The 114,382-nt window shown below is 71.2% G+C and carries 106 protein-coding genes and 1 tRNA gene (1 of these 107 cut by a window edge); 44 read left to right on the top strand and 63 right to left on the bottom strand.

Annotated features, from left to right (window positions below):
• The 4 genes in view from JI751_RS18310 to glgB are tightly spaced (at most 35 nt apart) and all read left to right on the top strand, a layout consistent with a single transcriptional unit that may run on beyond the window.
• Positions 1-1,250: the 3' portion of an alpha-1,4-glucan--maltose-1-phosphate maltosyltransferase gene (locus tag JI751_RS18310; protein WP_201939904.1), read on the top strand. The gene continues 724 nt to the left of window position 1, outside the view; the window shows 1,250 of its 1,974 coding nt (coding positions 725-1,974); the start codon falls outside the window, past its left edge; its stop codon occupies positions 1,248-1,250.
• Between the two features lie 35 nt (positions 1,251-1,285).
• On the top strand, positions 1,286-3,028 hold the full coding sequence (gene treS, locus JI751_RS18305; protein ID WP_201940112.1) for a maltose alpha-D-glucosyltransferase: 1,743 nt from the start codon (positions 1,286-1,288) through the stop codon (positions 3,026-3,028).
• The gene (locus tag JI751_RS18300) at positions 3,025-4,473 is read left to right on the top strand and encodes a maltokinase N-terminal cap-like domain-containing protein (RefSeq protein WP_201939903.1); all 1,449 of its coding nucleotides are present in this window, start codon (positions 3,025-3,027) and stop codon (positions 4,471-4,473) included. Before treS ends, JI751_RS18300 begins: the two co-directional genes overlap by 4 nt.
• Positions 4,470-6,344, top strand: a complete 1,875-nt coding sequence (gene glgB, locus JI751_RS18295; protein ID WP_201939902.1) for a 1,4-alpha-glucan branching protein GlgB — start codon at positions 4,470-4,472, stop codon at positions 6,342-6,344. The genes JI751_RS18300 and glgB overlap by 4 nt, the downstream gene beginning before the upstream one ends.
• Positions 6,345-6,347: 3 nt before the next feature.
• On the opposite strand, the gene JI751_RS18290 is transcribed toward glgB, so the two are convergent.
• Positions 6,348-7,181, bottom strand: a complete 834-nt coding sequence (locus tag JI751_RS18290; RefSeq protein WP_201939901.1) for a hypothetical protein — start codon at positions 7,179-7,181, stop codon at positions 6,348-6,350.
• Between the two features lie 193 nt (positions 7,182-7,374).
• Between JI751_RS18290 and JI751_RS18285 the strand changes: the two genes are divergently transcribed.
• From JI751_RS18285 to ppdK, 3 genes are read left to right on the top strand one after another with little or no spacing between them, the layout of a single operon-like run.
• Positions 7,375-9,261 carry a multicopper oxidase domain-containing protein gene (locus JI751_RS18285; RefSeq protein ID WP_201939900.1) on the top strand — a complete coding sequence of 629 codons (1,887 nt, stop codon included), beginning with the start codon at positions 7,375-7,377 and terminating at the stop codon, positions 9,259-9,261.
• A gap of 28 nt (positions 9,262-9,289) precedes the next feature.
• Positions 9,290-10,030, top strand: coding sequence for an NUDIX domain-containing protein (locus JI751_RS18280; protein WP_201939898.1), 741 nt, complete (start codon positions 9,290-9,292; stop codon positions 10,028-10,030).
• Between the two features lie 14 nt (positions 10,031-10,044).
• On the top strand, positions 10,045-12,708 hold the full coding sequence (ppdK, locus tag JI751_RS18275) for a pyruvate, phosphate dikinase (protein WP_201939897.1): 2,664 nt from the start codon (positions 10,045-10,047) through the stop codon (positions 12,706-12,708).
• 3 nt (positions 12,709-12,711) lie between these two features.
• Here the strand turns inward: ppdK and JI751_RS18270 are convergent, their stop codons facing one another.
• The gene (locus JI751_RS18270) at positions 12,712-13,650 is read right to left on the bottom strand and encodes a co-chaperone YbbN (RefSeq protein ID WP_201939895.1); all 939 of its coding nucleotides are present in this window, start codon (positions 13,648-13,650) and stop codon (positions 12,712-12,714) included.
• A 59-nt stretch (positions 13,651-13,709) separates the two neighbouring features.
• Here JI751_RS18270 and JI751_RS18265 point away from each other — a divergent pair, with 59 nt between their 5' ends.
• From JI751_RS18265 to JI751_RS18255, 3 genes are all read left to right on the top strand, one after another.
• The gene (locus tag JI751_RS18265) at positions 13,710-14,309 is read left to right on the top strand and encodes a GtrA family protein (protein ID WP_201939893.1); all 600 of its coding nucleotides are present in this window, start codon (positions 13,710-13,712) and stop codon (positions 14,307-14,309) included.
• 95 nt (positions 14,310-14,404) lie between these two features.
• Positions 14,405-15,124: an SDR family oxidoreductase gene (locus JI751_RS18260; RefSeq protein ID WP_201939891.1), complete on the top strand. Its 720-nt coding sequence runs from the start codon at positions 14,405-14,407 to the stop codon at positions 15,122-15,124.
• A gap of 544 nt (positions 15,125-15,668) precedes the next feature.
• Complete coding sequence (locus JI751_RS18255) at positions 15,669-16,094, top strand: hypothetical protein (RefSeq protein ID WP_201939889.1); 426 nt, start codon at positions 15,669-15,671, stop codon at positions 16,092-16,094.
• Here the strand turns inward: JI751_RS18255 and meaB are convergent.
• Entirely contained in the window at positions 16,085-17,035 is a 951-nt protein-coding gene (meaB, locus tag JI751_RS18250; RefSeq protein ID WP_201939887.1) for a methylmalonyl Co-A mutase-associated GTPase MeaB, read from the bottom strand. The two genes, JI751_RS18255 and meaB, sit on opposite strands and share 10 nt — an antisense overlap.
• 7 nt (positions 17,036-17,042) lie before the next feature.
• Positions 17,043-18,227 carry an acetyl-CoA C-acetyltransferase gene (locus JI751_RS18245; RefSeq protein WP_201939886.1) on the bottom strand — a complete coding sequence of 395 codons (1,185 nt, stop codon included), beginning with the start codon at positions 18,225-18,227 and terminating at the stop codon, positions 17,043-17,045.
• A gap of 114 nt (positions 18,228-18,341) precedes the next feature.
• Between JI751_RS18245 and mce the strand changes: the two genes are divergently transcribed.
• The 4 genes from mce to JI751_RS18225 all read left to right on the top strand — a co-directional run bounded on the left by mce (position 18,342) and on the right by JI751_RS18225 (position 23,075).
• Positions 18,342-18,794, top strand: a complete 453-nt coding sequence (gene mce, locus JI751_RS18240; protein ID WP_201939884.1) for a methylmalonyl-CoA epimerase — start codon at positions 18,342-18,344, stop codon at positions 18,792-18,794.
• A 105-nt stretch (positions 18,795-18,899) separates the two neighbouring features.
• Entirely contained in the window at positions 18,900-20,240 is a 1,341-nt protein-coding gene (gene ccrA, locus JI751_RS18235) for a crotonyl-CoA carboxylase/reductase (RefSeq protein ID WP_201939882.1), read from the top strand.
• Between the two features lie 148 nt (positions 20,241-20,388).
• A complete protein-coding gene (locus JI751_RS18230) occupies positions 20,389-21,729 on the top strand; it encodes a coiled-coil domain-containing protein (RefSeq protein WP_201939875.1) in 1,341 nt (446 codons plus the stop codon).
• Positions 21,730-21,752: 23 nt separating this feature from the next.
• Positions 21,753-23,075 carry an AI-2E family transporter gene (locus tag JI751_RS18225; RefSeq protein WP_201939874.1) on the top strand — a complete coding sequence of 441 codons (1,323 nt, stop codon included), beginning with the start codon at positions 21,753-21,755 and terminating at the stop codon, positions 23,073-23,075.
• Here JI751_RS18225 and JI751_RS18220 read toward each other — a convergent pair.
• Complete coding sequence (locus JI751_RS18220; RefSeq protein WP_307814361.1) at positions 23,053-24,042, bottom strand: EamA family transporter; 990 nt, start codon at positions 24,040-24,042, stop codon at positions 23,053-23,055. The genes JI751_RS18225 and JI751_RS18220 overlap by 23 nt on opposite strands.
• 38 nt (positions 24,043-24,080) lie before the next feature.
• Here JI751_RS18220 and JI751_RS18215 point away from each other — a divergent pair, with 38 nt between their 5' ends.
• On the top strand, positions 24,081-24,617 hold the full coding sequence (locus JI751_RS18215; protein ID WP_201939870.1) for a CGNR zinc finger domain-containing protein: 537 nt from the start codon (positions 24,081-24,083) through the stop codon (positions 24,615-24,617).
• Here the strand turns inward: JI751_RS18215 and JI751_RS18210 are convergent.
• From JI751_RS18210 to JI751_RS18195, 4 genes are all read right to left on the bottom strand, one after another.
• The gene (locus tag JI751_RS18210) at positions 24,614-25,423 is read right to left on the bottom strand and encodes an alpha/beta fold hydrolase (RefSeq protein ID WP_201939868.1); all 810 of its coding nucleotides are present in this window, start codon (positions 25,421-25,423) and stop codon (positions 24,614-24,616) included. The genes JI751_RS18215 and JI751_RS18210 overlap by 4 nt on opposite strands.
• A gap of 37 nt (positions 25,424-25,460) precedes the next feature.
• Positions 25,461-25,700: a hypothetical protein gene (locus JI751_RS18205; protein ID WP_201939866.1), complete on the bottom strand. Its 240-nt coding sequence runs from the start codon at positions 25,698-25,700 to the stop codon at positions 25,461-25,463.
• A gap of 30 nt (positions 25,701-25,730) precedes the next feature.
• Entirely contained in the window at positions 25,731-27,188 is a 1,458-nt protein-coding gene (locus JI751_RS18200) for an MFS transporter (RefSeq protein ID WP_201939864.1), read from the bottom strand.
• 75 nt (positions 27,189-27,263) lie between these two features.
• On the bottom strand, positions 27,264-28,025 hold the full coding sequence (locus tag JI751_RS18195; RefSeq protein WP_201939862.1) for a hypothetical protein: 762 nt from the start codon (positions 28,023-28,025) through the stop codon (positions 27,264-27,266).
• Between the two features lie 270 nt (positions 28,026-28,295).
• Here JI751_RS18195 and JI751_RS22015 point away from each other — a divergent pair, with 270 nt between their 5' ends.
• Positions 28,296-30,728, top strand: a complete 2,433-nt coding sequence (locus JI751_RS22015; RefSeq protein ID WP_201939860.1) for a LuxR C-terminal-related transcriptional regulator — start codon at positions 28,296-28,298, stop codon at positions 30,726-30,728.
• A 54-nt stretch (positions 30,729-30,782) separates the two neighbouring features.
• The gene (locus JI751_RS18185) at positions 30,783-31,247 is read left to right on the top strand and encodes a VOC family protein (protein WP_201939858.1); all 465 of its coding nucleotides are present in this window, start codon (positions 30,783-30,785) and stop codon (positions 31,245-31,247) included.
• A 102-nt stretch (positions 31,248-31,349) separates the two neighbouring features.
• Here the strand turns inward: JI751_RS18185 and JI751_RS18180 are convergent, their stop codons facing one another.
• Together JI751_RS18180 and JI751_RS18175 are read right to left on the bottom strand one after the other, a co-directional pair.
• Positions 31,350-33,143, bottom strand: coding sequence for a 3-hydroxyacyl-CoA dehydrogenase family protein (locus JI751_RS18180; protein ID WP_236666524.1), 1,794 nt, complete (start codon positions 33,141-33,143; stop codon positions 31,350-31,352).
• A 47-nt stretch (positions 33,144-33,190) separates the two neighbouring features.
• Entirely contained in the window at positions 33,191-34,294 is a 1,104-nt protein-coding gene (locus tag JI751_RS18175; RefSeq protein ID WP_307814359.1) for a GNAT family N-acetyltransferase, read from the bottom strand.
• On the opposite strand from JI751_RS18175, the gene nucS reads away from it, so the two are divergent.
• Entirely contained in the window at positions 34,283-35,008 is a 726-nt protein-coding gene (nucS, locus tag JI751_RS18170; protein WP_443678525.1) for an endonuclease NucS, read from the top strand. The two genes, JI751_RS18175 and nucS, sit on opposite strands and share 12 nt — an antisense overlap.
• Positions 35,009-35,304: 296 nt before the next feature.
• Here nucS and JI751_RS18165 read toward each other — a convergent pair whose 3' ends face one another.
• The gene (locus JI751_RS18165; protein WP_201939852.1) at positions 35,305-35,907 is read right to left on the bottom strand and encodes a 3'-5' exoribonuclease domain-containing protein; all 603 of its coding nucleotides are present in this window, start codon (positions 35,905-35,907) and stop codon (positions 35,305-35,307) included.
• 17 nt (positions 35,908-35,924) lie between these two features.
• Here JI751_RS18165 and JI751_RS18160 point away from each other — a divergent pair, with 17 nt between their 5' ends.
• On the top strand, positions 35,925-36,374 hold the full coding sequence (locus JI751_RS18160; protein WP_201939850.1) for a DUF952 domain-containing protein: 450 nt from the start codon (positions 35,925-35,927) through the stop codon (positions 36,372-36,374).
• Between the two features lie 2 nt (positions 36,375-36,376).
• Here the strand turns inward: JI751_RS18160 and JI751_RS18155 are convergent, their stop codons facing one another.
• The 4 genes from JI751_RS18155 to JI751_RS18140 form a co-directional block, all read right to left on the bottom strand.
• The gene (locus JI751_RS18155; protein ID WP_201939848.1) at positions 36,377-36,988 is read right to left on the bottom strand and encodes a histidine phosphatase family protein; all 612 of its coding nucleotides are present in this window, start codon (positions 36,986-36,988) and stop codon (positions 36,377-36,379) included.
• Complete coding sequence (locus JI751_RS18150; RefSeq protein ID WP_201939846.1) at positions 36,981-37,886, bottom strand: FAD-dependent oxidoreductase; 906 nt, start codon at positions 37,884-37,886, stop codon at positions 36,981-36,983. The genes JI751_RS18155 and JI751_RS18150 overlap by 8 nt, the downstream gene beginning before the upstream one ends.
• Positions 37,887-37,913: 27 nt before the next feature.
• A complete protein-coding gene (locus JI751_RS18145) occupies positions 37,914-39,929 on the bottom strand; it encodes an ethylmalonyl-CoA mutase (RefSeq protein WP_201939844.1) in 2,016 nt (671 codons plus the stop codon).
• Positions 39,930-40,005: 76 nt separating this feature from the next.
• Positions 40,006-40,314: an STAS domain-containing protein gene (locus JI751_RS18140; RefSeq protein ID WP_201939842.1), complete on the bottom strand. Its 309-nt coding sequence runs from the start codon at positions 40,312-40,314 to the stop codon at positions 40,006-40,008.
• A 163-nt stretch (positions 40,315-40,477) separates the two neighbouring features.
• Between JI751_RS18140 and JI751_RS18135 the strand changes: the two genes are divergently transcribed.
• Positions 40,478-41,053, top strand: a complete 576-nt coding sequence (locus tag JI751_RS18135; RefSeq protein WP_201939841.1) for a cob(I)yrinic acid a,c-diamide adenosyltransferase — start codon at positions 40,478-40,480, stop codon at positions 41,051-41,053.
• On the opposite strand, the gene JI751_RS18130 is transcribed toward JI751_RS18135, so the two are convergent.
• The gene (locus JI751_RS18130) at positions 41,054-41,629 is read right to left on the bottom strand and encodes a hypothetical protein (RefSeq protein ID WP_201939836.1); all 576 of its coding nucleotides are present in this window, start codon (positions 41,627-41,629) and stop codon (positions 41,054-41,056) included.
• A 10-nt stretch (positions 41,630-41,639) separates the two neighbouring features.
• Positions 41,640-42,809 (bottom strand): MFS transporter, encoded by a 1,170-nt coding sequence (locus JI751_RS18125; RefSeq protein WP_201939835.1) that lies wholly within the window; start codon positions 42,807-42,809, stop codon positions 41,640-41,642.
• Positions 42,810-42,885: 76 nt separating this feature from the next.
• Between JI751_RS18125 and JI751_RS18120 the strand changes: the two genes are divergently transcribed.
• On the top strand, positions 42,886-43,872 hold the full coding sequence (locus JI751_RS18120) for a LacI family DNA-binding transcriptional regulator (RefSeq protein ID WP_201939834.1): 987 nt from the start codon (positions 42,886-42,888) through the stop codon (positions 43,870-43,872).
• Here JI751_RS18120 and JI751_RS18115 read toward each other — a convergent pair.
• From JI751_RS18115 to argS, 22 genes are all read right to left on the bottom strand, one after another.
• Entirely contained in the window at positions 43,869-44,312 is a 444-nt protein-coding gene (locus JI751_RS18115) for a DUF2550 domain-containing protein (RefSeq protein ID WP_201939832.1), read from the bottom strand. The two genes, JI751_RS18120 and JI751_RS18115, sit on opposite strands and share 4 nt — an antisense overlap.
• A gap of 86 nt (positions 44,313-44,398) precedes the next feature.
• Complete coding sequence (locus JI751_RS18110; RefSeq protein ID WP_201939831.1) at positions 44,399-44,803, bottom strand: F0F1 ATP synthase subunit epsilon; 405 nt, start codon at positions 44,801-44,803, stop codon at positions 44,399-44,401.
• Positions 44,803-46,260 carry a F0F1 ATP synthase subunit beta gene (gene atpD / locus JI751_RS18105; RefSeq protein WP_201939829.1) on the bottom strand — a complete coding sequence of 486 codons (1,458 nt, stop codon included), beginning with the start codon at positions 46,258-46,260 and terminating at the stop codon, positions 44,803-44,805. The genes JI751_RS18110 and atpD overlap by 1 nt, the downstream gene beginning before the upstream one ends.
• Before the next feature lie 3 nt (positions 46,261-46,263).
• A complete protein-coding gene (locus JI751_RS18100; RefSeq protein WP_201939827.1) occupies positions 46,264-47,166 on the bottom strand; it encodes a F0F1 ATP synthase subunit gamma in 903 nt (300 codons plus the stop codon).
• A gap of 3 nt (positions 47,167-47,169) precedes the next feature.
• Entirely contained in the window at positions 47,170-48,810 is a 1,641-nt protein-coding gene (gene atpA / locus JI751_RS18095; RefSeq protein WP_201939825.1) for a F0F1 ATP synthase subunit alpha, read from the bottom strand.
• Between the two features lie 60 nt (positions 48,811-48,870).
• Positions 48,871-49,665, bottom strand: coding sequence for a F0F1 ATP synthase subunit delta (locus tag JI751_RS18090; protein WP_201939823.1), 795 nt, complete (start codon positions 49,663-49,665; stop codon positions 48,871-48,873).
• Positions 49,665-50,246, bottom strand: coding sequence for a F0F1 ATP synthase subunit B (locus JI751_RS18085; protein WP_201939822.1), 582 nt, complete (start codon positions 50,244-50,246; stop codon positions 49,665-49,667). Before JI751_RS18085 ends, JI751_RS18090 begins: the two co-directional genes overlap by 1 nt.
• A 31-nt stretch (positions 50,247-50,277) precedes the next feature.
• Positions 50,278-50,466: an ATP synthase F0 subunit C gene (gene atpE / locus JI751_RS18080; RefSeq protein ID WP_201940102.1), complete on the bottom strand. Its 189-nt coding sequence runs from the start codon at positions 50,464-50,466 to the stop codon at positions 50,278-50,280.
• 106 nt (positions 50,467-50,572) lie between these two features.
• On the bottom strand, positions 50,573-51,370 hold the full coding sequence (gene atpB, locus JI751_RS18075) for a F0F1 ATP synthase subunit A (RefSeq protein WP_236666523.1): 798 nt from the start codon (positions 51,368-51,370) through the stop codon (positions 50,573-50,575).
• Positions 51,371-51,382: 12 nt separating this feature from the next.
• Positions 51,383-51,607, bottom strand: a complete 225-nt coding sequence (locus JI751_RS18070; protein ID WP_236666522.1) for an AtpZ/AtpI family protein — start codon at positions 51,605-51,607, stop codon at positions 51,383-51,385.
• A gap of 29 nt (positions 51,608-51,636) precedes the next feature.
• Positions 51,637-52,092, bottom strand: a complete 456-nt coding sequence (locus JI751_RS18065; RefSeq protein WP_201939821.1) for a Cg1360 family ATP-synthase-associated protein — start codon at positions 52,090-52,092, stop codon at positions 51,637-51,639.
• An 81-nt stretch (positions 52,093-52,173) separates the two neighbouring features.
• The gene (locus JI751_RS18060; RefSeq protein ID WP_201939820.1) at positions 52,174-53,388 is read right to left on the bottom strand and encodes an MraY family glycosyltransferase; all 1,215 of its coding nucleotides are present in this window, start codon (positions 53,386-53,388) and stop codon (positions 52,174-52,176) included.
• Positions 53,389-53,390: 2 nt separating this feature from the next.
• Positions 53,391-54,056, bottom strand: a complete 666-nt coding sequence (locus tag JI751_RS18055; RefSeq protein WP_201939818.1) for an L-threonylcarbamoyladenylate synthase — start codon at positions 54,054-54,056, stop codon at positions 53,391-53,393.
• A complete protein-coding gene (prmC, locus tag JI751_RS18050; RefSeq protein WP_201939811.1) occupies positions 54,053-54,895 on the bottom strand; it encodes a peptide chain release factor N(5)-glutamine methyltransferase in 843 nt (280 codons plus the stop codon). The genes JI751_RS18055 and prmC overlap by 4 nt, the downstream gene beginning before the upstream one ends.
• Positions 54,896-55,969 carry a peptide chain release factor 1 gene (gene prfA / locus JI751_RS18045; RefSeq protein ID WP_201939809.1) on the bottom strand — a complete coding sequence of 358 codons (1,074 nt, stop codon included), beginning with the start codon at positions 55,967-55,969 and terminating at the stop codon, positions 54,896-54,898.
• Between the two features lie 84 nt (positions 55,970-56,053).
• Positions 56,054-56,278, bottom strand: coding sequence for a 50S ribosomal protein L31 (gene rpmE / locus JI751_RS18040; RefSeq protein ID WP_090969789.1), 225 nt, complete (start codon positions 56,276-56,278; stop codon positions 56,054-56,056).
• Between the two features lie 115 nt (positions 56,279-56,393).
• Positions 56,394-58,214, bottom strand: coding sequence for a transcription termination factor Rho (gene rho / locus JI751_RS18035; RefSeq protein WP_201939801.1), 1,821 nt, complete (start codon positions 58,212-58,214; stop codon positions 56,394-56,396).
• A 129-nt stretch (positions 58,215-58,343) separates the two neighbouring features.
• Positions 58,344-59,243 (bottom strand): homoserine kinase, encoded by a 900-nt coding sequence (gene thrB / locus JI751_RS18030; RefSeq protein WP_201939799.1) that lies wholly within the window; start codon positions 59,241-59,243, stop codon positions 58,344-58,346.
• On the bottom strand, positions 59,243-60,325 hold the full coding sequence (thrC, locus tag JI751_RS18025) for a threonine synthase (RefSeq protein ID WP_201939797.1): 1,083 nt from the start codon (positions 60,323-60,325) through the stop codon (positions 59,243-59,245). Before thrC ends, thrB begins: the two co-directional genes overlap by 1 nt.
• A complete protein-coding gene (locus JI751_RS18020; RefSeq protein WP_201939795.1) occupies positions 60,322-61,632 on the bottom strand; it encodes a homoserine dehydrogenase in 1,311 nt (436 codons plus the stop codon). Before JI751_RS18020 ends, thrC begins: the two co-directional genes overlap by 4 nt.
• A complete protein-coding gene (gene lysA / locus JI751_RS18015) occupies positions 61,629-63,035 on the bottom strand; it encodes a diaminopimelate decarboxylase (protein WP_201939792.1) in 1,407 nt (468 codons plus the stop codon). Before lysA ends, JI751_RS18020 begins: the two co-directional genes overlap by 4 nt.
• Before the next feature lie 6 nt (positions 63,036-63,041).
• Positions 63,042-64,697 carry an arginine--tRNA ligase gene (gene argS / locus JI751_RS18010; RefSeq protein WP_201939790.1) on the bottom strand — a complete coding sequence of 552 codons (1,656 nt, stop codon included), beginning with the start codon at positions 64,695-64,697 and terminating at the stop codon, positions 63,042-63,044.
• 72 nt (positions 64,698-64,769) lie between these two features.
• On the opposite strand from argS, the gene JI751_RS18005 reads away from it, so the two are divergent.
• Together JI751_RS18005 and JI751_RS18000 are read left to right on the top strand one after the other, a co-directional pair.
• A complete protein-coding gene (locus JI751_RS18005) occupies positions 64,770-65,267 on the top strand; it encodes a thioesterase family protein (RefSeq protein WP_201939788.1) in 498 nt (165 codons plus the stop codon).
• A gap of 79 nt (positions 65,268-65,346) precedes the next feature.
• A tRNA-Arg gene (locus JI751_RS18000) sits at positions 65,347-65,419 on the top strand.
• A 52-nt stretch (positions 65,420-65,471) separates the two neighbouring features.
• Here the strand turns inward: JI751_RS18000 and JI751_RS17995 are convergent.
• Positions 65,472-66,392: an LCP family protein gene (locus JI751_RS17995; protein ID WP_201939786.1), complete on the bottom strand. Its 921-nt coding sequence runs from the start codon at positions 66,390-66,392 to the stop codon at positions 65,472-65,474.
• The gene (locus JI751_RS17990) at positions 66,392-66,979 is read right to left on the bottom strand and encodes a hypothetical protein (RefSeq protein WP_201939784.1); all 588 of its coding nucleotides are present in this window, start codon (positions 66,977-66,979) and stop codon (positions 66,392-66,394) included. Before JI751_RS17990 ends, JI751_RS17995 begins: the two co-directional genes overlap by 1 nt.
• A 248-nt stretch (positions 66,980-67,227) precedes the next feature.
• Between JI751_RS17990 and JI751_RS17985 the strand changes: the two genes are divergently transcribed.
• On the top strand, positions 67,228-70,950 hold the full coding sequence (locus tag JI751_RS17985) for a multifunctional oxoglutarate decarboxylase/oxoglutarate dehydrogenase thiamine pyrophosphate-binding subunit/dihydrolipoyllysine-residue succinyltransferase subunit (RefSeq protein ID WP_236666534.1): 3,723 nt from the start codon (positions 67,228-67,230) through the stop codon (positions 70,948-70,950).
• Between the two features lie 15 nt (positions 70,951-70,965).
• On the top strand, positions 70,966-71,142 hold the full coding sequence (locus JI751_RS17980; RefSeq protein ID WP_191195116.1) for a DUF6104 family protein: 177 nt from the start codon (positions 70,966-70,968) through the stop codon (positions 71,140-71,142).
• A gap of 6 nt (positions 71,143-71,148) precedes the next feature.
• On the opposite strand, the gene JI751_RS17975 is transcribed toward JI751_RS17980, so the two are convergent.
• A complete protein-coding gene (locus tag JI751_RS17975; RefSeq protein WP_201939779.1) occupies positions 71,149-72,258 on the bottom strand; it encodes a fatty acid desaturase family protein in 1,110 nt (369 codons plus the stop codon).
• A 12-nt stretch (positions 72,259-72,270) separates the two neighbouring features.
• A complete protein-coding gene (locus JI751_RS17970; RefSeq protein ID WP_201939777.1) occupies positions 72,271-73,359 on the bottom strand; it encodes a ferredoxin reductase in 1,089 nt (362 codons plus the stop codon).
• A 111-nt stretch (positions 73,360-73,470) separates the two neighbouring features.
• Between JI751_RS17970 and JI751_RS17965 the strand changes: the two genes are divergently transcribed.
• Together JI751_RS17965 and JI751_RS17960 are read left to right on the top strand one after the other, a co-directional pair.
• Positions 73,471-74,106 (top strand): TetR family transcriptional regulator, encoded by a 636-nt coding sequence (locus JI751_RS17965; protein WP_201939775.1) that lies wholly within the window; start codon positions 73,471-73,473, stop codon positions 74,104-74,106.
• A complete protein-coding gene (locus JI751_RS17960; RefSeq protein ID WP_307814355.1) occupies positions 74,103-74,633 on the top strand; it encodes a nitroreductase family deazaflavin-dependent oxidoreductase in 531 nt (176 codons plus the stop codon). The genes JI751_RS17965 and JI751_RS17960 overlap by 4 nt, the downstream gene beginning before the upstream one ends.
• On the opposite strand, the gene JI751_RS17955 is transcribed toward JI751_RS17960, so the two are convergent.
• Genes JI751_RS17955 through JI751_RS17945 form a run of 3 tightly spaced genes read right to left on the bottom strand, consistent with a single transcriptional unit; the run spans position 74,630 to position 76,499 of the window.
• On the bottom strand, positions 74,630-75,316 hold the full coding sequence (locus JI751_RS17955) for an SDR family oxidoreductase (RefSeq protein WP_201939773.1): 687 nt from the start codon (positions 75,314-75,316) through the stop codon (positions 74,630-74,632). The genes JI751_RS17960 and JI751_RS17955 overlap by 4 nt on opposite strands.
• The gene (locus JI751_RS17950) at positions 75,313-76,281 is read right to left on the bottom strand and encodes a zinc-binding dehydrogenase (protein WP_201939771.1); all 969 of its coding nucleotides are present in this window, start codon (positions 76,279-76,281) and stop codon (positions 75,313-75,315) included. The genes JI751_RS17955 and JI751_RS17950 overlap by 4 nt, the downstream gene beginning before the upstream one ends.
• Before the next feature lie 26 nt (positions 76,282-76,307).
• Positions 76,308-76,499, bottom strand: coding sequence for a hypothetical protein (locus tag JI751_RS17945; RefSeq protein ID WP_201939770.1), 192 nt, complete (start codon positions 76,497-76,499; stop codon positions 76,308-76,310).
• Positions 76,500-76,567: 68 nt separating this feature from the next.
• Here JI751_RS17945 and JI751_RS17940 point away from each other — a divergent pair, with 68 nt between their 5' ends.
• The 3 genes from JI751_RS17940 to JI751_RS17930 are packed head-to-tail and all read left to right on the top strand — an operon-like array spanning position 76,568 to position 79,435.
• A complete protein-coding gene (locus JI751_RS17940) occupies positions 76,568-77,809 on the top strand; it encodes a GNAT family N-acetyltransferase (RefSeq protein ID WP_201939768.1) in 1,242 nt (413 codons plus the stop codon).
• 45 nt (positions 77,810-77,854) lie between these two features.
• Entirely contained in the window at positions 77,855-79,066 is a 1,212-nt protein-coding gene (locus JI751_RS17935) for a D-arabinono-1,4-lactone oxidase (protein ID WP_201939766.1), read from the top strand.
• A gap of 15 nt (positions 79,067-79,081) precedes the next feature.
• The gene (locus tag JI751_RS17930) at positions 79,082-79,435 is read left to right on the top strand and encodes a hypothetical protein (protein WP_201939764.1); all 354 of its coding nucleotides are present in this window, start codon (positions 79,082-79,084) and stop codon (positions 79,433-79,435) included.
• On the opposite strand, the gene JI751_RS17925 is transcribed toward JI751_RS17930, so the two are convergent.
• The 3 genes from JI751_RS17925 to JI751_RS17915 are packed head-to-tail and all read right to left on the bottom strand — an operon-like array spanning position 79,408 to position 82,606.
• A complete protein-coding gene (locus JI751_RS17925; RefSeq protein ID WP_201939762.1) occupies positions 79,408-81,018 on the bottom strand; it encodes an alpha-amylase family glycosyl hydrolase in 1,611 nt (536 codons plus the stop codon). The genes JI751_RS17930 and JI751_RS17925 overlap by 28 nt on opposite strands.
• Entirely contained in the window at positions 81,018-82,205 is a 1,188-nt protein-coding gene (locus JI751_RS17920; RefSeq protein ID WP_201939760.1) for an NAD(P)-dependent malic enzyme, read from the bottom strand. The genes JI751_RS17925 and JI751_RS17920 overlap by 1 nt, the downstream gene beginning before the upstream one ends.
• A 20-nt stretch (positions 82,206-82,225) precedes the next feature.
• Positions 82,226-82,606: a S24/S26 family peptidase gene (locus JI751_RS17915; protein ID WP_307814354.1), complete on the bottom strand. Its 381-nt coding sequence runs from the start codon at positions 82,604-82,606 to the stop codon at positions 82,226-82,228.
• Positions 82,607-82,656: 50 nt separating this feature from the next.
• Here JI751_RS17915 and sodN point away from each other — a divergent pair, with 50 nt between their 5' ends.
• From sodN to JI751_RS17895, 4 genes are all read left to right on the top strand, one after another.
• Positions 82,657-83,058, top strand: coding sequence for a superoxide dismutase, Ni (gene sodN / locus JI751_RS17910; RefSeq protein ID WP_201939756.1), 402 nt, complete (start codon positions 82,657-82,659; stop codon positions 83,056-83,058).
• A gap of 80 nt (positions 83,059-83,138) precedes the next feature.
• Positions 83,139-84,095 carry an SDR family NAD(P)-dependent oxidoreductase gene (locus JI751_RS17905; RefSeq protein WP_201939754.1) on the top strand — a complete coding sequence of 319 codons (957 nt, stop codon included), beginning with the start codon at positions 83,139-83,141 and terminating at the stop codon, positions 84,093-84,095.
• 44 nt (positions 84,096-84,139) lie between these two features.
• Complete coding sequence (locus tag JI751_RS17900) at positions 84,140-84,553, top strand: ATP-binding protein (RefSeq protein WP_201939747.1); 414 nt, start codon at positions 84,140-84,142, stop codon at positions 84,551-84,553.
• Between the two features lies 1 nt (position 84,554).
• Positions 84,555-85,388, top strand: coding sequence for an RNA polymerase sigma factor SigF (locus tag JI751_RS17895; protein WP_201939745.1), 834 nt, complete (start codon positions 84,555-84,557; stop codon positions 85,386-85,388).
• Here JI751_RS17895 and JI751_RS17890 read toward each other — a convergent pair.
• Complete coding sequence (locus tag JI751_RS17890; RefSeq protein WP_201939742.1) at positions 85,385-85,759, bottom strand: hypothetical protein; 375 nt, start codon at positions 85,757-85,759, stop codon at positions 85,385-85,387. The genes JI751_RS17895 and JI751_RS17890 overlap by 4 nt on opposite strands.
• A 170-nt stretch (positions 85,760-85,929) precedes the next feature.
• On the opposite strand from JI751_RS17890, the gene JI751_RS17885 reads away from it, so the two are divergent.
• On the top strand, positions 85,930-86,181 hold the full coding sequence (locus JI751_RS17885) for a WhiB family transcriptional regulator (RefSeq protein WP_056601527.1): 252 nt from the start codon (positions 85,930-85,932) through the stop codon (positions 86,179-86,181).
• 8 nt (positions 86,182-86,189) lie between these two features.
• Here JI751_RS17885 and JI751_RS17880 read toward each other — a convergent pair whose 3' ends face one another.
• The 6 genes from JI751_RS17880 to JI751_RS17855 are packed head-to-tail and all read right to left on the bottom strand — an operon-like array spanning position 86,190 to position 94,202.
• Positions 86,190-87,659, bottom strand: a complete 1,470-nt coding sequence (locus JI751_RS17880; protein ID WP_201939740.1) for a sensor histidine kinase — start codon at positions 87,657-87,659, stop codon at positions 86,190-86,192.
• 9 nt (positions 87,660-87,668) lie between these two features.
• Positions 87,669-88,712 carry a LacI family DNA-binding transcriptional regulator gene (locus JI751_RS17875; RefSeq protein ID WP_201939737.1) on the bottom strand — a complete coding sequence of 348 codons (1,044 nt, stop codon included), beginning with the start codon at positions 88,710-88,712 and terminating at the stop codon, positions 87,669-87,671.
• A gap of 35 nt (positions 88,713-88,747) precedes the next feature.
• Positions 88,748-90,580: a dipeptide ABC transporter ATP-binding protein gene (locus tag JI751_RS17870; protein ID WP_201939734.1), complete on the bottom strand. Its 1,833-nt coding sequence runs from the start codon at positions 90,578-90,580 to the stop codon at positions 88,748-88,750.
• 1 nt (position 90,581) lies between these two features.
• Positions 90,582-91,523, bottom strand: coding sequence for an ABC transporter permease (locus JI751_RS17865; RefSeq protein WP_201939732.1), 942 nt, complete (start codon positions 91,521-91,523; stop codon positions 90,582-90,584).
• Positions 91,520-92,509: an ABC transporter permease gene (locus JI751_RS17860; protein ID WP_201939730.1), complete on the bottom strand. Its 990-nt coding sequence runs from the start codon at positions 92,507-92,509 to the stop codon at positions 91,520-91,522. Before JI751_RS17860 ends, JI751_RS17865 begins: the two co-directional genes overlap by 4 nt.
• Positions 92,510-92,519: 10 nt before the next feature.
• Complete coding sequence (locus JI751_RS17855) at positions 92,520-94,202, bottom strand: ABC transporter substrate-binding protein (RefSeq protein WP_201939728.1); 1,683 nt, start codon at positions 94,200-94,202, stop codon at positions 92,520-92,522.
• Between the two features lie 181 nt (positions 94,203-94,383).
• Here JI751_RS17855 and JI751_RS17850 point away from each other — a divergent pair, with 181 nt between their 5' ends.
• Genes JI751_RS17850 through JI751_RS17825 form a run of 6 tightly spaced genes read left to right on the top strand, consistent with a single transcriptional unit; the run spans position 94,384 to position 105,288 of the window.
• Complete coding sequence (locus JI751_RS17850; protein ID WP_201939727.1) at positions 94,384-97,662, top strand: GH36-type glycosyl hydrolase domain-containing protein; 3,279 nt, start codon at positions 94,384-94,386, stop codon at positions 97,660-97,662.
• Positions 97,662-99,848, top strand: coding sequence for a glycoside hydrolase family 3 N-terminal domain-containing protein (locus JI751_RS17845; protein WP_201939725.1), 2,187 nt, complete (start codon positions 97,662-97,664; stop codon positions 99,846-99,848). The genes JI751_RS17850 and JI751_RS17845 overlap by 1 nt, the downstream gene beginning before the upstream one ends.
• Positions 99,845-102,199 carry a beta-galactosidase gene (locus JI751_RS17840; RefSeq protein ID WP_201939722.1) on the top strand — a complete coding sequence of 785 codons (2,355 nt, stop codon included), beginning with the start codon at positions 99,845-99,847 and terminating at the stop codon, positions 102,197-102,199. The genes JI751_RS17845 and JI751_RS17840 overlap by 4 nt, the downstream gene beginning before the upstream one ends.
• Before the next feature lie 24 nt (positions 102,200-102,223).
• Positions 102,224-103,090 carry a DUF2785 domain-containing protein gene (locus tag JI751_RS17835; RefSeq protein WP_307814352.1) on the top strand — a complete coding sequence of 289 codons (867 nt, stop codon included), beginning with the start codon at positions 102,224-102,226 and terminating at the stop codon, positions 103,088-103,090.
• Between the two features lie 21 nt (positions 103,091-103,111).
• The gene (locus JI751_RS17830) at positions 103,112-104,788 is read left to right on the top strand and encodes an acetolactate synthase (protein WP_201939720.1); all 1,677 of its coding nucleotides are present in this window, start codon (positions 103,112-103,114) and stop codon (positions 104,786-104,788) included.
• An 8-nt stretch (positions 104,789-104,796) separates the two neighbouring features.
• The gene (locus JI751_RS17825) at positions 104,797-105,288 is read left to right on the top strand and encodes a GNAT family N-acetyltransferase (protein ID WP_201939718.1); all 492 of its coding nucleotides are present in this window, start codon (positions 104,797-104,799) and stop codon (positions 105,286-105,288) included.
• Here JI751_RS17825 and JI751_RS17820 read toward each other — a convergent pair whose 3' ends face one another.
• From JI751_RS17820 to JI751_RS17800, 5 genes are read right to left on the bottom strand one after another with little or no spacing between them, the layout of a single operon-like run.
• Positions 105,289-106,698 carry an anti-sigma factor gene (locus JI751_RS17820; RefSeq protein WP_201939714.1) on the bottom strand — a complete coding sequence of 470 codons (1,410 nt, stop codon included), beginning with the start codon at positions 106,696-106,698 and terminating at the stop codon, positions 105,289-105,291.
• Positions 106,695-107,216: a SigE family RNA polymerase sigma factor gene (locus JI751_RS17815; RefSeq protein ID WP_236666519.1), complete on the bottom strand. Its 522-nt coding sequence runs from the start codon at positions 107,214-107,216 to the stop codon at positions 106,695-106,697. Before JI751_RS17815 ends, JI751_RS17820 begins: the two co-directional genes overlap by 4 nt.
• 42 nt (positions 107,217-107,258) lie before the next feature.
• Entirely contained in the window at positions 107,259-108,131 is an 873-nt protein-coding gene (locus JI751_RS17810) for a WcbI family polysaccharide biosynthesis putative acetyltransferase (protein WP_201939709.1), read from the bottom strand.
• Positions 108,124-109,362 (bottom strand): glycosyltransferase, encoded by a 1,239-nt coding sequence (locus tag JI751_RS17805; protein WP_201939706.1) that lies wholly within the window; start codon positions 109,360-109,362, stop codon positions 108,124-108,126. The genes JI751_RS17810 and JI751_RS17805 overlap by 8 nt, the downstream gene beginning before the upstream one ends.
• Entirely contained in the window at positions 109,359-110,357 is a 999-nt protein-coding gene (locus tag JI751_RS17800) for a glycosyltransferase family protein (protein ID WP_201939703.1), read from the bottom strand. The genes JI751_RS17805 and JI751_RS17800 overlap by 4 nt, the downstream gene beginning before the upstream one ends.
• Positions 110,358-110,432: 75 nt before the next feature.
• Here JI751_RS17800 and JI751_RS17795 point away from each other — a divergent pair, with 75 nt between their 5' ends.
• Positions 110,433-110,807: a thioesterase family protein gene (locus JI751_RS17795; protein ID WP_201939701.1), complete on the top strand. Its 375-nt coding sequence runs from the start codon at positions 110,433-110,435 to the stop codon at positions 110,805-110,807.
• A gap of 91 nt (positions 110,808-110,898) precedes the next feature.
• Here the strand turns inward: JI751_RS17795 and JI751_RS17790 are convergent, their stop codons facing one another.
• On the bottom strand, positions 110,899-112,734 hold the full coding sequence (locus JI751_RS17790) for an AAA family ATPase (protein ID WP_201939691.1): 1,836 nt from the start codon (positions 112,732-112,734) through the stop codon (positions 110,899-110,901).
• 451 nt (positions 112,735-113,185) lie between these two features.
• Between JI751_RS17790 and JI751_RS21250 the strand changes: the two genes are divergently transcribed.
• A complete protein-coding gene (locus JI751_RS21250; RefSeq protein WP_236666518.1) occupies positions 113,186-113,587 on the top strand; it encodes a hypothetical protein in 402 nt (133 codons plus the stop codon).
• 2 nt (positions 113,588-113,589) lie between these two features.
• Positions 113,590-114,024: a hypothetical protein gene (locus JI751_RS17785; protein ID WP_201939688.1), complete on the top strand. Its 435-nt coding sequence runs from the start codon at positions 113,590-113,592 to the stop codon at positions 114,022-114,024.
• Positions 114,025-114,382: the final 358 nt, after the last annotated feature.

Genomic DNA, 114,382 nt, shown 5'->3' with positions numbered 1-114,382 from the left:
TCTACCTGCCGCCGATCCACCCGATCGGCGAGCTCAACCGGAAGGGCCCCAACAACACGCTCACGCCCGGACCGGACGACACCGGCTCCCCGTGGGCGATCGGCAGCAAGGACGGCGGCCACGACGCGATCCATCCCGACCTCGGGACCTTCGACGACTTCGACGCGTTCGTCGCGCGGGCGAAGGAGCTCGGCCTCGAGGTCGCCCTCGACCTCGCCCTCCAGGCCGCACCCGACCACCCCTGGGTGACCACGCACCCGCAGTTCTTCACCACGCGCGCCGACGGCACCATCGCGTACGCCGAGAACCCGCCGAAGAAGTACCAGGACATCTACCCGATGAACTTCGACAACGACCCCGCGGGCGTGTGCCGCGAGGTGCTGCGGGTCGTGAAGCTCTGGATGTCCCACGGCGTGCGGATCTTCCGCGTCGACAACCCCCACACCAAGCCCCTCGCCTTCTGGGAGTGGCTGCTGGCGGAGGTACGCCGTACGGACCCCGACGTGCTCTTCCTCTCCGAGGCCTTCACCAAGCCCGCGATGATGCACGGGCTCGGCGCGATCGGCTACCACCAGAGCTACACCTACTTCACGTGGCGCACCGGCAAGCGCGAGATCGAGGACTACCTCCGCGAGGTGTCGAGCGAGTCCGACCACCTGATGCGGCCCAACTTCTTCGTCAACACCCCCGACATCCTCCACGCCTACCTGCAGTACGGCGGTCCGGCGGCGTTCAAGGTCCGCGCCGCCCTGGCGGCCACCGGGTCGCCCAGCTGGGGCGTGTACGCCGGCTACGAGCTGTTCGAGCACGTCGCGGTGAAGCCGGGCTCGGAGGAGTACCTCGACTCCGAGAAGTACCAGATCCGGATCCGCGACTGGAAGAAGCACGACGCCGAGGGCACCACGCTGGCGCCCTACATCACGCGACTCAACGAGATCCGCCGCCAGCACCCGGCCCTCCAGCTGCTGCGCAACATCACGATCCACTGGTCCGACGACGAGCAGGTCCTGGTCTTCAGCAAGAAGCACGAGGACGACGTCGTCATCACCATCATCAACCTCGACCCGCACGGTGCGCGCGAGACGATGATCCACCTCGACATGCCCGCGCTCGGCCTGAGCTGGCACGACTCGTTCGTCGCGCACGACGAGATCACCGGCGAGGACTGGAGCTGGCACCAGCACAACTACGTCCGCCTCGACCCCGGCCACGAGCCTGCCCACATCATCAGTGTCAGGAGCCACCGTTGACCGAGACCACCCCCGCCCATCCCACGTCCGCCGACATGCCGGCCGATGCCGGAGCAGCGACCGCGGTGCTCAACGCCGAACCCGACTGGTTCCGCACGGCGGTGTTCTACGAGGTCCTGGTCCGGTCGTTCCGCGACTCCAACGGTGACGGCACCGGCGACTTCAAGGGCCTCATCGAGAAGCTCGACTACCTCGAGTGGCTGGGCGTCGACTGCCTGTGGGTGCCGCCGTTCTTCACCTCGCCGCTGCGCGACGGCGGCTACGACGTCGCCGACTACAACAACATCCTCCCCGAGTGCGGGAGCGTCGAGGACTTCCACGAGTTCATCGACGCCTGCCACCAGCGCGGCATCCGGGTGATCATCGACTTCGTCATGAACCACACGAGTGACGCCCACGAGTGGTTCCAGCAGAGCCGCAGCGACCCCGAGGGGCCCTACGGCGACTTCTACGTCTGGTCCGACACCGACGAGCTCTACCAGGACGCCCGGGTGATCTTCGTCGACACGGAGCCGTCCAACTGGACGTGGGACCCCGTGCGCCAGCAGTACTTCTGGCACCGGTTCTTCCACCACCAGCCGGACCTCAACTTCGACAACCCCAAGGTCCACGACGCGATGCTCGAGTCGATGGCGTTCTGGCTCGACATGGGCCTCGACGGCTTCCGCCTCGACGCCGTGCCGTACCTCTACGAGCGGCCCGGCACCAACGGCGAGAACCTCAAGGAGACGCACGACTTCCTGAAGAAATGCAGGAAGTTCGTCGACGACAACTACCCCGGTCGCGTGCTGCTCTGCGAGGCCAACCAGTGGCCCGCCGACGTGGTCGAGTACTTCGGGCCCGAGGAGACCGAGGACGGTCGCTGGATCGGCACGGAGTGCCACATGGCGTTCCACTTCCCGGTCATGCCACGCATCTTCATGGCCGTGCGTCGCGAGTCGCGCTTCCCGATCTCGGAGATCCTCGAGCAGACTCCGGCCATCCCGGACGGTTGCCAGTGGGGCATCTTCCTGCGCAACCACGACGAGCTCACCCTCGAGATGGTCACCGACGAGGACCGCGACTACATGTGGTCCGAGTACGCGCACGACCCGCGGATGAAGGCCAACATCGGCATCCGCCGGCGTCTCGCACCCCTGCTCGACAACGACGTCAACCGGATGGAGCTCTTCACCGCGCTCCTGCTGTCGCTGCCCGGCTCGCCCGTCCTCTACTACGGCGACGAGATCGGGATGGGCGACAACATCTGGCTCGGCGACCGCGACGGTGTGCGTACGCCGATGCAGTGGACGCCCGACCGCAACGCGGGCTTCTCCGCCGCCACCCCCGGCAAGCTCCACCTGCCGGCGATCCAGGACCCGGTCTACGGCTACCAGTCCGTCAACGTCGAGGCCCAGCTGGAGAACAGCTCCTCGCTGCTGCACTGGACCCGGCGACTCGTCCACGCGCGGCGCCGGCACCCGGCCTTCGGCCTCGGCGACTTCGTCGACCTGGGCGGGTCCAACCCGAGCGTGCTGTCCTACATCCGCGAGCACTCGCCCGAGGGCGAGGAGCGCGACGTGATCCTCTGCGTCAACAACCTCTCGCGCTTCCCGCAGCCGGTCGAGCTGGACCTCCGCCACTGGGAGGGCATGGTCCCCGTCGAGCTGCTCGGCGGCGTGCCGTTCCCGGCGATCGGCGAGCTGCCCTACCTGCTCACGCTCGGGGGCTACGGCTTCCTCTGGCTCCGACTGACGGACCCCCACAACCAGCACAGCAACCAGGGAGTGGACGGATGACCATCCCCCATGACCAGCTCCGCGGGCTGATCGACCATGCACGGTGGTTCGGCGGCAAGGGTCGCGAGTGGACCCTGGCCGGCGTACGGCGCGTGGGCGAGCTCCCCGACGCTCCCGACGGCCTCCACGTGGCCATCGACCTCGCCGAGATCGCGTACGCCGACGGGACGACGGACTACTACCAGCTCCCGCTCGCCCTCTACGCCGAGCCGCAGGACCGCCTCTCGCACGCGCACGTCGGTGAGTGGGACGACGAGGACCACGGCCACTGCCACGTCTACGACGCGCTCCACGACCGGCAGTCGATGGCGCTCTGGCTGGCGGCCTTCGCTTCCCACGGGATCGATGCCACCGGTGTCGACGCGCCGAGGCCGGCCGACAAGCGGGGCGAGCTGATGTTCCACCGGCTCCCCGGCCACGATCTCGACCTCGAGTCGCACTCGACGCTCTTCTCGGGTGAGCAGTCCAACTCGTCGGTCGCCTTCGGCGAGGACGCGCTGATGAAGGTGTTCCGCAAGGTCACGCCTGGCGTCAACCCCGACATCGCGATCCACCAGGTGCTGACCGAGGCCGGCTCGACCCACGTCGCCGCGCTCTACGGCTGGCTCGACCTCGTCGACGACGACGCCGACGGCACCGACTCGACGATCCAGCTGGCGATGCTCCAGCAGTTCCTCCGCACCGCGAGCGACGGCTGGGACCTCGCGCTCGCCAGCGTGCGCAACCTGTTCGCCGAGGCCGACCTGCACGCCGACGAGGTCGGCGGCGACTTCGCCGGCGAGGCCGCCCGGCTCGGTACGGCGCTCGCCGAGGTGCACGCCGACCTCGCTGCGCACTTCCCGGTCGAGGAGCGCGACGCCGACGCGGCCGCCGCCCTGGCGTCCGCGATGGAGGGCCGGCTCGACGCCGCCCTCGACGTCGTACCCGACCTGGCGCCCTACGCGGACTCGTTGCGCGCCACCTTCGGTCGGCTCCGCGACCTCGACAGGATCGCCGTCCAGCAGGTCCACGGCGACCTGCACCTCGGTCAGACACTGCGCACGGTCAGGGGCTGGAAGATCGTCGACTTCGAGGGCGAGCCGGCCAAGCCGCTCGCCGAACGGCTGCTGCCCGACTCGGTGTGGCGCGACGTCGCCGGGATGATCCGCTCCTTCGACTACGCCCCGCGGGTGGTCGCGATGGCGAGCGGCGCCGGCTTCGAGGGTGAGGCCGAGCAGCGCGCCTACCGGGCCGCGGAGTGGGCGGCGCGCAACCGGGCCGCGTTCCTCGAGGCCTACACCGCCCAGCGGGGTACTGCCGGTCCGGAGGGTCAGGACGACGCGGCAGGCACCCTGCTCGACGCCTACCTCGCCGACAAGGTCGTCTACGAGACGGTCTACGAAGCCCGCAACCGCCCCGGCTGGCTGTCCATCCCGCTGGCCGCACTGGAGGAGAGCAGCTCATGACAGAGACGTATGCACCCGGAGAGCTCGACCTGCACCTGATCGGCGAGGGCCGGCACGAGGAGCTCTGGACCGTCCTCGGCGCCCAGGTCACCGACACCGGCACGTCCTTCCGCGTCTGGGCACCCAACGCGCTCGAGGTCCAGGTCGCCGGCGAATGGGCCGGCTGGGACGGGGCGCAGCACCCGATGAGCCGCCTCGACGGCTCGGGCGTCTGGCACGTCCACGTCGAGAGCGCGGGCGTCGGAGCCCAGTACAAGTACCGCCTCCGCGGCGCCGACGGCCAGTGGGGCGACCGCGCCGACCCGATGGCCCAGTACGCCGAGAAGGCGCCGAGCTCCGCCTCGCGGGTCTGGAGGTCCGAGCACCAGTGGGGCGACGCCGCGTGGCTGGAGAAGCGACGTACGAGCCAGCCGGTGGACGAGGCGATGTCGACCTACGAGGTCCACCTGGCCTCGTGGAGGAAGCACTACTCCGGCGAGCTCTACTCGTGGGACGAGATCGCCGACGCGCTCGTGCCCTACGTCTCCGACCTCGGTTTCACGCACGTGGAGCTGATGCCGGTGATGCAGCACCCGTTCGGCGGCTCGTGGGGCTACCACGTCACCTCCTACTTCGCCGCGGACGCGCGCTTCGGCGATCCCGACGGCCTCAAGCGGCTCATCGACCGGCTGCACCAGGCCGGCGTCGGCGTGATCCTCGACTGGGTGCCCGGCCACTTCGCGACCGACGAGTGGGCGCTGGCCAACTTCGACGGCACCCCGCTCTACGAGGACCCCAACCCGCAGCGCGGGTGGCACAAGGAGTGGGGCTCCCACATCTTCAACTTCGGGCGCAACGAGGTGCGCAACTTCCTCTACGCCAACGCGGTCTTCTGGCTCGAGGAGTACCACGCCGACGGCCTGCGGGTCGACGGCGTCGCGTCGATGCTCTACCTCGACTACGCCCGCGAGCACGGCGAGTGGTCGCCCAACAAGGACGGCGGCCGGGAGAACCTCGAGGCCGTGCAGTTCCTCCAGGAGATGAACGCCACCGTCTACAAGCGCGTCCCCGGGATCGTCACGATCGCCGAGGAGTCGACCGCGTGGCCGGGCGTCACCGGTCCGACCAGCGAGGGCGGCCTGGGCTTCGGCTTCAAGTGGAACATGGGCTGGATGCACGACTCGCTCAACTACGTTGCGAAGGACCCGCTCTACCGCAGCCACCACCACGGCCAGATGACGTTCTCCCTCGTCTACGCCTTCGCGGAGAACTACGTCCTGCCGATCAGCCACGACGAGGTCGTGCACGGCAAGGGTTCGCTGCTGCGCAAGATGCCGGGCGACCGGTGGCAGCAGCTGGCCAACCTGCGCGCCTACCTCGCCTTCATGTGGGCCCACCCGGGCAAGCAGCTGCTCTTCATGGGCTGCGAGTTCGGCCAGGAGTCCGAGTGGGCCGAGAGCCGCGAGCTCGACTGGTGGCTGCTCGAGCACCCCGAGCACTCCGGCGTGCACGCGATGGTCCGCGACATGAACGCCGCCTACCGGGGTTCCGGAGCCCTGTGGGGCCGCGACAACGACCCGGCGGGGTTCCAGTGGATCGACGCCAACGACGCGGGTCGCAACACCTTCTCGTTCGTACGCCGTGCGCCGGGGCAGCCCGACGTGGTGTGCGTCGCCAACTTCGCCGGCACTCCTCACGAGGGCTACCGGCTCGGCCTGCCGTCCGAGGGGACCTGGACCGAGGTGCTCAACACCGACGCCCAGACCTACTCCGGCTCGGGCGTCGGCAACCTCGGGGCGATCACGGCCACCAGGGGCGACCACCACGGGCAGCCGGCGTACGCCGACATCGTGGTGCCGCCCCTGGCGACGGTGTGGTTCCGCAAGGAGTGACCGCTAGGTCAGGTGGATCATCTCCAGCATCCCCATCAGGGCGTGCGGCATGCCGCCCATCTCGGGATCGGGGAAGAAGCACATGACGACGTACTGCCCCGCGGGCAGGTCGTAGTTCACGGTCATGCTCTTGCCGGGGCTGATCGAGCCCGTCTCCATGCCCCCCGGCAGGCCCCACGGGGGCGCACCCTCGTCCCCGCTCTGGAGGAACTCGAGGACCTGGTCGGTGGTTGTGCCCTCGACGACCTGCGACAGGACGATGAAGTGCGGGATGCCCGTGCTGGCCTTGTTCTTGAAGAGCAGGCGGCCCTTCGCCGGGAGGGTCGATGACCCGCCCCACGACAGGCCCGGCTTCGCGATGATCCGGCCGTCCGTGCTCGGCGTCGAGGACGCACGCTTGGCGCCACGGACCACGATCGGGTCACCGAGGAGGACGCCGCGCTGGCCGAGCGAGAACGGGAGGTACGACCCGGCGCTCGGGAGCACGACCGTCCCCGACCCCCCGCCCTGGAACCCGCCCAGGATCTGGGCGTTGGCGAGAGCGTGCTTGAGCGCCTTGATGTCGTTCTTCGCGCCGAAGGAGTTGAGGTCGGCGACGAACTCCTCCGGGCTGTAGCCCTTTGCGAGCCTGGCGATCTCGGCGCTGCCCTTGCCGGCGACGGTGAGCCGGACCCGGCCGGGCCGCAGCCGGCCGGGAGCGTCGACCTTGATCGACTTGCCGGTGACGGTGAGCGTGAGCTGCGGCGTCGCAGCTCGTGACGACACGGAGGTGGGCCTGGCGCTGGCCGTGCCCGGTGCGAGCAGGAGGGGCGAGCACACGAGTGCTGCCGCACCCACGATTGCGACGCTCCTGCGCAGTCTGTTGACCATCTGCATGGTGGACCGAACCTTTCTGGACTGCTGCCCGAAGCCCCGGGCAACACTTCAGTAAGGCACTACCGGCGGGCGACGTCATCCGTAGTTCTGTCGATGTCCAGACCACCGGGAAAAGGGTGTGGACGTCGCGGCGAGGAGGAGCACACTCGGACGGATGTGGGGACAGTCGGCCCGCGGGGGGCCGGGACGGATCTGGGTCGGAGCCGCCGTCGTGGCGCTCGCGACGGCGACCTTCGTGGCGTACGACGTCGGCGGTGCGCCGCAGTCACCCCGCTCGGTCGCGTTCGCCGAGCCGGCCCGCAACGCCACCGTGGTGATCGAGGAGGGTGGCGCACGCACCGGCTTCTCGACCCCCGAGGTCACGGTGTCCGGCGGCGGCACCGTCACGGTGGTCAACCTCGACTCGATGGACCACACCTTCACCTCGGTGGACAAGGGTCCCGACGGCCTGCCGCTCTTCGACGTACGCGTGACTGCCGGCACCACCGCGACCGTTCCCGGCATCGAGTCGCTCGCTGCCGGCACCTTCGCCTTCTACTGCAAGTTCCACCCCGGCATGCGCGGGGTGCTGACCGTCGCCGGAACGGGCGGCGGCGTCGAGCCCGAGCGGCCGACCTTCGACCAGCCGCTGGTGGTGCCGCCGACCGAGCGCGGCGCGGACATCCGCCTGGTGATGAAGCGGGCACGGGTGCGGTCGCTGCCCGAGGGCCCGCGGACGTCGATGTGGACCTTCGACGGCACCTACCCCGGACCGACCATCCGGCGCCGCGGCGGCCCAGGCACCCACGTCACCATCGTCAACCACCTCCCGAAAGGCGCCGGCGCGACGTCGACGCACCTCCACGGCGACCACCACGCGGCGAAGGACGACGGCCAGCCGACCACGCAGCTGGTCCGTCACGGCGAGAGCCGCACCTACGACTACCCGCTGACGGTCGACGGGAAGGCCACCCCGGGCTCGTTCTTCTGGTACCACGACCACAGGATGGACCGCACCGCGCGCAACAACTGGCGGGGCCTCCAGGGCATGTTCATCGTCACCGACCCGCCGATGGCCGGCCTGCGTCTGCCGACGGGCTCGCGAGACGTACCGCTGATGATCTCGGAGCGGTCGTTCACCGCTGGCAACCAGCTGACCGACCCGTTCGCCGCCGGGCCGGAGATGGTCCACGGGTCGGACGGCCATGGCAGCATGACGTGGACCGGCGACCACGCCCCGCCCAACGACGCCACGGTGGGCGACACGGTCCTGGTCAACGGCCGCGCGGCGCCGTACCTCGGCGTCTCCGCCACCCGCTACCGGCTCCGGCTGCTCAACTCCTCGCCGTTCTCCAGCTACAACCTGACCCTCTCCGACGGTCGACCGATCCTCCAGATCGGCACGGGCAGCGGCCTGCTCCCCCGCGCCGTCGTCCGCTCGTCGGTCCTCCTCGGCCCGGCCCAGCGCGCGGACGTGATCGTCGACTTCAGCGGCTCGACCGGCCGGCGGATCGTGCTCGAGTCGGTGCCGGCGGCGATCGGCACCACCGGCGCGGACGCCCGCCAGACCGCGGTGATGGAGTTCCGCGTCGGGGCCGCCGCGAGCGACCCCTCACGCCTCCCCTCGCGCCTCCCCTCCCCCGCACTCGTCTCCCCCGTCCCGAAGCAGGTGTCGAAGACCTGGACCTTCGGCCTCCACGACGGCACCCACTCGTCGGGTCATGGCGGCAGCGCGTGGACCATCGACGGCAAGTCCTTCGACCCCGACCGTGTCGACCACCGCGCCCGGCTCGGCACCGTCGAGCGCTGGCGCTTCCGCAACACCAGCGACGTCACCCACTACGTCCACATCCACGCCGAGCAGTGGCGCACCGTCCTCAGGGACGGCCGTACGCCCCCACCCTGGGAGCAGGGCCTCGAGGACACCTGGCGCCTCGAGCCCGGCGAGGTCGTCGAGGTGGCCGCCCGCTTCACCGACTACACCGGCCCGTTCATGATCCACTGCCACATGCTCGACCACGAGGACCACGGGATGATGGCGCGCTTCGACGTGGTGCGCTGACTCAACGCCTCCTCGTTAGGGTGGCCGGGTGCCCAGTCCCATCACCCTCACCTCCGACGGCGAGGTGGCGCGACTGGAGTGGTCGGGCGAGGTCAGCACCGACGAGCTGCGACGCGAGGTCGCGGAGGCGCTGGTCGAGCACACCCGGGTCGAGGCCTGGGTCGGGAGCAGCGACGGCACCGGCCAGCGCGCCGCGACGTGGGCGGGCATGCACCGCGAGGGCGTACGCCGGGGGCTGGGCGCCGACGGCGAGCCCGATGACCTGATCGTCTACGCGCGACTCGTGACGGATGCGCCGGTCAACGAGCCGGGCGGCTTCCGCTCGCTGCTCAACTCGTTCCTCCCGCGCAAGCGGGCGATCTCGCAGATGCTGATCCGCGACGCCGACGGCCGGGTGCTGCTGTGCCAGCTGACCTACAAGCGCGACTGGGACCTGCCCGGCGGCGTCGTCGAGGTCGGCGAGTCACCGCGCGTCGCTGTGCAGCGCGAGGTCGAGGAGGAGCTCGGCCTCGAGGTCGAGCCGGCCGGCCTCCTGCTCACGGACTGGCTGCCGCCGTGGGGCGGCTGGGACGACGCGGTGTGCCTCGTCTTCGACGGTGGCACGCTCTCCGCCGACGTGCTCGACGACGTGGTCAAGCAGGAGCGCGAGATCCGCGACGTGCGCTTCTGCACCCTCGAAGAGGTGGACGAGCTCGCGGCCGACTTCACTGCCCGCCGCGTACGAGCCGCAGTGGGCGGCACGCAGCCGTATACGGAGTCCGGCCGCTGAGGCAGGATGCCTCCATGGCGTGGGTCTACGAATTCTCAGAAGGCAACAAGGACCAGAAGGACCTCCTCGGCGGCAAGGGGGCGAACCTCGCCGAGATGACGACACTGGGCCTCCCGGTGCCACCCGGGTTCACCATCTCGACCGAGACGTGTCGGGCCTACCTGGCCGAGGGCGGGGAGCCGGAGGGCCTCGCCGAGGAGGTCACCGAGCACCTCGCGACCCTCGAGGAGGCGATGGACAAGCGGCTCGGCGACGCCGAGGACCCGCTGCTCGTCTCCGTGCGCTCCGGGGCGAAGTTCTCGATGCCCGGCATGATGGAGACCGTCCTCAACGTCGGCCTCAACGACACCTCGGTCGGCGGCCTCGCCGCCCGCAGCGAGGACGAGCGCTTCGCGCTGGACTCCTACCGCCGGCTGCTCCAGATGTTCGGCGGCACCGTGCTGCACGTCGAGTCCGAGCTGTTCGCCGACGCGCTCGACGAGGTGAAGAAGGCCAAGGGCACCGACAACGACCTCGACCTCGACGCCGACGACCTCCGCGGCGTCGTCGAGACCTTCAAGCAGATCATCAAGGACCAGACGGGCCGCGACTTCCCGCAGGACCCGCGCGAGCAGATGGACCTCGCGATCCGCGCCGTGTTCGACTCGTGGAACACCGACCGTGCCCGGCTCTACCGCCGCCAGGAGCGCATCCCGGAGGACCTCGGCACGGCCGTCAACGTGCAGGCGATGGTCTTCGGCAACTTCGGCATGGACTCCGGCTCGGGCGTCGCCTTCACCCGCGACCCCGCCAGCGGGACCCAGGGCGAGTACGGCGACTACCTCCAGAACGCGCAGGGCGAGGACGTGGTCGCCGGCATCCGCAACACCGTGTCGCTGGCCGACATGGCCGAGATCGACCGGAAGTCCCACGACGACCTGATGACGATCATGGCCCGGCTCGAGCGGCACTACCGCGACATGTGCGACATCGAGTTCACCGTCGAGCGCGGCAAGCTCTGGATGCTCCAGACGCGCGTGGGCAAGCGCACCCCCGAGGCGGCGTTCCGGATCGCGGTCCACATGGTCGACGAGGGCCTGATCGAGATGGACGAGGCGGTCCTCCGCGTCACCGGCGACCAGCTCGCCCAGCTGATGTTCCCCCGCTTCGACGAGAAGGCCGAGCGCACGCTGCTCGCCATGGGCATGAACGCCTCACCGGGCGCGGCCGTCGGCAAGGCGGTCTTCGACTCCGACACCGCCGTGGAGTGGGCCGAGCGCGGCGAGGACGTGATCCTGGTCCGCAAGGAGACCAACCCCGACGACCTGCGCGGGATGGTCGCCGCGCGCGGCATCCTCACCAGCCGCGGCGGCAAGACCTCCCACGCGGCAGTCGTCGCCCGCGGCATGGGCCGCACCTGCGTGTGCGGCGCCGAGTCGCTCGACGTCGACACCAAGGCCCGCGAGTTCCGCGTGCGCGACGGCGAGACCGTCACCGAGGGCGACGTGATCTCGATCGACGGCACCACGGGTGAGGTGTTCAAGGGCGCGGTGCCGGTCGCGGACTCCGTCGTCGTACGCCACTTCGAGGGCGAGAAGCTCGACGACGACCTCGCCCACGCGGTGTCGCGAATCATGGCGCACGCCGACGGTGCCCGCCGGCTGCGCGTGCGCACCAACGCCGACACCCCTGAGGACGCCGCCCGCGCCCGCCGGTTCGGCGCGCAGGGCATCGGCCTGTGCCGCACCGAGCACATGTTCCTCGGCGAGCGTCGCGAGCTCGTGGAGAAGCTCATCGTCGCCGAGGACGAGACCGGCGTGGAGGCCGCGCTCGCGGCCCTGCTCCCCCTCCAGCGCCAGGACTTCACCGAGATCCTCGAGGCGATGGACGGCCTGCCGGTCACGATCCGGCTGCTCGACCCGCCGCTCCACGAGTTCCTGCCCGACCTCACCGAGCTCAGCGTCGAGGTCGCCCTCGCCGAGGAGCGCGGCCAGGTCGACGAGCACGACGCGACGCTGCTCACGCACGTACGCCGTCTGCACGAGCAGAACCCCATGCTCGGCCTGCGCGGAGTGCGCCTGGGCATCCAGATCCCGGGCCTGTTCAAGATGCAGGCACGCGCGATCGCGGAGGCGGCCGCGGACCGGATGGAGGCGCACGGGACTCCACGCCCGGAGATCATGGTCCCGCTGGTCGCCAGCGTCCGCGAGCTCGAGATCGTCCGCCACACCCTCGAGGAGCAGATCGCCGAGGTCGAGGACCAGCGCGGGGTCAGCCTCGACATCGCGATCGGCACGATGATCGAGCTGCCCCGGGCGGCGTTCCTCGCCGACCGCATCGCGATGGAGGCCGACTTCTTCTCGTTCGGCACCAACGACCTGACCCAGATGGGATGGGGGTTCTCGCGCGACGACGTCGAGTCCTCGTTCTTCAGCCGCTACTTCGAGCACGGCATCTTCGACGTCTCGCCCTTCGAGTCCCTCGACCAGCTCGGCGTCGGCGGCATGGTCGAGATGGGCACGACGAAGGGGCGCGCCACCAAGCCCGACCTGAAGGTCGGCGTCTGCGGCGAGCACGGCGGCGACCCGCGGTCGGTGCACTTCTTCGACGACATCGGGCTCAACTACGTGTCGTGCTCGCCCTTCCGGGTCCCCGTCGCCCGGCTCGAGGCCGGCCGCTCGGTCCTCGACAAGAGGTAGGGCTCAGAAGAGCGCCGAGGCCAGGTTGCGACGACCCGCCAGCACGCGCGGGTCGTCGTTGCCGACGGCGGCGAACAGGCCGAGCAGGTGGTCGCGCGCCTTCGTGCGGTCGGCGTCCGACGTACGGGCGACGAGGTTGACCAGGCGGGTGAAGGCATCGTCGACGTGGCCGCCGAGCATGTCGAGGTCGGCGACCATCGTCTGCGCGTCGACGTCGTCGGGACGCTCGGCCGCGGCGGCGCGCGCCTCGTTGAGGTCCACGCCCTGCGTGCGCTGCATGACCTTGGCCATCGCGAGCCCGCCGGCGGCCTCGACGTCGGCGGGGTTGGCGTCCAGCAGCTTCTGGTACTCCCGCACGGCGCCGTCGATGTCTCCGGCGACGAGTGCGTCCTGGGCCGGGGCGTAGCGCGGGTCGACCGTCTCCTCCTCGCCCTCCGCGGCGGGCGCGGCGCTCCGCGGCTGGTGACGTCCGGCGATGCCCTGGGCGGTGAGCTGCTGGCCCACCTGGTGGAGCGCGGTGCGCAGCTCGTCGATCGGCAGCACGTCCTGCATGAGCGGCATGGGCCGGCCGTCGACGACGGCGACGACCAGCGGGATCGACGGGATCTGCATCGCCTGGGCGATCTGCGGCGCGGCGTCGATGTCGACCAGGCCGAGCAGGAAGCGACCCTCGTGCTCGTCCACCACCGTCACCAGGTCGTCGGCGAGCTGTCCGCTCTCCGGCATCCGGGTGCGGGAGTAGAACACCAGCAGCACCGGGGCGGTCATCGACTGCTCGAGCAGGCCCTGGAAGCTCTGCTCGTCCACCTGGACGCTGTACGACGACCCGGCGGGCGCCGGCGTGCTGCCGGGGGCGCCGGCCGGGGCACCGGCACGCGGAGCGGGTTGTCCGAGACCGGAGAGGTCGATGGCACCGGGACGGCTGAAGGGCTGCTGCGTCATGGGGACAATCCTAGGGAGAGTGCCCACGCGCGATCGCCTGGGTGGGTAGCCTCGGGCACATGGCATCGCGGGGCAGCGCCCTCTACGTGCGCCACCGGCGGAATCTCGCGCTGCTGGCGCGCTTCGGCGTGGTCGGGGGCTCGGGCGTGCTCGTCAACCTGCTCACGCTGGTCGTGCTGCGCCGGATCGGTCCGCACTTCGACGACGCGGTCATCGGCCTGGGGAGCACCGACTTCAACCTCCGCTGGTACCACGTCTTCTCCACGATCGCCTTCCTCGTGGCCAACCTGTCCAACTTCCAGCTCAACCGCTCCTGGACCTTCCGCAGCAGCCGGGTCTCGGGCTGGTGGCACGAGTACTGGCCGTTCCTGGCGGTCGGGTTCGGCGGCCAGGTCGTGGGCCTGGCGCTGCTCACCCTCCTCATGCACCCGCACTCCCCGATCAGCCTCCCGACGAGCGTCTTCGACGACTCCAGCGGTCTGCGCAACCGCCTCTACTGGTCGCAGCTGATCGTCATCGCGCTCGTGATGCCCGTGTCGTTCGTCTTCAACAAGCTGTGGACCTTCGCCGCCGTCCGGACCGGTCGTCCCGACCTCGCGGACCCCCTCTTCGAGGAGGAAGTGTTGAGTGAAGTGATGCGTGAGGAGGATGTGGTCTGAGGGTCCCGGCGGCGCTCGATCCCGAGTGTGACCCCACCCCTAGGGCGTGGTAGAAAACCAGATCGGGGCGGGCCACGTCGACGGGAGGCGAAGCCATGACATCGGGGTCATACGACTTCGCCGGCTACCAGGTGCTGGTGGTGGGCGGCACTCGCGGTGAGGGACACACCATCGCGACCGCCTTCGCCGAGTTCGGCGCCTCGGTGACGGTCACCGGCACCATGATGCTGCGGGCCCTCTACGACACCGACCTGTCAGCGTTCGACTACGAGTCGGTCAACCTGGCCCGGCAGCAGTCGATCGACCACCTCGTCGGGATGGTCGACCACCTCGACGTGCTCGTGCTCGCCGCCTCGGCCAACCTCCCCTACGGCTTGCCGCCCGACGAGCAGGCCTTCGTCGCGCAGGCCGCCCGCTCCGGCCTGCTCGGACCCACCTTCCTCACCACCCGCCTGCGCCTCAAGCTCAGCCAGAGCCCGATCCTGGGCGGCGGCTGCGTGGTCAACACCGGCGCCGTACGCACGTGGCTGGAGCTGTCGTCCACCGCCGACGAGGCTCAGGCGCAGGTCATCGAGTCCACCGCCCGGGCCGGCGAGAAGTGGGCCGGGCTCGGTGTGCGGGTCAACGCCGTGCTCCAGACGACGCGGCCGGTGCTCCCCCGCCAGTACGCCCCACGCGCCGGTAGCCGGGTCGCCGGGACCACGCTGACGCGCGAGCAGGGCACCCGGGCCGGAGAGGCGGTGGCCGACGCCGCGCTCTTCCTCGCGAGCAGCGCTGCCTCCCGCATCACCGGCCAGACGCTGCGGCTCAGCTGACGCCGGCGAGCACGGCCCGGGTCGAGGTGCGTCCCACGGCAATGTGCGTCGCAATGTGCGTCCAATCTGCGTGAGAAGCGAGCGCGGCTCCCGCACAAGGTCTACAATCTCCACAAGACAGCAACAAAACGGTAACGGCGACGTTCAGTCGGAACCCCACAGCCGACCTCGCCGATCGACGTCCCGCTCCCGAGCCGCCCGCCCCACGCATGCGGCTCGCGAGCGGGACGAGCTGTTTCCGGGGACGCCGGCAGGCGAGTACTAGCCCAGACGGGTGGTTCTGCGGAGAACCCACGAAAGGTGCACGGCGACACCGTCCGACGTGGTTACGCTTCTCCCACAAAAGCAACGTGCTCGACACAACCGGGCGCCTCGGGGCGGTTGCTCGTACTTGTGGGGGAAGGACGTACTCGTGACGACTCATCAGGTCGCAGCGCGGAGCCGGACGTCGGCGACCGCCTGGCGGGGCCGGGCATCCGACCATCGCCGTGAGCAGGTGCGGGCCCTCGGGGCCGTGGCGGTCCACGACGGGCCGACAGGTCCCGTGGAACCGGGTGAACGGGACGCGCGGGGGACGACCGACGCGCTGTCGTCCGTCGAGGCACTGTGGCGCTCCGTCGTCGATGTCCTCGACGCAGTGGAGGGCCCGTCGTCCGCCTTGTTGTGCACGGCCTCGGGGTTCCCGCTCAAGTCCTACGGCTACGAGCACACCGAGCTGGTGCCGGCCGCTCGCGTGGCGCGCAGCTCCTTCGCTCGGCGGCGGAACAGCACGGCGTCCAGCGTGCCCGTCGTGGACGTGGTGACCGTGGAGCTGGTCGCCGGCCCGACGCAGACGGTGATGACGGCGATCCCCTCCGCCCAGGGAGAGCACCTGCTGGCCATCACGGCTGACGACGTCAGCATGCCGGTGCTGCGGGCGTGGACCGCCCACGTCGCGTCCCAGATGAGGCGCGTGCTCGCTCAGGCCTGAGCCAGGACCTCGTCCGCGGCTGCGTAGGGATCGACGTCGCCCCTGGCGACGCGCCCCGCTAGCGCGTCGAGGTCGGCTCCGCCGGCCCGCTCCCAGCGCTCGCGCACCACGGCGAGCGCGATCGCCTCGACCTCGCTCCGCGCCCGGGCCGTACGCCGTCGGGCGAGCTCGCCCGACTCCGCGAGCCACGCGGCGTGACGATCGACCTCGGACAGCAGCCCGTCGATCCCCTCCCCCGTGCTGGCCACCGTCCGCACGACCGGCGGTCGCCACGCGCCCTCGGGCCGCTCGGCCATCGAGAGCATCGTGCGCAGCTCGCGGCGGGTGCGCTCGGCGCCCTCGCGGTCGGCCTTGTTGACGGCGTACACGTCACCGATCTCGAGGATCCCCGCCTTGGCGGCCTGGATCCCGTCGCCCATGCCCGGCGCGAGCAGGACCAGGGTGGTGTCGGCGAGGCCGGCGATCTCGACCTCGCTCTGGCCGACTCCCACGGTCTCGACGACGACGACGTCGCAGCCTGCCGCGTCCAGCACCCGCACCGCCTGCGGCGTCGAGCGGGCGAGCCCGCCGAGGTGGCCACGGGCGCCCATCGAGCGGATGTAGACCTCGGGGTCGAGCGCGTGGTCGCCCATCCGCACCCGGTCGCCGAGCAGCGCTCCGCCGGAGAAGGGTGACGACGGGTCGATCGCCAGCACTCCCACGCGACGACCGTCCGCACGCAGCGCCGCGACGAGGGCGTTGGTCGACGTCGACTTGCCGACGCCCGGGGCGCCGGTGATGCCCAGCACGTGGGCGCGGCCGGTGTGCTCGCGCAGCGCCGCCATCACCTCGCGCAGCACCGGTGAGTCGGTCTCGACGAGGGTGATCAGGCGGGCGACCGCCGCGGCCTCGCCCTCGCGCGCCCGCGCGACCAGGTCAGGGACGGCAGCACCCCGCCTCATGCCTGCCTCAGGAGGCGGGCACGCGGACGATCAGGGCGTCGCCCTGGCCACCGCCGCCGCAGAGCGCGGCCGCACCGACGCCACCGCCGCGGCGCTGGAGCTCGAGGGCCAGGTGGAGCACGATCCGGGCGCCGGACATCCCGACCGGGTGGCCCAGCGCGATCGCGCCGCCGTTGACGTTGACCTTGTCCTGGTCGACGCCCAGCTGGCGCGCCGACTCGATGCCGACGGCGGCGAACGCCTCGTTGAGCTCGAACAGGTCGATGTCGGAGACGGCGATGCCCTCCTTCTCCGCGGCCTTCGCGATCGCGTTGGCCGGCTGGAGCTGGAGGGAGGAGTCGGGCCCGGCGACCTGCCCGGAGGCGCCGATCTCGGCGAGCCAGGTCAGGCCGAGCTCCTCGGCCTTGGCCTTGCTCATCACGACGACGGCGCAGGCGCCGTCGGAGATCTGCGAGGCGGAGCCGGCGGTGATGGTGCCGTCCTTGGCCACGGGGCGCAGTCCCGAGAGCGACTCGACGGTCGTGTCACCACGGATGCCCTCGTCCTCGGCGACGGTGACGTCGCCCTTGCGGGTCGGGATCGTGACCGGGACGACCTCGTCGTCGAAGACGCCGTTCTTCCAGGCGACCGCCGCGCGCTGGTGCGACTGCGCGGCGAAGGCGTCCTGCTCCTCGCGGGTCAGGTGGGCGCCGACCGCGTTGCAGCCGTCGGTGAGGCTGATCATCGCCTGGTGGGTGAACTGGTCGTAGAGCGCGTCGTAGGCCATCGAGTCGACGAGGGCGGTGTCGCCGTACTTGAAGCCCTCACGGCTCTTCGGCAGCAGGTGCGGCGCCTGGGTCATCGACTCCATGCCGCCGGCGACGACGATCTCGTGCTCGCCGGCGCGGATCAGCTGGTCGGCCATCGCGATCGCGTTGAGGCCCGACAGGCACACCTTGTTGATCGTGATCGACGGGACGTTCATGGGGATGCCGCCCTTGACCGCGGCCTGACGGGCGGTGATCTGCCCGGCACCGGCCTGGATGACCTGGCCCATGATCACGTAGTCAACCTGCTCGCCAGTCACGCCGGCCTTCTCGAGCGCGCCCTTGATGGCGACGCCACCGAGGTCGGCAGCCGACTGGTCCTTGAGGCCGCCCAGCAGGCGGCCGATCGGGGTGCGGGCTCCGGCAACGATCACTGATCCAGTCATGCTGCCGACGATACCCATCGGCGTACGCCCGGCGGCAGGTGCTGTGACACGTCCGGCGTGAGGCACACGTCACACCCCCTCGCGCCCGGGCACGCGGTCCGTCAGCATGTCGCCATGAGCCTGCCGTCCGACGTCCAGCACCTCTTCACCGCCATCGACCACGTCGGCATCGCCGTGCCCGACCTCGACGAGGCGATGGCGTTCTACCGCGATGCCTACGGGATGACGGTCCTCCACGAGGAGGTCAACGAGGAGCAGGGCGTGCGCGAGGCGATGGTCGGCGTCGGCGACAGTGACTCGAATCCGGGAGGGTCGTGCATCCAGCTGCTCGCGCCGCTCACGCCCGAGTCCACCATCGCGAAGTTCCTCGACCGCAACGGCCAGGGCATCCAGCAGCTCGCCTTCCGCGTGGACGACGTCGAGCACGTCGCCGACGTGCTGCGCGAGCGCGGCCTCCGGCTGCTGTACGACGCCCCGCGCCGCGGCACGTCGGACAGCCGCGTCAACTTCATCCACCCCAAGGACGCCGGCGGGGTGCTCGTCGAGCTCGTCGAGCCGGCCCGCTAGCGACGTACCTCACACTCTGCACCACCGCAGGTTACCCACGGGTATCTTGACGCCCGATCCACCGATGCCTCACCGCCACTGCCTCACAGCCAGCAGGAGACACCCGTGCAGAAGATCCTCGACGCCATCCAGTCCGACAGCGCGACCCCGGAGGACTTCGCCTCCCTCGAGCTGCCGGAGTCCTACCGCGCCGCCTTCGTGAAGAAGGAGGAGGTGGACATGTTCGAGGGGCTCACCGCCAAGGAGAAGGACCCGCGCAAGTCCCTCCACGTCGAGGACGTGCCCCTCCCCGAGCTCGGCCCCGGCGAGGCCTTCGTGGCCGTGATGGCGAGCGCCATCAACTACAACACGGTGTGGACCTCGATCTTCGAGCCCGTCTCCACCTTCGGCTTCCTCGAGCGCTACGGCCGCAACAGCGAGCTCACCAAGCGCCACGACCTGCCCTACCACGTGGTCGGCTCCGACCTCGCCGGCGTCGTGCTGAAGACCGGTCCGGGCGTGACGAAGTGGAAGCCGGGCGACCGCGTGGTGGCCCACTGCCTCTCCGTCGAGCTCGAGGGCCCCGACGGCCACAACGACACGATGCTCGACACCGAGCAGCGGATCTGGGGCTTCGAGACCAACTTCGGCGGCCTCGCCGACGTCGCCATGGTCAAGGCCAACCAGCTGATGCCGAAGCCCGAGCACCTCACCTGGGAGGAGGCCGCCTCCCCCGGCCTCGTGAACTGCACGGCGTACCGCCAGCTGGTCAGCAAGAACGGCGGCGACATGAAGCAGGGCGACAACGTGCTGATCTGGGGCGCCTCCGGCGGCCTCGGCGGCTTCGCGACGCAGTACGCCCTCAACGGCGGCGCCACCCCGGTGTGCGTGGTCTCCAACGAGGAGAAGGCCGCCATCGCCCGCAGCATGGGCGCCGAGCTGATCATCAACCGCTCGGAGGAGGGCTACCGGTTCTGGAACGACGAGGGCACCCAGCAGGACCCGAAGGAGTGGAAGCGCTTCGGCGCCCGCATCCGCGAGCTCACCGGCGGGGAGGACATCGACATCGTCTTCGAGCACCCGGGCCGCGAGACCTTCGGCGCCTCGGTCTACGTCACCCGCAAGGGCGGCACGATCACCACCTGCGCGTCGACGTCGGGCTACATGCACGAGTACGACAACCGCTACCTCTGGATGAACCTCAAGCGGATCATCTCCAGCCACTTCGCCAACTACCGCGAGTCGTGGGAGGCCAACCGCCTGATCGCCAAGGGCAAGATCCACCCGACCCTGTCGCGGACCTACACCCTCGACGAGGTCGGCCAGGCCTCGCTCGACGTCCACCAGAACGCCCACCAGGGCAAGGTCGGCGTGCTCTGCCTGTCCCCCGAGGAGGGCCTCGGCGTGCGCGACCACGAGATGCGCGCGCAGCACGAGACCGCGATCAACCGCTTCCGCGGGGTGTGACCTCACCCCTCCGGAGGCACGTCTGAGATTCGTCACACCCCGGCTCGCGCATTGCCCGCGAGCCGGGGTGTCCTCATGTCCGGGCATCGGCAACACTGGACCTCGTTCCAGAACGCAGTCCGTACGACGTGAGAGTGGGTGTCGCTGCATGAGCTCCGACCAGGGCCTGTCCATCTTCGACGACGAGCCGGAGTCCGGCGACGACGCGGGTGAGGAGACCCAGGTCATGCCGGTGACGCCGAAGGAGCAACCCGCGGCGAAGAAGGCCGCGCCCGCGCCGGCCCCCGCGCGCGCGGAGAAGGTGGAGCCCGAGCCCGCAGCGACGGAGGAGCCGGAGCCGGCGAAGACCGAGCAACCCGGGTCAGCACCCGTCGCCACCTCTCCGGTCGCCGCCGCGCCCGCGAGGCCCGCGGTCGACGACGAGCGCACCGTCCGCGCCCCCGTGGTCCCGCCCCGGGCGGCTGCCCCTGCCGCGGCGCGACCGATGGCGCCCGCCGCCGCCCCGCTGCCCGTCGTACGCCGCGGTGGCTACGACAAGGCGGCCGTGGACCAGCGGGTCGGCCAGCTCCAGACCGAGAAGTCGGGCCTCGCCACCAGCCTCGCCAGCAGCGAGGAGCGGGTGATCGAGCTCGAGCGCGAGCTCGACCGGCTGCGCTCGGAGCTCGAGGAGAACACCAACCCGACCTACGCCGGCCTCGGTGGCCGAGCCACGTCGATGCTCAAGCTGGCCGAGGACGAGGCCGGTGACGTGCGCGACGCCGCACGACGCGACGCCGACGACATCCGGACCCAGGCTGAGCGCGACGCCCAGAGCATCCGGGCCGACGCCGCCCGCGAGGCCGACGACATGCGCCTGGTGCAGCTCAAGGAGCTCGACGAGATGCGCGCGCGGATCACGGCCGACTCCGAGACTGAGCGCAGCCTCGCCAAGGCCGAGGCCGAGGACCTGGTGGCGGCGGCCCGTCGCGAGTCCGACCAGCTGCGACTGGCCGCCCAGCAGGAGACCAACGAGCTACGCGTGACCGCGACCCGCGAGGCCGAGCAGGCGCGCGCCGCCGCGGACCGCGAGGTCCAGGAGGCACGCCGCACGCTCGCGGTGGAGAAGGAGCGGCTCACGCGCGAGGCTGCCGAGCACCACAGCAACGCCACCGCCGAGACCCAGCGGCTCGTCGCCGAGGCCGAGGAGCGGGCCACGGCGGCCGAGCAGCGGGCCCGCGAGGCGACCGCCCAGGCCAACACCCACCGTCAGCAGGCTCAGAGCGAGGCCGAGGGCCTGCTCTCGCGTGCCCGGCGGGAGGCCGAGCAGGTCGTCGCCTCCGCCCGCACGCAGGCCGACTCGATCGGCGCGACCCGGGCCGCGGAGGCCGAGCGCGAGCTGGCCAACATCCAGGCCGAGGTCGACCGGATCACCAAGCGCCGCGACGCGATCACCGCCCAGCTCGGCGCCCTGCGCGACGTGGTCGCCGGTTTCGCCGAGGACAAGCCCTGAGCTGGCGCGACCGGCTCCGGGAGGTGACCACCTCCCGCGACGCCGCGTCCGACACCGTCACCGACACCCCGACCGACACCCCGGTCGACATCCCGGAGGACCTCACGCTGGCCGAGGCTCCCGAGGTGCTCGAGGCGGTCGTCGAGCAGGTCAGCGAGGACGCCGACCGCGCCGAGGCCGCGGCCGAGTCCGCCGAGGAGTCGGCCAGGTCGGCCGCCGAGATCGCCGAGAAGATCGACGACGCGACTGACCTCGTGGTCGACGAGTCCTCACCCGCGCCCTACGTCGCGGCGCAACCGGCGGAGCCGACCCCGCTCCTGCTGCGGCACTCCCCGTTCAAGATCGGGTTCTTCGGTGCCCTCGGCGCCGTCATCGCCATCTTCCTCACCCAGCAGGTCCTCAGCATCTCCTCGGTGCTGATCCTGCTCGTGATGTCGATGTTCCTCGCGATCGGGCTCAACCCGGTCGTGGAGTTCTTCATGCGCCGCGGCATCCGTCGCGGACTGTCGGTGCTGGTCGTGCTGGTCGCGGTCATCGGGGTGCTGACCCTCTTCGTCTTCGCCGTCGCGCCCGTGATCAGCGACCAGATCACGCAGATCACCCGCAACGCACCCGGCTGGCTCGACGACCTGCAGGCCAACAGCCAGGTCCAGAAGCTCGACGACCAGTTCGACATCATCGCCAAGGCGCAGGAGTACATCCAGAACGGCGACTTCGGCCAGAAGGTCTTCGGCGGCGCGCTCGGCGTCGGCCTGCGGGTGCTGTCGGCGCTGACCAACAGCCTCATCGTGATCGTCCTGATGATCTACTTCCTCGCCTCGCTGCCCAGCATCAAGCACGCGGGGTACTCCCTCGCGCCGGCCTCCAAGCGCCCGCGAGTGAGCGAGCTCGGCGACCGGATCATCCGCGCGACGGGCGCCTACGTCGCCGGCGCCTTCCTCGTCGCGCTCTGCGCGGGGCTGAGCACGTTGATCTTCTCGTTCGTCATCGGCCTGGGTGACTACGCCTTCGCGCTGGCCTTCGTGGTCGGGCTCTTCTCACTGATCCCGGTCGTCGGTGCGGTCGTCTCCGGGGTGATCATGACGCTGCTGGCCCTCACGATCTCGCCGACCGTCGCGCTCATCGCGCTGGTCTACTACCTCGCCTACCAGCAGTTCGAGTCCTATGTGATCTACCCGCGGATCATGAAGAAGTCGGTCGACCTGCCGGGCTCGGTCACCGTGGTGGCCGCCCTGGTCGGCGGGTCGCTGATGGGCGTCATCGGCGCGCTGCTCGCAGTGCCCGTCGCCGCCGCGCTCCTGCTGCTGCACCGCGAGGTCTTCCTCAAGCGGCAGGACGCTCGCTGACGGACTCCGGGTCGGGCAGCGGCTCCACGAGGAGCGGCGCCCGCCCCTCCCCGAGCTTGACCACCACCACGCCGACGAGCACCAGCACTCCCCCGGCGAGCTGGATGCCGCGCGGGAGCTCGTCGAGCAGCAGCCATGCCCACACCACCGCAGCCAGGACCTCGCCGAGGGCCACGAACGAGGCCAACCGGCTGCCGAGCCTGCGGCCGGCCGCGATGCCCGTGACGTAGGAGAACGCGGCGGTGACCAGGCCCAGGGCCACGACGGGGATCCACCACGCCACGGCACGCCCGTCGTACACCGCGTCGGCGGTCGAGGCGTGGAACGGCAGCACCCCGGAGGCTCCGGCCACGAGCAGCACGAGGCCGCCGACCAGCAGGCCGCCCGCAGCCAGCGTGATGCCGGGCAGGCCGTTGTCCTCGTCGGCGGAGATGATGAAGTAGGTCGCCGCGCCGACCATCGCGCCCAGCGCCCAGAGCACCCCGACCGCGCTCAGCTCCGCGCCCGAGACCACGTCGAGCACCAGCACGAGCCCAGCGGCGGCGATGGCCGCACCGAGCAGGGTCACGCCCGAGGGGCGGTGCCCATGACGCAGCCACAGCCAGACGACCACGGCGACGGGAGCGGTGTACTCCAGCAGCAGGGCGACGCTCACCTGCATGTAGGAGACGGCGTAGAAGTAGCAGAGCTGCGCGCCGGCCACGGCCGCGATGCCGTAGACGGTGATCACTCCCGCGTTGGTCCGGACGAGGTGCCAGCGACCGCGCAGGGCGAGGGCCCCGGGGACGACGAGCACGACGGCCGCGATCGCGATGCGCAGGGCGACGGTCGCACCGGCGCTCCAGCCGGTGTCGAGCAGCCCACGTGCGAGCACCCCGGAGAGGCCGAACGACGTGGCCGACGCGACGGCGAGCACGAGGCCCGTCGTCGTCCGGGACGTCTCCCTGTCATGCGTCAAAACCGTCACGGTCATGACACTAGGAGCGGCTGATGTAATGTGTCAACATGCTCTTCACGGATGACACGGACGCCGCGCTCCAGGCCGCGGTCGCCCTCGTGAACTCGTCCGACGAGCCCGGCGACCCGCTCGGCTCGGTCGACGACCTCTCCGCCTTCCTGGCCTCCTGGCCCTACACCGGCCGGCTCGACGCGACCCAGGCCGAGCTCGACGCCGTACGCCGGCTCCGACCAGCCCTCCGGGCCCTCCTCCTCGCCGAGCGTGACGAGGCCGCGGAGATCGTCAACGGGATGCTCGCGAAGGCGAAGGCACTCCCCCAGCTCCAGCGCCACGACCACTGGGACTGGCACGTCCACGCCGTCGACCCCGACCGTCCGCTCGAGGAGCGCGTGGTCGTCGAGACCGCGATGGCGATGGTCGACGTGATCCGGGCCGACGAGATGTCGCGGCTCGACCGGTGCGCCGCCGACGACTGCGACGACGTCGTGCTCGACCTGTCGCGCAACCGCTCGCGTCGCTACTGCTCGACGACGTGCGGCAACCGGGAGGCCGTCGCGGCCTACCGCGCCCGCCAGCGGGCCTAGGAGCCGGACGCCTCGGCGGGCAGGAAGCGCCGCAGCACCTCGAGGAAGATCGCGGGCTGCTCGGAGTGCACCCAGTGCCCGGCCCCCTTGATCAGCACGCGCCGGTTGCGCGGGAACCGGCGGTCCATCTCGGGTGCGTGCGCGTCGTCGATGTAGTCGGAGTCGGCACCGCCGATCCACAGCACCGGACCGTCGTACGACGCCTCCCCCAGCTCGTCGGCCGGCCAGCCGGTCAGTCCGTCCATCGACGCGCCGAGCAGGTCGAGGTTGACCTGCCAGCGCCAGCCGGCCCCATCCGGACCGTCGGTGCGGCGGAGGTTCTGGAGGAGGAAGCTCCGCACCACCGGGTTGGGCACGGGCTCACGCAGGGCCTCGTCCGCCTGGTCGCGGCGCTCGAGCGCCGACAGGTCGAGCGCGCGCATGGTCTCGATGTAGCCGACGAACTCGCGCCCGCTCGGGTAGGCGACCGGAGCGACGTCGACCACGACGAGCCGCTCGACGAGCTCCGGGTGCCGCAGCGCCATGCACATCGCGACCTTGCCGCCCATCGAGTGCCCGACCAGCGCCACCGGCTCCCGAGCTGACCACTGGCCGAGCTCGGCGGCCACCAGGTCGGCCATCTCGACGTAGTCGAACCGCTCGGTCCACGCCGACCGGCCGTGGTTGGGCATGTCGAGCAGCAGCACGCGGTGCTCGGAGCTCAGCGCCTTGGCGGCCTGCGTCCAGTTCTTCCCCTGCCCGAAGAGGCCGTGGCAGAAGACGACGCGCGACCCGGTCGTGCCGAGCTCGGTGCGGTGCAGGCTCACGGGACCATCCTCGCGCACCCGGCGCGGCGGTCCGACGTCAGGTCGCGGCGACCCTGCCGTCGTCGGTGGTGTGGACCAGGCCGTCGCTGGCCGCGAGTGCGAGCGCGCGCTCGAACCTGTTCTCCTCCCACCAGCGTCCGCCGACGACCTCGCGCAGCTCCTCGGGCGTGATCGGTCCGTGCGCCTCGAGCGCGCGGACGATCTGGCCCATCTCGTGGAAGACCTGCCGGTCTCGACGTCCTTCGGTGGACGGCTTGGGCGGCGGCATCGGGCTCATGGCTCGGCTCCTCTCGACGTGGGGCAGGGGTCAGGCGTGGGCGGGCTCGTCCTCGGCGGTCAGCGGCTGCGCGATGTCCTCGAGCGACTGCCCCTCGGCCTTGACCCCGAGGAGGATCTCGGCGATGCCACCGGCGATCATCAGCGCCGCGCCGATGAAGTAGCCGATCGCGATGCCGGTGATGTCCTCGGACTCGCTGGCGTTGTCGATGAGCCGGCCGAACAGCAGCGGGCCGGAGATGCCGCCGACGGCGGTGCCGATCGCGTAGAAGAACGCGATGCACAGCGCCCGCGTCTCCATCGGGAAGATCTCCGAGGCGGTGAGGTACGCCGCGCTCGCGCCGGCGGAGGCGAAGAAGAAGATGATGGCGCCGAAGATCGTCAGCGTCACCGCGGTCAGGCTGTCGAGCATCGTGCCGGCGATCGCGAGCAGGACCCCGGACAGGATGTAGGTGCCGGCGATCATCTTGACCCGGCCCAGCGTGTCGAAGAGCCCGCTCAGCAGCAGCGCCCCCGCGAAGTTGCTCGCCGCGAAGATGGCGAGGAACCAGCCGGTCTGCTTCACGTCGAGGAACGTGGTGAGGGTGTCGCCGTAGGTGAAGAAGAAGGCGTTGTAGAGGAAGGCCTGCCCGACGAAGAGCGCGAAGCAGAGGGCGGCCCGTCGCGGGTAGAGCGTGAAGACGGTCCTGGCGATCAGCGGCAGGCTGATGGTCTTGCGCTGGCGGATCGTGATCGTCTGGTCGACCCCGTGCAGGGTCTTGCCCGTCTCCTCCTCCACCGTGTGCTCGATGTCCTTGACGATCTTCTCGGCCTCGTCCTCCCGCTCGTGGATGAAGAGCCAGCGTGGGCTCTCCGGCACGTGGCGGCGCACGACCAGGATGCCGACCGCGAGGATCGCGCCGAGCCCGAAGGCGGCCCGCCAGCCCCAGCTCGGGTCGACGATGTTGGGGTCGAGCAGCGGGATGGTCAGCAGGGAGCCGAGGGCCGCGCCGACCCAGAACGAGCCGTTGATGGCGACGTCGACCCGGCCGCGGTACTTCGCCGGGATGAGCTCGTCGATCGCGGAGTTGATGGCGGCGTACTCGCCGCCGATGCCGGTGCCGGTGAGGAAGCGGCAGGCGAAGTACCACGCGGGGTTCATCGAGAACGCGGTGAGCACGGTCGCCACCGTGTAGACGCCGAGCGTGACCAGGAACAGCTTTTTGCGGCCGAACCGGTCGGTCAGCTGGCCGAAGAACAGCGCGCCGATGCACGCGCCCGCGACGTACATCGCACCGGCCAGGCCGACGTCGGAGCTCGAGAGGCCCAGGCCCGTGTCCTCGGGCTTGAGGGCCGCCGACATCGAACCGACGATGGTGACCTCGAGCCCGTCGAGGATCCAGACGGTGCCGAGCCCGATGACCACCAGCCAGTGCCACCTGGCCCACGGCAGACGGTCCATCCGGGCGGGGATGTCAGTGGTGATCGTGCCTGTCTCGACTCCGGCCATGGGTCGGGACGCTAGACCCGTCGATCAGGGCCCATCACACCCTTGTGGGGGGAAGGTCCCCCGCAGGGGTGAAGGTCAGAAGTCGAAGCCGTCGAAGAGGCCGCCGATGCCGTCGCCGATACCGCCGAACATGTCGCCCAGGCCCTCGCCGATCGCTCCGATGCCCTCACCGATGCCGTCGAACCCGCCACCGAAGAGCATGCCCATGAACATCCAGTCCATCGGGCCGAAGCCGCCGAAGTAGCCCTGCGCGTAGGGCTGGTAGGCGCGGCCGCCCTGCCAGTAGGGCACGCGCCGCGAGCCGACCATCACCTTGCGGATGTCGGGCTGGGCGCCGGCCCGCACCCGTTCGACGTCGAGCGCGCACGCCGGCACGTCGCGCGAGGCGCCACCCGGCGGGGTCCACGGCACGTCGGCGACCGACAGGCCGTGGCGCGGGTCGAAGAAGCACGGTGGGCGGCGCTGCGGGAGCGGCTCGCCGGCGACGCGGGCGCGGACGCACGCCATCGCGTAGCGACCGTCCTCGAGGATCTCCGTCACGTGGCGTACGTCGTCGGGGCGGGTGAGGGCCGCGGCGGCCGTCTTGGCGGACTCGTAGGCGTCGAGCGCGCGCTGGTAGTCGGCGTTGGCGCCCGGGTCGAGCTCCTGGCCGGCGAGGTCGATGTCGAGGTCCTGGAGCTCGACGCCGAGGGCCGTGACGTCCTCCTCGGCGAGCCGCTTGACCGGCTCGACCTCGGCCTCGGCGCGGGCCAGCTCACGCCTCTTGCCCGTCCTGCCCGCAGCCACCGCGACCGCGGTGAGACCGCCGAGGACGACCAGCACGAGCACGAGTTCCATGACGACAGCGTACGCAGCGGCGGCAAGACCGAGCGGCAGGACGGGATGGCCACGCGGCCTCTTCCGGCACACACGAACAGGCCGCGCATCGACCCCCGACGATGCACGGCCTGCTCGGAGAAACGGCCGGTGATCGCGAGACCCTCCCCTGTGCGGTCCCGCCACCCCTCGGCGTGGGACAACCCTCCCCCGAACGGGTGGGACCGGGCATCCGTAGTCCTACTTAACTCATTCCTCTGTCCGACCGCCCATCAGCGATAGGTTCGTCCCGTGCTCTCCCCGTGCCTCGGTCGTGACGACGTCCAGCGCGCGCTGGGCGAGGCGCTCGACGAGTCGCGGTGGGTGACGGTCGTGGGCCCTCCCGGCAGCGGCAAGACCCTGATCGTGCGTCACGTCGCCGCCGCACGCCAGACGTCGTGGGTCGACGCCCGCAACCTGCGTACGCTCGACGACCTGCTCGTCGCGGCGCTCGAGAGCCTCGACTCCGAGACAGCTCCCGGCGACTCGCTGACCGGCGCGCTCGGCCGCGCGGTCGACGGCCGTGACTGCCTGCTGGTGCTCGACGGCCTCGACCTCGACGCGACCGAGGCCGGTCCGGTGCTCCAGACGATGCTCGACACGACAACCGACGCGCGCGTCGTGGTGACCGCGCTGACCATGGCCGACCAGCCCCACGAGTCGGTCGTCCGGGTCGGCCCGCTCCCCGTCCCCTCGCACCGCGCGCCGCTCGAGGGTCCTGCCGTCGACCTGTTCCTGCGCCGGATCCGGGCGGCGGGCGGGCACCCCGTCGACCTCGACCAGCAGGACCACGAGGTACGCCGCCTGCTGGGGGCCACCGGCGGTCTCCCCCTGCTCATCGAGCAGGTCGCGGTGCAGTCGGCGCTGGTCGGGCTGGGCAACGCGATGGCGACGGTCAGCCTCGACGAGGCCGTCGACTCCGCCCACGACCTCCTCGACGACGACAGCGCGACCGCGCTGCGACGCATCGGCCTGCTCGGCTTCCCCATCGGGCTCGGCGTGCTCGCACGCGTGCTCGACCAGCCCGCGCCGCGGGCCGCCGAGGTCGCCGGCAACCTCGTGCGCCGCAGCCTGGTCGAGGTCGCCGCCGACGGCCGCTTCGACATGCTCTCCCCGATCCGGGGGCGTGCCCGCGCGCTCGCGCGGCCCGAGGACGTGGTCGCGGTCGAGTCCGGCCTGCTCGCCTGGGCCGACGACCACGCGCCGGCCCACGACAACTACGGGGCCGCCGACGCCGACTGGCTCAAGGACCTCCCAGCGATGCGCCACGCCGTGCTCACCGCCTGCGCGAAGCCGGAGACCCGCGCCGACGGCTACTCGGTGGCCAACCGCATCTTCTCCTCGCTCTACACCTCGATGCGCGCCCGCGACGCCGTCGAGATCCTCGAGGCCGCCCTCTCGAGCGGTGACGGGCCGCCTGCCATCGGGGCGCAGATCGCCCGCCGCGCCGGGATCGCCGCCTCGGAGGTGCGCGGCACCTACGAGGGGCTCTGGCTGCTGGAGCGCGCCGACGAGCACGCGTCGTCGGCACCGAGCCCCGACGAGCAGCTGGCCAAGACCGCCTCGATCCGCGCCGAGATGCACCTCGACGCCGGCGAGATGGAGCTCGCCGAGCGCGAGGCGCGGCGCGCGCTCGACCTCGACCCCGAGGGCTCGATCCGTCGACAGGCCACCCGCACGCTCGCCGACGTCTTCACCTCCCAGGGCCGCTTCGCCGAGGCCGCGCAGGCGGCCGGCGACGCCCTGCCGGCGCGGATGAGCCGCGACGAGCGGTGGATCGGCCTGTCCGTGCGCACCCTCCTGGCGCGCATCGCGCTGGAGCAGGGCCGCATCGCCGAGGCGGTCGCCGGCACCCGCGCGGTGGTGGTCGAGGCCCGCGAGCTCGCCGAGGACCGTGTCTGCCTGCTGGCCGAGACCCTCCTGCGCGGGCTCGACCCGGCGTGGGAGGCCTCCGACGTGGACCGCCAGAGCCTGCCGTGGGCCGTACGCCTCCCGGTGCTCACGCAGGACGGGCGCGACCTGCTGCACCGCGGCGACCTGCGCCAGGCGGCCGGCCTCGCGGCCGACGTCGTGGCGCTCGCCGACTCCGCCCGCCTCGGCCGCGACAGCGTCGAGGCGCGACTGCTGCTGGGTCGGGCGCTGGTCGGCCTCGGTGACCTCGACCAGGCCACGACGACCTACCTCACCGCCCTCGAGAACTGCCGCACGATGCGCCTGCCGCTCCGCGCCGCCGACGCCCTCGACGGGTTGGCCGGGGTGGCCCGCGAGCGCGACCTCCCCGAGGCACGGGCGCTGGCCGCCACGGCGTTCGCGCTGCGCACGCCACGGCTGGCCGTGCGCTGGGGCTACTCGGCCGACTACGACGTCGTGCCGGCGAGCAGGGCACCGGCCGCGTGGATCGACGGTGACGACCTGTCCGCCGACTCCGTCACCCTCATCACCGGCGTCTTCAACCGGACCGCGTCCGCGCCACCCTCGGTCCTCGACCAGCTGACGGCCGCCGAGCGCCAGGTCGCCGAGCGGGTCGCCCACGGCCTGACCAGCCGCGCGATCGCCGAGGAGCTCTTCGTCTCGCCCCGCACGGTCGACGCCCACCTGACCCACATCTACCGCAAGCTCGACATCAACACCCGGGCCCGGCTCGCCGGGCTGGTGACCGAGCACTCCCACCGCACCAACGCCTGACGCCTGTACGACGACCGAGACCCGCTGTCGGTGGGTCGCGGCAGGATGGCCGGCATGAGCCGGACGATCCAGGTCACCTTCGACGCCCACGACCCCGAGACGCTGTCGCGTTTCTGGGCAGCAGCGCTGGGCTACGTCAACCCGCCCCCGCCGGGCCGCGAGGTCGCGCCCGGGCAGGATCCCTTCGAGGTGTGGCACGAGTTCCTGCGCGAGGTGGGTGTGCCCGAGTCGCAGTGGAACACCCGCTCCGCCGCGGACGACCCCGACGGCGACGGTCCACGCTTGTTCTTCCAGCAGGTCCCCGAGGGCAGGACCGCGGCGAAGAACCGCGTCCACCTCGACCTCCGCGCCGCCCCCGGCCTCCAGAGCGACGAGCGGATGGCCGCGCTCGAGGCCGAGTGCGAGCGGCTGGTCGGCCTCGGCGCCACCCGCGTCGAGCGCCACGAGCCGGCCCCTCCGATGGCCGGCGGTCACATCGTGATGACCGACCCCGAGGGCAACGAGTTCTGCCTCGATTGACCAGCGCGGACCGAGGAACGAGGTCCGCGCGTGTGGTCCATCGGGTTGAGCAAGTGCAGCGGCCGAGCTTGCGAGGGCGCGAAGCGCGACGAAACCTGTGTGTCAGCGAGCGCTGTAGTCGCGGAACCCGCGTCCGGCCTTGCGACCGAGGTAGCCCGCCGTCACGAGGTGCTCCAGCAGCGGCGCCGGGGAGAAGCCGGGCTCGCGGAACTCGAGGTAGAGCTCCTTCTGGATCGCGAGTGACACGTCGTTGCCGACGACGTCGAGCAGCTCGAAGGGACCCATCGGCAGCGCGCAGCCCAGCTTCATCGCGAGGTCGATGTCGTCGGCGGTCGCGTAGTGCGCCTCGAGCATCTTGACCGCGTCGTTGAGGTAGGGGAAGAGCAGCGCGTTGACGATGAAGCCGGAGCGGTCGCCGCAGCGCACCGCCACCTTGCCGACCTTCTCGCACAGCGCGAGCACGGTCTCGGTGACCTTCTCGTCGGTCGCGACCGTCGAGACCACCTCGACGAGCTTCATGATCGCCGCCGGGTTGAAGAAGTGCATGCCGATGACGTCGTGGGGACGCTTGGTCACCCGGGCCATCGCGATGATCGGCAGCGACGACGTGGTGGTCGCGAGGATCGCGCCGGGCTTGCAGATCTCGTCGAGGTTCTCGAAGAGCGTGGTCTTGATCGCGAGGTCCTCGGCGATCGCCTCGACGACGAGGTCGACGTCGCGCAGGTCGTCGAGCGACGTCGTGCCGCGCACACGGCCGAGCACCTCGACCTTCGCCTCCTCGGTCGCCTTGCCGCGCTGAATCTGCTTGTCGAAGTTCCTGGTGATGGTCGCGACGACGCCGTCGACCTTGTCCTGGCCGCGGCCGGTGAACAGCACGTCATAGCCGGCCTTGGCGAAGACCTCGACGATCCCGGCGGCCATGGTGCCGGTGCCGACCACGCCCACCTGCCGGATGTCGTGGTGCAGCGTGGGCTTGTCGTCCTCGCTCGGCGTGTGCGCGTCGGCGACGACGACCGGGCTGTCGGGGGCCTCGTAGGTGTAGAAGCCGCGGCCCGACTTGCGTCCGAGCAGGCCGGCGGTGACGTACTGCTTGAGGATCGGCGCGGGCGCGTGCAGGCGGTCGCGACCCTGCTTGTACATCGTGTCGAGGATCTCGTAGGCCGTGTCGAGGCCGATCAGGTCGAGCAGGGCGAGCGGGCCCATCGGGTAGCCGCAGCCGAAGCGCATGGCGGCGTCGATGTCTTCACGCGAGGCGTACTTGCCCTCGTACATCGACACCGCGTGGTTGAGGTAGCCGAAGAGCAGGGTGTTGGCGATGAAGCCGGCCTTGTCGCCGCAGACGACGGGGTTCTTGCCGAGGTCGCGCAGGACGCCCTGCACGGCGTCGAGGACCGCGGGCTCGGTGACGACGGTGCGGATGATCTCGACGAGGTTCTGCACCGGGGCCGGGTTGAAGAAGTGGACGCCGATCACCCGGCCCGGCCGGGAGTTGGCCGTCGAGATCTCGGTGACGCTCAGCGAGGAGGTGTTGGTCGCGAGGATCGCGTCGTCGCGGACGATGCCGTCGAGCGTGGCGAAGATCGACTTCTTGATCGCCAGCGACTCGACCACGGCCTCGACGACGAGGTCGGCGGCGGACAGGGCGCCCATGTCGGTCGTGAGGGTGATGCGGCCGAGCAGCTCGGCCTGCTGCTCCTCGGTCATCTTCTCGCGCTTCACCGCGCGGCCGGTGGAGTGCTCAAGGTGCTGGCGACCCCGCTCGACGCCACCGTCGTTGAGCTCGACCCCGATCACCGTGTAACCGTTGCGGGCGAAGACCTCGGCGATGCCGGCGCCCATCGTGCCGAGGCCGATCACGCCGACGGTGGAGAACGAAGCTGGAGCCGTGTCAGTCATGGGAGGCATGCTCCCACGCCCTCACGCCCGCGTGGGTGTGGGAACCGTCACTCCCCCACGTGGCTCGCAGCAGGGGCGGGAGGGCGTACGACGACCACCTCGTCGCCCGGGCGGACCGTCCCCGGCCGCACCACCTTGGCGCACAGGCCACGCAGCCGGCGGGGCTTGCCCTCGGGCCCGTTGACGAAGGTCATCGCGTCCTTGCCGAACCGCGCGATGAACTTCCCGCAGCCGTTGTGCGGCACCTCGGTCACCACGATGACCGCGCCGTCGGGTCCGCCGATGTGCAGCTCGCTCCACGCCGGGAGGTTGGCGTGCGACAGGTCGAGGTCGACGTGCAGCTGGTCGCCGGCGAGCTGCTCGCGCTCGGGGTCCTGGGCGAGGAACTGCACGAGTCCGTGGTGCATGACGTTGAGCTGCATGTCCGGGTCGGGGCGGCCCTCCGGCATGTGCCGCGTCGCGCGGGTCGACCAGCTGTCGCCGACCAGGCCCGCGGTGACGTCGAGGTGCCCGACCTCGAGGACCTCGCGCTGCCCGGGCACCGGCCGGCGGACCACGGCCCGGAGCGTGCCGACGTCGCGCGGGGAGTCGAGGGTCGCCACCCAGGCGTCGAGCTCGGCAGCCGTACGGTGCGCGCGCAGCACCCGCCGCATCCAGATCCGGCGGCCGTGCTTCTCCAGCCCGAGCTCCTCCTCGGTCGCGGAGATGGCGAGCTGGCTGGCCGTGCGCGGCTCGTCGGCGGCGACCTCGACGAAACCGTTGCGGGCGTAGAACGGCGCGTTCCACGGCAGGTCGGCGTACGTCGTCAGGGTGAGCGAGCCGTGACCCTTGAGCGCAGCGCGCTCGGCGGCCGCCTCGACCAGCGCGGTCCCGATCCCCTGCCGCATGTGCTCCGGCCGCACCGACAGCTGGTCGAGGTGGGCATGGGCGTCGAGGAAGCGCACGTGCGCGAACCCGACCGCGGGGTCGCCCGCGACGAGGACGAACCCCGGCTCGGCCGCCCGCTCGCGGCCGTCGACCGCGGGAGAGGCCAGCGCGTCCCCGGTCAGGTCGCCGAGCACGGCCTCGAACATCGGCAGCCCGGAGTCCTCGATCGCGGCGAGGTCGGACAGGTCGCGCGCCCGCGCGGGGCGTACTGCGTGGTCGGTCACGGGGTCACTGTAGATTCGCCCGTCGTGAGGATCGTGGTGGCGCGTTGCCAGGTGGACTATGCCGGGCGGCTGACCGCCCACCTCCCGCTCGCGACGCGCGTGCTGATGCTCAAGTCCGACGGGTCGGTGCTGATCCACTCCGACGGCGGCTCCTACAAGCCGCTCAACTGGATGTCGCCGCCCTGCACGGTCAAGGAGGGCGTGGCCGAGGACGGCCGTCCTGAGTGGGTCGTGACCGCCGGCAAGACCGACGACACCCTGCGCATCCTCATCGACGAGGTCCTGCACGACACGTCCCACGACCTCGGTGTCGACCCCGGCCTGCAGAAGGACGGCGTCGAGAAGCACCTCCAGGAGCTGCTCGCCGAACACCCGGCGACGCTCTCCGAGGGCCTCACGCTGGTGCGCCGCGAGTACATGACCGCCATCGGGCCGGTCGACCTGATGTGCCGCGACGCCGACGGCCTGTCCGTCGCGGTCGAGATCAAGCGCCGCGGCGAGATCGACGGCGTCGAGCAGCTCACCCGCTACCTGGACCTCCTCAACCGCGACCCGGCCCTGACCCGCAAGGGCGCCGTGCGCGGCATCTTCGCCGCCCAGGAGATCAAGCCCCAGGCCCGCGTCCTCGCCACCGACCGCGGCATCGCCTGCGCGCTGGTCGACTACGACGCCCTGCGCGGGATGGACGACGGCGCGGAGCACCGGCTGTTCTAGAGACGTCGTGCGTCTCGAAGGCAGCAATGGTTCGGTCGTCGAGCTCACGGTCACCGGTTATCAGTTTCCGACTGGACTCGACCTCCCGTCCGGCCGACACATCGAACCCGACTGGCTCACAGTGGAAGGCCGCGTAGCAAAGGACGGCCGCCGACGCCCTTCAATCCGCCGGGTGGCGGCATACGACACGCGTTGGCCGCACCCTGGCGGCGTACAACATGCGATCGATCGATCCGGATGTCGTGTGCCGCCACCCACCCTCGGGCGGATGTCGCGTGCCGCCACCCACGCTCGGGTCAGGCGCGAGCCTGCCGCATGACCTCGACGAGGAGGTTCGCGTAGCCGCGGGCGTCGTCGATGGCGCGGTGGGTGTGCTCGACCTCGCCGAACCACGCCTTCGGAAGGTCGTGGACCGAGAACGTCGCCCAGTCGCCGCCGGTGACCCCGCAGGCGAGGCTCTTGAGGCAGAGGCCGGGACCGTGGAAGAGGGGGTCCTCGTCGTAGAGCGCCGGGCACACGGAGTACGTCGTGAAGCGGCGCAGGTAGTAGTCGACGTAGGTGCCGTCGAAGCCGAGCGGCGAGGCGACGAGCTCGCGCTCCTCCCCGAGCCCGCGCACCCACGCGACGAAGTCGGCCATCACCTGCGGCACCGGCTGCGGGTCCTCCGTCGCGGCGGCGAGCACCTCCGGCGGCTGGGACTGCCACCACGCCCACGTGTCCGGGTGCGGCTGCGCGCCCGGCAGCGGCTCCAGCACCGCCTCGAACTCCCCGACCTGCTCCCCCGACGCCGTGACCGCGACCGAGCCGAAGGACAGCATGGAGTTCGCCCCCGGCGTGAAGCCGTCGACCTCGATGTCGGTCACGACGTAGATGCGCCCAGGGTCCGTCGACTCAGTCATGTCGTTACCCTCACACGGTGACCGAGCCGGCCCCCCACCGCATCTTCCACATCGCGACCGCGGCCGACTGGCGACGCACGCTGGAGACCGGGACCTACACCACCTCGACGGTCGGTCGGACGCTCGAGCAGGAGGGCTTCATCCACGCGAGCCGCCGCGACCAGGTGCAGGGCGTCTTCGACCGCTACTACCGCTCGCTCGGCGAGGACCTCGTGCTCCTGACGATCGACCCGGCACGGCTGGCGGATGCCCAGGTGCGGGTCGAGGCGGTCGGCGACGACACGTACCCGCACGTCTACGGCCCGATCAACCGATCGGCCGTGCTCGACGTCGTACCGCTCAGCAGGACCGGCGGCACCGAGACGCTGCTGTCGCTGTGGCTCAAGGGGATGGCCGTACGCATGGGGATCGCGCTCGCGGTGATGGTCGCGATCGCCGTGGTGGTGCTCGTCGTGCAGAACGCCTGAGGTCAGGGCAGCGGGGTGTCCGCCCAGCTCCGGCAGACCCAGCCGTCCGCGTCGGCCTCCATCGCGACCACGCCGCAGTTGGGCATCGGCTTCTCGTGGCCGTGGGTCAGCGGCAGGTTCGTGGCCAGGGCGGGCAGCGTCAGGCAGGTGACCCCGCCGTGGCTGATCACGAGCACGGACTCGCCGCGGTGCTCGTCGGCGACCTCGTCGAGGACGGCGGCGTAGCGCGCGATGACCTCGTCACCGCTCTCGCCGCCCGGGATCCGTGCGGTGAGGTCGCCGGCCAGCCAGGACGCGAAGGTCGCGGCGAAGGGATCGGGCACACCCGTCGTACCGGCAGCGTCGCCGACCCCGAACTCGCGGATCCCCTTCCGGACGACCACGTCGACCCCGAGGATGCCGGCGACGATCTCGGCGGTCTGCACGGCGCGGGCCATGTCACTGGCCCAGACGCGGGTGATCCGCTCGGGCGCGAGGGTGGCCGCGAGGTCCGTGGCCTGCTGCCGCCCCAGCGGGCTCAGCCAGCCGCCGGCGTCGCTCAGCAGCTCGCTCTCGTAGAGGGCTTCGCCGTGCCGGGCCACGAACACCCGCGCGGCGCACTGGAGGTCAGTCACCGGCCAACCCCACCACGTCGGCGGCGCAACCCCACGAGAGGGTCACCCCGGCACCGCCGTGGCCGTAGCAGTGGATCACCTCGCCGACCCGCTCCAGCCGCACCTCGGGGCGAGCGGGCCGCAGGCCGACCTTGTGCCGGACCACGCGCGCACCCTCGAGCTCGGGTACGAGCGCGCGGGCGCGGTGCAGCACCTGCTCGGCGACCTCGGGGTCCGGCGTACGGCTCCACTCCCCCTCGACGTCGGTGCCGCCCAGCACGATCTCGGCAGCCCTCGGTACGACGTAGGTCAGGCCGCTGCCGTCGAGGGTCCAGCGGTCCAGGCCCACCTGCTCGACGACCACGACCTGCCCGCGCACCGGCACCACGGACGGGTCGGCACCGAAGTGCCGCGCGCCCAGACCGGTCGCGTTGACGACGAGGCTGCCGTCGTCGGGGAGCGCCGACAGGTTCATCCGGGTGAGCGTGCCGCCGAGCTCCTCGACCCGGCCGGTCAGCCACCGCAGGTGCACCGGCATGTCGATCACGGGTGCGACGAAGGTCCACCCGTCGGCATAGCCCGGCGGCGGCGCGGTCTCCCGGTCCAGCGACGGGACCGCCGCGCGCCACCACGGGTCGGGCTGCGGCGTTCGCAGGACCTCGGTGCCGGTGAGCATCCGGACGCCCGTGCGCTCGTCGGCCGCCAGCGCGGCGAGGACGGCGTACGACGTCGCGGACCAGGCGGTCACCCGGTCCTGCGGGAGTGCGCGGTAGGGGTACCAGAGCGCCGCAGCCACTGCCGAGGTCGTCTCCAGGGGCAGGTCGCGCGCGACCACGTCTACCCGGTGCCCGGCCTCGAGCAGCCGGACGGCGCAGGACAGCCCGACCACCCCGGCCCCGACCACGATCACCCGTCGCATGACGGGGAGTCTGCCAGCCCGGGCAGGTCAGTCGAGGTCGTTGGCCCTGCGGATGACGTCGACGAAGCCGTCCATGATCTCGGTCAGCCCGAAGTCCTTGGGCGTGTAGACCGCGGCGACGCCGCGCTCGACGAGGGCCTTGGCGTCGGAGCTCGGGATGATGCCGCCGACGATCACGGGCAGGTCGCCCAGCCCGGCGGCCGCGAGGCCGTCGAGCACGTCGGGCACCAGCTCCATGTGCGAGCCGGAGAGGATCGACAGGCCCACGAGGTGGACGTCCTCGGCGACGGCCGCCGCGACGATCTGGTCGGGCGTCAACCGGATGCCCTGGTAGATCACCTCGAAGCCGGCGTCGCGGGCGCGCACGGCGACCTGCTCGGCGCCGTTGGAGTGCCCGTCGAGACCGGGCTTGCCGACCAGCACGCGCAGCCGGCCGCCCAACTCGTCACCGGTGGCCCTCACCCGCTCGCGTACGGCGCTGAGCTCGGCTCCTGCCTCCGCCACGCCGACGGCCCCGGTGACGCCGGTCGGCGCGCGGAACTCGCCGAAGACCTCGCGCAGCGTGCCGGCCCACTCCCCCGTCGTCGCGCCGGCACGGGCCGCGACGAGCGTCGGGCCCATCAGGTTGGTGTCCGTCTTCGCGGCCTCGGCGAGCGCAGTCAGTGCCGCGGTGACCTCGGCCTCGTCGCGCTCCGCCTTCCACGCCGCGACCGAGTCGAGTGCCGACTGCTCGGCCGCCGGGTCGGCCGCCATGATCGCGGCGTCGAGGTCAGCGGTGAGCGGCGACGGCTCGGTGGTCTCGTAGGAGTTCACCCCGACGATGAGCTCGTCGCCCGACTCGATCCGCGCGCGTCGCGCGGCGTGGGCCGAGACGAGGTTCTCCTTCATGTAGCCGGACTCGACGGCGGCGATCGCGCCGCCCATCTCCTGCACCCGGTCGATCTCGGCCTTGGCGCCCGCGACGAGCTCGGCGACCTTGGCCTCGATCACGTGGCTGCCCTCGAAGATGTCGTCGTACTCCAGCAGGTCGGACTCGAAGGCCAGCACCTGCTGCAGGCGCAGCGACCACTGCTGGTCCCACGGCCGCGGCAGGCCGAGCGCCTCGTTCCACGCCGGCAGCTGCACGGCGCGCGCCCGGGCGTCCTTGGACAGGGTGACGCCGAGCATCTCGAGCACGATGCGCTGGACGTTGTTCTCCGGCTGCGCCTCGGTGAGGCCGAGCGAGTTGACCTGGACGCCGTAGCGGAAGCGGCGCATCTTCTCGTCCGTCACGCCGTAGCGCTCGCGGGTGATCTCGTCCCACAGCTGCACGAAGGCCCGCATCTTGCAGGTCTCCTCGATGAAGCGCACGCCCGCGTTGACGAAGAACGAGATCCGTCCGACGACCTTCTCGAAGTCGTCCTCCGACACCTGCCCGGACCCCCTCACCTCGTCGAGCACGGCGATCGCGGTGCAGAGGGCGTACGCCAGCTCCTGCACCGGCGTCGCGCCGGCCTCCTGGAGGTGGTAGCTGCAGATGTTGATCGGGTTCCACTTCGGGATCTCGTGGACCGTGTAGGCGATCATGTCGCTGATCAGGCGGAGCGAGTGCTGCGGCCCGAAGACGTAGGTCCCGCGCGACAGGTACTCCTTGATGATGTCGTTCTGCGTCGTGCCGGCGAGCAGGTGCGCGACCTCGCTCGGCTCGAGGTCGGGGTTCTGCTCCTCGGCCACGACCTGGTACATCGCGAGCAGCCACATGGCCGTCGCGTTGATCGTCATCGAGGTGTTCATCTCGGTGAGCGGGATGTCGGTGAACAGCTTGCGCATCTCACCCAGGTGCGGGACGGGTACGCCGACCTTGCCGACCTCGCCGCGGCTGAGCGGGCTGTCGGGGTCGTAGCCGGTCTGCGTCGGCAGGTCGAACGCGACGCTGAGGCCGGTCTGGCCCTTGGCCAGGTTGGTCCGGTAGAGCGCGTTGGACGCCTCGGCCGTGGAGTGGCCGGCGTAGGTGCGCATCACCCAGGGACGGTCCTTGGCAGGCCTCGCGTCGGTGTCGCTCATGGCGACAGGGTAGGGCGGCGGTTACCCGCGAGTCACCGGTGTGGACGTGTGACAGATGCCTCAGGCTCCGGCCGGGTCAGGCGGTCGCCGCGGCCCGCTCGACCTCGAGGGCGTGGGCCAGCCGGGCGAGGTGCGCCATCCGGCGCACGGCGGGGCCGGGGTTGCGGATGGTGAGGTGGTGGCCGTTGAGCCACGCGTGGCGGGTGGCGACCGCGAGCAGGCGCAGCGCCGTGACGTCGATCGTGGTCACGTGGGTCATGTCGATGACGACCTCGTCGTCGGGACCGGCGAGCTGCTCGTAGATCGCGACCCGCACCTCCCACGTGCTGCGGACGTCGAAGGCACCGTGCAGGACCAGCGTGGGTCCGTCCGAGATGATCTCCATCGGGTGCTCCTCCCGACGTCCCCCGGACGTCGCTGCGTGACCTGTGTCACTCCTATGACGTCGTTGTACCCCGTCCGGTTGCATCCATGCCGGATCTCGTCGGCGAGTTGACCCCACCAGTCCCACGAGTCCCACGTCGTGGCGGGCCACTAGGCTCCGCCACATGGTCAACCTGACGCGCATCTACACCCGCACCGGCGACGCCGGTCGCACCCGGCTCGGCGACATGAGCGAGACGTCCAAGAACGACCTGCGGCTCGAGGCGTACGCCAACGTCGACGAGGCCAACGCCCACATCGGGGTCGCCCTGGCGCACGGAGGGCTGTCCGACGACGTCGTCGAGGTGCTCACCCACGTGCAGAACGACCTCTTCGACGTCGGCGCCGACTTCTGCACCCCGGTGGTGCCCGACCCGGAGTACCCGCCGCTGCGCATCGAGCAGGACTACGTCGACCGGCTCGAGGCCTGGTGCGACCACTACAACGAGGAGCTGCCCGCGCTGCGCTCCTTCATCCTCAACGGCGGGACGGTCGGTGCCGCCCACCTCCACGTCGCGCGCACCGTCGTACGCCGTGCGGAGCGGGCCGGCTGGGCGGCCTGGGCCGAGCACGAGCAGTCGATGAACCTGCTGGCCATCACCTACCTCAACCGGCTCTCCGACCTGCTCTTCATCCTCGCCCGCCATGCGAACCAGGAGAACGGCGACGTGCTGTGGGTGCCGGGGGGCGAGCGCGGCTGATCAGGCCGCCTCGCGGGTGCCGCGCCATGCGAGCCACGCGGTGCCCGCCGCGATGAGTGCCATCCCGGCCACCCCGGTCGGGGCGAAGATGTGCCCGACGTGCACCAGCAGCGCACCGGGGACCAGCGCCAGACCCGGCACGGCAGGAGCGCCGAGCCGTCGCAGGGCGTCGAGCGCCACGACCACGGCGCACGCGACGAGGGCGTAGGACCCGATCTCACCGATCCGCCCACCGATCGCGAACAGGAACCGCACCTCGTCGGGACGGGCGGCGCCCTCCCCCAGCCGCCAGGTCACGTAGCCCGCGCCGATGCCGCTGATGACGTCGAGCGCGGAGTACGCCGTCGCGTAGACGTAGGCGGTGAGGCGGACGAGCCAGGCCACCGGGTCGATTCGCCGGCCGACGAGCGCGGCGAGCGCCACGCCGACGAGCGGGAAGACGAACAGCCCGGCGACGTGCAGGACCGTCCACCGCGCCGAGGTGGCGTGGGTCAGTGAGTGGGGGTGGAACAGCCCGGCGACCGCGAGGACCAGCGCGGGCAGGGCGACCAGGACGACTCTGCTGCGGGTGCTCACGCCCGCGAGGCTAGCCGTCGGCGCGCACGGGGACGCGCTGCTCGCGCGCCGACGGCACGACGAGGGCGGCCGGCATCAGCAGGACCGCGACCACGAGCAGCGCCTTGAGCGTGCCGACCTCGTCGCCGACGAAGCCGAGGAACGGCGGACCGGCGAGGAAGGCGGCGTAGCCGATCGTCGAGACCACGCTGACGCGCGAGGCCGCGCGCCGCGGGTCGTCGGCGGCGGCGCTCATCCCGACCGGGAAGCCCAGCGACGCGCCCACGCCCCACAGCACGATGCCGACCACGACCACCACGGGGTGGTCGGCGAAGACGATCAGCAGCACCCCGACCCCGGCCAGCACCATGGTCCCCCAGAGCACGACGACCCGGCCGAAGCGGTCGATGAGGCCGGTGCCGGCGAACCGGCCGACGGTCATCGCCAGCACGAAGACCGCGAAGCCGGCGACGCCGGTCGCGTGGGAGACGTCATGGCCGTCGACGAGCGCGACGGCGAGCCAGTCGTTGGCGGTGCCCTCGGTCATCGCCAGGGCCAGGACCATCACACCGATCAGCAGCGTGCGGGGCTCCAGCCACGCCCGCGCGGCCGACGTACGCTCCTCGTCCTCGTGGCGCTCGGGCACCGGCAGGAACGCCGGCGAGGTACGGAAGATCAGCACGATCGCCAGCACCACGATGCCGACGAGGTGGACGACGGCAGGGACGCCGAGCTCGATCAGCACCACCCCGAGCAGCGCACCGACCACGGTGCCGCCGCTGAAGCCGGCGTGGAACCGCGGCATGATCGTGCGGTTGAGCCCGCGCTCGACCTCGGCACCCTCGACGTTCATCGCGACGTCCCACACGCCGATGCCGAGGCCGTAGACGAAGAGCCCGACGACGGTGACGGCGAGGACGTGGCCCAGTCCCAGTGCGGCGGCGAGCATCCCGACTGTCGCGGCCACGGCGCCGAGGCGGACGATCCGCACGGTGCCGAGGGCGTTGATCGCCGCGCCGGAGGTCGGCAGCGCCAGCACCGAGCCCAGCGCGATCGCCAGCAGCACGAGGCCGAGCTGGCCATTGGTGAGCTCGAAGCTCGACCTCACCTCGGGGATCCGCGAGACCCAGCTGGCGAAGACCAGCCCGTTGAGGAAGAACGTCAGCCCGACGGCGTTGCGGGCGGCGGTGAGGGTGGGCACGGCACTCCTGGAGACGGTCCCGCTACCGGTCAGCGAAACGTTTCGATCGAATCGTTTCGATGCTAGCCTCTCCCCCGTGCCCGGTCCAGTCGAGAACCCCGTCGACCGAGCCCCCACGATGGCCGACGTCGCCGTGCTCGCGGGGGTGTCGCTGTCGACCACCTCGCTCGCCTTCTCCGGCAACAAGCCCGTCTCCGACGCCACCCGTGAGCGCGTCCTCGCCGCCGCCGCCTCCCTGGGCTACGCCGGGCCCAACCCCCTGGCCAGCAACCTGCGCCGCGGACGCAGCGGCGTGGTCGGCATCGCCGTCGGCCGGCTGAGCACTGCGTTCCGTGACCCGGCCGCACTGCCGATGGTCGACGCGGTCTCGGAGGTCCTCGACGCCGCCGGCTTCGGCCTCCTGCTGATGGGCGACGACGCCGCGCACGCCCGTCTCCCCCTCGACGCCGTCATCTACGACATCTGCGGTCGCGAGACCTGGACGTCGTACGACGACCTCGTGGCCCGCGACGTGCCGATGGTCGTCGTCGAGGGCCCCGCCTGGCCGGGCACCACGTTCATCGACATCGACCACCGTGGCGGCGCGCGGGCGCTGGCCCGGCACCTCCACGACCTGGGCCACCGCCGGGTGGCCACCCTGACGCTCGAGCCGTCCCACCCCCAGCGCGGGCGCGAGGCCGGGCTGCGTGACGTCTTCCCCCAGGCCGAGGTCATCGGGGCGTGCGCGAGCGACCACGACGCGGCCCAGGCCCTGGTCTCCGACTACCTGGCGACCGAGCCCGACGTGACGGCGATCGTGTGCCAGAGCGACGTGCAGGCGGCCGCCGTCGTGCTGGAGGCCCGGCGACGCGGGCTCGACGTCCCGGGCGACCTCAGCGTCGGCGGGTTCGACGGCGTCGCGACCCCGTGGCTCGACCTCGAGCTCACCACCGTCGTCCAGCCGCTGGCCGACAAGGGCCGGGCCACCGCGGAGGCGGTGCTGGCCCGCATCGCCGGCGAGCGCGTCGACGACGTCGAGCTGCCCGTCGCGCTGCGCGTGGGCGCCTCGACCGGTCCGGTCTAGCGCCGGTTCCAGTCGGTGCCGGGGGGACCCGACTCCAGCCAGGACTGGAAGCCGGTGAGCGAGGCCTCGCTCATCGCGATCTCGAGCGGCTCGCTGCCGTAGTGGCACGAGGCGACGACGTGGCCGTCGTAGAGCGACATCTCCTCGGTGCCGGCGGGTGCGCGGCGCCCGGAGTACTCGAGCAGCTCGCGCGCCCAGACCCGCTTGGGCCGCGGCGAGAGGGAGAAGATCCGGAACCACTCGAGCGACTGACCGGAGTAGCGGCCGATGCCGAGCAGCCAGCCGCGGCCGGGGTGCTCGGACCGCACCCGATAGCTGAGCTCGAAGGTGCCACCGTGACGGGCGAGGAACCGACGCCGGACGATGAGCGAGATGCCGTAGAGCAGCGCAAGGAGGAGGAAGGCCCCGACGATGTCGAGAGCCCATTCCCAGGCCGGCATCCAGCCTCCTCGACCCCACGACAACAGATGAGCGCACGAACCAGACGGTTCGTGCGCTCACCCTAGCGCTCGTGCGGAGACGCTCGTCAGGAAGCCCGCTCCGCGGCACGCACGCGTGCCTCGAGGCGACGGACCTTCTCCTGCGCCTCGTCGTCGTTCTCGCCTGCCTGCTTGCAGCGCTCGAGCTCGGCGCGCGCGTGCTCGAGGTCGATCTCGTGCGACATCTCCGCCCGCTCCGAGAGGATCGAGACGCGGTTGTCGGCGACCGACAGGAAGCCGGCGTCGACGGCCGCGACCCAGGTCTCGCCCTCCACCGTCTGCACGTCCACGACGCCCTCGATGATCGAGGACAGCAGCGGAGCGTGGTTGGGCAGGATGCCGACGTCGCCCTCGGTCGTGCGGGCGATGACCATGGTGGCCTGGCCCGACCAGACGAGCCGGTCGGCAGCGACCAGCTCGACCTGGAGGACCTTGTCGGTCTGCTCGGCCATCAGAGGCTCTTCTGGATCTCGGCCCACTTCTGCTCGACGTCGTCCAGACCGCCGCACATGAAGAAGGCCTGCTCGGCCACGTGGTCGTACTCGCCGTCAGCGATCTTGTTGAACGCCTCGATGGTGTCGGCCACCGGGACGGTCGAACCCTCGATGCCGGTGAACTGCTTGGCGACGTAGGTGTTCTGCGACAGGAAGCGCTGGATGCGGCGGGCGCGCGACACGATGACGCGGTCCTCCTCGGAGAGCTCGTCGACACCGAGGATCGCGATGATGTCCTGGAGCTCCTTGTTGCGCTGGAGGATCTGCTTGACCCGCACCGCGCAGCGGTAGTGGTCGTCGCCGATGTACTGCGGGTCGAGGATGCGCGAGGTCGACGTCAGCGGGTCCACGGCCGGGTAGATGCCGAGCGAGGCGATCTCGCGCGACAGCTCGGTCGTGGCGTCCAGGTGCGCGAACGTCGTGGCCGGGGCCGGGTCGGTGTAGTCGTCGGCGGGGACGTAGATCGCCTGGAGCGACGTGATCGAGTGACCACGCGTCGAGGTGATGCGCTCCTGCAGCTGACCCATCTCGTCGGCCAGGTTGGGCTGGTAGCCCACCGCGGACGGCATGCGGCCGAGCAGCGTGGAGACCTCGGAGCCGGCCTGGGTGAAGCGGAAGATGTTGTCGATGAAGAGCAGCACGTCCTGCTTCTGCACGTCGCGGAAGTACTCCGCCATCGTCAGGGCCGACAGGGCGACGCGCAGGCGCGTGCCCGGCGGCTCGTCCATCTGGCCGAAGACGAGGGCGGTCTGGCCGAGGACGCCGGCCTCCTCCATCTCGACGATGAGGTCGTTGCCCTCACGGGTGCGCTCGCCGACACCGGCGAACACCGACACACCACCGTGGTCCTTCGCGACTCGCGCGATCATCTCCTGGATGAGCACGGTCTTGCCGACGCCGGCACCACCGAACAGGCCGATCTTGCCGCCCTGGACGTAGGGGGTGAGCAGGTCGATGACCTTGATGCCGGTCTCGAACATCTGGGTCTTGGACTCCAGCTGGTCGAACGCCGGAGCCTTGCGGTGGATGCCCCAGCGCTCGGCGGGCTCGAAGGTCTCGCCCTCGGCGAGGTTGAGCACGTCGCCGGTGGTGTTGAACACCTTGCCCAGCGTGGCGTCGCCGACGGGGACGGTGATCGACTCACCGGTGTCGACGACCTGGCCGCCGCGCACGAGGCCGTCGGTCGGCTTCATGGAGATGGCGCGGACCATGCCGTCACCGATGTGCTGGGCGACCTCGAGGATGATCGAGTGGGTCTCGCCGCTCAGCTCGAAGTCGCACGTGAGCGCGTTGTAGAGCGGGGGCATGGCGTCGGACGGGAACTCGATGTCCACGACCGGGCCGATGACGCGGGCGATGCGGCCCACGCCGCCGGCCGTGGTGGTCTCGGCGGACTCGTTGATGGTGGCAGTCATGTCTCATTCACTCCCGGCTTGTGCGTCGGCCAGCGCGTTGACGCCACCGACGATCTCGCTGATTTCCTGTGTGATGCCAGCCTGGCGGGCCTGGTTGGCGATGCGCTTGTACTTCTTGATGAGCTCGTCCGCGTTGTCCGTGGCCGACTTCATCGCCTTCTGGCGGGCGGCGAGCTCGGAGGCGGCCGCCTGCAGCAGGGCGAAGAAGATCCGGCTCTGGACGTAGCGCGGCAGCAGCGAGTCGAGCACGTCGCTGGGCGACGGCTCGAACTCGTAGAGCGGCAGCAGGTCGTCCTTCTCCGGCGCCTCGGTGCCCTCGACGACCTCCAGCGGAAGGAGGCGTACGGCGGTGGGCTCCTGGCTCAGCATGGACCGGAAGCGCGTGTAGACCACGTGCACCTCGTCCACGCCGTCCTCGTCGAGGAACGTCTCGATGAGGGTGGCGCCGATCTCCGCAGCCACGTCGTAGGTCGGCTGGTCGGAGAATCCCGTCCATGCCTGGGCGATCGCGCGCTGGCGGAACTTGAAGTAGGCCTCGCCCTTGCGCCCCGAGATGTAGATGTCGACGTCCTTGCCCTCGCCCTTGAGCTTCTCGATGAGACGCTCGGCCTCCTTGAGCACGCTCGAGGAGTAGGCACCGGCCAGACCGCGGTCGGAGGTGACGATGAGGATCGCCGCCCGCTTGGGGTCCTCCGGCTCGAGGGTCAGCGCGTGGTCGACGTTGGAGAACGTCGCCACGGCCGACACCGCGCGGGTGAGCTCACGGGCGTACGGCGCTGCGGCCTGGGCCCGCTGCTGCGCCTTGATGATCCTGGACGCAGCGATGAGCTCCATGGCACGCGTGATCTTCTTCATCGACTCCGTCGACCTGATCCGCGCGCGGTACTCGCGTACCGAGAGAGCCATGGGTCAGCCCCGCTTCTGCTTGACGATCTGCTCCTGCTCGACGTCCTCGTCCTCGAGGGCGACGTGCTCTTCCTTGCCGGCCTTGATGCTCTGGCCGTCGGAGGTCTCGAACTGGTCGAGGAAGGAGTCGTAGGCCTGCGCGAGCTGGTCCTCGGTGGAGTCCTCGAACTTCTGCGTCTCGCGGATGCCGGCGAGGATGCCCTCGTGGCTGCGGCGCAGGTAGTCCAGGAACTCGTTCTCGAAGCGCAGCACGTCGTCGGTCGGGACCTTGTCCAGACGGCCGGAGGTGCCGGTCCACAGGGAGACGGTCATCTCCTCCACGGGGTAGGGCGAGTACTGCGGCTGCTTGAGCAGGGCCATCAGGCGCTGGCCGCGGTCGAGCTGCTGGCGCGAGGCGGCGTCGAGGTCCGAGGCGAACATCGCGAAGGCCTCCATGGCGCGGAACTGCGCCAGGTCGACCTTGAGCGAGCCGGTGACGGCCTTCATGGCCTTCGTCATGGCCGAACCACCCACGCGCGAGACCGAGACACCCACGTCGATGGCGGGGCGCTGGTTGGCCGCGAACAGGTCCGACTGCAGGAAGATCTGGCCGTCGGTGATCGAGATGACGTTGGTCGGGATGAACGCCGAGACGTCGTTGGCCTTGGTCTCGATGATCGGCAGGCCCGTCATCGAGCCCTTGCCCATCTCGTCGGACAGCTTCGCGCAGCGCTCGAGGAGCCGGCTGTGCAGGTAGAACACGTCACCCGGGTAGGCCTCGCGGCCCGGCGGACGACGCAGCAGCAGCGACACGGCGCGGTAGGCCTCGGCCTGCTTGGTCAGGTCGTCGAACACGATGAGGACGTGCTTGCCGGCGTACATCCAGTGCTGGCCGATGGCCGAGCCGGTGTAGGGGGCGAGGTACTTGAAGCCCGCGGAGTCGGACGCCGGGGAGGCGACGATGGTGGTGTACTCCAGCGCGCCGGCCTCCTCGAGGGCGCCACGCACGGAGGCGATGGTCGAGCCCTTCTGGCCGATGGCGACGTAGATGCAGCGCACCTGCTTGTCCGGGTCGCCGGACTCCCAGTTGGCCTTCTGGTTGATGATCGTGTCGATCGCGATCGTCGTCTTGCCGGTCGCACGGTCACCGATGATGAGCTGGCGCTGGCCGCGGCCGATCGGCGTCAGGGCGTCGATGGCCTTGATGCCGGTGGCGAGGGGCTCGTGCACCGACTTGCGCACCATGACGCCGGGAGCCTGGAGCTCCAGCGCACGACGCTCGTCGGAGGCGATCTCGCCGAGGCCGTCGATCGGCTGGCCCAGCGGGTCGACCACGCGGCCGAGGTAGTTCTCGCCCACGGGGACCGAGAGGATCTCGCCCGTGCGACGCACGGTCTGGCCCTCCTCGATCTTGTCGAAGTCGCCGAGGACCACGACACCGACCTCGCGGGTGTCGAGGTTCAGCGCGATGCCGAGCGTGCCGTCCTCGAACTCGAGCAGCTCGTTGGCCATTACCGAGGGGAGGCCGCTCACGCGGGCGATGCCGTCGGCAGCCTCCACGACCGTGCCGACCTCTTCCTTGGCCGTCGAGTCGGGCTTGTAGTCCGACACGAAGCGCTGAAGCGCGTCCCGGATCTCGTCCGGACGGATGGACAGCTCCGTCATTTCATTCACCTGTTCTCTGGGTCTGCTGCTCGAAAAGTTCTGGGATGTTCGGTGGTGGCGTCAGCCGGCGAGGCGGCGGCCGGCGTCGTCGAGGCGGCTCGACACCGTGCCGTCGATGACGTCGTCGCCGATCTCGACGCGGATGCCACCGAGGACGTCCGGGTCGACGACCACGTTGAGGTGCACGTCACGACCATAGGTACGCGCGAGCGCGGTGGCGAGACGATCACGGTCCGCATCGGCGAGCGGGCGGGCGACGCGGACCGTCGCCACTCCCTCGCCGCGGACCTCCGCCGCGATCTTCTGGTAGTCGGCGAGCGCCACGGCCACCGTGCGGTGGCTCCCGGACAGCGACTGCTGCACGAGCGCCACGGTGGCGGGGAGGACCTTGTCGCCGAGGAGGCCGTCGACCAGCGCCGCCTTGTCGGCACGGCTCCGGGCCGGGTCGGAGAGCGCGTCGCGCAGCTCCGGGTTGGCCTGGACGAGCCGGCCCACCGCGAAGACCTCGTCCTCGAGACGGCTGGCGTCGCTGCCGGTGGAGCGCACCGTGGCGACCACGCCGAGCTGCTCGAGGGCGTCGCTCAGGTCGCGGCCCGAGGTCCACCGCTGGGCGACCGCCGTGGCGACGACGTCCAGGGCCTCGGAGGAGACCTTGTCGCCGAGCACGCCGCGGAGCAGGTCGGCCTTGGCCTCGCCGCGCAGCGACACGTCGGTGGCGACACGGCGCAGGCCCGGCTCGGAGCGGAGCAGGTCCGCCGTCCCGAACAGGTCCCGGCCCACCCGGCCCAGGTCACCGGTGCCCGGAAGCACGGCGGCGGCTGCGGCGTAGGCGTCCGCGGACGCACCTCGCATCATCAGTTGACGCTCCCCGACGTGGTGCCGTTGGACGCCTCGAGGTCGGCGAGGAAGCGCTCGACGACGCGGCTCTGACGAGCCTCGTCCTCCAGGCTCTCCCCGACGATGCGTCCGGCCAGGCCGGTCGCGAGGGCGCCGACCTCGGCACGGAGCGAGGTGACCGCCTGCTGGCGCTCGGCCTCGATCTGGGCCTTGCCGTGCTCGACGATGCGGGCGGACTCGGCCTGGGCCGTCTCCCGCATCTCCGCCACGATCTGGGCTCCCTGCTCACGCGCCTCTTCGCGGATGCGTGCTGCCTCGTGCCGGGCGTCACCGAGCTGCTTCTCCAGCTCGGCGAGCTTGGCGTCGGCCTCGGCCTGCTTGGTCTCGGCCGCGGCGATGCCACCCTCGATCGCCTGGGTGCGCTCGGCGAAGGTCTGCTCGAAGCGAGGAGCCACGAACTTCCAGATGAGGAACAGCAGGATGCCGAAGGTGACGAGCGACAGGGCGAACTCGACGGGCACGAAGCCGAGCGGGTTCTCCGGGGCGTGACCGCCCTCGGTGGGCTCGGTTCCTTCCGCGAGGAAGATCAGATTCTGCATGAAGGAGTCCTAGGTCAGTGGAGGGCCAGCGTCAGTTCAGGACGAACGCGAGAGCGATACCGATGATCGCGAGCGCCTCGGCGAGCGCGAAGCCCAGGATGGCGATCGACTGCAGGCGGCTCTGGGCCTCCGGCTGACGGGCGACACCGGAGATGTAGGCCGCGAAGATCAGGCCGATACCGATACCGGGGCCGATGGCCGCCAGACCGTAGCCGATCATGTTGAGCGAGCCGTTGAGTTCACCGTTCACGGTGAGTTCCTTTCGTTCGGTACTACTTCAGGTGTTGGTGGTGCAGACAAGGGGTCGAGCGGTCGTACGGGGTGGATCAGTGCTCGTCGGCGAGTGCACCGGAGATGTACATCGCGTTGAGCAGGGTGAAGACGTAGGCCTGGAGGAACTGGACCAGGAGCTCGAGGAACGAGATCGCGATCGCGAGCACCCAAGCGAGCGGGCCGGCGACGTAGCCGATGCCGCCGTACTCGAGCAGGAACAGGCCGCCGGTCGAGAAAAGGATGAGCAGCAGGTGCCCGGCGAACATGTTGGCGAAGAGTCGCAGCGCCAGCGTCGCGGGGCGGACCAGGATGTTGGAGAAGAACTCCAGGGGCACCAGGAGCGGGTACATCGCCGGGCTCACGCCCGACGGGACGCTCTGCAGCTTGAGGTAGCCGATCAGGCCGTGCTTGTGGATGCCGACGCCGTTGTAGATGACCCAGCTCAGACCGGCGAGCGCGTAGGCCATGGAGGCCCGCGAGAACGTCGGGAACTGGATCGCCGGGATCGAGGCGAACGCGTTGTTGATCAGCAGGAAGAAGAAGATCGTCACCAGGTAGGGGACGAACCTGGCGAAGTCCTTGCTGCCGATGATGTCGCGGCCGATCGAGTTGCGGACCATGCCGTAGGCGGCCTCGCCGGCGAACTGGAGGCGACCGGGCACCAGGGTGGCGCGGCGGGCGGCGGCGTAGAAGAACACGAACACGATGAGGGCACCGAGCAGCAGCTGGACCATGGGCTTGGTGACCGCAAGGCCGCCGAGGTGGAACAGCGGGACCTCGGAGAAGTCGAAGCTGTTGGGTCCGGGGGCCTCGAACGTGCCGCCGGACTCAGCCATCGTGATGCCGAACATCGAGTCAGTCTCCTACTGGCTTGCCTTGTTGAACCGTGCATATGTCATGTAGATCCCGAAGCCGGCGCCGATCAGGATGCCGATCGCCACGAGGAAGGTCGTTCCCAGCCAACGGTCGAGCGCCCAGCCAGCGAGACCGTAGACACCCACACCCGAGACGATGTAGCCGAAGGCGTGCCAGGGGTCGCCCTTGGGAGAGTCGTCGGATGAGGCCGTCGGGGGAAGCTGTCGAGCCATCGCGCCCCGCACACTAGCAGCGGAATCGGTCATCGCTCACCCCCGGGTCCAGCCCCCGACGGGAGGTCGTAGACCGGGATCCGCTGCCGGGTGGCGGCGACCGCCTGGCCCGCCAGCCACGTCAGCGTGACCACGATGACGGCAGCGGCGAACCAGCCGCGCGACAGGGTCTCGGCGCCCACGCCGGCGCCGTCGATGGCGACCACGACGAGCGCGAGCACGAACAGCTGGAGCAGGTAGGTCATCAGCGCGACGAGCATCGAGGCACTCGGCAGGAGGCGCGCGACGAAACCGACGGCGACGAGGCCGAACGAGAAGACCACGAGGGTCAGCACTCCCCCGATCGCTGCGCCGACGACGCCCGGTCGACCGTCGACGAGACCGGCGACGACGAGGAGGACGAGGACCGCGACGGTCCCGGCGCCCAGAGCCCCGAGGACCGGCGACACCCCGGTGCGGGGGCCTGTCTTCGACTCGGTCGTCATGGGCGGCGGCCTGTCTCTCAGTGGTCTGGGTGACTGCTCGTGAAAACTATCACAAAGTCCACCCGCACCTCCATTCGGGCCTCAGCGACCGGTCGCCGGGTCCTCCATCGGCTCGAGGAGAGGGTCCTCGGCGTCGTCGACCCGGCCCTCGACCTCGGCGTTCTCGGGCAGCCCGGTGTTGCCCAGGCCGGTCTTGCGCGGTCGCTGCACGCGCGGCAGCACGAACGTCAGCGCGATCGTCAGGGCAAGCATCGAGCCGAGGGTCCACCACACCAGCGACCCGGTCGTCAGGCTCACGATCACGGCACCGGCCGCGACGGTGGCGGCCCACATCCACATGATCACGACGGCACGGCGCTGGGAGTGGCCGATCTCGAGGAGGCGGTGGTGCAGGTGCTGCTTGTCGGCGCTCATCGGCGACCGGCCGGCGCGGGTGCGGCGCACGATCGCCAGGACCATGTCGACGACCGGCACCATCAGCAGTGAGATCGGCAGCAGCACCGGCAGCACGGTCACGAAGAGGCTGTTGCCCGCCGAGGTCGGCATCCCGGTGAACTGCCCGGTCAGCGTCAGCGCGCTGGCCGAGAGCACGAGGCCGATGAGCATCGACCCGGAGTCGCCCATGAACAGCCGGGCGGGATGGAAGTTGTGCGGCAGGAAGCCGGCGCAGGCCCCCGCCAGGGCGGCGCTGAGCAGCGCGCCGGTGGTGGCCAGCGTGAGGTTGTTGACGTCGGAGAGCCGGTAGCAGTAGACGAAGAAGGCGACCGCGCCGATGCCGACCACGCCGGCGGCCAGCCCGTCGAGCCCGTCGACGAAGTTGACCGCGTTCATGGTGCCGATGACCACCACGAACGTGAGGAGCGCACCCTGGGCGTCGCTGATCGAGATCTGGTTGCCGTCCGGAGCGGGGAAGAAGTAGAAGCGCACGCCCAGGGCGACCAGCAGGGACGCCGCGAGCACCTGGCCGCCGAGCTTGGTCAGCGCGTCGAGCTCGAAGATGTCGTCGAGCACCCCCACGGCGCAGACGAGGGCACCGGCGAGCAGCACGACGCCGGCGTCGCGGAAGACGAAGGTCTCGCTGGTGGACAGGAACGGCAGCTCACGGGCGACGCCGTACGCCGCCACGAGGCCCCCGAGCATCGCCAGCCCGCCGAGGTAGGGGATCGGCACGGCGTGCACGTCGCGGTCGCGCACGGCGGCGACGGCTCCGGTGCGCAGGGCGATCTCACGGGCCACGACCGTGAGGAGGTAGGTCACCGACAGGGAGACCAGGAAGACGAGGAGGTACTCCCGCACCGTCAGGCCTCGTCCGTGAGCACGACCCCGTGCTCCTCGATCGCCGCGTTGAGCTGGTCGAGCGAGAGGGCGCCGAGGCGCAGCACCCGTCCCTCCGGGACGGTGACGTCGATGATCGTGGAGGCCTCGCCGCCCGGCGAGGTGCCGCCGTCCACGATGACCGCGACGGAGTCGCCGAGCATCTCCTCGGCCGCATCGGCGTCGGTGGCGGCCGGGCGGCCGGTGATGTTGGCCGAGGAGACCGCGAGCGGACCGGTGCGCTCGAGGACCGCGAGGGCGACCTCGTCGTCCGGCATGCGTACGGCGACGGTGCCGCGCGTCTCGCCCAGGTCCCACACGAGGGACGCCTGCTGGTGGCAGACGAGCGTCAGCGGACCGGGCCAGAACTCCTCGACCAGGGTGCGCGCCCACGGCGGGACGCTCTCGGCGAGCGCGTCGAGCGTGGTCGCCGCGGAGACGAGGACGGGCGGCGGCATGTCGCGACCACGGCCCTTGGCGTCCAGCAACCGCTGGACGGCCTCGTGGGAGAACGCGTCGGCGGCGATGCCGTAGACGGTGTCGGTGGGGATGACGACCAGCTCGCCGCGTCGTACGGCGCCGGCGGCGGCGGTCACCGCAGCCTCGCGCTCCTCGTCGGTCGAGGTTCCGTGCCTGTCCACGCTGCTCATCGTGCCAGTCGCGCGGTCAGGTAGCGCGGTCGACCCGCGAGGTCGCGGTGGTCGGCGACGTCGGCCCAGCAGCCCGTGGCGACGAACACGCCCGGCGCGGACTCCCCCTGGACGTCGGCGTGCTCGGCGCCGACCACTCCCCCGGGCCGCAGCAGCTCGGCTGCCCGGCGCTCGAGCACCCGGATCGCGTCGAGGCCGTCCTGGCCGGAGAAGAGGGCGAGGTGGGGATCGTGGTCGCGCGCCTCGGCGGCGACGGACTCCCAGGCCTCCAGCGGGATGTAGGGCGGGTTGCACACGACCACGTCGACCGTGCCGAGCAGGTCGTCGAAGGCGCTGGCGAGGTCGCCGTGGCGCAGGTCGACGCCCGTGCCGGCGAGGTTGCGCTCGGCCCAGGCCAGCGCCCCCTCGTCGAGCTCGACGGCGTGGACGTCGGCGTCGGGGACCTCGTCGGCGATCGCCCGCGCGATGGCGCCGGAGCCGGTGCAGAGGTCGACGACGACCGGTGCTCGCCCGACGAGGTGGGCCTGCTCGATCGCCCAGCCGGCCAGCAGCTCGGTCTCCGGGCGCGGCACGAAGACCCCGGGCCCGACGGCCAGCTCGACGTGGCGGAACGCCGCGGAGCCGGTCAGGTGCTGGAGGGGCTCGCGGTCGGCACGACGCGCCACCAGCGCGTCGTACTGCTCCTGCTCGGCGGCACCGAGGTCCTCGACGAGGGGCAGTCGGCCGAGGCCGACGTCGAGCACGTGGGCCAGCAGCAGGTCGGCGTCCCGCTCGGGCGAGGCGACCCCGGCCTCGCGCAGCCGGGCGGCGGCGTCGCGGCGTGCGGTGCTCGCCCGCACTCAGGACTCCAGCTCGGCGAGGCGGGTGGCCATGTCGGCCTCGACGCACGAGTCGAGGACCGGCTGGAGGTCGCCGTCGAGGACCTGGTCGAGGTTGTAGGACTTGTAGCCGGTGCGGTGGTCCGAGATCCGGTTCTCCGGGAAGTTGTAGGTGCGGATCCGCTCCGAGCGGTCCACCGTGCGCACCTGCGAGCGCCGCGCGTCGCTGGCCTCGGCGTCGGCGGCGTCCTGGGCGGCCTGCAGCAGCCGCGAGCGCAGGATCCGCATCGCGGACTCCTTGTTCTGCAGCTGGCTCTTCTCGTTCTGGCAGCTCGCCACGATGCCGGTCGGCACGTGGGTGATCCGCACGGCCGAGTCGGTGGTGTTGACGCTCTGCCCGCCGGGTCCGCTGGAGCGGTAGACGTCGATGCGCAGGTCGTTGTCGTTGATCTCGACGTCGACCGGCTCGGCCTCCGGGGACACCAGGACGCCGGCCGCGGAGGTGTGCACGCGGCCCTGCGACTCGGTGACCGGCACCCGCTGGACCCGGTGCACCCCGCCCTCGAACTTCAGCAGGGCGTACGGCGCCTGGCCGGGCTCGACGGTCCCCCGGGCCTTGACCGCGGCGGTGACCGACTTGTAGCCGCCGAGGTCGGACTCGGTGGCGTCGAGGACCTCCACGCCCCAGCCGCGGGCCTCGGCGTAGCGGGAGTACATCCGCAGCAGGTCGCCGGCGAACAGCGCCGACTCCTCGCCGCCCTCACCGGACTTGATCTCGAGCAGTGCGTCCTTGCCGTCGGCGGCGTCGCGGGGCACCAGCAGCCGTCGCAGCCGCTCGCTGGCCACCTCGCGACGGGCCGCGAGGTCCTCGGCCTCCTGCGCGAAGGCGGGATCCTCCGAGGCGAGCTCGCGCGCGGCCTCGATGTCGTCGCCCAGCTGGAGCCAGTCCTGCCAGGTGGTCACGACCGCGGTCAGCTCGGCGTAGCGCTGGTTGAGCTGCTTGGCGAGCCGCTGGTCGGCGTGCGTCTCGGGGAGGGCGAGGCGTGCCTCGATGTCCGCGTGCTCCTGGCGCATGCCCTCGACGGCCTCGAACACTTCGCGCTCCTGCTGGCTGGTGGGTGGACAGACGACAAGGCGCCGGCCACCCGCGATGAGCGGGCGACCGGCGCCTGACGTGGACTACTTGCTCTCGGCAGCAGCCTTCTTGCCGTAGCGCGACTCGAACCGGGCGACGCGGCCGCCGGTGTCGAGGATCTTCTGCTTGCCGGTGTAGAACGGGTGGCACTGCGAGCAGACATCGGCGTGGATCGAGCCGGAGGTCGCGGTGCTGCGGGTGGTGAACGACGCGCCGCAGGTGCAGGTGACGGCGGTCTCGACGTAGTCGGGGTGAGTGTCCTTCTTCATGGTGTCCTCTCAGTTGTTCCGGGTCGTCCGCGTGGATCGCAAGTGACGTGAACCGGAACCGACGCACAAGTGTGCCACCGGCCTCAACAGCGGCGCCAATCCGGGCATTCCCACCTCAGCGGTGGCCGATGACCTTGCCGACGGCAGCCGGGGTCTCGGCGGCGGCGAGCTGCTTGCGCAGGTCGCCGACGACCGCTCCCTCGGCCGGCGCGAGGAGCTTCTCCTCGTGCCGGGTGCCCGACGCCGCGACGTCGACGGCGGGCACGATGCCCTTCGCCGCACGGTCCGCGCTGAGCACCAGCTCGAGGTTGGCGGTGCCCGCCAGCTCCTCGAGGAAGAACTCGTCGGTCGCCGACCCGGTCCCGACGCTCACGGTCGCGAGGATCGTCAGCGAGCCGGCGTCCTCGATCTTGCGGGCCGCGCCGAAGAACTCCTTGGTCGGGTGCACTGCGGAGGCGTCGACCAGGCCACCCAGCACGCGGCCGTTGGCCGGTGCCGCGAGGTTGTAGGCCCGGCCCAGGCGGGTCAGCGAGTCGAGCAGCACGACCACGTCGTGGCCGAGCTCGACGAGCCGCTTGGCACGCTCGATGGCCAGCTCGGCGACCAGGGTGTGGTCGGCGGGCTGCCGGTCGAACGTCGACGCGACGACCTCGCCCTTCACGGCGCGCTGGTAGTCGGTGACCTCCTCCGGACGCGTGTCGACCAGCACCACCATCACGTGGCACTCCGGGTTGTTGGTCGTCACCGACTGCGCGATCGAGCGCAGCAGGGTCGTGGTGCCCGTACGCGGCGGGGTGAGCACGAGACCGCGCTGACCCTTGCCGATGGGCGCGGCGATGTCGACGACCTTGCCGATCACGTTGGCGTCGTCGGTGGCCAGGCGCAGGCGCTGGTGCGGGTGCACCGGGACCGAGTCGGCGAACTCCGGACGCTCCTTGGCGCCCTCCGCCTCGGTGCCGTTGATGCTGTCGATGCGGACCATCGGGTTGAACTTCTCCCGACGCTCCCCCTCACGCGGCTGGCGTACCTGCCCGACGACCGCGTCCCCGCGTCGCAGGTGGTACTTCCGCACCATCGACAGCGACAGGTAGACGTCCTCGGGACCCGGGAGGTAGCCCGAGGTGCGCACGAACGCGCAGTTGTCCAGCACGTCGAGGATGCCGGCGGCCGGCACCAGGACGTCGTCCTCGAGGATCGTGGTGTCGGGCTCGTTGCGACCACCCGCACGCACCGTGGTGCGGTCACGACCGCGGCGACGACGGTTGCGACGGCTGCCGCCCTCGCCGTCCTCGTCGTCGTCCTGCTGCTGGTTCTGGGCCTGCTGGTTCTGCTGCTGGGCGTGCTGCGCCTGCTGCTGGGCCTGCTGGTTCTGCTGCTTGCCCTGGCCCTGCTGCTTCTGGCCCTGCTTCGGCTCGTTCTGCCGGTCCTGCTTGTCCTGGCGGTCCTGCTTGTCCTGGCGGTCCTGCTTGTCCTGCTGCTTGTCCTGCCGGTCCTGCTTGTCCGGGCGGTCCTGCTTGTCGGACCTCGCCTGCTGGTCCTGCTGGGTGTCGGCCTTCTGGTCGGCCTGCTTCTCGGCCTGGTCGGCCTGGCGCTGCTTGCGGGTACGGGTGCGCACGGTCGTCTGCGCGGCCGGGGCCTCGTCCGCCTTCGGTGCCTCCGTCGGTGCCTCCGTCGGCGCTTCCTTCGAGGCTTCCTTCGGCGCATCCGCGGGCTTCTCGGCCCGCGGCGCGCCCGCGCCCGACTGCGCGGCCTTGATCGCGTCGACCAGCTGCGCCTTCTTCATCGAGCCGGCGCCGGCGACGCCGAGGCCGGCGGCCATCGACTTGAGGTCGGCCAGCAGCATCGAGTTCAGGCCACCCGACTTCTTGGCCGGCTTCTTCGCGGCAGCGCTCTCGGCAGGGGTCTCGGCGGTCTCGACAGAGGGAGTCTCGGTCACGTGGGTCCTTCGCACGTTGCGTCGCCGCGAACGGAACCGATCGAGCGGTGCCGTGGTGCGGCGGATGGTGGTCGCCCGTGCACGCGGTCAGAGGGACCGGGTGGGGCGGGTGCGCCGAACGGCGCGCACTCAGGCTAGCAGCCGAGCCCCGTCGGAGGAGACCGACAGGTCGTGACACACCCAGCCGTCCGGGCAGCGCCCGGTCAGCGCGGACGTGTCGGTCGTCCCGAATGCCAGCACCGTCGGCCCCGCACCCGACACCACCGCCGGTACGCCGTCCGCGCGGAGGCGGTGGACCAGCGCCAGCGTCTCGGGCATCGCGGGCTCGCGCTGCTCCTGGTGCAGCCAGTCGCGGGTCGCGGCGAGCAGGTGCTCGGGCTGCCCACCGAGGGCGGCGACCAGCAGCGCGGTGCGCCCGGAGTTGGCCGCGGCGTCGGCGTGCGGGACGGTCGCGGGCAGCAGCCCGCGGGCGACGGTGGTCTCGACGCCGGTCGGCGGGACGTAGACGACCGCGGTGACCCGCGGGTCGACGCCGGCGCGGACGGCGTACCACTGCTCGTCCTCGCGCCCCGAGATCACGAAGCCTCCGTAGAAGGCGGGCGCCACGTTGTCGGGGTGGCCCTCGAGGTCGGCGGCGAGGTCGAACAGCGCCTCGTCGGAGGCCAGCAGCTGGCCGCCCGCCACGAGCGCACGGGCGAGCACGACCCCGGCGACGATCGCCGCCGACGACGACCCGAGGCCGCGCGCGTGCGGGATGACGTTGTGGCAGGACAGCCGCAGGCCGGGGGGTTGCTCCCCCATCAGCTCGAACGCCGCCCGCATCGAGCGGACGACGAGGTGCGACTCGTCGCGGGGCACGCCGTCCGCGCCGGCGCCCTCGACCTCGACGACCAGGCCCTCGGGCAGCACCTCCGCCTCGAGCTCGTCGCGCAGGGAGAGCGCGAGGCCGAGCGAGTCGAAGCCGGGGCCGAGGTTGGCCGAGGTCGCCGGGACGGTGACCCGCACCGGCCCGTCGACGAACGGGGGCATCAGGCGAGCCCGGCGGCGGCCGCGGCCGCCTCGACGTCGGCGTCCACGACGTTGTCGACGATGTCGCCGAAGGACTCCAGCGCGGTGGCGGTGTCCTTGAGGCCGTGGCCGGTGACCGTGATGACGACGGTCTTCCCGGCGTAGGACTGCCCCGCTGCCAGCTCGGCGAGCATCCCGGCGACGCCGGCGGCGGACGCCGGCTCGACGAAGACGCCGTCGCGCCGGGCGAGCTCGACCTGCGCGGCGAGGATCTGGGCGTCGGACACCGCGGCGAACCGGCCCTCGGACTCCTTCGCCGCCATCTCCGCGAGGTGCCACGAGGCAGGGTTGCCGACCCGGATGGCAGTCGCCTTGGTCTCGGGGTCGGGGAACGGTTCGCCCGTCACGAGCGGCGCTGCACCCTCGGCCTGGAAGCCCCGCATCACCGGCTTCCTCGAGGCCCGACCGAGCTCGGCGTACTGCTGGTAGCCGAGCCAGTAGGCCGCGATGTTGCCGGCGTTGCCCACCGGGAGCAGGTGGTAGTCAGGTGCGTCGCCGAGGAAGTCGACGATCTCGAAGGACGCGGTCTTCTGGCCCTGCAGCCGCACGGGGTTGACCGAGTTGACCAGCGCCACCGGGTAGTCGCGGGCGAGGCCGCGCGCCAGGTCGAGGCAGTGGTCGAAGTTGCCGCGCACCATGATGATCTGCGCCCCGTGGACAACGGCCTGGGCCATCTTGCCGGCGGCGATCTTGCCCTCGGGGATCAGCACGAGCGGCTTGAGCCCGGCCTTGGCGGCGTAGGCCGCCATCGAGGCCGACGTGTTGCCGGTCGAGGCGCAGACCACGGCCTGGGCACCCTCGTGCCTGGCCACCGAGATGGCCGCCGTCATGCCGCGGTCCTTGAACGAGCCGGTCGGGTTGTTGGCCTCGACCTTCAGCCACACCTGGCCGCCGGTCAGCCCGGTGAGCCACTCGGAGTGGACCAGGGGCGTGCCGCCCTCGCGCAGGGTGACGGCCTCGAGGCCCGCGGGCAGCTCGAGCAGGTCGCGGTACTCCTCGATGACGCCCAGCCACTGACGGCGTGGCCACGGACCGCTGGTCATTCGTCGCCTCCCTCGACGCGCATCACCGAGGTGACCTCGCGCACGATGTCCATGTTGCGCAGCTGCTCGACGGTCGCTGCCAGCGCGGCGTCGGGAGCGGCGTGCGAGACCACGACGAGCTGGGCGTCGGCGCCCCGACCCTCCTGGCGGACGGTCTGGATGGACACGTCGTGGTCGGCGAACGCGTTGGCGACCGCGGCGAGCACGCCCGCACGGTCGTCGACGTCGATGGCGACGTGGTAGCGCGTGCGGGTCTCCCCCATCGGCTGCACCGCGCGGTCGGCGTACGCCGACTCGCCGACCCCGCGCGTCCCGGCGAGGCGGTTGCGGGCGACGGTGACGAGGTCGCCGAGCACAGCGCTCGCGGTCGGCGCGCCACCGGCGCCAGGACCGTAGAACATCAGCTGGCCGGCGGCCTCGGACTCGACGAAGACCGCGTTGAAGGCCTCCCGCACGCTCGCGAGCGGGTGCGAGCGCGGGATCATCGCCGGGTGCACGCGGGCGGCTACCTGGTCGCCGTGCGGGCCGGGCCGCAGCTCGCAGATCGCGAGCAGCTTGACGACCGCGCCCATGTCGCGGGCACTGGCGACGTCGGCCGCGGTGACGTCGGAGATGCCCTCGCGGTAGACGTCGGCCGCGGTCACGCGGGAGTGGAAGGCCAGGCTGGCGAGGATCGCCGCCTTGGCGGCGGCGTCGAAGCCCTCGACGTCCGCGGTCGGGTCGGCCTCGGCGTAGCCAAGCTCCTGGGCCTCCTCGAGCGCCTCGGAGAAGCCGGCGCCCGACGTGTCCATCTTGTCGAGGATGAAATTGGTGGTGCCGTTGACGATGCCGAGCACCCGGGTCACCTTGTCGCCGGCGAGCGACTCGCGCAGCGGTCGCAGGATCGGGATGGCCCCGGCGACGGCCGCCTCGTAGTAGAGGTCGCGCTCGGCCTTCTCGGCCGCCTCGAAGAGCGTGGGGCCGTCCTCCGCGAGCAGCGCCTTGTTGGCCGTCACCACGCTGGCGCCGTTGTCGAGGGCCGCGAGGATCAGCGACCGGGCGGGCTCGATGCCGCCGATCACCTCGACGACGAGGTCGACGTCGTCGCGGGCGACCAGCCCGAGGACGTCGGTCGTCAGCAGTCCGTCGGGCACCTCGACGTCACGAGGCGCGTCGAGACGGCGTACGCCGACCCCGACCAGCTCGACCGGCGCGCCGACCCGCGCCGCGAGGTCGTCGCTCTGCTCGGTCAGCAGCCGGACCACCTGGGACCCGACCGCACCGCAGCCGAGCACCGCCACCCTCAGCGACTTCGCACGCTCGTTCATGAAGTAACACCCACATCGGTCGCCAACAGGTCGGCCTCAGTCTCTCGTCGCAGCACGGTGAAAGTCTTCCCGTCCCGAACTCCGATCACCGGAGGACGCAGGGCGTGGTTGTAGTTGGAGGCCATGGATCTGCAGTAGGCGCCCGTGCCGGGCACCGCGACGAGGTCGCCGGGGCGTACGTCGCCGGGCAGGAACTCGTCCTTGACGACGATGTCGCCGGCCTCGCAGTGCTTGCCGACCACGCGGGCGAGCGTGGCGGGTGAGCCGGACGTCCGCGAGGCGAGCGTGGCGGAGTAGTCGGCGTCGTAGAGGGCGGTGCGGATGTTGTCGCTCATCCCGCCGTCGACCGAGACGTAGGAGCGTCGCGCGCCGCCGTCGAGGGCGACCTCCTTGACCGTGCCGACCTCGTAGACGGTGCACATCGACGGGCCGACGATCGCGCGACCGGGCTCGATCGAGAGCCGCGGCCGCTCGATGCCGAGCGCCCGGCACTCGTGCGCGACGATCTCGGACATCCCCCGCGCGAGCGTGTCGGGATCGGACGGGTCGTCCTGGGTCGTGTAGGCGATGCCGAAGCCGCCGCCGAGGTCCATCTCGGGCATGACGACGTCGAGCTCGGTCGCGATCCGCGCATGCAGCGCGAGCACCCGGCGGGCCGCGACCTCGAAGCCGGAGGTGTCGAAGATCTGGCTGCCGATGTGGGAGTGGAGGCCGAGCAGCCGGAGGCCCGGCGCGGCCAGCACGCGGCGTACGGCCTCGAACGCGTCGCCGCTGGCGATCGAGAACCCGAACTTCTGGTCCTCGTGGGCGGTGGCGATGTACTCGTGGGTGTGCGCCTCGACGCCGGCGGTGACGCGGACGAGCACGCCGGTGGTCCGGCCGAGCTCCGTCGTCGCCGCTGCCAGCCGCTCGATCTCGTCGAACGAGTCGACGATGACCCGGCCGACCCCGAGCTCGACGGCCCGTTCGAGCTCGCCGAGCGTCTTGTTGTTGCCGTGGAAACCGACCCGCTCCATCGGGAAGCCGGCCCGCTCGGCGACCGCGAGCTCGCCACCGGAGCAGACGTCGAGCGACAGCCCGTCCTCGGCCAGCCAGCGGGCGACGGTCGTGCAGAGGAACGCCTTGCCGGCGTAGTAGACGTCGTAGTCGCTGAACGCGTCCCGGAAGGCGCGGGCGCGAGCGCGGAAGTCGTCCTCGTCCAGCACGTAGGCCGGCGAGCCGTGCTCGCGGACGAGCTCGGGCAGCGGCACTCCCCCGACGCTCAGCACGCCGTCGGTCTTGGTTGCCGTCCGCGACCAGAGGTGGTCGACCAGCGCGTTGGCGTCGGCCGGCTCACGCAGCCAGTGCGGGCCGCGCAGCGCGCCGTCGGCGTGCGCCCAGCCGGACGGGTGTGCGGTGGGCACGCCCGCTCACATCCGCTCGGGAGCCGAGACGCCCAGGAGGTCGAGGCCGTTGGCGAGCACGACCCGGGTCGCGTCGACCAGCATCAGCCGCGCCCGGTGCAGGGGCTGCGTCTCCTCGTCGCCGCGCGGGAGCACCCGGCAGGCGTCGTAGAAGCGGTGGTAGGTGCCGGCAAGCTCCTCGAGGTAGCGCGCCACCCGGTGCGGCTCGCGCAGCTCGGCGGCCGCCTTGACCACCCGCGGGAACTCGGCGAGCGCCCGCAGCAGCTCGCCCTCCTTCTCGTGGGTGAGCAGCTCGGGGTGCGACTCGGCGACGACACCCAGGTCGGCCGCGTTGCGCATCAGGCTGGCGACCCGGGCGTGGGCGTACTGCACGGTGAAGACCGGGTTGTCGTTGGTGGCCCTCGCCCAGAGGTCGAGGTCGATGTCGATCGGACTGTCCGAGTGGTAGCGGGAGAGCGCGTAGCGGCTCGCGTCGACCCCGATCGCGTCGACGAGGTCGTCGATCGAGACGATCGTGCCGTTGCGCTTCGACATCCGCACCGGCTGGCCGTCCTTGAGCAGGTTGACCATCTGCCCGATGAGGATCTCGAGGTTCTTGCCCGGCTCGTCGCCGAACGCGCTGCACATCGCGTTCATCCGGCCGACGTAGCCGTGGTGGTCGGCGCCGAGCATGATGAAGCAGCGGTCGAAGCCCCGCTCGCGCTTGTCGAGGTAGTAGCCGAGGTCGCCGGAGATGTAGGCCGGGGTGCCGTTGGACCGGATGATCACGCGGTCCTTGTCGTCGCCGTACTTCTCGGTGCGCAGCCAAAGCGCACCGTCGGCCTCGTAGGTGTTGCCCATCTCGGTGAGACGCTCGATGGCGCGCTCGACGGCGCCGGAGTCGTGCAGCGACTTCTCGTGGAAGTAGACGTCGAAGTCGACGCCGAAGTCGTGCAGCTTGGTCTTGATCTCGGCGAACATCATGTCCACGCCGATCTCGCGGAAGACCTCCTGCGCGGCGTCGTCGTCGAGCTCCTTGACGTCGGGACGCTGCTCGATGATCGCGGAGGCGATGTCGTGGATGTACTGCCCGCCGTAGCCGTCCTCGGGTGCCGGGCGGCCCTGGGCGCTCGCCATCAGCGAGGAGCTGAAGCGGTCGATCTGCGCGCCGTGGTCGTTGAAGTAGTACTCGCGGGTGACGTCGGCACCGGTCTTCTCGAAGATCCGGCCCAGCGCGTCGCCGACCGCGGCCCACCGCACGCCACCGAGGTGGAGCGGGCCGGTCGGGTTGGCGGAGACGAACTCGAGGTTGATCTTCTCGCCCGCGAAGGCGTCGGAGGAGCCGTACGCCTCGCCGGCCGCGACGATGTCGGCCGCGACCTGGCCCTGGGCGCCGGCCTCGACGGTGATGTTGAGGAAGCCCGGGCCGGCGACCTCGACCTCGGAGATGCCGTCGGAGGCGCGCAGCCGCTCGGCCACGAGGTCGGCGAAGGCGCGCGGGTTGGTGCCGGCCTTCTTGGAGAGCTGGAGCGCGACGTTGGTGGCGTAGTCGCCGTGACCCTTCTGCCGGGGTCGCTCCACCGTGACCTGGGTCGGCACGCCGTCAGGAAGCGTGATCGCGCCGTCGGCCACGAGGGCCGCCAGCGCATCGACGATGGTCGCGGAGAGCTGCTCTGGGTTCACCCACCAAGCCTATCGGCGGGTCACCCGTGCGACCGAACCGATATCACTGCCCGACCACTAAGGTTCTCCGCTGTGACGACGCACCCCAGCTACGACCAGCTCATCGACCTCCCTGCCTACGTGGAGCAGCCGGTGCCGATGCCCTTCGAGGACATCAACGGCCACCTCAACGTGCGCCACTACATCGGCATTGCGAGCGAGGGCCTCGACGAGTCGCTGGTCGAGGTCGGGATCCCGCAGATGTGGCCGCTGACCCACGGCCAGGCGTGCTTCTCCGCCGAGCACCACGTGACCTACCTCAACGAGCTGCGCACCGGCGACACGATGTCGGCCCGCGTGCGCCTGCTCGGTCGCTCCGAGCGCGCCGGGCACGCGCTGGTCTACGTGCTCGACCACACCCACCAGGAGGTGGCGTGCGTGGTCGAGGAGATCTTCCTGCACATCGACCTCGAGACCCGGCGTACGGCACCGTGGCCGCAGGAGATCGCGGACGCGATGGACGCCCGGATCGCCGAGCACGCGGCGCTCCCCTTCGAGTCCCCCACGTCGGGCTCGCTCGCCCTGCGCTGAGCGCACCGGTTTCTCGACCGCGTCGGGCGACCGGTAGTCTTCGGCGCGCACCGACCCCGGCTCGTCCGGAGCGGCGCATGCCTCCGTAGCTCAGGGGATAGAGCACTGGTTTCCGGTACCAGGTGCCGCAGGTTCGAATCCTGCCGGAGGCGCAGCGGACCTACGTGGACGTAGGTCCGTTCGTCATTTCCGGACCGCCGCGGCTCAGCAGTGCTTCAGCGCCGCGTCGGGCCGGGCCTCGCGCCCGAGGCGCCGGGCCTGGGCGACGTCGGGGAACACCACGCTGGCGGCGCCGACGAAGCCGATCCGGCCCTGGACGACGCAGGTCGTGATCCTGCGGGGGTCGACCTGGGCGACCGCCTGCGCGAGCTCGTAGAGCTCGGCGGGCGAGGCGTTGGTGGCCATGTGCTCCATCACCGTCATCACCCCGCGCTCGATGAAGCCCGGCTTGGCGGCCTGGGACCGGATGCGCGCGTGGATCCCGCGTAGGGTCCGCTGCTGGTTGGCCGAGCGGTCGAAGTCGCCGCCCGCGAGTCCCTTGCGGATCCGGGAGAAGGCCATCGCGTTGTAGCCGTCGAGGTGGATCCGACCCCGTTTGAAGCCTTCCTTCTTGAGGTAGGGGTCGTAGAAGCGGCGCGGGTTGGTGACCGTGATGCCGCCGATGTCGTCGACCATGTCCTCGAAGAACGGGAAGCGCGTGACCATGACGTAGTCGGGCTCGATGCCGGTGAGGTTGCGCATCGCGCCCGCCATGCCCTGCGGGCCGGCGAAGTAGAGCGCCGAGTTGATCTTCTCCCGGCCGTGACCGGGGATGCTGACCCACGAGTCGCGGGGCACGCCGATCGCCGTCGCCGAGCCGGTGCGGGTGTTGATGCCGACCAGCTGGAGCGCGTCACCGCGGGCGTGCCGCATGTCCTGTCCGGGCCGGGCGTCCGACCCGACGGCGAGGATCCAGACCACGTCGGCTCCCCCGACCGCCACGCCCTCGGCGTGCCGGATCTTCACGAGGCTGACGTCGGTCGGCTGCACCGCCGACTGGGGTACGACAACCGCGGTGACGGCCAGCACGGCCGCCAGGGCGATCGCCTTGGTGGCACGGCGTGCGCGGTGGACGAGGCCGGTCATCACTTCGATCCCTTCGCGACGGCGTACCCGAAGACCCGCCAGGCACCCCGCTTGCGGGTGAGGAACAGGCGACCGCGGACGGTCGTGGTGCCGGCCTTGTCGCCGCTGCTGTCGAACTTCAGGACGAAGTGTGCGGTCACGGCGCGGGCCTGCTTGCCGGTGGCGAGGATGTCGATGGCCACCGTGCGGTGCGTGGCGGTGACCGAGTCGACGTGGGGGCCGCGGGTCTGGTTGGTCAGCAGCGCCTTGTCGGACCTGGCCCGCCGGACGGCGGCCCGGGTGAAGCCGGGGAACGCGTCCGGGAAGCTGCTGCGCGGGTACGTACCGCCGAGGTAGGCGGCGTCCCACCAGCGGTCGACGACCTTCCCGACCTGGACGCGGACGGCCTTGCGGCGCGCGTCGGGCAGCCGGCCGTGGACCCGGTGGATCTTGGTCGTGGTCGCCAGGGGGTGGGAGGCCAGGCTCGCCTGCGCGTCGTTGCGACTGAGCCGCTCGGGCGAGGCCGACGGGACGGACTGCGAGGTGCAGGCGGTGCCGGTGAGGGCGAGGACGAGAGCGAGCACGAGGCCTGCGCGACGAGGTGGCATGGGGGGCTCCAGGACCAAACACGACAATGACTACTGGTGTGGTCGACACCATGCCCCACGAGGTGGGCCCGGCCCTGCATTTGCGTGCGTGTGCGACTAGCCTTGTCGACGAGTTGTCCCACACTCGCGCGAAGAGAATCGGAAGAGGCGAAAGAAGCGTGGCGCAGTCCCCGAACGGGCAGTCCGGCAGCCAGTCCTCGGTTGCACCGTCATCTGACCTGGGAGCCAACGAGTGGCTCGTGGAGGAGATGAAGGAGCAGTACGACAAGGACCCCGCGAGCGTGGGTCCGGAGTGGGCGTCGTACTTCGGCAACGGGAGTGCTCCGGCCCCCGCGACGACTGCGACGAAGGCGCCCGAGAAGGCGCCCGCGCAGGTCGCTGCCGCCGCGCCGGCGAAGCCGGCCGCCCAGGCTTCCGAGAAGCCCGCCGATAAGCCCGCCGAAAAGCCGGCCGAGAAGCCCGCCGAGCAGGCCGCCCCGAAGTCGACCGCGAAGTCCACCCCGCGGCCCGCCGCCGCGGCCGAGGAGCCCGCCCGCGGCACCAGCACCCCGGTCGCCAAGGACCCCAAGCCCGCCGCTCCCACCCAGACGAGCGACGCCCCGACCTACACCGTCCTGCGCGGCGCCCCCGCCCGCACCGCGGCCAACATGGACGCCTCCCTGACGGTCCCGACCGCGACCTCGGTGCGCTCGGTGCCAGTCAAGCTGCTGTGGGACAACCGCACGGTCATCAACAACCACCTCGCCCGCGCCCGCGGCGGCAAGGTGTCGTTCACGCACCTCATCGGCTACGCGCTGGTCAAGGCGCTGCGCTCGATGCCGGAGATGAACGTCGGCTTCGAGGTCGTCGACGGCAAGCCCAACCTGATCACGCCGGCGCACATCAACCTCGGTCTCGCGATCGACATGAAGAAGCCTGACGGCACCCGCCAGCTGCTGGTGCCGAGCATCAAGGGCGCCGAGGCGATGGACTTCGCCGCGTTCTGGACGGCCTACGAGGACGTGGTCCGCAAGGCGCGCGACAACAAGCTCACCGTCGCCGACTTCCAGGGCACGACGATCTCGCTGACCAACCCGGGCGGCATCGGCACCGTCCACTCCGTGCCGCGGCTGATGTCGGGCCAGGGCGCCATCATCGGCGTCGGCGCGATGGAGTACCCGCCGGAGTGGCAGGGCGCCTCCGACGACGCGATCAACCGCAACGCCATCAGCAAGGCGATGACGCTGACCTCGACCTACGACCACCGCGTCATCCAGGGTGCGCAGTCGGGCGAGTTCCTCAAGCGCGTGCACGGCCTGCTGCTCGGCGAGAACGAGTTCTACGACGAGATCTTCCGCTCGCTGCGGATCCCCTACGAGCCGATCCGCTGGTCGCGCGACGTGGTGGCCAGCCACGACGACGACATCGTCAAGCAGGCGCGCATCCTCGAGCTGATCCACGCCTACCGGGTCCGTGGCCACCTGATGGCCGACACCGACCCGCTGGAGTACCGCCAGCGCAGCCACCCCGACCTCGAGGTGGAGTCGCACGGACTGACCCTGTGGGACCTCGACCGCGAGTTCGCGACCGGGTCGTTCGGCGGCGAGGGCCGGCGCTTCATGAAGCTGCGCAACATCCTCGGCATCCTGCGCGACTCCTACTGCCGCACCACCGGCATCGAGTACATGCACATCATGGATCCCGAGCAGCGCAAGTGGATCCAGGAGCGGGTCGAGCAGCCGCACGTGAAGCCGCCCCGCGAGGAGCAGCTCCGCATCCTGCTCAAGCTCAACCAGGCCGAGGCCTTCGAGACGTTCCTCCAGACGAAGTTCGTCGGGCAGAAGCGCTTCAGCCTCGAGGGTGGCGAGACCACCATCCCGCTCATCGACGAGATCTGCGAGGCGGCGGCCGAGACCGGCCTCGACGAGGTCACGATCGGCATGGCCCACCGCGGCCGGCTCAACGTGCTCGCCAACATCGTCGGCAAGAAGTACAGCCAGATCTTCCGCGAGTTCGAGGGCAACATCGACCCCCGTACGGTGCAGGGCTCGGGCGACGTGAAGTACCACCTCGGAGCCGAGGGCGAGTTCCTCGCCGGTTCGGGCGACAAGATCAAGGTGTCGGTCGCCGCGAACCCCTCCCACCTCGAGGCGGTCAACCCGGTGCTCGAGGGCATCGCGCGCGCCAAGCAGGACATCCTCAACAAGGGCGCCGACTACCCCGTCCTCCCGCTGCTCGTGCACGGCGACGCGGCCTTCGCGGGCCAGGGCGTCGTGGCCGAGACCCTCAACCTGTCGCAGCTGCGGGGCTACCGCACCGGCGGCACCGTGCACGTGGTCATCAACAACCAGGTCGGGTTCACCACCTCGCCCGGCTCGTCGCGCTCCTCGCTCTACGCCACCGACGTGGCGCGGATGGTGCAGGCGCCGATCTTCCACGTCAACGGCGACGACCCCGAGGCCTGCATCCGCGTGGCCCGGCTGGCCTTCGACTACCGCCAGGCCTTCAACAAGGACGTCGTCATCGACCTCGTCTGCTACCGCCGCCGCGGCCACAACGAGGGCGACGACCCGTCCTACACCCAGCCGCTGATGTACGACCTGATCGAGCAGAAGCGCTCGGTGCGCAAGCTCTACACCGAGTCGCTCATCGGTCGCGGCGACATCACGATCGAGGAGGCCGAGCAGGTCCTCCGCGACTACCAGCAGCAGCTGGAGCGGGTCTTCACCGAGGTCCGCGAGGCGAGCGCCGAGGCGCCGACCGAGTGGACGACCGTGCCGGACTACCCGGACAAGCCGGCCGGCGACTTCTCGACGGCCGTCACCCCGGAGGTCCTCAAGCGGATCGCCGACAGCTACGTCACGCCGCCCGAGGACTTCACGGTCCACCCGAAGGTGATGCCGCAGCTGCAGCGCCGCTCGGCCGCGATCACCGACGGACCCATCGACTGGGGCACCGGCGAGATCCTCGCCTTCGGCTCGCTGCTGATGGACGGCCGCCCGGTGCGCCTGGCCGGCCAGGACTCGCGCCGCGGCACCTTCGTGTCACGGTTCGCCACGATCATCGACCGGGTCAACGCCGACGAGTGGACGCCGCTGACCAACCTCACCGAGGACCAGGCGAAGTTCCACGTCTACGACTCGCTGCTCTCCGAGTACGCCGCCCTCGGGTTCGAGTACGGCTACTCCGTCGCCCGTCCCGAGGCCCTCGTCCTCTGGGAGGCGCAGTTCGGTGACTTCGTCAACGGCGCCCAGACCGTCATCGACGAGTTCATCTCCGCGGGCGAGACCAAGTGGCGCCAGCAGTCCGGCGTCGTCCTCCTCCTCCCCCACGGCTACGAGGGCCAGGGACCCGACCACAGCTCGGCGCGCATCGAGCGGTTCCTGACGATGTCAGCCGAGGACGCGATGGTCGTCGCCCAGCCGTCGACGCCGGCGTCCTACTTCCACCTGCTGCGTCGTCACTCGCTCGGCGAGGAGCACCGTCCCCTCATCGTCTTCACGCCGAAGTCGATGCTCAAGCGCAAGGAGGCGGCCTCGCAGCCGGCCGACTTCGTCGGGGACACCACGTTCCGGCCGTTCATCGGCGACGCCGACGCCGACGCGTCGCAGGTCGAGACGCTCATCCTGTGCTCGGGTCGCGTGACCTGGGACCTGATGACCGAGCGCACCAAGCGCGAGGACGGCGCGAAGTTCGCCATCGGTCGGGTCGAGCGGCTCTACCCGAACCCGGTCGACGAGATCAAGGCCGAGGTCGCGAAGTACCCGAACCTCAAGGCGATCCGCTGGGTGCAGGACGAGCCGCGCAACATGGGCCCGTGGCCGCACTTCCAGCTCAACGTGTGGCCCCAGCTCGACCTCACGGTCGAGCCGGTCACCCGGATCGCGTCCGCGGCACCGTCGGTCGGCACGGTGAAGCGCCACGTGGAGGAGCAGAAGGCGCTCCTCGACGCGGCCTTCGAGTCGCCGCGCGGTCGCGGCGACGACTACTGAGCCGGGGGTCCGCAGGTGTACTTCACCGACCGGGGCATCGAGGAGCTCGAGCGGCGCCGGGGTGACGAGGAGGTCACCCTGGCGTGGCTCGCCGAGCAGCTCCAGGCGTTCGTCGACGCGCACCCCGACTTCGAGGTGCCCGTCGAACGGCTCGCGACCTGGCTCGCCCGCCTCGACGACCCCGAGGACTAGCGCGACCTACGCAGCGACCGGCTCGTGCACCGCGGGCGCCGGCTCCGGCGTCGTACGCCGGTCGGGCAGGGCGAGGCGGCAGATCTTCTTCGCGACGCTCGCCAGCTGCTTGCGCAGCGGGCCGGTCGTGTAGGCGATCCCGTAGCGCTCGCAGATCTCCTGCACCTCGGCCGCGATCATCGGGTAGCGCCGCGCCGGCAGGTCCGGGAACAGGTGGTGCTCGATCTGGTGGCTCAGGTTGCCGGACAGCACGTGGAAGAGCGGTCCACCGGAGATGTTGGCGGAGCCGAGCACCTGGCGGTAGTACCAGTGGCCGCGGGTCTCCTCGCCGTCAGGCCCGTCGGCGCACTCCTCCTGGCTGAAGGTCTCCGCACCGGCCGGGAAGTGGCCGCAGAAGATGATGTTGAACGCCCACACGTTGCGGATCAGGTTGGCGGCCGCGTTGCCGGCGAAGGTCAGCGGGAAGAAGGGGCCGGTGAGCGCCGGGAACAGGACGTAGTCCTTGAGCGCCTGGCGGCGCACCTTGCGCATGATGCCGGCGTGGAGGGCCTTGTTCTCCTCCATCTTCCGGGTGCCCTTGACGATGTTCTCGACCTCGAGGTCGTGCATCGCCACGCCCCACTCGAAGAAGACCATCAGCAGGAGGGCGTAGACCGGGTTGCCGAGGTAGTAGGGGTGCCACTTCTGGTCCTCGTCCATCCGGAGAATCCCGTAGCCGATGTCGCGGTCCTTGCCGAGGATGTTGGTGAACGTGTGGTGGATGTAGTTGTGGGAGTACTTCCACTGCTCGCCCGGGCACACGTTGTCCCAGTCGTAGATGCGCGAGTTGAGGTGCGGGTCGCCCATCCAGTCGTACTGGCCGTGCATCACGTTGTGGCCGATCTCCATGTTCTCGATGATCTTGGAGAGCGAGAGGGCGGCGACGGCGAGCGGCCAGGCCGGCGGCAGGTAGAACAGCGCGCGGCCGAGCACCTCGAGCTGCTGCTGACGCTTGACGACGTCGCGGATGTAGGTGGCGTCGGCCTCGCCGAGGTCGGCGAGGACCCGCTGGCGCAGGTCGTCCATCTCGCGGCCGAACGCCTCGAGCTGGTCGGGAGTGGGCGTCTGGTTCGTCATGGGGGTCCTTCCTCAGAGGTCGACGACGCAGTCGCCGACGGGGGCGGAGACACAGATCTGGATGTCCTCGTCGGGGAGCGAGGACTCGGTGCCCGTGAGCACGTTGCGCACGGTGCCCTCGGACTTGCGGGCCGTGCAGGAGAAGCAGATGCCCATCCGGCAGCCGAAGACCGGCGTGAGGCCGGCCTCCTCGGCCTGCTCGAGGATCGAGGCACCGGAGTTGGCCACCCGCTGGTCAGCGCCGGCGAAGGTCAGGTCACCCTCGGCCGCACCGCTGGAGGTGGTCGGCGGCTTGAAGAGCTCGAGCCTCAGCCGCGGGTTGTCGGCGTACGCCGCCCGCACGAGCTCGATCATCCCGGCCGGGCCGCAGGCCCAGGTGTCGGTGTCGCGCCAGGCGGGTACCAGGCGACGGAGCTCGAGCTCGTTGAAGACGGCGTCGCCGTGGCGCAGGTGGACGGTCACGCCGTTGTCGTCGGCGGCGATCCGCTCCAGCTCGTCGGCGAAGATCTGGTCCTCGGGCGACCGGGCGTAGTGGAGGAACGTGACGGGGCGCCCGGCGCGGCCGTCGTACCCGTCGCGCAGCAGGGTGCGCAGCATCGACATGGCGGGCGTGATGCCCGAGCCGCCGGTGATGAAGAGGAGCGGGTCGATGCCCGGCGTCGCCGGGCTCACGGGGAGCGTGAAGTCCCCCTGCGCCTGCGAGAGGTGCAGCAGCTGGCCCGGCTCGGCGTCCACGAGGTACTTGCTGACCTGGCCGTCGGCGTGCGAGCGGATCGTCAGGGTGAACTCCTCCCCCACGCCGGACGCGGCTGAGGAGATGGAGAAGCAGCGGGTCATCCGGCGCGCCGAGCCCGGCAGGTCGAGGCCGACCTGGACGTACTGGCCCGCGCGGTGGCCGCGCCAGGTGGCGGTGGGCTGGACGGTGATCGTGGCGACCGGCGCACCGGCCGTCTCGGTCTCGCGGTGCACGGCGACGACGCGACCGCGCACGTCGTGCGCCGCCCACATCGGGTTCACCCGCGAGAGGTAGTGGTCGACACCGTGGGGCGAGGTGAGCGCCGCGACGGTGCGTGAGCGGGCGATCGTCGAGAGGACGGTCATGCCGACTCCTTTCAGTGAACGTCTGTTCACTCAATACTCGCGGAGCCCGTCGGCGTCGTCAACGCAGGTGCCGGGTGATCCCGCCCACTCGACCCCACTACGATCACGCACATGGCGGAGGGCCTGGCAGACGCGAGCGAGTCCCGCGCGGAGCGCAAGGAGCGCACGCGTCGGGCCATCCTCGACGCGGCGCTGGCGCTCGCCGCCGACTCCAACCTCGCGGCCATCTCGCTGCGTCAGGTCGCCAAGCAGGTCGGTGTCGTGCCGACCGCGTTCTACCGCCACTTCGGCTCGCTCGAGCTGCTCGGCCTGGCGCTGGTCGACGAGAGCTTCCGGTCACTGCGGCTGATGCTGCTCGACGTGTGGCGGCACGCTCCGGAGTACCGCGACTTCATCGACGGGTCGCTCCCGATCGTGGCGCAGCACGTGCGGGAGAACCGGTCCCACTACGCCTTCATCGCGCGCGAGCGGACGGCCGGTCCGCCGCGGGTGCGCGAGGCGATCCACCACGAGATCGCCCTCATCACCCGCGAGCTGGCGACCGACGTCGCCCGCACCGGCGCGGCGGAGCAGTACTCCAGCGAGGACATCGCCCTGCTCGCGGACCTGATCGTGTCCTTCGTGGTGACGATGGCCGAGCGGCTCGTGGAGCACCCCGACTCGGAGGCGCAGACCCTCGCCGAGGCGCGCACCCAGCTCCGGATGCTCCTCGTCGGCGCGCTCAACTGGCAGTCGCGCGAGGCGTGATCAGCGGCATGGGCCTGGCGACCGACCTCGGCTACACCCACCACTCGGCCAACCCGCTGCACAAGCTCGTGCGCTGGGGCGCCGGCACCCGCCCGGGCGGCTGGCTCTTCGCCCACTCGCTGCGCCACCTCGACGACGTCGTCGGTCGGCTGACCCGCGGACGGCACAGCGCACCCAGCCTGCTCGCCGGGCTGGCGGTCCTCGACGTGACGACGACCGGGCGCAAGTCCGGCCAGCGACGCACGAGCCACCTGATCGCGACGCCGTACGCCGGCACGCTCGCGCTGCTCGGCACCAACTTCGGCCAGCCCTCGACCCCCGCGTGGGTGCTCAACCTGGAGGCCGACCCACGGGCGACGGTGACCTACCGCGGCACGGTGCGCGAGGTGACGGCGCGGGCGGCGACGCCCGCCGAGACCGACGAGGTGTTCGCGCTGGCAGGCGAGTTCTACCCCGGCTACCTCAACTACCGCGAGCGGGTCGCCGGGACCCGGCGGATCCGCGCCTTCGTGCTCGAACCCGCCTAGTCCCCCGGCCCCGGGCGGACGGTGACGTCCGGGACGGTGGCGTCGACGGGCAGATCGAGGACGTGCAGGATCATCCCGGCGACGGTCTCCGCGCTGATCCACTCGGACGCGTCGTAGTCCTTGCCCTCCTGCTCGTGCACCTTCTGCTGCATCGGCGTGGCCGTGCGACCGGGGTAGACGCTGGTGACGCGTACGCCGTGGTCGGACTCCTCGGCCCGCAGCGCGTCGGCGAGGCCACGGAGCCCGAACTTGGACGCGGCATAGCCCGACCACTCGGCGTGGGCGGTGAGGCCGGCGCCGGAGTTGACGAAGACCACCGTGCCCCGGGCCTGCCGCAGCTGGGGCAGCAGCTCGCGGGTCAGCACGGCCGGCGCGACGAGGTTGACGGCGAGCTGCTCCTCCCAGTCGGCGAGCCGCAGCCGCGCGACCGGACCGAGCTCGACCACGCCGGCGGCGTGGACCAGCGCGTCGACCGGGCCGTCCACCTGTCGACCGAGACCGTTGAGGGTCCCGGGGTCGGCGAGGTCGGCGACCACGACCTGCGCCCCGGCGTGCGCGCGCTCGAGCTCGGCGGCTCGTCCGCTGCTGCGGGCGACGAGCACCAGCTCGTCGCCGCGGTCGGTGAGGCGGCGCGCCAGCACGTCGCCGATGCCGGACCCCGCGCCGGTCAGGACCAGCCTCACCGGGTGAAGACGATCTTGCCGAAGACGTCACCCTCGGACATCGCGGCGAAGCCGTCGGCCGCCTGCTCCATCGGGATCGCCCGGTCGACGAGCGGCCGGGCGCCGGTGGCGTCGAGGAACTTCACGAGGGCGTCGAGCTCGCCGCGGGTGCCCATCGTGGAGCCGATGATCGAGAGCTGCTTGAAGAACACGTGGGTCAGGCCGGCGTCGTCGACGTCGGGGCCGGACGTCGTACCGCTGATGACGATGCGGCCGCCCGGTCGCAGCGAGCGGATCGAGTGGGTCCAGGTCGCCTTGCCGACGGTCTCCATCACGGCGTCGACCCTGACCGGCAGCCGGGCGCCGGACTCGAAGACGTCGTGGGCGCCGAGCTCACGGGCACGCTCGCGCTTGGCCTCGTCACGGCTGGTGGCGAGCACCGTGAGGCCGGCAGCGCGGCCCAGCGTGATGAGCGCGGTCGCGACACCGCCGCCGGCACCCTGCACGAGGATCGTCTCTCCGGGCTTGCAGGCGCCCTGGACGAAGAGCATCCGGTAGGCCGTGAGCCAGGCGGTCGGCAGGCAGGCCGCCTCCTCGAAGGACAGCGAGGCCGGCTTGGGCACGAGGTTGCGGCGCGGCACGACGACCTGGTCGGCGAAGGTGCCCTGGTGGCGCTCGGAGAGCAGCGACCGACCGGGGTCGTCGGCCTCGTCGCCGGTCCAGCCCGGGTCGCCGATGACGCCGTGGACGACGACCTCGTTGCCGTCCTCGTCGAGGCCCGCGGCGTCACAGCCGAGGATCATCGGCAGCGACTCCTCGCGCAGCCCGACCCCGCGCAGCGACCAGAGGTCGTGGTGGTTGAGGCTGGCCGCCTTGACGGTCACGGTGGCCCACCCGTCGGGCGCTTCAGGAGCGGGTCGCTCCCCCACCACCAGGCCGCTCAGCGGGTCGTCGAAGGAGAAGGTCTCGGCGTAGACGGCGAACATGCTTCGACCCTAGCGAGTGCCCGTTCTCAGCCGGACAGCCAGCCGGCGAGGCTCATCAGGATCACGGCCGCGCCACACGCGGTGACGACGACGAAGATCGCCAGCTCCCCCGCCAGGGGCGTCACCACCTCGCTCCTCGCGGGCTCGTCGGGGTCGTAGCGGATCCGCAGCTTGCTCTTGCGCTTCGGCTTGCCGAACCACGGCGAGTCGACTCCCATGTGCTGCTGCCCGTGCGCGTCGGTAAAACCCCGTTGCCATCGCTCGAGGTCAGCTGTTGGGTTGCGGCGTGAGCATCGACGTACGTCACTCGGAGGACGCCGACAAGTACCTCGCGACCGACCAGCTCGTGTGGTTCGGGGAGGTCACCGATGCCGACGCGGACCACCTGCGCCTCGGCCTGCCCGAGGACCAGCGGTTCGTGGTCGACCTGCCCGACGGGCCGGAGGACCACCACGCCGGCATCTACGGCGTACGCCCGATGGAGATGTCGCTGCCCGGCGGGGCGGTGGTCCCGATCGCCGGCCTCACCTGGGTGGGCGTGCACCCCGACGCCCGTCGACGCGGCGTGCTGCGCGCGATGATGACCGACCACCTCGGGCGCACCCGCGCGGCCGGCACGGCGATCTCGGCGCTGCACGCCAGCGAGGCCGCCATCTACGGCCGCTACGGCTACGGCGTCGCCGTGATCACCCACCAGGTGACAGTCGGCCGCGGCACCGAGCTCACCGCCCCGCACCTCGAGGACGAGGTCGCGGGCATCACGACCCACCTCGTCACGATGTCGGACCCCGGCGTCGCCGAGCGGATGCGCGCCTGCCAGGTGGCCAACGCGCCCGACTTCCCCGGCACGATCATCGGCTCGCCCGACTTCTTCTCGCTCCTGACGCTCGAGATCCCGGAGAACCTGCGCGACAAGGAGCGCCGCCGGGTCCTGTTCGCCCGCCGCGACGGCGAGGACATCGGGTTCATCGGGCTGCGCCGCGAGCACAAGTGGGACCAGGCCCGTCCCTCCGGCACGGTCACCGCCGGCACCTTCTGCGGCGGACCGGCCGCCCGGCTGGCGATCGCGCGCCGCATCGTCGACCTCGACCTGATGGGCACCACCAAGCTCGAGAACATCGGCGTCGACGACCCGCTCCTCGGCTGGGTCGGCGGACCGCGCGGCACCGGGTCGCTGGCGACGTGGGACAGCACCTGGATCCGGCTCGTCGACCTCGAGGCGGCCTGGCCGCTCCGGTCGTACGACACCGACTGCGACGTCGTGGTGGAGGTGGAGGACCGCTACGCACCGTGGAACGCCGGCCGCTGGCGGCTCACCGCGTCCTCCGGATCCGGCGCGGCCGAGCGCACCGACGCGGACGCCGACATCACCCTCGACGTGGCCGTCCTGGGCGCCGGTTACCTCGGCCACTCGATCGGTGGCCTGCTCCGCGCGGGCCTCGTCCGCGAGCGCCGCGCGGGGGCGTACGCCGAGCTGGCCCGGGCCATGCGCACGGCCGTCGAGCCGGAGCCGTCGATCGGCTTCTGAGCAGGCCCGTTGACGACGGGGATGGCGCTGGACAGGCTGGCCCCCATGACCTGGACCAACTGGGTGGGCAACCAGAGCTTCTCGCCCGCCACGACCGCCACTCCCCGCGACGAGGACGAGGTCGTCGCCCTCGTCCGGGAGGCTGCCGGTCGGGGCCGGCAGGTCCGGGTCGCGGGCGCCGGGCACTCGTTCACGCCGGTCGTCCAGACCGACGGCCAGCTGCTCGACGTCTCCGCGATGCGGGGCGTCGTGGCCACCGATGCGGCCGCCCGGCGGGCGACCGCGCTCCCCGGGACGCTGATCCGCGACTTCTACGAGCCACTCTGGGCGGCCGGCCTCGCGCTGCGCAACCAGGGCGACATCGACACCCAGCAGATCGCCGGCGCGGTCGCGACCGGGACGCACGGCTCGGGCACGCGCTACACCAGCCTGTCCGGGGTCGTGCGCGGCATGAGGGTGGTGACCGGCACCGGCGAGGTGCGCGAGATCGGCGAGGACGAGCCCGACCTGCTCCGCGCCGCCCAGGTCTCGGTCGGGATGCTCGGGGTCGTCACCCAGCTCGAGCTCGAGGTCACCGACGCCTACCGGCTCCGCGAGCACGTCAGCCTTCGCTCGTGGGACGACGTGATGGACAGCTGGGACACACTGGTCGCGGAGCACCGGCACTTCGGGATGTTCTGGCTGCCCACCGAGGAGTCCGGCGCGCTCTACAACCTCGACGGCCACGGCGAGCGGCTCGAGGACCAGTGCTACGTCAAGGTCTATGACGAGGTCGGCCCGGACGTCGCCGACGACGACACCGTGGGGCGCCGCGTCGACCGCTGCTACCGGATCTTCCCGATGGTCTACGACCCCAACTTCCATGAGCTGGAGTACTTCGTCGCGCTCGACCGGGCACCCGAGGCGCTGACGGCGATGCGCGAGCTGATGCTCCGCAGCCTCCCGGACTCGATCTACCCGCTCGAGGTGCGCACCGTCGGACCCGACGAGGCCTTCCTGTCCTCGCAGTACCAGACCCCGACCGTCGTCATCTCGGTCTCCGGCACCCCCGGCACGGACTACTGGGCCTACCTGCGCTCGGTCGACACGCTTCTCGCCGGCTTCGACGCCCGCGTCCACTGGGGCAAGCTCCACTTCCTCACGCCCGAGCGCCTCCACGCGCACTACCCGCGCGCCGACGACTTCATCGCGATCCGCCGTGAGCTCGACCCGCACGGCATGTTCCTCAACGACCACCTGCGCCCGCTCTTCGAGTAGGCGCATACTCGGGCCATGCGCAGGTGGCAGGCGGCACTCGTGGTGGGTCTGCTCGTCGTGCTCGCGGCCTTCGCCTACGGTGTCGAGAGCTCGAGGTCCACGACCGTCGCCGGCCAGCAGGTCACCTGCGGGGCAGCGATCTCCTCCGACTGGCTCGTCCCGCAGGGCACCTTGAGCACCGAGGTGGCGACCAGTGCCGACCAGCGGCGGCGGTCGGCCGCCTGCGACACCGTGGTCCAGCGGGCCCGGATCGGCGTGCTGTCCACGATGGCCGCCGGCGCCCTGCTCGCCCTCGTCGGCTGGACAGCCATGCGCGAGCCGCGCGTCGTCCGACGCGCCGGTCAGCGGGCGAGCTCGAGCACGCCGTAGCCGAACCCCTCGACGCGCACGCCGAGACCGGTCACCACGACGCCACGTCCCAGGAGCAGCCGGGCGCCTTCGAGCCCGGGCACGTCAGCCGTTGCCGCCTCGCTGCGCGGGTTGACCACCACGACGTGGGAGTCGCCGCGGCGCCAGGTGAACGGGTAGCCCTCGTGCAGGACGGTGGTCGGCGCGCGACCGCCGAGTGCCGGCGTCGAGCGGCGCAGCGCGACCAGCCGCCTCACCAGGTGCAGCGTCGAGCCGGGATCCTCCTCCTGGGCCTTCACGGTCGGCCGGTCGGGCGACGGGTCGATCGGCAGGTAGAGGTCACTCGCCGCGGCGGTCGAGAAGCCGGCGTTGGGCGAGTCGTCCCACTGCATCGGCGTACGGCAGCCGGAGCGGTTGTAGCCGGGGTTGCAGATCGAGCCCTCCTTGTCGGGCAGTCCCGGCAGGTAGCGCATGCCGATCTCGTCGCCGTAGTAGAGCGACGGCACGGTGCCCCAGGTGAAGAGGAAGGTCAGCGCCGCGCCCAGCTCCTCCGGCGTGCGCGGGTCGGTGCGCAGGCGGCTGAAGTCGTGGTCCGCGGTGCCCAGCAGCACCGGGCGCGTGGGGTCGTCCGCCGTGGCCGCGGCCCAGCCGTCCAGGAACGTCCGGGTCGAGCCGAGGCCGTCGGCGTGGAAGAACGGGTCGCCCGGCGGCTGGAACGGGAGCACGCCCGCACCGCCGTTGTCGAACAGGCTCGCGTGCTCGGCGTGGATGACGAGCATGAAGTCGGCGTCGAAGCCCAGTGCCGCACCCGTCCGCGGCTCCTTGCCCTCCGGGATGAGGACGGCGTCGGGGTGGGCCGTGGCGAGCCACGCCTGGAGGTCGCGCCACACCTGGGTCGCGGCGACCGCACCGGCGTTCTTGCCCTGGTCGTCCTTGACCAGGGAGAACGCCATGTCGACGCGGAAGCCCGCCACCCCCCGGCTGAGCCAGAAGTCGAGCACCTTGCGCAGCATCTGCTTGTTGCGCCGCGGCCCCGGGTCGTCGACCCCGTCGCGCCAGGGCTCGTCGGCCGGCAGGTCGGTCCAGCCGAAGTTGAGGGCCGGCTGGGCAGCGTAGAAGTTCTTGAGGTACCACCCCGGACGCGGCCCCGGCGAGGCGACCCACGCCGGCGTGCCCGGGATGTCGGAGTCCCACGCCCACGCGGGGAGGTCCTCGCACCAGACGTAGCGGTCGCCCTCCGGTGACGGTTCGTCGGCGTGCAGCTCGGCCTGGAACCACGGGTGCTCGATCGACGTGTGGCCGGCCACCAGGTCGAGGAGCACCCGGATGCCGCGTTCGCGCGCCGCCTCGACCAGCTCGACGAGGTCCGCGTTGGTCCCGTAGCGCGGTGCGACCTGCAGGTAGTCCGAGACGTCGTAGCCCGCGTCCACGAAAGGCGAGGCGAAGCACGGGTTGAACCACAGGGTGTCGACCCCGAGCGACTCGATGTGGTCCAGTCGCTCGATCACCCCGCGGAGGTCGCCGATCCCGTCGCCGTTCGAGTCCGCGAAGGACTGCGGGTAGATCTCGTAGACGACCGCATCGGCCAGCCAGTCACCAGCCATCAGCGTCGAGCGACCCCGTCGGCCCGGGCAGCAGCAGCAACAGCCTCGCGGACCGCACCGGGCACGCGGGGGTCGAACGGTGACGGGATGACGAGGTCCTCGCGGAGGTCGTCACCGACGAGCTCGGCGAGGGCGGTCGCCGCGGCGACCTTCATCCCCTCCGTGATCGCGGTCGCGTGGACGTCGAACGCGCCCCGGAAGATGCCGGGGAAGGCCAGCACGTTGTTGATCTGGTTGGGGTAGTCGGAGCGGCCGGTGGCGACCACACGGGCGTACTTGTGCGCCAGGTCGGGGTGCACCTCGGGCGTGGGGTTGGCCAGGCCGAAGATGATCGCCTCCGGTGCCATCGACGCGACGATCTCCTCGGGCACCTGCCCGCCGGAGACGCCGATGTAGACGTCGGCACCGGCCATCACGTCGGCCAGGCTGCCGCTGCGGCCGACGACGTCGGCGGTGTCGCGCGCCAGGGCCGCCTTCACCGGGGTCAGGTCCGAGCGCGTCGAGCTCAGCACGCCCTGGCGGTCGAGGACGGCGATGTCGCGCACGCCCGCCTCGAGCAGGATCCGGGCCACGGCGACACCTGCGGCGCCGGCGCCCTGCACCACCACGCGTACGGTCGCCGCGTCGCGGCCGGTCAGGCGCAGCGCGTTGGTGAGCGCGGCGAGGGCGACGACAGCGGTGCCGTGCTGGTCGTCGTGGAAGACGGGGATGTCGAGCCGCTCCTTGAGCCGGGCCTCGATCTCGAAGCAGCGCGGCGCCGAGATGTCCTCCAGGTTGATCCCGCCGAAGCTCGGAGCCAGCCGGACGACGGTCTCGATGATCTCCTCGACGTCGGTCGTGTCGAGGCACAGCGGCACGGCATCGACGCCGCCGAACTGCTTGAAGAGCACCGCCTTGCCCTCCATCACCGGCATCGCGGCGGCCGGGCCGATGTCGCCGAGCCCGAGGACGGCGGTGCCGTCGGTGACGATCGCGACCGTGTTGGGCACCCACGTGTAGTGCTGGGTCATCGACGGGTCGGCGGCGATCGCCTCGCAGACCCGCGCGACGCCGGGCGTGTAGGCCAGCGACAGCTCGTCGGGGCCGGTCAGCGCCACCGTCGACACCGTCTCCATCTTGCCGCCCACGTGGAGGTCGAAGACGGGGTCGCCGGCGTGCGGGTGCGGTGTGACTCGGCCCTGTTCCATGGCCGCGATACTGGCACAGCTCAGGGGCGCGAGAGCCTGCGTCCCACGCGTGGCGAAGGCCACACCCTTAGCCGTACGACGCCCACCACGTGCTCCTCGGCGACCGGTCCGCGGTGCCGCGAGTCGACGCCCTCGTCCGGGTTGTCGCTGAGCAGCCACCACGCCGCCTCGCCGGTGCGCGTACGCCGCTCGTCGACGGCCCGCTTGACCGTCAGGGTGCCGTCGGGGAACCGCGCCACCACGAGCTCGCCCGGCCGGACCCGGGCGCCGTGGCGGACCAGCAGCAGGTCGCCCTCTCGCAACGTCGGCAGCATCGACCGACCGCGGACGACGGCCGTGACGAAGGGTGGTCGCGCAGACCCACCCCATGGGGCGAGACCCCGCTGCCGACCTCGTTTCACGCGGAGTAGTGTCGCAGCAGATGCACCATTCCACGATCGAGAGGAACCCGATGCTTCGCCACCTGCTTGCCCCGACCGTCGAGGTCTCGGCCCACTGCGACCTCCCCTGCGGCGTGTACGACCCCGCCCAGGCGCGCATCGAGGCCGAGTCGATCAAGGCGATCATCGCCAAGGTCGCCGACAACGACGACGCCGACTTCCGCACCCGCGCGATCCTCATCAAGGAGCAGCGCTCGGAGCTCGTCAAGCACCACCTGTGGGTGCTGTGGACCGACTACTTCAAGCCCCCGCACTTCGAGAAGTACCCCCAGCTCCACACCCTCGTCAACGAGGCCACCAAGCTCGCCGGTGCCTCGGGCACCAAGGGCGAGCTCGACGCCGCCAAGGCCGACGAGCTGCTCGCCAAGATCGACGAGATCGCGGAGATCTTCTGGGAGACGAAGAAGGCCTGAGCCCAGACCTTCACCTCGGACCCGGTTGCCTCCGTGGCAGCCGGGTCCGTCCCATTTCACGACCACACGACCGGAGCCCCATGACCCGCATCACCACCCCCTTCGACGCGACCAGCACCGCCGCCGAGGTGGTCGCGGGCCTCGACCTGTCCGGTCGGCGGGCCGTGGTCACGGGCGGTGCCGCCGGCATCGGCCTCGAGACGGCCCGCGCGCTGGCGGGTGCCGGAGCACAGGTGACGCTGGCGGTCCGCAACCCGGCCGCTGGACGCGCAGCCGCGCGCGACATCGCGACCAGCACGGGCAACGACGACGTGCAGGTCCGCGAGCTCGACCTCGCCGATCTCCGGTCGGTGGCTGCGCTCGTCGACGCGTGGGACGGGCCGCTCCACGTCCTGGTCAACAACGCCGGGATCATGGCCAGCCCCGAGGCGTACACCCCGGACGGCTGGGAGCTGCAGCTCGCCACCAACCACCTCGGCCACTTCGCGCTGGCCGTGGGGCTGCGCGCCGCGCTGGCCGCCGCGGAGGACGCGCGCGTGGTCTCGGTGAGCTCGAGCGGGCACGGCAACGCCCCGGTCGACCTCGACGACCTCTTCTTCGACCGTCGGCCCTACGACGCCGGCACGGCCTACGGCCAGTCGAAGACCGCCAATGTGCTCTTCGCCGTGGAGGCCCACCGCCGCTGGGCGGACGACGGCATCACCGTCAACGCCCTCATGCCCGGCGGCGTGTGGACCGGGCTCCAGCAGCACTGGGACCCCGCGACGCTCGAGGCCACCAAGGCCCAGGTACCTGCCACCGACGCCGACGGGATGGGCGTGAAGACCCCGCAGCAGGGCGCCGCGACCTCGGTGCTCCTGGCGACCTGGCCCGGCCTGCGCGGCCTCGGTGGTCGCTACTTCGAGGACTGCCACGAGGCGGAGGTCGTCGACCGGGTGCGCGACGGACTGCACGGCGTGTGCGCCTACGCCCTCGACCCGGTCACGGCCGAGCGCCTCTGGGCCGTGTCCACGGCGCTGGTGTCCGAGCACGGTTAGGGTGTGCCGAGCACATCAGCCTCGAGGACGGGACGCAGACGCAGATGTCAGACAACACCGGGGACCATCGCGCCGACGTCGAGCTCCGCCTGCCCGCCGAGGGCGCCTACGCGACCGTCGTACGCACCACGGCTGCGGGGCTGGCCGCGCGCCTCGACTTCACGATCGACGACATCGAGGACCTGCGCATCGCGATCGGCGAGGCCACTGCCCTGGCGATCCCGGCCGCGGACCCCGGCACGGACCTCGTGGCCCAGTTCTTCTTCGGTCGCGGCTCGATGACGGTGGCGCTGGAGGTGGAGGCGATGGACGACCCGCCGCTCGACACCGAGAGCTTCGCCTGGCAGGTGCTCGACACCATGGCGCAGGACGCGTCGGCCGCCCCGGACGCAGGCCGGTTCAGGGTGAGGTTCACGGTGTCCTCGCAGGTCGCGGAGGGAACGGGTGCCGGGCGCTGACATGAGCGCACACACGGGGGAAGAGGCGGCGGGGGCCGCCGATCACGAGACGATCGACGAGGTCGCGACGGGCGGTCTCGAGCTGCTGCGCGCCCGCAGTGCCGAGCTGTTCACGGTCCTGAGGGACGACGACACGAGCGCCGCCGAGCGGTCGGTGGCCCGCGACGACCTAGTGCACCTGCACCTGTCGCTCGTCGAGCACTGCGCGCGCCGCTTCCGCAACCGCGGCGAGCCGTTCGAGGACCTGGTCCAGGTCGGCACGATCGGGCTGATCAAGGCCGTCGACCGCTTCGAGACCGACCGCGGCGTCGAGTTCTCGACCTACGCCACGCCGACCGTGATCGGTGAGATCAAGCGCCACTTCCGCGACAAGGGCTGGGCGATCCGGGTGCCGCGGCGGCTCCAGGAGCTGCGGATGCAGATCGGCGGCGCGACCGGCGAGCTGACGCAGAAGCTCGGCCGCTCCCCCACGCCCCGCGAGCTCGCCGAGGTCATCGGCTGCACGGTGGAGGAGATCATGGAGGGCATCGAGTCCTCCCACGCCTACGCCACGCTGTCGCTCGACGCCTCCGACGACTCCGACGACGGCCCGCCCGCGATGCTGGCCACGCTCGGCGTCGAGGACCACAACATCGAGCACGTCGAGATCCGCGAGTCGATCAAGCCGCTCCTCGAGGGCCTCGGCGAGCGCGAGAAGCGCATCCTGCTGCTCCGGTTCTTCAAGAACATGACGCAGTCGCAGATCGCCGAGGAGATCGGCGTCTCGCAGATGCACGTGTCCCGGCTGCTGACCCGCACGCTCGCCCAGCTGCGTACGTCGCTGGAGTCGGACTAGCGCTCGTCGGCCTCGAGCGCGCGCGTGCTCGCCGGGTGCAGCAGGCCGGCGATGACGACGAGCCCGACCACCGCGAGGCCGGCCGACAGGGGCTTGGTGGATCCCGCCCACAGGTTCCACGCGAGCCCGAGCAGGATCAGCTGGGCCATCACGACGGGGCCGCGCGCCCAGCGGCGTACGCCCCTCAGGGCCCAGGCGCACCAGCCGAGCGCGGCGGCCGCTCCGAGGAAGAACGCGGCCGTGGTGACGCCCATCGTGAGCCGGCCCGAGGTCAGGTTGGCCGTCTCGAGGGCGCCCAGGCCGGCCAGCACGAGCGCCTCGACCCCGGTCAGCGCGGCGGCCACCACGAGGGGCGGAGGGGTAACAGGCACTCGCCAACCCTAGTTGTGACGGACGCGACCTGCGTGGGGGGTTGTGTGAACGTTCAAGTCTTGCGAGTCTTGTCGCTGCGCTCCTCGCCTTACCGAGGCGCGCCCGGGCCCCCGCTGATCGTCCGACAACAGCACCCTGCCCTGTGACAGAAAGAGGGACTTCCCCACTCATGGATTGGCGCAGCCGCTCCGCATGCCTCGACGAGGACCCTGAGCTGTTCTTCCCGATCGGCAACACCGGTCCCGCGATCCTCCAGATCGAGGAGGCCAAGCAGGTGTGCCGACGCTGTGAGGTGCGCGAACAGTGCCTGGCCTGGGCCCTCGAGGCCGGCCAGGACCATGGAGTGTGGGGTGGCCTCAGCGAGGACGAGCGTCGCGCGCTGAAGCGTCGCAACGCACGCGCCCGCATCCGTACGGCCTGAGCGGGCGGTCAGTCGACCGGCAGGTCCGCCTGCACCCGCGTCCCCCGCGTGCCGGGGCCGATCTCGAGCACGCCGCCGAGCTCTGACTCCACGAGCGTGCGGACGATCGACAGCCCGAGCTGGGTCGAGGCGTCGAGGTCGAAGTCCTCGGGCAGCCCGCGTCCGTCGTCCTCGACGACGACGTGCAGGCGACCGACGATCCGGCGGGCGGTGATCACGACGCGACCGCCGGTGCGGTCGGTCAGCCCGGAGTAGCCGTGCTCGACGGCGTTCTGGAGGACCTCGGTGAGCACCATCGCCAGGGGCGTCGCCGCCTCGGACGGCAGCTTGCCGAAGGAGCCCTCGCGCACGACGCGGACCGGCACCTCGACCCCGCTGACGTCGACCACCATCGCTCCGAGCCGGTCGGCGATGTCGTCGAAGTCGACGGTCTCCTCGACCGCGTGGCTCAGCGTCTCGTGCACGATCGCGATGGAGCCCACCCGGCGTACGGCCTCCTCGAGGGCGGCCTTGGCGTCGTCGGCCTGCGTACGCCGTGCCTGCAGGCGCAGCAGCGCGGCGACCGTCTGGAGGTTGTTCTTCACCCGGTGGTGGATCTCGCGGATGGTGACGTCCTTGGTGACCAGCTCCCGGTCGCGGCTGCGCAGCTCGGTCACGTCGCGCACCAGCAGGAGCGCTCCGCTGGGGTCGCCCTGCGGCCGCAGCGGGATGCTGCGCACGATCAGGGTCACCTCGTCGGTGCCGACCTCGGTGGCGCGGCCGTCGCGTCCGCCCAGGACGGCGCTCAGGGTCTCCTCGTCGGGTCGTCTCCGCGCGGGCACCAGCTCGCGGGTCAGCTCGGTCAGCACCAGCCCCGCGAGGTCGCCCTGGAGCCCGAGCCGGCGGTAGGCCGACAGGCCGTTGGGGCTGGCGTAGACGACGCGGCCGGCCGGGTCGAGGCGGACGAACCCGTCCCCCACCCGCGGTGAGTCCGCGTGGTCGCTGCGCTGGCCCGGCAGCGGGAAGTGGCCGGACGCGATCATCTGGGTCAGCTCGGCGGCGGTCTGGAGATAGCTCAGCTCGAGCCGGCTGGGGGTGCGTACGCCGAGCAGGTTGGTGTTGCGCGCGATCATCGCGATCACCCGGCCCGCGCGGCGTACGGGGATGACCTCGACCCGCACCGGCACGTCGTCGCGCCACTCGGGGTCGCCCTCACGCACCAGCCGCCCGGTCCCGAAGGCCTCGTCGAGCATCCGCCGCCGTCCGGTGGGGATGAAGGTGCCCAGCACGTCGTCGACGAGCGCGGTCGGCCCGGTCGTCGGGCGCATCTGCCCCCCGGCCCAGTAGCCCCTGCCCTCGCGGTCGGGCAGCCACAGCACGAGGTCGGCGAAGGACAGGTCGGCCAGGATCTGCCAGTCCGCCATGAGCAGCTGGAGCCACGCCACGTCGTCCTCGACGAGCTCGGTGTGGGCTCGCACGAGCTCGTGGAGGGAGGGCACCCGGTCAGCCTAGGGCGTGTTCCGGGAGGTGGCCGGACCGCTCCACGGGCAGCCGCACGACCCGCGGACGACCAGCCGGGTGGGCAGCACCTGGGGGTGCACGTCGTGGGTACGGCCCTCGATCCGCTCGTGCAGCCGGATGGCCGCCCAGCGCCCGACGGAGTAGGTCGGCTGGAGCACGGTCGTGAGCCCGGGCGCCACGTAGCGCGACGTCATGATGTCGTCGAACCCCACGACCGCGAGGTCCTCCGGGATGCGTACGCCGCGCGCGATGAGGAGCGACATCAGGGCGACCGCCAGCTCGTCGTTGGCGCAGACCACGGCGTCGGCGGGCTCGGCCATGTCGAGCAGCGCGTCGACGACCGCGGGCGCGCTCTGCTCGACCAGGGGAACGAGCAGGGGCAGCGAGGCCTCGGTGGCAGCCTTCGACCGCGCCAGCGCCGACCGGAAGCCGGTGTAGCGCTCGGTCACGTCGTGGGAGCCGGCCGGGTCGCCGACGAACACCAGTCGGCGGCGGCCGTGCTTGAGCAGGTGGTCGGTGAGCTCGCGGGCCGCCTCGACGTTCTCCACGAGCACCGTGTCGCAGCCGTCGACCGGCTCGCGCGCCAGCAGCACCGTCGGCGTGGACCTGCAGACCTGCCGGACGAACGCGTCGGAGACCGTGTCGTTGGCCAGCACCAGCCCGTCGACGCGGGGCAGGATCTGGCGTACGGAGTCCTCGAGGTCGACCGAGGGGTGGGCGAGCCGCAGGACGACCGACTGGCCGTAGCGGGCGGCCGCCGCCTCGAAGCCGATGAGCAGCTCGGAGTAGTAGGGCCCGACCACGCCGGGCAGCACGAGGCCGTGGGTCTGGTGCCGCGGCACCTCGACCTGGCGGGCCGCACGCAGCGGGATGTAGTCGAGCTCCTGGACCGCCTGGAGCACCTTGCGACGCGTGACGGGCGACGTCGGCGCGGTGCCCCGCAGCACCCGGGAGACGGTCGCGATCGAGACCCCGGCGCGGTCCGCCACGGTGTAGATGGTGACCGGGCGGTCCGCGGGGTCGGTGCTCACGGGGCACAGCCTCGCAGAGCCACCCAGACTGGGGCCTAGAACGGGTTGGGCACCGCGTCCAGCAACGTCCGGGTGTAGTCGTCCTGCGGGTCGCGGATGACCTGCAGCGCGGGGCCCTGCTCCACCACCCGTCCCTCGTTGAGCACGATCACGTCGTCGGCGAGCATCCGGGCACTCAGCAGGTCGTGCGTGATGTAGAGGATGCCGACGTCGTGGGTCTGCACGAGGTCGTTGAGCAGCTCGAGGATCTCGGCGCGGATCGACACGTCGAGGCTCGAGATCGGCTCGTCGGCCACGATCACCTCGGGCAGCACCGCCAGCGCGCGGGCGATCACGACACGCTGCCGCTGCCCACCGGAGAGCTCGTAGGCGTAGCGGTTCACGAAGCGGTCGGACGGTGTCAGGGCCACCGTCTCGAGCAGCTCCTCCACCCGCCTCCTGCGCTCCTCGCCCTTCAGGCCGTGGAAGTTGACCAGCGGCCGCTCGAGGATCTGCCCGATCCGCTTGGTGGGGTTGAGCGCGGAGTAGGGGTCCTGGAAGACCATCTGGACGTGGCTGCGGTAGTCGCGCAGCGCGCGGCCGCGGAACGAGGAGACCTGCTGGTCCCCGTCGGGACCGTGGAAGACGATCCGGCCCTCGGTCGGGCTGTCGATGCCGGTGATCATCCGCGCCAGGGTCGACTTGCCGCTGCCGCTCTGGCCGACGAGGGCGGTGACGCCGCCCTTGTGCAGCACGAAGCTGGCGTCGGTGACCGCCTCGGTGCGCTCGACCTTGAGGCCGCGGCGCTTCTCGAAGACCTTGGTGACGTTGTCCACCGTCAGCACGACCTCGCGCTCGCGCGCCCTCTCCGAGTCGTCGGCCGACTTCACGAACTCGGGACCGTCGAAGTGGCGGGTGCCGCCGGACTGCTGGGCGACGTGGCAGGCGACGTCGCCCGCGCTGCGCGGCAGGAGCTCGGGGTAGTCGGTCAGGCAGCGCTCGATCTTCTCCGGGCACCGCGCGGCGAACGCGCAGCCCTGGTGCTCGAGACTGAGGTCCGGTGGACGGCCGGGGATGTAGGTGATGCGTACGGTCTCCGCGCGCGGATCGCCGTAGGACCCGAGAAGCCCCTTCGTGTAGGGGTGCATCGGCTCGCGGAGCAGCTCGCCGGCCGGCTGCGACTCGACGATGCGGCCGGCGTACATCACCAGGATCCGGTCGGACAGGTCGAGCACGGTGCCGATGTCGTGGCTGATGAAGAGGACCGCGAAGCCCTTCTCCTCCTGGAGCTTGCGCACGTTCTCCAGGATCGAGTGCTGGACGACGACGTCGAGGCCGGTGGTCGGCTCGTCGAGCAGCACCAGCTTGGGGTCGAGCGCCAGCGCGAGCGCGAGGTTGACGCGCTGCTTCATGCCGCCGGACAGCTCGTGCGGGAACGAGGTGATGAAGCGGTGGTCGATGAACACCATGTCGAACAGCTCGCGGACCCGCTCCGACACCGCCTCGCCGCGCAGGTCGGAGTGCGCCTCGATCGCGTCGCGGAACTGCGGCTCGATCCGGATCACGGGGTTGAGCGAGTTCATGCTGCTCTGGAAGACCGTCGAGAGGTCGCGCCAGCGCAGGTCACGCAGCTCGTCCTGGTCGAGGTGCGTGATGTCGGTGCCGTCGAAGGTGATCGAGCCGGCGCTGATCCGGCCGGGCTTCTCCAGCAGTCGCAGCAGCGCGGTGGCGAGGGTGGTCTTGCCCGAGCCGGACTCGCCGATCAGGCCGACGAACTCACCGGGGGCGATGTCGAACGACACGTCCTGCACCGCCGTCATCGACCGCGCCCGCTTGGGCTCGTAGCGCACCTCGAGGTTCTTCACCTCCAGGAGTGGGCTGCCTGTCATGTCAGTCCTCCCTCAGGTGGGGGTTGCTGAGCAGGTCGACGCCGAAGTTGATGAACGACATCGCGGTGATGAGGAGGGCCAGGGCGAGGCCCGGCGCGAAGATCCACGTGAGGAGGCCCTGCTGGATCGCTCCCTGGGCGTCGGCCTGGTAGAGCATCGTCCCCCACGAGACCGAGCGGGTGTCGCCGAGGCCGAGGACCGCGAGGCCCGCCTCCGCACCCACGGCACCGGTGGCGGCGCCGACGAAGCCCGCCACCACCAGCGAGTTCATGTTGGGCATGATCTCGCTGAAGATGATCCGGGCGCCGCTCTCGCCGGAGAACTTCGCCGAGGTGACGAAGTCGCGGTTGCGGAGCGTGATGATCTGCGCACGCTTGCCGCGTGCGGCACCCGCCCACGAGGTGATCGCGATGATGCCGACGATCAGCCAGACGCCGCGGGTGTCGGAGTACGCCACGAGCGTGATGATCAGCGGCAGCGCGGGGATCACCAGCGCGACGTTGGTGACGAAGCTGAGGACGTCGTCGACGATCGTGCCCTCGGTGTAGCCGGACACCAGCCCGACGACGAGGGCGATCGCGGTGGCCAGGGCACCGCCGAACAGGCCGACGAGGAGCGAGACCCGGCTGCCGAAGATCAGCTGCGAGGCGATGTCGCGCCCGTTGGTGTTGGTGCCGAGCCAGTGCTCGCCGGAGGGCTGCTGCAACGGCGTGAAGCTGCCGTCGAGCGGGTCGTGCGGTGCGATCAGCGGCGCGAAGACCGCCATCAGGACGTAGATCCCGAGGATCACGAGCCCGACGCGGGCCTTCTTGCTCGACCAGATCACCTGCCACCAGCGGTCGGGCGTGGTGGCGCTGCCGACCTGCTCGACGGCCAATCCCTCGACGGACCGTGACTGGTCGGGCTCGCCTTCAGCCATGAAGTCGTTCGGAGTGGTGCTCATCCCTCGGCCCTCCGTGCTCGCGGGTCCAGGACGCCGTAGAGGAGGTCGGCGATCAGGTTGGCCACCAGCACCCCCGTCGTCGTCAGCAGCATGAGCGTCTGCAGGAGCGGGTAGTCCTTGTTCTGCACGGCCTCCCCCATCAGGCGCCCGAGTCCCGGGTAGTCGAAGACCGTCTCGACCAGGATCGTGCCGCCGAGCACGCCACCGAGCGCGAGCGCGAAGCCGGTGACGCTCGGCAGCAGCGCGTTGCGGGCGGCGTACCGCAGCGCGACCGTGCGGTCGGACAGCCCCTTCGCCTTGGCGAGCCGGATGTAGTCCTCACCGAGGTTCATGATCATCGTGTTGCGCATGCCCAGGATCCAGCCGATCGGGGTGACGATCAGCAGGGTCAGGGCCGGCAACGTGGAGTAGGAGATGACCTCCTCGATGAAGGCGGCGTTCCACCCCGGCGTCGACGCGGAGTAGCCGCCGGAGGTCGGGAACCACCCCAGCGAGTAGCCGAAGACGTAGACCAGGACGAGCGCGATCCAGAACGGCTGCAGGGTGCCGACGAACGTCGAGCCGATGGTGATCGTCGCGTCCAGCTTGGTGTTGCGGCGCCATGCGGCGTACGCCCCGAGCACCATGCCGATCGCGAAGGAGATGATCTGCGTGACGACGACCAGGCCGACCGTCCACCAGATGGCCTGGCCGATCACCTCGCTGACCTTGAACGGGTAGTACGTGTACGACACCCCGAAGTTCCCGTGCAGCAGGTCGCCCAGGTAGTCCCAGTACTGCGACCACAGCGAGCCGTCGGGCGTGCCCAGCATCGAGCGCATCGCCCGGACCTGGGCCGCGTCGAGCTGGCTGTCCTTGCCCTGCAGGCGTCGCACCATCAGCTCGGCGGGGTCGCCGGGCTGGATGCGCGGGATGAGGAAGTTCAGCGTCACGACGGCCCAGAGCGTGCCGACGAAGAAGCCGAGCTTTCGGAGGAAGTACCGCACGGGCGCCGCCTCAGCTCGGGGGAACCAGGTGCGTCATCACCAGGAGTCGGTCGTCGGCACCACTGGCGTAGGGGTTGTCCTCGGTGGGCCAGCCCTCGGCGTGGTCGGTGCGGTAGATCGTGCGCGAGGGCGCGTAGATCAGCGAGGTGACCGGGTACTCGGTCATCATCACGTCGACCAGCTCGCCGAGGTACGGCTTCTGCTCCTCGCGGGACGTCGCCCCGGACAGCTGGGCGATCGCGTCGTCCGTGGCCGGGTCGGAGTAGCGCCCGACGTTGGGGAAGATGTCCTGCTCGGTCGGGAACTGCTTGCTGTTGAGCTTGGACCCGAGGTTGCGGGCCAGCTCGCATCCGCCGTGGAGGTACTCCAGGACCGCGTTGAAGTCGCCGGTCTTCTTCTGCTCGTCGACCGACTCGGGAGCCGACGCGGTGACCTTGGTGTCCACACCGAGGTCGTTGAGGTCGTCGGCGACGACCTCGGCGATCGCCTCGTAGTCGATGAAGCCGGCCTGCACGGAGAAGTCCACCGACAGCGGGCTCCCGTCGGGCATCGTCCGCTTGCCGTCGGCGCCCTCCTCGTAGCCGGCCGCGTCGAGCATCTCGGCGGCCTTGTCGGGGTCGTAGGGCAGCACCGTGTCGGCGCCGGCGTACTCCTCGGGGAGCAGGTCCTCCATCGCGGGGAGCTTGAGGCCGGTCTGGCTGGCGGGCTCCATGATCCCGTAGATGCCCTTCTCCGACATCGACTCCTTGTCCATGCCGTAGGAGATCGCCTCACGGAACTTCGGGTCGCTCCACGGCTCCTCGGTGAGGTTGCCGGTGAGCACCGTGGTGCCGGCCGGGGCGTAGAAGAAGCCGGTGTTGTCGGGGTCCTTGTCGACCACGGTCCTCTGCGGGTTCGGGATGTCGCCGTAGTAGGCGTCGATCTCGCCGGTCTCCAGCTTGAGCGCGGCCTGCGAGGAGTCGAAGATGCCCTCCTGGACGATCTTCTCGACCTTGATCTTGTCGGCCTGCCAGTAGTCGTCGCGGCGAGCCAGGGTGAGCCGGCGACCGTTGTAGCTCTCGACCTCGAACGGGCCCGTGCCGACCGGCTCCTTGTCGACGTACGTCGTCGGGTCGTCGACGTCGGCGTAGACGTGCTCGGGAAGGATCTTGGTGGAGATGATCCCGTCGTACTTCGCGGCGGCGTTGCCCTCGAACTCGATGACGACCTGGTTGCCGTCGGCGGTGACGGACTTCGCGGGCGCACCGAAGGTGTCGTTCCAGAGCCCGGACTTGTCCATGCCGGGGAACTCCTTCTGGAGGTTCAGCGTGAAGGCGACGTCGTCGGCGGTGAAGTCCTCGCCGTCGCTCCACTTCACGCCCTCGCGGATGTCGAGCGTCAGCTTGTCGCCGCCGTCCCACGTCGCGTCGGTCGCCAGCCACGGCGTCTCCTCGCACGTGAGGTTGTTGCGCACGATCAGCGGCTCGTAGAGCCAGACCGCGGTGAGCGGGGTCGGCGAGTACGGGTTGTAGTTGCCGAGCCCGCCGACGGTCGCGTCGACCTCGGCGGGGAACGTCAGCTGGGCGATCATGCCGTCCGCGGCCTGGTCCTCCTGGTCCTTGGCGCTGCCGGCACAACCGGTCGCGACGAGGCTGAGGGCGAGTCCGCCGACGAGCAGCGAGGTGGTCTGGGAAGTACGCCGAGAGATGCGCAAGGGAGGGCCTCCTGAAGGCGAGGTAGGAAGCCAACGTGACTGTGGCCACACGGGCCCGTCAACGGTCCGGAGGCATGTAAGTACTTACATGACAGCCGCCACGCTCAACCGTTTTCTTACATCTACTTTCAGCGCTCCGCGGGCCTGACTCGGCCTCTCACGGCTGGTAGGCATGATCCCCATGCGCACCATCCAGCGGCCCGGCACCCGCCCTCGCCACCGGCTCGAGACCCCCTCGGGGATGCACGTCGAGGCCAATGCCGACGGCGCCCTCACCCGCTTCGAGGCGGGCGACCTCAGCCTCCTCCTCAACCCCGCCACGAGCATCGAGGCGGGCGCCGCCAACGTGCACCTGCGCGTGCTCGACGAGCGCGGCGACGTCGTACGACGCACTCCCCTGCTCGGCCAGGACGCGCCCAGCCGCGTCGGTGTCGTCGACGACGCCCTGGTGGCCGCGGGCTCGTGGGGCGGGCTCGACTACGCCCTCACCCTGACGCTCGGGCGGGACGACCTGGCCTGGTCGTGGGACCTCGAGGTCGGCAACCGCGGCAGCGAGACCGTGCGCGTCGACGCCGTGCTCACCCACGACCCCGCGCTCGCCCCGGCCGGCGCGGTGGCCAACAACCAGTACTACGTCAGCCAGTACCTCGACGTGACCCCCGTCGAGACCGCCGACCACGGTGTCGCCCTGGCTGTCCGGCAGAACATGCCCGGCGAGCGGGTGCCGTGGGTCGTCGTCGCGTCGTCCGGCTGCGGCGTGGGCTGGGCGACCGACGCGCACCAGCTCGTGTCGCGCACCGTCACCGGCACGGAGTGGTCCGGCCTCGACGCGCCGCTCCCCTCGACCCGGCTCCAGCACGAGCACACCCTCGTCGCGATCCAGGATGCGGCGGCCGACCTCGCGCCCGGCGGGCGGCACCGCACCGGGTTCGTCGGCCGCGTGGTGCCGGACCACCCCGGGGCGACGGGCCCCGAGGACGCGCGGCACGTCGACTCCGCCCTGGCCCACGTCCGTACGAGCACGCCCGACGTCGACCTGGCCGATGTCGTCGACGAGTCCTCCCCCGACGGACCGGCGTCGGTGCTGGCGTCCGCGCCCGTGCTCGCCTGCGTGCCCCTGACCGACGACGACCTCGCGCTGCTCGAGCTGACCGCCGAGCCGGGCTCGACGGAGCACGACGCCGACGGGACGCCGACGACGTGGCGCACCGCGCACGGCGAGGTCGTGACCGCCGCCCGCGAGCTGTCGGTCCTCCGCCCCCACGGGCAGGTCCTGCGCACCGGCGACACCCTCGTCCCCGACGCGGGCAGCCTCACCACGACCGTCTGGATGGGCGGCACCTTCCACTCGCAGGTCACGGCCGGCCACGTCGGCCGCGACACGTTGGTCACCGGGCGCCGCAGCTATCTCGGGCTGTTCCGCGGGCAGGGCGTGCGGGTGCTCGTCCGCACCGTCGACGGCGACGGGACAGGGTGGGAGCTGCTCGACCTCCCGAGCGCCTGGTCCAACGGCCTCGACGCGTGTCACTGGTGGTACGCCACCGGCGACGGCCGACTGATCGAGGTGGTCTCCCGGGCGCCGGCCGCGACGCACGAGCTCGGGCTCGAGGTCCGGGTCGTCCGCGGTCCGGCGACGCGCCTGCTCGTCACGCTCGACACCGGTGGCGAGGACGACCTCGGCCTCGACCTCGCCTGGTCCGGCGAGGTCTCCACCGAGCGCGACGAGCACTGGCTCGTCCTCGACGTCGACGCGACCGACACGTGGCGGCTGGCCCTGCGAGCATCCGACGCGGCCCCCGCCCCCACCAGCGCCGGCGTCGGCGAGGAGTTCTGGCCCGAGGTCACCGGCTCGCTGCGGCTCGACCTCGCGGGCCACACCCCCGAGGCCGGGGAGGTCGCGGCGATCACCGACTCCGTGCCGTGGTTCGCGCACGACGCCCTCATCCACTACCTCGCCCCCCGCGGGCTGGAGCAGTACTCCGGTGGCGGCTGGGGCACCCGCGACGTCTGCCAGGGCCCGGTCGGCCTGCTGACCGCGCTCGACCGGCACGACGAGGTCCACGACGTGCTGCTCCGCGTGATGCGCGCGCAGAACGCCCGCGGCGACTGGCCGCAGGCGTTCGAGTTCATGCCACCCACCGCCGAGCACGGCCAGCAGGACTCGCACGGTGACGTCGTGTTCTGGCCGGTCCTCGCGGCGGGCGAGCACCTGCTCGCCACCGGCGACGCGGCGATCCTCCGCGACGAGGTGCCGTTCGTCGGCGACGACGGAGCGACCGCGCCTGCCTCGGTGGAGGAGCACCTGCGCCGCGCCGTCGGCCGGATCGAGGAGATGGCGGTGCCCGGCACCCCGCTCCCGGCCTACGGCCACGGCGACTGGAACGACTCCCTCCAGCCCGCCGACCCCGACCTCGCGCGCCGCATGGCGTCCACGTGGACGGCCGTCCTCCAGGTCCAGGCGCTCGACGCGCTCGTCGCCGGCCTCCGGGCCGTCGGCGCGGCGACCGACCTCGCCGACCACGCCGAGGCGCTGGTCGAGCGGACCCGTCGGTCGATCGCCACCGACATGGTGGTCGACGGCGTGATGCCGGGCTACCTGCTCTACGACCGCGCCGAGGCCGGCAGTGCCGCCGTCCCCCTGGTCCACCCCAGCGACACCCGCACCGGACTGACGTACGGCGTCCTCCCCTGGATCCACGCGATCACGTCCGACGTGCTCGACCCCGAGGCGTCGCAGGCCCACCTGCGGCTGATCGAGGAGCACCTGCTCGGGCCCGACGGCGCCCGCCTCTTCGACCGACCCGTCGCCTACAGCGGCGGCCCGATGTCGACGTTCCAGCGCGCCGAGGCGAGCACGTTCTGGGGCCGCGAGATCGGCCTGATGTACATGCACGCACACCTCCGGTACGCCGAGGCGCTCTCCCGCGTGGGTGACGGCGCCGGGCTGCTGCGCGCGCTGTCGCTGGCCAGCCCGTGGGGCCTGAGCGACCGGGTGCCGCAGGCGCGGCCCCGGCAGCGCAGCTGCTACTACTCGTCGTCCGACGGCGCCTTCACCGACCGCGTCGATGCGTCCGAGCGCTACGCCGACCTGATGGCCGGCGAGGTCCCGCTCGAGGGCGGCTGGCGCGTCTACTCGTCCGGCCCCGGCCTGGCCCTGCGGCTCGTGGTCGAGCGGCTGCTCGGCCTGCGCCGCCGCGGCGACCACGTCGAGGTCGACCCGGTGCTCCCGACCGGCGCGGACGGCCTGACCGCGACCGTACGCCTCGCGGGACGCACCGCCCGGGTGACCTACGCCGTGGGCCCGGAGGGGGTCGGCGTGCGCCGGGTCACCGGCGCCACCGGCGGCCTCGCCCTCACCGACCTCGCCAACCCGCACCGCCGCCCGGGTGCGTCCGTGCGCACCGACGACCTGCGCACGGCGCTCGACGCCGACCCCCAGATCACCGTGGAGACCAACTGATGACGACCACACACCAGCCCGACACCCGCACCTGGCTCGACCCCGCGCTCGACACCGAGTCGCGGGTCGACGCCCTGCTGGCCGAGATGACGCTGGACGACAAGGTCGGCCAGCTGCACCAGGTGGCCAACATCAACCCCGGCGAGGACGCCGACGCGCTGCGCGCCGGCCGCATCGGGTCGAGCCTCTACGCGTCCGGAGCGACGGCAGGCAACGAGCGCGACGACGGCGTCCTGGTGGGCGTCATCGACGAGATCCAGGAGCTCGCGGTCGGCGGCAGCCGGCTCGGCATCCCGGTGCTCTTCGGGCGCGACGTGATCCACGGCCACCGCTCGGTCGCGCCGATCCCGCTCGGCCTGGCGGCGTCGTTCGACCCAGAGCTGGTGCGCCAGGCGGCCGAGACCGCCGCGCGCGAGGCGATCGTCGACGGCATCGCGTGGACCTTCTCCCCCATGCTCGACATCTCCGAGGAGCCCCGCTGGGGCCGGGTGGCGGAGTCGTTCGGCGAGGCGCCCGTGCTGGCGTCCCGCCTCGCGGCCGCCGCGACCCAGGGCTTCCAGGGCGACGACCCGTCCCAGCCCGACCGGCTCGGTGCCTGCGCCAAGCACTTCGTCGGCTACGGCCTGTCAGCAGGCGGGCGCGACTACGACACCGTGTCGGTCGGCGAGAACACCCTGCGCAACCTGCACCTGCGCCCGTTCCGCGCGGCCGTCGAGTCCGGCGTGATGAGCGTGATGGCCGCCTTCAACGACGTCGACGGCATCCCGATGCACGCCCACCGGCACCTCCTGCGCGACGTGCTCAAGGGCGAGTGGGGCTTCGACGGCGTGGTCGTCGCCGACTGGAACGGCATCGGCCAGATCGTCTTCGCCGGCGTCGCCGAGGACGACCGCGAGGCCGCCCGCCTGGCGATCAAGGCCGGCGTCGACCTCGACATGGTCAGCGGCGCCTACCTCGCCCACCTCGCCGACCTGGTCCGCGACGGCGAGGTCGACGAGGCGCTCGTCGACGACGCCTGCCGCCGGGTGCTGCGGATGAAGTTCCGCCTCGGCCTCTTCGACGGGTCCGCCGCACCGGGCAACCGCCCCGAGGGCAACGCCCCCACCGCGGAGAGCCGCGCCCTGGCCCGACGTGCCGGCGTCGCGTCCCACGTGCTCGTGAAGAACGACGGTGTGCTGCCGCTTGCGGACGACGCGTCGGTGCTCCTCACCGGCGGCTTCGTGCACGAGGGCGACGTCCTGCTCGGCACGTGGGTGCTCGACGGGCGGGCCGAGGAGGTCGTCACCCCGGCCGCCGGCCTGGCCGAGCGACTCGGCGACCGCGTGACCGTCGACGACGGCCGCTTCCCCGACCGCACCGTCCAGCTCGCCCGCACCGCCGACGTCACCGTCGCGCTCGTCGGCGAGCACCCCAACCGGTCGGGCGAGGCCAACTCCGTCTCCGACCTCCGCCTCCCGCCGGGCCAGCTCGACCAGGTCCGCACCCTCGCCGGCCTCCGCAAGCCCCTCGTCGTGGTCGTCTACACGGGTCGTCCGCTCGACCTCACCGAGGTGCTCGACCTCGCCGACACCGTGATCGTGGCGTGGCACCCGGGCATCGAGGCCGGCAACGCCCTCGCCGACGTGCTGAGCGGCGACGTGGCCCCGCACGGCCGGCTGCCGATGACCTTCCCGCTGTCGACCGGCCACATCCCGACCAGCACCCACCAGCGGCCGACCGGACGTCTCATCCGCGCCGACGTCGACCACCGGGAGGGTCGCTACGTCGACGCCCTGACCTACCCCCGCCTGCCGTTCGGTCACGGCCTCACCTACTCCACCGTCGCGTACGGCGCCCCGCGGGTGTCGGACGACGAGCTCGGGCTGGAGTCGGCCACCACGCTGACGGTCACCGTCACCAACACCGGCGACCGTCCCTGCACGGAGGTCGTGCAGGCCTACTTCCGCGACCCGGTCGCGCAGGTGACGAGACCCCTCGTCGAGCTGCTCGACTGGAGGTCGGTCGACCTCGAGCCCGGCGAGAGCGCGGACGTGACCTTCGAGGTCAGCCCCACCGCGTTCTCCTACTTCGGGACCTCCCTGACCGAGCGCGTCGACGAGGGTGAGGTGCTGCTGCTGACCGGCCCCGACGCAGCGTCCCTCCAGCAGGTCTCGCTGCGCGTGACCGCCGCGGAGGTGCGCCCGTGATCGAGGTCCGCGACAAGCAGATCGTCATCGACGGCGAGCCGCGCCTGCTGATGGCCGGCGAGGTGCACTACTTCCGCGTCGCCCGCGCGGAGTGGGAGCAGCGCCTCGACCTGGTCGTCGAGGCCGGGTGCACGGCCGTGGCGTCGTACATCCCCTGGCTCTTCCACGAGCTGCCCGACGGCACCGTCGACGTCACCGGCGCCACCCGCCCCGAGCGCGACGTCGCGGCCTTCATCGACCTGTGCGCCGAGAAGGGGCTGCTCTTCATCGCCCGCCCCGGCCCGTTCGTGATGGCCGAGCTCAAGAACGAGGGCATCCCCTACCGCGTCTACGACGAGCACCCCGAGGTCGTGCCGGTCGGCTGGGACGGGCGGCCGACGCCGTCGCGGACCGTCGACTACCTGGCTCCGGCGTTCCTGGCCGAGACCGCGCGCTGGTACGACGCGATCATGCCGGTGCTCGCGCGCCGGCTGCAGCCGCAGGGCGGCAACGTCATCGGCGTCCAGCTCGACAACGAGGTGGGCATGCTCGCGTGGGTCACCAACAGCCCCGACCTCACGGACGGGCTGCTCGACGACTTCGGCCGCTGGGTGGACGAGCACCGCGGCAGCGACCGCTACCCGGTCAGCCGCACCCCCGACGAGTCGGTCGCCGGCCGGCTGCGCGTCGACCTCGGGCTCTTCATGCGCGAGCGCTTCGCGGCGTACGTCGTCGCGCTGCGCAAGCTGTGCGAGGAGCGCGGTGTGCGCGACGTGCCCTTCCTCATCAACATCCACGGCACCGAGGCCGGCAGCGGCGGACCGTTCCCGATCGGGATCAGCCAGCTGGTGGGCACCTACTCCGGGATCCCGGGCATGGTGTCGGGCTCCGACCACTACCTCGGCGCCGCCACCTCGGACACGCTCACCGACCTCTACGTGATGAACGCCTTCATGGACGCCGTCCACGACGAGCACCAGCCGCTCACGTCGCTGGAGTTCGAGGCCGGGACGGGCGACTACAGCGGCGGCATCGAGAGCCAGCACGACCCGTCCACGGTCGACCTCAAGACGCGCCTGTGCATCGCCCAGGGCAACCGGCTGATCAACTACTACCTGCTCGCCGGCGGCATCAACCCGCCGCTCGACGAGGTCGTGGGCGACGGCAACGACCGGCTCAGCTTCACCGGCGAGCGGCACGGCACGGCCGCGCCGATCGGGCCGGAGGGCCAGCGCGGGTTCGCGTACGACGCCACGGCCCGCACGGCCCGCGCGATGACCGCCCAGCAGGAGTGGCTGTCGCGGATGAGCGAGGAGCACGACGACGTGGCGCTCGGCCTCGTCCTCGACGCCTACGCCACCGAGTACCACCACCCGGACTCGACGATCATGTCCGGGGTCGTCGACGACCTGGCCGCCCACCGCGGCGGAGGCCAGCGCCGGTTCCTCCCGCGCTCGCTGATGCTCGCGGGCTTCCGGTTCGGAGCCGTGCACCTCGAGGAGCGCGACCCCGCGCCCGGATCGGTGCTGGCGCTCGCGTCCGGCCGGTTCGTGTCCGCCGAGGTGCAGCAGCGGGTCCTCGACCACGTGCGCGCGGGCGGCGGCCTGCTCCACCTCGGCCGGCTGCCCGAGCGCGACCTGGCGGGTGATCCCTGCACGGTCCTCGCCGACGGCCTCGGCATCCGCCCCGGCGGGTTCGTCCACGACAACGAGCACTTCTTCCCCTCGGTCGTCCGCCACGGCTGGGCGGCGCCCGGCCCGGAGGTCCGCGTCGGCTGGCGACAGGAGATCGACGCCCCCGACGGCGAGGTCGTGCTGACCGACGTGGACGGCGCCGTGTGCGGCGTCTCGGTGAGCGCCGGGTCCGGCCGCGCCGTCGTCCTGACCGCGGGGCTGCCGTCCGACCCGACGCTGGTCGAGCGTGCGATGGCCCACCTGGGCACGCGCGCCGCCGTCCGGGTCGACGCTCCGTGGCCGGGTGTGCTCACGACCACCACGGCCGCCGACGACGGCCAGCGCGCGGTCCACCTGATCAACCACTCGGCCGTCGCCATGGACGTCACCCTCACGATCGAGGGCGTCGACCTGCCCGACGGGGGCGCCCTGCACGTGCCCGGTCGCAGCGGGCACGTCCTGCCGCTCGGGCTCGACGTCGCCGGGCGTCGCGTCGCGTGGGCGAGCGCCGAGGTCACGGGCCACTCCCCCGACCGCCTCGACCTCGCGCCGGGGCTCGACCGGGACGGCCGCACCACCGTGCTGCTCGCCCCGGGGACGCCGGTCGTCGAGGACCCGTCCTACGTCGTCGACGAGGGCCCGGGCGGCGTCGTACGCGTGACCGGCGGGCCGGGACCGCTGTCGCTCAGGTTCGGTTAGGGGCACCCTCCGGAGGGTGGCAGGATGGCCGACATGTCGACGGGGTACTGGGACCAGGTGCAGGCCGCCGACTTCGAGGTCCCGGCGGACCGCCCCCTCGACGACCTGACGGCCGAGCTCACCACGATGCTGGGGTCCACGCGGCCGGAGGTGCGTGACGGCACCGCGTTCCCCGCGCTGGCGACCTGGATCGACCGGGGCGTCTACGACGACCTGCTCGTCGGCCTCGGCGACGGCATGGTCGCCGGCCTGTCGGTCGGACTGGGCGAGACCGGCACCGACAGCGTCTTCCGGCGCAGCTTCAGCGCCCTGATCGTCGCGTGCTGCATCGAGCGGGACAACGAGGAGCACCTGCTGCCGGTCGGCAAGATCCTCGACTGGGGCGACCGGATCGCGGTCTGGTTCCTCACCGAGACCGACACCCGCGGGTGGGTCCCCGACAAGGGGTGGGCGCACGCCATCGCGCACGGCGCGGACGCGATCGGCGCCCTCGGGGAGTCACCGCACCTCGGCGCGGCCGAGCACGAGGCGCTCCTCGACGTGCTCGCCGAGCGGCTCCTCCTCCAGCCCGCCGACGTGCCCCTCGCCGCCGGCGAGCCGGACCGGATGGCCGCGGCCGCCATGCAGATCCTGCGCCGCGACACGCTCGGCACCGACGTCCTCGAGCCGTGGGTGCACCGCATCGGCGCGGCCGGCAACCCGTTCTCGGGTCCGGTCGACCACGATCCCTACGCCCGCACCGCGGCCCCCCAGGCCTTCCTGCGCGCGCTGTTCGTCCAGCTCTCGCTGGCCCCCGCGCCACCGGAGGTCCGGTCCGACCTGCTGCTGGTCGTCATCGAGGCGCTCCGCCTGAGCAACGCCCCCTTCCTTCGGGCGCGTACTGGCGAGTAGCCGACCGCTAGTGTCCTCTGCATGAGCGAGCAGAGCGAGATCTCGGGCCACAGCGGCGAGCTGGCCGTCCACGTCGCCCGCGCCCACGGCGTGGAGACGATGTTCACGCTGTCCGGTGCGCACGTCTTCCCGATGTACGACGGCGCGGTCAAGCTCCAGGACGGCGACGGGCCGCAGATGCGGCTCCTCGACGTACGCCACGAGCAGACCGCCGCGTTCGCCGCCGAAGCGACCGGCAAGCTCACCCGCGTCCCCGGCCTCGCGGTCCTGACCGCCGGCCCCGGCGTCACCAACGGCATCAGCGCGATCGCGCAGGCCCAGTTCGCCGGCTCCCCGATGGTCGTCGTCGGCGGTCGCGCCCCGCAGAACCGCTGGGGCACCGGCTCGCTGCAGGAGCTCGACCAGCCGCCGATCATCGCCTCGGTCGCCAAGGCCGCGAAGACCCTGATGACCGCAGGCGACGTGGCCGGCGGCATCGACGAGGCCTTCACGCTCGCCCGCTCCAGCCACCGCGGCCCCGTCTTCGTCGACGTGCCGATGGACGCGTTCTTCGACTCCTCGACCGGTGCGGTCGGCTCCGGCGAGGGCACCCGCATCGAGCCCGATGGCGACGCGATCCAGGCCGTCGCCCGACTGCTCGCGCAGGCGAGGCGGCCCGTGCTGATCCTGGGCACCGACGTGTGGGCCGACCACGCCGAGGCCGCCGCGCTCCGCTTCGTCGAGGACCTCGGCATCCCGACCCTGACCAACGGCATGGGCCGCGGCCTGATCCCCGGCGGCCACCCCTCGCTCGTCACGAAGGCGCGCGGCACCGCGCTCTCGGGCGCCGACCTCGTCGTGGTCGTCGGCACCCCGCTCGACTTCCGCCTGGGCTACGGCGCGTTCGGCGGGCCGGACAAGAACCCGGACGGCGTCTTCGCGAAGGTCGTCCACATCGCCGACTCCCCCGGCCAGGTCTCGGGGCACGCCGAGCTCGCGGGCTCCGTCGCCGGCGACCTGACGACGGTCCTCGACGGCCTCCAGGCAGCGATCGAGCGCGGCGACAAGCCCGACTGGACCGACTGGGCCGCCGGCCTGCGCGACCAGGTCACGGCCGCCGCCGAGCGCGACGCCCAGCTGCTGACGGCCGAGGCCGACCCGATCCACCCGGCCCGGATCTACGGCGAGCTCGTCCCGCGCCTCGAGGACGACTCCGTCGTGATCGGCGACGGCGGTGACTTCGTGTCGTTCGCCGGCAAGTACGTCGAGCCCAAGCGGCCCGGCGGCTGGCTCGACCCCGGGCCCTACGGCTGCCTCGGAGCGGGCCTCGGTGCCGCGATCGCCGCCCGCATCGCCCGCCCGTCCGCGCAGGTCACGCTGCTGCTCGGCGACGGCGCCGCCGGCTTCTCGCTGATGGACGTCGACACCCTCGTCCGCCACGACCTGCCGGTCGTCATGGTGATGGGCAACAACTCCGCCTGGGGCCTCGAGAAGGGCCCGATGCAGATGCTCTACGGCTACGACGTCGTCGCCGACCTCGCCCAGCGCACGCCGTACGACGAGGTGGTCAAGGCGCTCGGCGGTGCCGGCGAGACCGTGACCGACCCGAAGCAGATCGGGCCCGCGCTCGACCGGGCGTACGCCTCGGGGGTGCCCTACCTCGTCAACGTGATCACCGACGTCGAGGCCGCCTACCCGCGCAACACCTTCGGCATCTGAGGCCCCGTGTGACGAGCGAGGTCAGCGTCCGCCGGATCCGGCCCGGCGAGCACGCCGCCGCGGGCGACGTGTGCGTGGCGGCGTACGACCCGCTGCTGACCGGTGCCGAGGACGACTACCGCGAGCGGCTGCGTGACGTCACCACCCGCGACGCCCAGGCGGAGGTGTGGGTCGCGGTGGTGGACGACGAGGTCGTCGGGGTCGTGACCTACTGCCCGCCCGGCTCCCCCTGGCGCGAGATCGGGCGCGACCACGAGGGCGAGTTCCGGATGCTCGCGGTCGACCCCACGGTCCAGCGATCGGGCGCCGGCACCGCCCTCGCCCGGCTGTGCGAGGACCGTGCCCGCGAGGACGGCGCGACCGGGATGGCGCTCTCGTCGCTGGCGACCATGACCGCGGCCCACCGGATCTACGGACGCCTCGGCTACGAGCGCGAGCCCGGCCGCGACTGGTCGCCCGTGGCGGGCGTCGACCTGCTGGCCTTCAGCAAGCTGCTCTAGTCAGCAGGCGGTGATCGCCGTCGGGTCGTCGACGTCGTCGATGCACACGGTCGCCCACGGCAGCGCGGCGATCTCCGTCCGGGAGACCATCACCCACTGCCACAGCTCCCAGGCGCCGTCGTCGGCCGGCAGGGCGGAGAGGACGGCCCCGTTGTCGGTGAGCCAGGTCTGCTGACCGTCGTCGGCGGCCAGGTCGATCTCACCCACTGGGTCCATCAGCACCATCCGGTCGTCGTTCTGCGTGAACACCTGGACCACGGACGGGTCCGTCGCCGAGGTGATCACGAGAGAGGCGCCGTCGAAGAAGATCGAGGTCGGCTGGACCGTGCCGAGCATCGGCTGGGGCACCTCCAGCGGCTGCCGGATCGAGGCCCCGAAGCCGTTGACGACCAGGCTAGGGTCCGCATCCGCCTCGATGCGCGCGGTGAAGCCGTAGCCGGCCTCGTCGGTCAGGTCGACGGTCTCGCCGAGGCCGACGTAGGACGCCCGCTCGGGCGGGAGGTAGGTGAACGTGTCCGTGGGGTCGAGGCCGCACTCCCGCGTGCTGTCGTAGGACTGCACGAGGCACTCGGTCTCGCCGTGGCGCAGAGCCCCGTTGTCGTCGAGGGTCCACGTCCACGCGTCCACGACGTAGGCCTTCGGCGAGAACCTCATCTCCGCGCCGCGCGCGTAGGACGCGACGGACCGGCTCGAGTGGAGGGTGCCGTCCTCGATCCAGAAGTCCCCGACGCGGACCTTGTCGTAGTACTCGGTCGCGCTCCCCTCCTCGACGAGCTCACCGCGGATCAAGAGCCCGGGCTCGTCGGGGACCGCCTCGACGAGCAGGCCGTCGCGCAGGTCGAACACGATCGGGAAGCCGCCCGTGACGGGACCGGAGTAGGCCTCGTCGCGCAGCAGCACGAGCTCCTGGTCACCGTCGCCGTCAGCGTCGATCGGCGGCAGCGCGCTCGTGCCGATGGTCGTGCCCAGCTCAGCGATCCCGAACGCCTCCTGCCCGGTGCTGCTGAGTGTCGTCTGCAGCCGGGTCCGCCCGTCGAAGTTCTTGGTGGGCTCGCCCAGGAAGACGACCTTCTCCTTGGTCCCGTCGCCGTCGAGGTCGAGTCGGGCAGGGGTCGAGATGTCGTCGGCCTTCCAGTCCCGTCCGACGTCGGTCGGCAACTGGAGCTCGATCTTCTCGTCCGGCTCCGGCGCGAGCCGGTCGGAGCGCTCGCGACCACCGACACCCTGGAAGACGATGCCGAGCACGAGGAGCACCACGGCGGCGGTGGCGAGCAGCACCCAGGGCGACTGCCGGCTGAGACGGGGGCGCAGCTCGACGACCGGCGCCAGCGGCTCCAGGTCCTCGGGGCGTACGAGGTCGGCGCGGGCGGCGAGCGCGTCGCGGAGGCGTGCCTCGATGTCGGTGCTCATCGCTGCTCCTTCCCGTCGGTCCCCGAGCTCATGTGGGTGGTCATGGCCTTCTCCAGTGCCACCAGCGCGCGGCTGGCGGTGGACTTCACCGTCCCCTGGCTGATCTGCAGTGCTGCGGCGATCTCCGCCTCGCTGAGGTTCGACCAGTAGCGCAGCACCAGCACCTCGCGCTGCCGCGGTGCGAGGGTGTGCAGCGCCACGATGACCTGACGGTGCTCCTCGGCCAGCACCGCGGTGTCCTCCGGCGTGGGTGGCGCGGTGTCGTGCGGTGGTGAGTACGCCCTCGCCGTACGCCGGCGGCGCAGGGCCGAGCGGGACGCGTTGACGACCGAGACGCGGAGGTAGGCCAACGCCTTGGACGGGTCCTTGATCGCCCCCGGCCGCCTGGTCAGCGCCGCGAAGGCGTCCTGCACGACGTCCTCCGCCGAGGCGAGGTCGTCGACCAGCAGGATCGCGAGTCGCACCAGCGACAAGCGGTGTGCGGCGTAGAGCTCAGTGATGTCCACTGCCTCTGCCATCGCGGTCCCCGTGCTCATGTCTGGTAGACGTGCCTCCGTCCCTCAGGTTGCCTCAGCGGCCCGCACTTCTTCGACAACCGGTGCGGCACGCTCGAGAGCGGCATCGAGCATCTCGGGACGACGCGCGTACCACTCGCGGTGGGTGGCCGCGACCTCCTCGGACGTCACCGTCCGGCCGTCGATCGTCCAGTCGTGGGTGGGAGCAGCGTCGAGCCCGTGCGCGGCCACCACCTCCGGGAGCAGCGGCGCGTGGATCGACGCCAGCAGTGGCCGGTCGACGCCGGGCGGCCGGGGTTCGAGTCCGAGGGCGGTGCGCAGCCGGGCTGTCGCGGGTACCAGGACGGCGTTGCCGGGGTGGTTGATGGTCCGCATCGCGTCGGCCGTCGGGCGCTCGAAGAGGTCGCTCACGACGACGGTGCCGTGCAGCTCCTCGCGCCGGGCGAGCTCGGCGACCGACGCCGCCGCGACCGCGCGGACGGCCTCGGTGGTGAGCCGGACCGGCTCGCGGGCGGTCCGTCCCCGCCGCTCGTCGGCGGCCAGCACGGTGCGGACGTCGTGGTAGGGCACCAGCGGCGGGTCGGGGCGGTCGAGGCCCGGTGGATGAACCAGCAGGTGGAACGGGTGCAGGCCGGAGTAGCGCAGGCTCGGCACCAGCGCCGTACGCGCGCCGGGAGGCAGGACCGCGTGCAGCTGGCGGGTGCCGACCGGGAGGCCGCGGTAGTCGTCGACCGTCGGCTGGCTGACGAGCAGGTCGGTGCGCGCGAGCAGCTCGAGGAGCGGTGGGACGTCAGCGGGTGTCAGCTCGTGGAGCGCCGGGATCCGCTGGGTGCGGACGTCGCCGGCGTCGAGCAGGAGGCGGTACGACTCGGCCTGGCAGTTGCCCACCACGACGAGCAGCGGCCGGTCGTCACCCACCGTGCCACCCGCCCAGCCACGCCTCGAGGGTGACGTCGTCGGTCATCCGCAGCCTCGTCTCGAGCGGTGCGCCCGTGGGCGCCAGGTCGGAACGGTCCCAGCGGGCCGCGCGGCGCAGCAGCCGCAGGTCCTCCAGCGCCGCTCGGCCGTCAGCGACCTCGCGGGCGCCGACCTCGCCGTCGAGGGCGGTGACGAGGTCCGTCCACGCCCGCTGGTCGCCGTACATTCCCCGGCGGAGGGTGAGGTGGGTCCGCGCCGTGCTGGGGATCGGGTCCTCGGCGCAGGTGATCCGGGGGTCGGTGCCGGCGAGCGCGCGGTGCTCCGCACTGAGCCGGACGACCGCGCGCGGCAGCGCCGCGAGCAGGGAGTCGAGGGTCACCAGCACCTCGGTCGGCGCCAACGTGGGCGCGAGCGTGACGACGAGGTCGGCCGGTCCGCGCTGCAGCCCTCGCCAGGTCGTCCCTCGGGCTGAGGTCCGGTCGGCGATCGCGACGGTCTCGTGCAGCCGGGCGGCGGGGTCGCGGTCCCGCCCGCCGGCGTCCGGCCCGTCGTGCCACGCGACGGCGTCCGGGCAGTGGGCGAGCAGCCCGCCCGCGGTCCAGGAGCGGTGGGCCAATTCCCAGTCCTCGCCGCCGTAGGCGCGGAACGTCTCGTCGAAGCCGCCGATCTCGTCGTACCACCACCGGCTGCATGCGACGACCGCCCCGATGAGGAACCGGTGACCGGTGGCGTCGGCGTCGAGGAGGTCGCGGGTCTCGGCGTACGCCGTGCGCAGCCACTCCGGCTCGGGCAGCTCCTCCCCCGTCCCGGCGAGGTCGGCGTGGCGCCGGCGGCCGACGACGAGTGCCTCCGGCAGCGCCTCGGGCAGTGCGACGATCCGCTCGACGAGCTCGGGCTCCGGGGTGGTGTCGGCGTCGAGGAGCACGAGGACGTCCCCGGTGCTGGCCGCGACGCCGAGGTTGCGCACGGCCGCGAGCCGGAAGCCCTCGTCGTCCTGGCGCACGAGGCGTACGCCGTCCGGGACGACGGGCTCCTTGCGCGATCCGTCGTCGGCGACGACGACCTCGTCGGGCACGCGGGTCTGCCGCTGCAGTGCCGCGAGCGTCCGGTCGAGCTGTGCCTGCTGCTCGTAGTGGGCGACGACGACGGACACGGTCCGCCGCGGCGTCCCGGCCGGCGCAAGGTCCCAGCGGTTGCCGGGGACGCTGGTGCCGAAGGGCGGCGCCGTCATCCGGCCACCGACGCCCACCACGAGCGGTAGGCGGCGGCGGTGTCCTCGAGCCGCGGACCGAGGTCGGTGCCGGGCTCGATCCACGTCGATGCCGGCTGGCGGAGCGCGTCCTCGAGACGCGGCACCAGCGTGGAGTCGTCGAAGAGGGTGAGGGTCCCGGGCCGCAGCGCCGCCATCTCCCGGGCGTACGCGCTGTCCCGGACCAGCGGACGGCGGCCCGCCGCGATCCACGAGTTCACGCTGCCGGACGCGGAGACGTTGCGGTGGGCGGCGACCGGCACGCCGACCCGGCGCAGGGCGTCACGCACCTCGGCCTCGGGGACGCGTCCGGTGACCTCGACGGGCACCCCGCGGGCGTGGCTGCTCCGCTGCAGCTCGTCGATCTCGTCCTCGTGGTGCCTGGCCGCGCCGCCGAGCACCCGCACGGTTACCGGGTGCCCCGAGCGGCGCAGCGCCGCCGCGGCGCGCGCCACCTGGCGGTGGCCCTTGCCCGGGTAGATGAACCCGAAGACGCCGAGGACGTGGGCGTCCACGTCCCTCCGTCCCGCCTCCGGGCTGGCGCCCTGGATGGGCAGCGGGATCACGGTGCCGTCGGCGTCCGCGACGCACCAGCGGTTGACCAGCGCGTGCTCGTGCCACGAGTTGGTCGCCCAGGCCGTGCTGGCGCGCACGATGCGCCCGTAGGCCGCCGTCCGCTCGCGGAAGCGCGGACCGTCGGTCGGCTGCGGGACGTCGTGCAGCGTCACCGTCAGCCGCACCCTCCGGGCCAGCGTCTCCACCAGCTCGGCCGCGGCCGTGGGGTCGGGCGAGACCAGCCGGTCGGTGACGTGCAGGTGCGCCGGGGCACCCTCGGGCAGGAGTCGCGCGTCCCGGACGACCAGCGCCCCGGCGGCTCCGGCCACCTCGCCGGCGTAGCGCGTCACCCCGTGCGTGTCGGGCCCGAGGAGCAGGTGGTGCGGCACGACGGCTGTCGTGCGGCGTGCTGAGATCGTCACCCCGCCATCCTCACCGGCCGGGGTCCCGTCGAGGCTCCCCCCAAGGCGTACTACGTCTGTGACAGGCTCCACGCCATGGAGCGTCCCGAGCCCGCCACCCTGACCTTCCACGTCACCGAGGACGACACCGCCCTCGCCGTCGGCAGCGGCTCACTGCCCGTGCTCGGCACGCCGCGGTTGTTGGCGTGGCTCGAGGCCGCGACGTGTGCCTGCCTCGCCCCGGTCATCCCCGAGGGCTCGACCTCTGTCGGCACCCGGGTCCAGGTCGAGCACCTCGCCGCTTCGCCGGTCGGGGCCTCGGTCGAGGTCTCGGCGTCCAGTGCGTACGTCGACGGGCGGCTGCACCGCCTCATGGTCGGTGCGCGGGATGCGTCGTCCGGGAAGGTGCTGGCGGCCGGGGAGATCACCCGGGTGGTCGTGGATGCCGAGAGGTTCATGTCGCGTCTCTGACAACGACAGGTCCGACGACCTACTGCACCCCGCCCAGAATGATGCGGCACCCGGTGCGCGCAGTACCTCGGAGCGGCTAGGGCAAGTGGTCCTACCGAGCGCGACCCTTCGGCTGCGCCGTCAGCGCCCTCCGAATTTTGGCGTGTAACGCCTTGAGTTTTTCGTGGGCACCTTCAGCGAGTATCAATGCATCTTGGTCGTCGATGAGCAGCGCAGCGACGACTGTCTTGCCCGGCGGTGAAACGCCTTGACTCTCGCACCATAGTTCGACCGCCTTCCCGATGGATACGGTGTGATCGAGCTCGCCAAGGGTCAGGGTGGAAGTGTGCCCACTGAGACGCAGAAGGTCGTTCACTACGCCTAGATAGCGATCTGGATGTACATAGTCCTCTACGGCGGTCGGAGGATCGAACTGGAGGATCCGTTCTGCCGGTACCCCCATACCAAGCAGTCGGGCTGCGTGATCGTCGCCGCCGCCGTCGCCGTCGACAAGGTAGACGACTCGTGCCGCGACCTCTTCCAGTTCCAATCCCGAGCCGTGATAATTCGCGATGCCGGGCGCGACTTGGAAGTCGAGATCTTCTTTATCCATCGCCTTTCTCAAGAGGCTCGGCAAGAGGATCATGTCGCCTGCGCCTTCGGTCAACACCGCCTTGCGGAACGCCGAGAAGGCAGCGGCGCCTGCACCCATGGCGAAGAGCAACGGAGTGAAACCCGGGTGGTCGCTTGTCCAGAAGTCGTTACGAAGGCGGCTCTCATCGGCCGTGCCCGGAACGGGAGCCACAAGTCGGATCCCGGTGCCGAGGTCTCTTGGGAGACAACCTGGCGAGTGCGTTGTGTAGAAGACCTGGGTTGCCTGAACGTCCTTGGTCAGAACCTCGACGAGGTCTGCTTGGGCGTCGTAATGCAGATGAGTTTCGGCCTCATCGACAAGCAGCACGGGTGGGGTGGCGAAGTCGTGCCTCGCCAAAAACGCTACCAGCGCGATGAAGGTTCGCAACCCGTCGCTGCGCTCGTCAACTGGAGTTACCGCTCCGTCCTCCACATCTTCAAAAATTTGAACCTGCAGTTCGGTTCCGTTGACGTTGAACACCACGTCGAGGTCTCTCTGGCTCCATCGAGTGCTCAGACGGCGATCGAGCCGTTCGTTGGCCCGGCGCTCGGTTGTGCCGATCTTGCGCTGATCGCCTGCGTCGATCGCCTCCCAGAGACTCTGGAGGTCGAGGTCAGCTACCCACGCAAGGTTGGCAAGTGCACTCGGCGGGTCATCTCTAAGGGCTTCATCTGACAGGTCGTAAGAGGAGCGAATCGCTCGGTCTTCTTCAGCGAACAGGGCGAAGCCGGGTATCCGCTTTCGAAGCCGGGTTCGAGCGGCCTCATCTGGGTGAGTTGCGGTAAGAACCTCTCGCACAGTCGCGAGAGCTGTCAGCGTCTCTTCGTCGCCAACGCCGTCCAGTCGCTCGAGGGCCGCCTCGAAGGACTCATCCCATTCGTCGCTCCACTGGGCGTCAGGATCGCCCAGCAACTCAAAAAGCACTGCTTCGTGCAGCCTTAGGTTCGGTTCCGACTCCTCGGGATCGATCTCCGGCTCGGCCGCGAGGGCCGCTGTGAGCCGTTCGCGCGCTTCATCGAACGGCCCCGGCTCGCGCTCGCCTGACTTTGGCTCGAGCGCGCTGTAGAAGGTCCCATTTGCGCGGCGTCCGCGACGATAGAAACGCGGCTTCTCGGCCAGCCCGAGGTCAGAGATGACCGCGAGGTCGTCCTTATTTAACCAGTACGTAACTTCGACGACCGACTCTTCTGGCGACGGGGGCCTGGTGGACGAGTGGAACTTTGAGGGCAGTGCGCCGTCCGCATTGCTGTACCAGTCGAGCGCACGAAGCACCGTCGTTTTGCCGGCCTCATTCGGCCCGAGGAAGGCGATCATCTTTCCAGCCGTGCTGCAGGACGTATCTACCAGTCGCTGGTAGCCGCGGAACCTTATCTTCGTGACTCGCATCGCTCTTCCCGTTTCGTCCTGAAGTGGTGCGCTACGAATGTTGCCTTATCGGAGCAACACCGAGCGGACACATGCTCTGTTTTCGCGCGGAGTCTCAGAACGCGTCGCCTCCAGTTACGCCTTAGCTAGCCCAAGCGGGTGGGACCCGCTGGTTAGTCCCCGTCGTAGTTGCTCATACGCCACACGAGCCTGGCGTCATTCCGCCGCCTGTCGGGCTCACCCGCTTCCGCTTACCGCGAGTCGGCTGGCATCGCTTACGTGGCGACAAACGAACCTTCTGTCACGATGACAACATGGACCGACTCCCGACGTCGCTGTGCGGCATTGCTGCTCTAGGTCTGAGGATGAGGAGCTTATGAGTGCCGCGTGGATCTCGACGATGCTTGATCAGGAGCGTATTGAGGTCGTAACGCCGATCGCGTCCCGGCTATCGTCGGTAGAAGCAATGCCAGACCGGGCCGGGATAGACGTCGCCTTCGACCTCGGCGACCGATACTTGGTGAGATACTTGGTGGCTTCGCAACTCACGGAGTTCCTCGGTGGAAGTTCCCGTCCGCATTGGGTGACGCCCACTCCCTTGAGTCCTGTCGACGTGATCTCGTGGCTGGCCTTGTTCGCGCCGACTAAGCCGAGACACCATCTTCTGCTCATCGACCCAGCGAAAGTCGAAGCTATCCGGGGACCAGCTTGGGTCCGGTTGGGACAAGGCATCGAGTACTACCTCCCAGATGGTTTCCCCCAGGAAGCGATCGTTGACGTCGGCGTGCTTCAGGTGAGTTGAGGATGGCCGCAGAATCGTTCAAGGAGCAGCAGCAACTGCTGGCTGCCTGGGGAGACGACCTTCCAGGGCAGGTACGCAACAGTCTTGGCCAACTCAACCCTAGGACCATCTCGGGCGAGCGACATGGGAGCTGGTTCCTGCGGTTGGAGTGGTCAACATCTGGGCTCACCCGTCTGGTCGAAGTCGCCCTGACCAATCCCGAGCTGACGCCAGATAGCGCGACCACCTCCGCGGTGGTTAGTGTCCGAGCGGCAGCGACAACCGACGAGCGCTTCGTGAGTGAAACTCTCTTCGAAAGCCGACGGAGCCTGGCACGGCTGCAACCCGATGCGCTAGCTGATCAGTTGGCTGCGGCCATTCAGCGATCGCGCAGTTACACCAACACCAACCTGGTCTCGACTTATGTAACTGGAACCGATCAGTTCCTGAACGGCTGACTTATCGGCGCAGCGCGCGACATCGCAGGTCTCTTGCGTCTTACCGCCGCCTTTGCCCTAAGTCGAATGAACGTCAGTCCAGGTAAATGTCGACTCCGAGTGGTGCGTCGATGATGATCCGGGCTTTCTCGGGGTGGATGGGGTGGGTGCCGGTGTGGTCCATGAGGAAGGCCATGCCGTGGGGGCTGAGTAGGACGTAGCGTCCTTCGCCGCACTGACGTGCGGTGTAGCCCGCGATGCTTCTATGTCCTGTCAAGCCGCTGCGGCCGCGTCATTGAGGTGTCGGTAGAGCTGTCGAGCGACGGCTCGTTTGAGGCATCGCTTGATCTCTCGTGGTGTCTTTCCTTCTGCTTTGCGG

The sequence above is a fragment of the Nocardioides baculatus genome (assembly GCF_016735675.1).
In the GTDB taxonomy this organism is placed as follows: domain Bacteria; phylum Actinomycetota; class Actinomycetes; order Propionibacteriales; family Nocardioidaceae; genus Nocardioides; species Nocardioides baculatus.
The sequence above is the reverse complement of the archived record's forward strand: the minus strand, read 5'-3'. Positions and strand labels throughout refer to the sequence as shown.

Bases quoted from the DNA above. Each gene is read 5' to 3' on its own strand.
- JI751_RS18185 (WP_201939858.1), top strand. From the start codon at position 30,783: ATGAGCCGGACGATCCAGGTCACCTTCGACGCCCACGACCCCGAGACG.
- JI751_RS18200 (WP_201939864.1), bottom strand. From the start codon at position 27,188: ATGGCCGGAGTCGAGACAGGCACGATCACCACTGACATCCCCGCCCGG.
- JI751_RS17785 (WP_201939688.1), top strand. From the start codon at position 113,590: ATGGCCGCAGAATCGTTCAAGGAGCAGCAGCAACTGCTGGCTGCCTGG.
- JI751_RS18260 (WP_201939891.1), top strand. From the start codon at position 14,405: ATGACATCGGGGTCATACGACTTCGCCGGCTACCAGGTGCTGGTGGTG.
- JI751_RS18070 (WP_236666522.1), bottom strand. From the start codon at position 51,607: ATGGCTCGACAGCTTCCCCCGACGGCCTCATCCGACGACTCTCCCAAG.
- sodN (WP_201939756.1), top strand. From the start codon at position 82,657: ATGCTTCGCCACCTGCTTGCCCCGACCGTCGAGGTCTCGGCCCACTGC.
- JI751_RS18230 (WP_201939875.1), top strand. From the start codon at position 20,389: ATGAGCTCCGACCAGGGCCTGTCCATCTTCGACGACGAGCCGGAGTCC.
- JI751_RS17870 (WP_201939734.1), bottom strand. From the start codon at position 90,580: ATGACAGGCAGCCCACTCCTGGAGGTGAAGAACCTCGAGGTGCGCTAC.
- JI751_RS17885 (WP_056601527.1), top strand. From the start codon at position 85,930: ATGGATTGGCGCAGCCGCTCCGCATGCCTCGACGAGGACCCTGAGCTG.
- JI751_RS18285 (WP_201939900.1), top strand. From the start codon at position 7,375: ATGTGGGGACAGTCGGCCCGCGGGGGGCCGGGACGGATCTGGGTCGGA.
- JI751_RS18020 (WP_201939795.1), bottom strand. From the start codon at position 61,632: ATGAACGAGCGTGCGAAGTCGCTGAGGGTGGCGGTGCTCGGCTGCGGT.
- JI751_RS17920 (WP_201939760.1), bottom strand. From the start codon at position 82,205: ATGGAACAGGGCCGAGTCACACCGCACCCGCACGCCGGCGACCCCGTC.
- rpmE (WP_090969789.1), bottom strand. From the start codon at position 56,278: ATGAAGAAGGACACTCACCCCGACTACGTCGAGACCGCCGTCACCTGC.
- JI751_RS17900 (WP_201939747.1), top strand. From the start codon at position 84,140: ATGTCAGACAACACCGGGGACCATCGCGCCGACGTCGAGCTCCGCCTG.
- JI751_RS17945 (WP_201939770.1), bottom strand. From the start codon at position 76,499: ATGGGAGTCGACTCGCCGTGGTTCGGCAAGCCGAAGCGCAAGAGCAAG.
- JI751_RS17950 (WP_201939771.1), bottom strand. From the start codon at position 76,281: ATGTTCGCCGTCTACGCCGAGACCTTCTCCTTCGACGACCCGCTGAGC.
- JI751_RS17985 (WP_236666534.1), top strand. From the start codon at position 67,228: ATGAAGGAGCAGTACGACAAGGACCCCGCGAGCGTGGGTCCGGAGTGG.
- mce (WP_201939884.1), top strand. From the start codon at position 18,342: ATGAGCCTGCCGTCCGACGTCCAGCACCTCTTCACCGCCATCGACCAC.
- JI751_RS18090 (WP_201939823.1), bottom strand. From the start codon at position 49,665: ATGATGCGAGGTGCGTCCGCGGACGCCTACGCCGCAGCCGCCGCCGTG.
- JI751_RS18145 (WP_201939844.1), bottom strand. From the start codon at position 39,929: ATGAGCGACACCGACGCGAGGCCTGCCAAGGACCGTCCCTGGGTGATG.
- atpA (WP_201939825.1), bottom strand. From the start codon at position 48,810: ATGACGGAGCTGTCCATCCGTCCGGACGAGATCCGGGACGCGCTTCAG.
- JI751_RS17805 (WP_201939706.1), bottom strand. From the start codon at position 109,362: ATGACGGCGCCGCCCTTCGGCACCAGCGTCCCCGGCAACCGCTGGGAC.
- JI751_RS17830 (WP_201939720.1), top strand. From the start codon at position 103,112: ATGAGCGAGCAGAGCGAGATCTCGGGCCACAGCGGCGAGCTGGCCGTC.
- JI751_RS17835 (WP_307814352.1), top strand. From the start codon at position 102,224: ATGGCCGACATGTCGACGGGGTACTGGGACCAGGTGCAGGCCGCCGAC.
- JI751_RS18165 (WP_201939852.1), bottom strand. From the start codon at position 35,907: ATGACTGAGTCGACGGACCCTGGGCGCATCTACGTCGTGACCGACATC.
- JI751_RS18245 (WP_201939886.1), bottom strand. From the start codon at position 18,227: ATGACTGGATCAGTGATCGTTGCCGGAGCCCGCACCCCGATCGGCCGC.
- JI751_RS17790 (WP_201939691.1), bottom strand. From the start codon at position 112,734: ATGATCGCCTTCCTCGGGCCGAATGAGGCCGGCAAAACGACGGTGCTT.
- JI751_RS17990 (WP_201939784.1), bottom strand. From the start codon at position 66,979: ATGCCACCTCGTCGCGCAGGCCTCGTGCTCGCTCTCGTCCTCGCCCTC.
- JI751_RS17975 (WP_201939779.1), bottom strand. From the start codon at position 72,258: ATGACGAACCAGACGCCCACTCCCGACCAGCTCGAGGCGTTCGGCCGC.
- JI751_RS17865 (WP_201939732.1), bottom strand. From the start codon at position 91,523: ATGAGCACCACTCCGAACGACTTCATGGCTGAAGGCGAGCCCGACCAG.
- JI751_RS18300 (WP_201939903.1), top strand. From the start codon at position 3,025: ATGACCATCCCCCATGACCAGCTCCGCGGGCTGATCGACCATGCACGG.
- JI751_RS17850 (WP_201939727.1), top strand. From the start codon at position 94,384: ATGCGCACCATCCAGCGGCCCGGCACCCGCCCTCGCCACCGGCTCGAG.
- treS (WP_201940112.1), top strand. From the start codon at position 1,286: ATGCCGGCCGATGCCGGAGCAGCGACCGCGGTGCTCAACGCCGAACCC.
- JI751_RS17930 (WP_201939764.1), top strand. From the start codon at position 79,082: ATGCGCAGGTGGCAGGCGGCACTCGTGGTGGGTCTGCTCGTCGTGCTC.
- JI751_RS18100 (WP_201939827.1), bottom strand. From the start codon at position 47,166: ATGGCTCTCTCGGTACGCGAGTACCGCGCGCGGATCAGGTCGACGGAG.
- atpE (WP_201940102.1), bottom strand. From the start codon at position 50,466: ATGATCGGCTACGGTCTGGCGGCCATCGGCCCCGGTATCGGTATCGGC.
- JI751_RS17845 (WP_201939725.1), top strand. From the start codon at position 97,662: ATGACGACCACACACCAGCCCGACACCCGCACCTGGCTCGACCCCGCG.
- JI751_RS18265 (WP_201939893.1), top strand. From the start codon at position 13,710: ATGGCATCGCGGGGCAGCGCCCTCTACGTGCGCCACCGGCGGAATCTC.
- meaB (WP_201939887.1), bottom strand. From the start codon at position 17,035: ATGAGGCGGGGTGCTGCCGTCCCTGACCTGGTCGCGCGGGCGCGCGAG.
- JI751_RS17970 (WP_201939777.1), bottom strand. From the start codon at position 73,359: ATGACCGTCCTCTCGACGATCGCCCGCTCACGCACCGTCGCGGCGCTC.
- JI751_RS17905 (WP_201939754.1), top strand. From the start codon at position 83,139: ATGACCCGCATCACCACCCCCTTCGACGCGACCAGCACCGCCGCCGAG.
- JI751_RS17965 (WP_201939775.1), top strand. From the start codon at position 73,471: ATGGCGGAGGGCCTGGCAGACGCGAGCGAGTCCCGCGCGGAGCGCAAG.
- JI751_RS18085 (WP_201939822.1), bottom strand. From the start codon at position 50,246: ATGCAGAATCTGATCTTCCTCGCGGAAGGAACCGAGCCCACCGAGGGC.
- JI751_RS17895 (WP_201939745.1), top strand. From the start codon at position 84,555: ATGAGCGCACACACGGGGGAAGAGGCGGCGGGGGCCGCCGATCACGAG.
- JI751_RS18115 (WP_201939832.1), bottom strand. From the start codon at position 44,312: ATGCCGGCCTGGGAATGGGCTCTCGACATCGTCGGGGCCTTCCTCCTC.
- glgB (WP_201939902.1), top strand. From the start codon at position 4,470: ATGACAGAGACGTATGCACCCGGAGAGCTCGACCTGCACCTGATCGGC.
- JI751_RS18140 (WP_201939842.1), bottom strand. From the start codon at position 40,314: ATGGAGATCATCTCGGACGGACCCACGCTGGTCCTGCACGGTGCCTTC.
- JI751_RS17935 (WP_201939766.1), top strand. From the start codon at position 77,855: ATGACCTGGACCAACTGGGTGGGCAACCAGAGCTTCTCGCCCGCCACG.
- JI751_RS18110 (WP_201939831.1), bottom strand. From the start codon at position 44,803: ATGGCCGAGCAGACCGACAAGGTCCTCCAGGTCGAGCTGGTCGCTGCC.
- atpD (WP_201939829.1), bottom strand. From the start codon at position 46,260: ATGACTGCCACCATCAACGAGTCCGCCGAGACCACCACGGCCGGCGGC.
- thrB (WP_201939799.1), bottom strand. From the start codon at position 59,243: ATGCCCCCGTTCGTCGACGGGCCGGTGCGGGTCACCGTCCCGGCGACC.
- JI751_RS17995 (WP_201939786.1), bottom strand. From the start codon at position 66,392: ATGACCGGCCTCGTCCACCGCGCACGCCGTGCCACCAAGGCGATCGCC.
- JI751_RS21250 (WP_236666518.1), top strand. From the start codon at position 113,186: ATGCTTGATCAGGAGCGTATTGAGGTCGTAACGCCGATCGCGTCCCGG.
- JI751_RS18205 (WP_201939866.1), bottom strand. From the start codon at position 25,700: ATGAGCCCGATGCCGCCGCCCAAGCCGTCCACCGAAGGACGTCGAGAC.
- JI751_RS18180 (WP_236666524.1), bottom strand. From the start codon at position 33,143: ATGACTGACACGGCTCCAGCTTCGTTCTCCACCGTCGGCGTGATCGGC.
- JI751_RS18065 (WP_201939821.1), bottom strand. From the start codon at position 52,092: ATGACGACCGAGTCGAAGACAGGCCCCCGCACCGGGGTGTCGCCGGTC.
- JI751_RS18150 (WP_201939846.1), bottom strand. From the start codon at position 37,886: ATGCGACGGGTGATCGTGGTCGGGGCCGGGGTGGTCGGGCTGTCCTGC.
- JI751_RS17815 (WP_236666519.1), bottom strand. From the start codon at position 107,216: ATGGCAGAGGCAGTGGACATCACTGAGCTCTACGCCGCACACCGCTTG.
- atpB (WP_236666523.1), bottom strand. From the start codon at position 51,370: ATGTTCGGCATCACGATGGCTGAGTCCGGCGGCACGTTCGAGGCCCCC.
- JI751_RS17820 (WP_201939714.1), bottom strand. From the start codon at position 106,698: ATGAGCACCGACATCGAGGCACGCCTCCGCGACGCGCTCGCCGCCCGC.
- thrC (WP_201939797.1), bottom strand. From the start codon at position 60,325: ATGACCAGCGGTCCGTGGCCACGCCGTCAGTGGCTGGGCGTCATCGAG.
- JI751_RS18055 (WP_201939818.1), bottom strand. From the start codon at position 54,056: ATGAGCAGCGTGGACAGGCACGGAACCTCGACCGACGAGGAGCGCGAG.
- JI751_RS17925 (WP_201939762.1), bottom strand. From the start codon at position 81,018: ATGGCTGGTGACTGGCTGGCCGATGCGGTCGTCTACGAGATCTACCCG.
- ppdK (WP_201939897.1), top strand. From the start codon at position 10,045: ATGGCGTGGGTCTACGAATTCTCAGAAGGCAACAAGGACCAGAAGGAC.
- JI751_RS18270 (WP_201939895.1), bottom strand. From the start codon at position 13,650: ATGACGCAGCAGCCCTTCAGCCGTCCCGGTGCCATCGACCTCTCCGGT.
- JI751_RS18215 (WP_201939870.1), top strand. From the start codon at position 24,081: ATGCTCTTCACGGATGACACGGACGCCGCGCTCCAGGCCGCGGTCGCC.
- JI751_RS17795 (WP_201939701.1), top strand. From the start codon at position 110,433: ATGGAGCGTCCCGAGCCCGCCACCCTGACCTTCCACGTCACCGAGGAC.
- JI751_RS18135 (WP_201939841.1), top strand. From the start codon at position 40,478: ATGGTCAACCTGACGCGCATCTACACCCGCACCGGCGACGCCGGTCGC.
- JI751_RS18195 (WP_201939862.1), bottom strand. From the start codon at position 28,025: ATGGAACTCGTGCTCGTGCTGGTCGTCCTCGGCGGTCTCACCGCGGTC.